Source organism: Gemmatimonadaceae bacterium (genome assembly GCA_019752115.1).
Lineage (GTDB): Bacteria > Gemmatimonadota > Gemmatimonadetes > Gemmatimonadales > Gemmatimonadaceae > Gemmatimonas.
This window is the reverse complement of sequence record JAIEMN010000020.1, coordinates 57,672-173,014: the sequence shown is the minus strand read 5'-3', so window position 1 is coordinate 173,014 and position 115,343 is coordinate 57,672. Positions and strand designations below refer to the sequence as shown.

95 protein-coding genes and 1 other RNA gene (2 of these 96 cut by a window edge) are annotated in these 115,343 nt (G+C 68.3%); 55 read left to right on the top strand and 41 right to left on the bottom strand.

What is annotated here, in order from left to right:
* A protein-coding gene (locus tag K2R93_10490) for a serine/threonine protein kinase (protein ID MBY0490256.1) crosses the window boundary here: on the top strand, positions 1-829 show its final stretch. 842 nt of this gene lie to the left of the window's left edge; only the last 829 of its 1,671 coding nucleotides appear in the window; the start codon falls outside the window, past its left edge; it ends in the stop codon at positions 827-829.
* Positions 830-861: 32 nt separating this feature from the next.
* Here the strand turns inward: K2R93_10490 and K2R93_10485 are convergent, their stop codons facing one another.
* Positions 862-1,242, bottom strand: a complete 381-nt coding sequence (locus K2R93_10485) for an NUDIX domain-containing protein (GenBank protein MBY0490255.1) — start codon at positions 1,240-1,242, stop codon at positions 862-864.
* A 19-nt stretch (positions 1,243-1,261) separates the two neighbouring features.
* On the opposite strand from K2R93_10485, the gene K2R93_10480 reads away from it, so the two are divergent.
* Positions 1,262-1,594 (top strand): hypothetical protein, encoded by a 333-nt coding sequence (locus K2R93_10480; GenBank protein ID MBY0490254.1) that lies wholly within the window; start codon positions 1,262-1,264, stop codon positions 1,592-1,594.
* A gap of 6 nt (positions 1,595-1,600) precedes the next feature.
* Here K2R93_10480 and K2R93_10475 read toward each other — a convergent pair whose 3' ends face one another.
* Positions 1,601-2,446, bottom strand: a complete 846-nt coding sequence (locus K2R93_10475) for a hypothetical protein (GenBank protein ID MBY0490253.1) — start codon at positions 2,444-2,446, stop codon at positions 1,601-1,603.
* A 196-nt stretch (positions 2,447-2,642) separates the two neighbouring features.
* Here K2R93_10475 and K2R93_10470 point away from each other — a divergent pair, with 196 nt between their 5' ends.
* Positions 2,643-4,577 carry a hypothetical protein gene (locus K2R93_10470; GenBank protein ID MBY0490252.1) on the top strand — a complete coding sequence of 645 codons (1,935 nt, stop codon included), beginning with the start codon at positions 2,643-2,645 and terminating at the stop codon, positions 4,575-4,577.
* Positions 4,574-5,386 carry an ATP-binding cassette domain-containing protein gene (locus K2R93_10465; protein MBY0490251.1) on the top strand — a complete coding sequence of 271 codons (813 nt, stop codon included), beginning with the start codon at positions 4,574-4,576 and terminating at the stop codon, positions 5,384-5,386. Before K2R93_10470 ends, K2R93_10465 begins: the two co-directional genes overlap by 4 nt.
* 150 nt (positions 5,387-5,536) lie before the next feature.
* Here K2R93_10465 and K2R93_10460 read toward each other — a convergent pair whose 3' ends face one another.
* On the bottom strand, positions 5,537-8,707 hold the full coding sequence (locus K2R93_10460; GenBank protein MBY0490250.1) for a glycosyl hydrolase: 3,171 nt from the start codon (positions 8,705-8,707) through the stop codon (positions 5,537-5,539).
* A gap of 211 nt (positions 8,708-8,918) precedes the next feature.
* Between K2R93_10460 and K2R93_10455 the strand changes: the two genes are divergently transcribed.
* Positions 8,919-10,877: a multicopper oxidase domain-containing protein gene (locus K2R93_10455; protein ID MBY0490249.1), complete on the top strand. Its 1,959-nt coding sequence runs from the start codon at positions 8,919-8,921 to the stop codon at positions 10,875-10,877.
* Between the two features lie 40 nt (positions 10,878-10,917).
* Here the strand turns inward: K2R93_10455 and K2R93_10450 are convergent, their stop codons facing one another.
* Both K2R93_10450 and K2R93_10445 read right to left on the bottom strand, forming a co-directional pair.
* Positions 10,918-11,775 carry a sterol desaturase family protein gene (locus K2R93_10450; GenBank protein ID MBY0490248.1) on the bottom strand — a complete coding sequence of 286 codons (858 nt, stop codon included), beginning with the start codon at positions 11,773-11,775 and terminating at the stop codon, positions 10,918-10,920.
* 35 nt (positions 11,776-11,810) lie between these two features.
* Entirely contained in the window at positions 11,811-13,493 is a 1,683-nt protein-coding gene (locus K2R93_10445; GenBank protein ID MBY0490247.1) for an amidohydrolase, read from the bottom strand.
* A gap of 85 nt (positions 13,494-13,578) precedes the next feature.
* On the opposite strand from K2R93_10445, the gene K2R93_10440 reads away from it, so the two are divergent.
* Positions 13,579-13,929, top strand: coding sequence for an antibiotic biosynthesis monooxygenase (locus K2R93_10440; protein MBY0490246.1), 351 nt, complete (start codon positions 13,579-13,581; stop codon positions 13,927-13,929).
* A gap of 142 nt (positions 13,930-14,071) precedes the next feature.
* The gene (locus tag K2R93_10435) at positions 14,072-16,003 is read left to right on the top strand and encodes an amidase (GenBank protein ID MBY0490245.1); all 1,932 of its coding nucleotides are present in this window, start codon (positions 14,072-14,074) and stop codon (positions 16,001-16,003) included.
* Here K2R93_10435 and K2R93_10430 read toward each other — a convergent pair.
* From K2R93_10430 to K2R93_10400, 7 genes are all read right to left on the bottom strand, one after another.
* Complete coding sequence (locus K2R93_10430; protein ID MBY0490244.1) at positions 16,000-17,013, bottom strand: YncE family protein; 1,014 nt, start codon at positions 17,011-17,013, stop codon at positions 16,000-16,002. The genes K2R93_10435 and K2R93_10430 overlap by 4 nt on opposite strands.
* A 199-nt stretch (positions 17,014-17,212) precedes the next feature.
* Entirely contained in the window at positions 17,213-18,427 is a 1,215-nt protein-coding gene (locus K2R93_10425; GenBank protein ID MBY0490243.1) for an aminotransferase class I/II-fold pyridoxal phosphate-dependent enzyme, read from the bottom strand.
* 138 nt (positions 18,428-18,565) lie between these two features.
* The gene (locus tag K2R93_10420; protein ID MBY0490242.1) at positions 18,566-19,081 is read right to left on the bottom strand and encodes a DinB family protein; all 516 of its coding nucleotides are present in this window, start codon (positions 19,079-19,081) and stop codon (positions 18,566-18,568) included.
* Between the two features lie 188 nt (positions 19,082-19,269).
* The gene (locus K2R93_10415) at positions 19,270-19,782 is read right to left on the bottom strand and encodes a hypothetical protein (GenBank protein MBY0490241.1); all 513 of its coding nucleotides are present in this window, start codon (positions 19,780-19,782) and stop codon (positions 19,270-19,272) included.
* A gap of 34 nt (positions 19,783-19,816) precedes the next feature.
* Positions 19,817-22,069, bottom strand: coding sequence for a hypothetical protein (locus K2R93_10410; GenBank protein ID MBY0490240.1), 2,253 nt, complete (start codon positions 22,067-22,069; stop codon positions 19,817-19,819).
* A gap of 52 nt (positions 22,070-22,121) precedes the next feature.
* On the bottom strand, positions 22,122-24,107 hold the full coding sequence (locus K2R93_10405; GenBank protein ID MBY0490239.1) for an ATP-binding cassette domain-containing protein: 1,986 nt from the start codon (positions 24,105-24,107) through the stop codon (positions 22,122-22,124).
* Between the two features lie 20 nt (positions 24,108-24,127).
* Complete coding sequence (locus tag K2R93_10400; protein MBY0490238.1) at positions 24,128-25,513, bottom strand: 1-acyl-sn-glycerol-3-phosphate acyltransferase; 1,386 nt, start codon at positions 25,511-25,513, stop codon at positions 24,128-24,130.
* 119 nt (positions 25,514-25,632) lie between these two features.
* On the opposite strand from K2R93_10400, the gene K2R93_10395 reads away from it, so the two are divergent.
* The 4 genes from K2R93_10395 to K2R93_10380 all read left to right on the top strand — a co-directional run bounded on the left by K2R93_10395 (position 25,633) and on the right by K2R93_10380 (position 33,162).
* The gene (locus K2R93_10395) at positions 25,633-27,975 is read left to right on the top strand and encodes an RNA-binding transcriptional accessory protein (GenBank protein MBY0490237.1); all 2,343 of its coding nucleotides are present in this window, start codon (positions 25,633-25,635) and stop codon (positions 27,973-27,975) included.
* Between the two features lie 144 nt (positions 27,976-28,119).
* On the top strand, positions 28,120-28,644 hold the full coding sequence (locus K2R93_10390; protein MBY0490236.1) for a hypothetical protein: 525 nt from the start codon (positions 28,120-28,122) through the stop codon (positions 28,642-28,644).
* 90 nt (positions 28,645-28,734) lie between these two features.
* Entirely contained in the window at positions 28,735-31,968 is a 3,234-nt protein-coding gene (locus K2R93_10385) for a DEAD/DEAH box helicase (protein MBY0490235.1), read from the top strand.
* A gap of 12 nt (positions 31,969-31,980) precedes the next feature.
* Positions 31,981-33,162: a DUF2252 domain-containing protein gene (locus tag K2R93_10380; protein ID MBY0490234.1), complete on the top strand. Its 1,182-nt coding sequence runs from the start codon at positions 31,981-31,983 to the stop codon at positions 33,160-33,162.
* Between the two features lie 94 nt (positions 33,163-33,256).
* On the opposite strand, the gene K2R93_10375 is transcribed toward K2R93_10380, so the two are convergent.
* Positions 33,257-35,341, bottom strand: a complete 2,085-nt coding sequence (locus tag K2R93_10375) for a sigma-54-dependent Fis family transcriptional regulator (GenBank protein MBY0490233.1) — start codon at positions 35,339-35,341, stop codon at positions 33,257-33,259.
* Positions 35,342-35,711: 370 nt separating this feature from the next.
* On the opposite strand from K2R93_10375, the gene K2R93_10370 reads away from it, so the two are divergent.
* Positions 35,712-37,268, top strand: a complete 1,557-nt coding sequence (locus K2R93_10370) for an aldehyde dehydrogenase (protein MBY0490232.1) — start codon at positions 35,712-35,714, stop codon at positions 37,266-37,268.
* 119 nt (positions 37,269-37,387) lie between these two features.
* Here K2R93_10370 and K2R93_10365 read toward each other — a convergent pair whose 3' ends face one another.
* The 10 genes from K2R93_10365 to mnmG form a co-directional block, all read right to left on the bottom strand.
* A complete protein-coding gene (locus tag K2R93_10365; protein ID MBY0490231.1) occupies positions 37,388-38,695 on the bottom strand; it encodes a dipeptidase in 1,308 nt (435 codons plus the stop codon).
* A gap of 218 nt (positions 38,696-38,913) precedes the next feature.
* Positions 38,914-39,828, bottom strand: a complete 915-nt coding sequence (locus tag K2R93_10360; GenBank protein MBY0490230.1) for an ABC transporter permease — start codon at positions 39,826-39,828, stop codon at positions 38,914-38,916.
* The gene (locus K2R93_10355; GenBank protein ID MBY0490229.1) at positions 39,825-40,916 is read right to left on the bottom strand and encodes an ABC transporter permease; all 1,092 of its coding nucleotides are present in this window, start codon (positions 40,914-40,916) and stop codon (positions 39,825-39,827) included. Before K2R93_10355 ends, K2R93_10360 begins: the two co-directional genes overlap by 4 nt.
* Positions 40,913-42,412, bottom strand: coding sequence for an ABC transporter ATP-binding protein (locus K2R93_10350; GenBank protein ID MBY0490228.1), 1,500 nt, complete (start codon positions 42,410-42,412; stop codon positions 40,913-40,915). Before K2R93_10350 ends, K2R93_10355 begins: the two co-directional genes overlap by 4 nt.
* A 7-nt stretch (positions 42,413-42,419) precedes the next feature.
* Positions 42,420-43,199 carry a Nif3-like dinuclear metal center hexameric protein gene (locus tag K2R93_10345; protein ID MBY0490227.1) on the bottom strand — a complete coding sequence of 260 codons (780 nt, stop codon included), beginning with the start codon at positions 43,197-43,199 and terminating at the stop codon, positions 42,420-42,422.
* Positions 43,200-43,207: 8 nt separating this feature from the next.
* Entirely contained in the window at positions 43,208-44,251 is a 1,044-nt protein-coding gene (locus tag K2R93_10340) for a BMP family protein (protein ID MBY0490226.1), read from the bottom strand.
* A 39-nt stretch (positions 44,252-44,290) separates the two neighbouring features.
* Positions 44,291-45,268 (bottom strand): ParB/RepB/Spo0J family partition protein, encoded by a 978-nt coding sequence (locus tag K2R93_10335; GenBank protein ID MBY0490225.1) that lies wholly within the window; start codon positions 45,266-45,268, stop codon positions 44,291-44,293.
* Positions 45,265-46,071, bottom strand: coding sequence for an AAA family ATPase (locus K2R93_10330; protein MBY0490224.1), 807 nt, complete (start codon positions 46,069-46,071; stop codon positions 45,265-45,267). The genes K2R93_10335 and K2R93_10330 overlap by 4 nt, the downstream gene beginning before the upstream one ends.
* A 334-nt stretch (positions 46,072-46,405) precedes the next feature.
* Positions 46,406-47,146, bottom strand: a complete 741-nt coding sequence (locus tag K2R93_10325; protein ID MBY0490223.1) for an SIMPL domain-containing protein — start codon at positions 47,144-47,146, stop codon at positions 46,406-46,408.
* A gap of 447 nt (positions 47,147-47,593) precedes the next feature.
* Entirely contained in the window at positions 47,594-49,525 is a 1,932-nt protein-coding gene (gene mnmG, locus K2R93_10320) for a tRNA uridine-5-carboxymethylaminomethyl(34) synthesis enzyme MnmG (protein ID MBY0490222.1), read from the bottom strand.
* Between the two features lie 29 nt (positions 49,526-49,554).
* Here mnmG and K2R93_10315 point away from each other — a divergent pair, with 29 nt between their 5' ends.
* A complete protein-coding gene (locus tag K2R93_10315; protein MBY0490221.1) occupies positions 49,555-49,845 on the top strand; it encodes a hypothetical protein in 291 nt (96 codons plus the stop codon).
* Here the strand turns inward: K2R93_10315 and K2R93_10310 are convergent.
* From K2R93_10310 to K2R93_10300, 3 genes are read right to left on the bottom strand one after another with little or no spacing between them, the layout of a single operon-like run.
* Positions 49,826-50,167 (bottom strand): hypothetical protein, encoded by a 342-nt coding sequence (locus K2R93_10310; GenBank protein MBY0490220.1) that lies wholly within the window; start codon positions 50,165-50,167, stop codon positions 49,826-49,828. The two genes, K2R93_10315 and K2R93_10310, sit on opposite strands and share 20 nt — an antisense overlap.
* Positions 50,167-50,730, bottom strand: a complete 564-nt coding sequence (locus K2R93_10305) for a hypothetical protein (GenBank protein ID MBY0490219.1) — start codon at positions 50,728-50,730, stop codon at positions 50,167-50,169. Before K2R93_10305 ends, K2R93_10310 begins: the two co-directional genes overlap by 1 nt.
* A gap of 51 nt (positions 50,731-50,781) precedes the next feature.
* Entirely contained in the window at positions 50,782-51,819 is a 1,038-nt protein-coding gene (locus K2R93_10300) for an alpha/beta fold hydrolase (protein ID MBY0490218.1), read from the bottom strand.
* Between the two features lie 49 nt (positions 51,820-51,868).
* Here K2R93_10300 and K2R93_10295 point away from each other — a divergent pair, with 49 nt between their 5' ends.
* Positions 51,869-52,189: a hypothetical protein gene (locus K2R93_10295; GenBank protein MBY0490217.1), complete on the top strand. Its 321-nt coding sequence runs from the start codon at positions 51,869-51,871 to the stop codon at positions 52,187-52,189.
* Positions 52,190-52,211: 22 nt separating this feature from the next.
* The gene (locus K2R93_10290) at positions 52,212-53,465 is read left to right on the top strand and encodes a dicarboxylate/amino acid:cation symporter (GenBank protein ID MBY0490216.1); all 1,254 of its coding nucleotides are present in this window, start codon (positions 52,212-52,214) and stop codon (positions 53,463-53,465) included.
* A 7-nt stretch (positions 53,466-53,472) separates the two neighbouring features.
* Here K2R93_10290 and K2R93_10285 read toward each other — a convergent pair whose 3' ends face one another.
* A complete protein-coding gene (locus tag K2R93_10285; protein MBY0490215.1) occupies positions 53,473-54,114 on the bottom strand; it encodes a sugar O-acetyltransferase in 642 nt (213 codons plus the stop codon).
* 50 nt (positions 54,115-54,164) lie between these two features.
* Here K2R93_10285 and K2R93_10280 point away from each other — a divergent pair, with 50 nt between their 5' ends.
* Positions 54,165-54,575 (top strand): DUF3052 domain-containing protein, encoded by a 411-nt coding sequence (locus K2R93_10280; protein ID MBY0490214.1) that lies wholly within the window; start codon positions 54,165-54,167, stop codon positions 54,573-54,575.
* A 10-nt stretch (positions 54,576-54,585) separates the two neighbouring features.
* Positions 54,586-54,945: a hypothetical protein gene (locus tag K2R93_10275; GenBank protein ID MBY0490213.1), complete on the top strand. Its 360-nt coding sequence runs from the start codon at positions 54,586-54,588 to the stop codon at positions 54,943-54,945.
* Between the two features lie 18 nt (positions 54,946-54,963).
* Here K2R93_10275 and K2R93_10270 read toward each other — a convergent pair whose 3' ends face one another.
* Positions 54,964-55,470 (bottom strand): hypothetical protein, encoded by a 507-nt coding sequence (locus K2R93_10270; protein ID MBY0490212.1) that lies wholly within the window; start codon positions 55,468-55,470, stop codon positions 54,964-54,966.
* Between the two features lie 97 nt (positions 55,471-55,567).
* Here K2R93_10270 and K2R93_10265 point away from each other — a divergent pair, with 97 nt between their 5' ends.
* Both K2R93_10265 and K2R93_10260 read left to right on the top strand, forming a co-directional pair.
* Positions 55,568-56,446, top strand: coding sequence for an aldo/keto reductase (locus K2R93_10265; GenBank protein ID MBY0490211.1), 879 nt, complete (start codon positions 55,568-55,570; stop codon positions 56,444-56,446).
* 163 nt (positions 56,447-56,609) lie between these two features.
* The gene (locus K2R93_10260; GenBank protein ID MBY0490210.1) at positions 56,610-58,151 is read left to right on the top strand and encodes a DUF1080 domain-containing protein; all 1,542 of its coding nucleotides are present in this window, start codon (positions 56,610-56,612) and stop codon (positions 58,149-58,151) included.
* Here the strand turns inward: K2R93_10260 and K2R93_10255 are convergent.
* On the bottom strand, positions 58,090-59,034 hold the full coding sequence (locus K2R93_10255; protein MBY0490209.1) for a hypothetical protein: 945 nt from the start codon (positions 59,032-59,034) through the stop codon (positions 58,090-58,092). The genes K2R93_10260 and K2R93_10255 overlap by 62 nt on opposite strands.
* A gap of 95 nt (positions 59,035-59,129) precedes the next feature.
* Here K2R93_10255 and K2R93_10250 point away from each other — a divergent pair, with 95 nt between their 5' ends.
* Entirely contained in the window at positions 59,130-60,506 is a 1,377-nt protein-coding gene (locus K2R93_10250; GenBank protein ID MBY0490208.1) for an MFS transporter, read from the top strand.
* Positions 60,507-60,546: 40 nt separating this feature from the next.
* Positions 60,547-61,926, top strand: coding sequence for a lysophospholipid acyltransferase family protein (locus K2R93_10245; protein ID MBY0490207.1), 1,380 nt, complete (start codon positions 60,547-60,549; stop codon positions 61,924-61,926).
* A gap of 109 nt (positions 61,927-62,035) precedes the next feature.
* On the opposite strand, the gene K2R93_10240 is transcribed toward K2R93_10245, so the two are convergent.
* The 4 genes from K2R93_10240 to K2R93_10225 all read right to left on the bottom strand — a co-directional run bounded on the left by K2R93_10240 (position 62,036) and on the right by K2R93_10225 (position 67,379).
* A complete protein-coding gene (locus K2R93_10240; protein MBY0490206.1) occupies positions 62,036-62,284 on the bottom strand; it encodes a hypothetical protein in 249 nt (82 codons plus the stop codon).
* Positions 62,285-62,444: 160 nt separating this feature from the next.
* Entirely contained in the window at positions 62,445-62,837 is a 393-nt protein-coding gene (locus K2R93_10235) for a prepilin-type N-terminal cleavage/methylation domain-containing protein (protein ID MBY0490205.1), read from the bottom strand.
* Between the two features lie 262 nt (positions 62,838-63,099).
* Entirely contained in the window at positions 63,100-66,060 is a 2,961-nt protein-coding gene (gene polA, locus K2R93_10230; GenBank protein MBY0490204.1) for a DNA polymerase I, read from the bottom strand.
* A 23-nt stretch (positions 66,061-66,083) separates the two neighbouring features.
* A complete protein-coding gene (locus K2R93_10225; GenBank protein MBY0490203.1) occupies positions 66,084-67,379 on the bottom strand; it encodes a GWxTD domain-containing protein in 1,296 nt (431 codons plus the stop codon).
* Between the two features lie 236 nt (positions 67,380-67,615).
* Between K2R93_10225 and K2R93_10220 the strand changes: the two genes are divergently transcribed.
* The 3 genes from K2R93_10220 to K2R93_10210 all read left to right on the top strand — a co-directional run bounded on the left by K2R93_10220 (position 67,616) and on the right by K2R93_10210 (position 71,050).
* On the top strand, positions 67,616-68,581 hold the full coding sequence (locus K2R93_10220; GenBank protein MBY0490202.1) for a serine/threonine protein kinase: 966 nt from the start codon (positions 67,616-67,618) through the stop codon (positions 68,579-68,581).
* Positions 68,581-69,162: an orotate phosphoribosyltransferase gene (gene pyrE / locus K2R93_10215; protein MBY0490201.1), complete on the top strand. Its 582-nt coding sequence runs from the start codon at positions 68,581-68,583 to the stop codon at positions 69,160-69,162. The genes K2R93_10220 and pyrE overlap by 1 nt, the downstream gene beginning before the upstream one ends.
* A gap of 106 nt (positions 69,163-69,268) precedes the next feature.
* On the top strand, positions 69,269-71,050 hold the full coding sequence (locus tag K2R93_10210; GenBank protein ID MBY0490200.1) for a methyl-accepting chemotaxis protein: 1,782 nt from the start codon (positions 69,269-69,271) through the stop codon (positions 71,048-71,050).
* Here K2R93_10210 and K2R93_10205 read toward each other — a convergent pair.
* Positions 71,018-71,932 (bottom strand): AraC family transcriptional regulator, encoded by a 915-nt coding sequence (locus K2R93_10205; protein MBY0490199.1) that lies wholly within the window; start codon positions 71,930-71,932, stop codon positions 71,018-71,020. The two genes, K2R93_10210 and K2R93_10205, sit on opposite strands and share 33 nt — an antisense overlap.
* A gap of 163 nt (positions 71,933-72,095) precedes the next feature.
* Here K2R93_10205 and rnpB point away from each other — a divergent pair.
* Together rnpB and K2R93_10195 are read left to right on the top strand one after the other, a co-directional pair.
* Positions 72,096-72,537: RNase P RNA component class A (rnpB, locus tag K2R93_10200), an RNA gene on the top strand.
* Between the two features lie 23 nt (positions 72,538-72,560).
* Entirely contained in the window at positions 72,561-73,472 is a 912-nt protein-coding gene (locus K2R93_10195) for a hypothetical protein (protein ID MBY0490198.1), read from the top strand.
* A 126-nt stretch (positions 73,473-73,598) separates the two neighbouring features.
* Here the strand turns inward: K2R93_10195 and dnaN are convergent, their stop codons facing one another.
* On the bottom strand, positions 73,599-74,705 hold the full coding sequence (gene dnaN / locus K2R93_10190; GenBank protein MBY0490197.1) for a DNA polymerase III subunit beta: 1,107 nt from the start codon (positions 74,703-74,705) through the stop codon (positions 73,599-73,601).
* A gap of 222 nt (positions 74,706-74,927) precedes the next feature.
* The gene (gene dnaA, locus K2R93_10185) at positions 74,928-76,346 is read right to left on the bottom strand and encodes a chromosomal replication initiator protein DnaA (protein ID MBY0490196.1); all 1,419 of its coding nucleotides are present in this window, start codon (positions 76,344-76,346) and stop codon (positions 74,928-74,930) included.
* 311 nt (positions 76,347-76,657) lie between these two features.
* Between dnaA and rpmH the strand changes: the two genes are divergently transcribed.
* The 5 genes from rpmH to mnmE are packed head-to-tail and all read left to right on the top strand — an operon-like array spanning position 76,658 to position 80,581.
* Positions 76,658-76,822: a 50S ribosomal protein L34 gene (gene rpmH / locus K2R93_10180; protein ID MBY0490195.1), complete on the top strand. Its 165-nt coding sequence runs from the start codon at positions 76,658-76,660 to the stop codon at positions 76,820-76,822.
* A gap of 28 nt (positions 76,823-76,850) precedes the next feature.
* Positions 76,851-77,261: a ribonuclease P protein component gene (rnpA, locus tag K2R93_10175; protein ID MBY0490194.1), complete on the top strand. Its 411-nt coding sequence runs from the start codon at positions 76,851-76,853 to the stop codon at positions 77,259-77,261.
* A complete protein-coding gene (gene yidD, locus K2R93_10170; protein MBY0490193.1) occupies positions 77,261-77,503 on the top strand; it encodes a membrane protein insertion efficiency factor YidD in 243 nt (80 codons plus the stop codon). Before rnpA ends, yidD begins: the two co-directional genes overlap by 1 nt.
* A gap of 36 nt (positions 77,504-77,539) precedes the next feature.
* Positions 77,540-79,222 (top strand): membrane protein insertase YidC, encoded by a 1,683-nt coding sequence (yidC, locus tag K2R93_10165; protein MBY0490192.1) that lies wholly within the window; start codon positions 77,540-77,542, stop codon positions 79,220-79,222.
* Positions 79,223-79,228: 6 nt separating this feature from the next.
* The gene (gene mnmE / locus K2R93_10160) at positions 79,229-80,581 is read left to right on the top strand and encodes a tRNA uridine-5-carboxymethylaminomethyl(34) synthesis GTPase MnmE (protein ID MBY0490191.1); all 1,353 of its coding nucleotides are present in this window, start codon (positions 79,229-79,231) and stop codon (positions 80,579-80,581) included.
* Positions 80,582-80,740: 159 nt separating this feature from the next.
* Here mnmE and K2R93_10155 read toward each other — a convergent pair whose 3' ends face one another.
* Entirely contained in the window at positions 80,741-81,697 is a 957-nt protein-coding gene (locus K2R93_10155; protein MBY0490190.1) for a hypothetical protein, read from the bottom strand.
* Positions 81,698-81,835: 138 nt separating this feature from the next.
* Between K2R93_10155 and K2R93_10150 the strand changes: the two genes are divergently transcribed.
* A complete protein-coding gene (locus K2R93_10150; protein ID MBY0490189.1) occupies positions 81,836-82,489 on the top strand; it encodes a DUF2225 domain-containing protein in 654 nt (217 codons plus the stop codon).
* Between the two features lie 85 nt (positions 82,490-82,574).
* Here the strand turns inward: K2R93_10150 and upp are convergent, their stop codons facing one another.
* On the bottom strand, positions 82,575-83,222 hold the full coding sequence (gene upp, locus K2R93_10145) for a uracil phosphoribosyltransferase (GenBank protein MBY0490188.1): 648 nt from the start codon (positions 83,220-83,222) through the stop codon (positions 82,575-82,577).
* Positions 83,223-83,258: 36 nt separating this feature from the next.
* Between upp and K2R93_10140 the strand changes: the two genes are divergently transcribed.
* The 8 genes from K2R93_10140 to K2R93_10105 all read left to right on the top strand — a co-directional run bounded on the left by K2R93_10140 (position 83,259) and on the right by K2R93_10105 (position 93,515).
* Positions 83,259-84,806: a DUF2156 domain-containing protein gene (locus K2R93_10140; GenBank protein MBY0490187.1), complete on the top strand. Its 1,548-nt coding sequence runs from the start codon at positions 83,259-83,261 to the stop codon at positions 84,804-84,806.
* A gap of 4 nt (positions 84,807-84,810) precedes the next feature.
* Positions 84,811-85,440, top strand: a complete 630-nt coding sequence (locus K2R93_10135) for a TIGR00730 family Rossman fold protein (protein MBY0490186.1) — start codon at positions 84,811-84,813, stop codon at positions 85,438-85,440.
* 93 nt (positions 85,441-85,533) lie between these two features.
* The gene (locus K2R93_10130; protein MBY0490185.1) at positions 85,534-88,407 is read left to right on the top strand and encodes a PAS domain S-box protein; all 2,874 of its coding nucleotides are present in this window, start codon (positions 85,534-85,536) and stop codon (positions 88,405-88,407) included.
* 25 nt (positions 88,408-88,432) lie between these two features.
* The gene (locus tag K2R93_10125; GenBank protein ID MBY0490184.1) at positions 88,433-89,176 is read left to right on the top strand and encodes a response regulator; all 744 of its coding nucleotides are present in this window, start codon (positions 88,433-88,435) and stop codon (positions 89,174-89,176) included.
* Positions 89,177-89,458: 282 nt separating this feature from the next.
* Complete coding sequence (locus K2R93_10120) at positions 89,459-91,021, top strand: sigma-54 dependent transcriptional regulator (GenBank protein MBY0490183.1); 1,563 nt, start codon at positions 89,459-89,461, stop codon at positions 91,019-91,021.
* Between the two features lie 200 nt (positions 91,022-91,221).
* Positions 91,222-91,383, top strand: a complete 162-nt coding sequence (locus K2R93_10115; GenBank protein ID MBY0490182.1) for a hypothetical protein — start codon at positions 91,222-91,224, stop codon at positions 91,381-91,383.
* A gap of 347 nt (positions 91,384-91,730) precedes the next feature.
* Positions 91,731-92,033, top strand: a complete 303-nt coding sequence (locus K2R93_10110) for a metalloregulator ArsR/SmtB family transcription factor (GenBank protein ID MBY0490181.1) — start codon at positions 91,731-91,733, stop codon at positions 92,031-92,033.
* 69 nt (positions 92,034-92,102) lie between these two features.
* Positions 92,103-93,515 carry an MBL fold metallo-hydrolase gene (locus tag K2R93_10105; protein MBY0490180.1) on the top strand — a complete coding sequence of 471 codons (1,413 nt, stop codon included), beginning with the start codon at positions 92,103-92,105 and terminating at the stop codon, positions 93,513-93,515.
* Between the two features lie 58 nt (positions 93,516-93,573).
* Here the strand turns inward: K2R93_10105 and K2R93_10100 are convergent, their stop codons facing one another.
* Positions 93,574-95,433, bottom strand: a complete 1,860-nt coding sequence (locus K2R93_10100) for a hypothetical protein (GenBank protein MBY0490179.1) — start codon at positions 95,431-95,433, stop codon at positions 93,574-93,576.
* A 199-nt stretch (positions 95,434-95,632) separates the two neighbouring features.
* Here K2R93_10100 and K2R93_10095 point away from each other — a divergent pair, with 199 nt between their 5' ends.
* Entirely contained in the window at positions 95,633-96,310 is a 678-nt protein-coding gene (locus K2R93_10095; GenBank protein ID MBY0490178.1) for a YdcF family protein, read from the top strand.
* 41 nt (positions 96,311-96,351) lie between these two features.
* On the opposite strand, the gene K2R93_10090 is transcribed toward K2R93_10095, so the two are convergent.
* Positions 96,352-98,169 (bottom strand): hypothetical protein, encoded by a 1,818-nt coding sequence (locus K2R93_10090; GenBank protein MBY0490177.1) that lies wholly within the window; start codon positions 98,167-98,169, stop codon positions 96,352-96,354.
* A 44-nt stretch (positions 98,170-98,213) separates the two neighbouring features.
* Between K2R93_10090 and K2R93_10085 the strand changes: the two genes are divergently transcribed.
* The 11 genes from K2R93_10085 to K2R93_10035 all read left to right on the top strand — a co-directional run bounded on the left by K2R93_10085 (position 98,214) and on the right by K2R93_10035 (position 110,397).
* Positions 98,214-99,527 carry an insulinase family protein gene (locus K2R93_10085; GenBank protein ID MBY0490176.1) on the top strand — a complete coding sequence of 438 codons (1,314 nt, stop codon included), beginning with the start codon at positions 98,214-98,216 and terminating at the stop codon, positions 99,525-99,527.
* A complete protein-coding gene (locus tag K2R93_10080) occupies positions 99,524-100,915 on the top strand; it encodes an insulinase family protein (protein MBY0490175.1) in 1,392 nt (463 codons plus the stop codon). The genes K2R93_10085 and K2R93_10080 overlap by 4 nt, the downstream gene beginning before the upstream one ends.
* 128 nt (positions 100,916-101,043) lie before the next feature.
* The gene (locus K2R93_10075; GenBank protein MBY0490174.1) at positions 101,044-101,661 is read left to right on the top strand and encodes an SET domain-containing protein-lysine N-methyltransferase; all 618 of its coding nucleotides are present in this window, start codon (positions 101,044-101,046) and stop codon (positions 101,659-101,661) included.
* Positions 101,658-102,209 (top strand): NUDIX hydrolase, encoded by a 552-nt coding sequence (locus tag K2R93_10070; protein ID MBY0490173.1) that lies wholly within the window; start codon positions 101,658-101,660, stop codon positions 102,207-102,209. Before K2R93_10075 ends, K2R93_10070 begins: the two co-directional genes overlap by 4 nt.
* A gap of 276 nt (positions 102,210-102,485) precedes the next feature.
* Complete coding sequence (locus tag K2R93_10065) at positions 102,486-103,130, top strand: sigma-70 family RNA polymerase sigma factor (protein MBY0490172.1); 645 nt, start codon at positions 102,486-102,488, stop codon at positions 103,128-103,130.
* A 311-nt stretch (positions 103,131-103,441) separates the two neighbouring features.
* The gene (locus tag K2R93_10060; GenBank protein ID MBY0490171.1) at positions 103,442-104,017 is read left to right on the top strand and encodes a zf-HC2 domain-containing protein; all 576 of its coding nucleotides are present in this window, start codon (positions 103,442-103,444) and stop codon (positions 104,015-104,017) included.
* A 117-nt stretch (positions 104,018-104,134) separates the two neighbouring features.
* On the top strand, positions 104,135-105,226 hold the full coding sequence (gene holA / locus K2R93_10055; GenBank protein ID MBY0490170.1) for a DNA polymerase III subunit delta: 1,092 nt from the start codon (positions 104,135-104,137) through the stop codon (positions 105,224-105,226).
* Positions 105,223-106,188 carry an SPOR domain-containing protein gene (locus tag K2R93_10050; protein MBY0490169.1) on the top strand — a complete coding sequence of 322 codons (966 nt, stop codon included), beginning with the start codon at positions 105,223-105,225 and terminating at the stop codon, positions 106,186-106,188. Before holA ends, K2R93_10050 begins: the two co-directional genes overlap by 4 nt.
* Complete coding sequence (gene mutS / locus K2R93_10045; GenBank protein ID MBY0490168.1) at positions 106,185-108,932, top strand: DNA mismatch repair protein MutS; 2,748 nt, start codon at positions 106,185-106,187, stop codon at positions 108,930-108,932. Before K2R93_10050 ends, mutS begins: the two co-directional genes overlap by 4 nt.
* Positions 108,932-109,528 carry a G/U mismatch-specific DNA glycosylase gene (gene mug, locus K2R93_10040; protein MBY0490167.1) on the top strand — a complete coding sequence of 199 codons (597 nt, stop codon included), beginning with the start codon at positions 108,932-108,934 and terminating at the stop codon, positions 109,526-109,528. The genes mutS and mug overlap by 1 nt, the downstream gene beginning before the upstream one ends.
* Positions 109,528-110,397, top strand: a complete 870-nt coding sequence (locus tag K2R93_10035; protein ID MBY0490166.1) for a glutaminyl-peptide cyclotransferase — start codon at positions 109,528-109,530, stop codon at positions 110,395-110,397. The genes mug and K2R93_10035 overlap by 1 nt, the downstream gene beginning before the upstream one ends.
* 28 nt (positions 110,398-110,425) lie before the next feature.
* On the opposite strand, the gene K2R93_10030 is transcribed toward K2R93_10035, so the two are convergent.
* A complete protein-coding gene (locus K2R93_10030) occupies positions 110,426-112,774 on the bottom strand; it encodes an Ig-like domain-containing protein (protein MBY0490165.1) in 2,349 nt (782 codons plus the stop codon).
* 123 nt (positions 112,775-112,897) lie between these two features.
* On the opposite strand from K2R93_10030, the gene K2R93_10025 reads away from it, so the two are divergent.
* From K2R93_10025 to K2R93_10015, 3 genes are all read left to right on the top strand, one after another.
* Positions 112,898-114,331, top strand: a complete 1,434-nt coding sequence (locus tag K2R93_10025) for a cystathionine beta-synthase (GenBank protein MBY0490164.1) — start codon at positions 112,898-112,900, stop codon at positions 114,329-114,331.
* 242 nt (positions 114,332-114,573) lie between these two features.
* Entirely contained in the window at positions 114,574-114,888 is a 315-nt protein-coding gene (locus tag K2R93_10020) for a hypothetical protein (protein ID MBY0490163.1), read from the top strand.
* 27 nt (positions 114,889-114,915) lie between these two features.
* On the top strand, positions 114,916-115,343 hold the 5' end (the start) of the coding sequence (locus tag K2R93_10015; GenBank protein ID MBY0490162.1) for a D-alanine--D-alanine ligase. Its footprint extends 619 nt past the window's final position; the window shows 428 of its 1,047 coding nt (coding positions 1-428); the start codon lies at positions 114,916-114,918; its stop codon lies beyond the right edge, outside the window.

Genomic DNA, 115,343 nt, shown 5'->3' with positions numbered 1-115,343 from the left:
CATCCCGCCAGGGGTGGATGCGGTGCTGCGTCGTGCGCTCGCCAAGACGCCCGCCGAGCGCTTTCAGTCGGCCCCCGCCTTCGCCGCCGCGTTGCGCGCGCATGCCTCGGGGTTTGGCGACAGCATGCGGCGCGCGCTCGGCGTCTTCGCCGATCGGATGCCCGAGTTGTCGGTGCTCGGGCTCTGCTTTGCGATGCCCGGGTTACTCGCGACCGCCGGATACCTGCTCTTCGCCTGGGCGCCGCGGCTCCTGCAGCCTGTGCTCTGGTTGATGATCGTCCCGAGCGGCATGCTCGCCGCCACGCCCATGGCGATGGCGAGCATCGCCGCGGTGTTTGGCGATCTGCGTAGCCGACCGTTTGCCCGCCTCACCTGGCGCGGGGCCGCTCGCGCCGTCTCCGGAAGCGAACGCGATGGGGCCGCGCTCTACCTGGATTGGCTGCGCGTGGCGTTCACCCGCTATCTGGCCACCAGCAAGGCCGCCAAGGGCAACGGACTCCGCAACATGCTCGCCTATGTGGACGGCTTCCGGCACGGCGGCGCCACGAGTACCCCCGAGCGCCTCGAGCGGATGGCGGCCGTGCTGCCCACCCGGGCGTTTGCCACGATGGCCATCGCGCAGCTCATCGCGCTCGCGGTACTCCCCACCATCATGGTCTTCGCCGCGATCGGCGTGTTGCGAGTCCTGGCCGTCGCACCGGCCAGCGCCCTTCCCGTGCTCGGCGCGGTCGCCGGGATGGCCTTCTCGGGCGCACTGTTCCTGCAGGTGTTCATCGGCATCGTCGACGTCATGCTGTACGACCTCGCGTACGACATGACGCGCGAGTAGCACCGGCGATCGGCGATCAGCCGATCAGCCGATCACGCCCACGGCACGAGCGACCGCACGAAGCGATCGTCGCTCGGCGCGAGCGGGAGCTGCAACAGCTCGGCCGGCGTGCCCCAGCAGAGGGCATCGTGTTCACGCCGCTCCGGTTCGCCGTCGATCTCGACCGGCAGGAAGACGATCTCAAACGGTGATCCCTCGTCGTGCGCCGTGAAGAGCGGTGCGCCCACGGCGCGCACGGTGACTCCGAGTTCTTCATCGAGCTCACGCGCGGTGGCGTCATGATCCGATTCCCCGGGCTCGCACTTCCCGCCGGGAAACTCCCAGAGTCCGCCATGCCGCTTGTGGGCCGGGCGCTGGCACACGAGCAGCTGCGCCCCACGGCGCACGACGGCGGCAACGACACGTTGGGTCATGACGGCGCATATTAGCGGCATGACGACCCCTTCTCATCTCGCGATCGGCGCCGGCCTCCTGCTGGCGATCGGACTGACCGCCCCCGCGGCGTCGCAGGCGCAGGCCATCAAGCCCGCTGGACTGCGGGGCGGGGCGGCGGCCAAGCCCGCGCCGCCGACCAAGGACAGCGTGCCGCCGGCCCCCTCGCTCACGCCGTCGAAGACGGCCCTCGAGGCGCAGCCCGCTCCCGTGGTCCTGCCGCCCAAGCCGACGGTCGGTCTGTCGGCCGCGGAGAAGCGTCGCATCAACCGCGCGATGACGCGACCGGCCAAGGCCCCGGCCAAAGCGCCGACAAAGCCGCCGATGCCCTAGCGCGTGCTAGCCGGGGGTGCGCTCGAGCTCCGCGATCTGCTGCTCCGCACAGCTTTCGCACAGCGCGTGCGTCACGCTGACCTTGTGCGTGGCGAGATACTGTTCGATGCGCTGCCAGTAGCCGTCGTCGTTGCGCACCTTGTTGCACCACGCGCACAGCGGGAGCATCCCCGACAGCTGCCGCACGTTGTCGAGCGCGGCCTGCAGCTCGGCGTTGCTCTGCCGAAGGAAGGCCACGAGCACGGAGACGAAGAGGCTCACCATGAACAGGCTGACCTCGAAGTCACCGAGGAGCTGCACCAGCCCCGCCGTGCCGCTGCCGGGCTCGGCCAGCACCTGCGTGGCGAGCGTGATGCGCATGGCGTGAAAGCCGCCGTGCGCCGCGAGCACGATGGCCGGTACCCGGAGCATCCGGGTGAGTGGCGCCGGTGACTCCCAGAGCATCGCCGCCGCCCACAACGTCAGCGCGCCCCAGACGATGCCGTTGGTGATCGTGCGCCAGCCACTCAGTCCAGGCACCGTCATGTAGCCCAGGAGCAGGGCGGCGTGCCCCAGCACGACAGCGACGGCGACGCGGCGCATTGGCGCGCGGCCGGTGACCTGTTGGGCCGCCAGCAGCAACAGCGCATGTCCGGCGGTGACCGCCAACGTCGGCAGCGCGCGCAGCAGCGGCGGGGCGCTGGCCCCGCGCAACACAAAGAGCAGGTCCGCACCCGTCAGCACCCACGCGGCCACGATCCAGAAGCGCAGCGAGAGGCCGCCGGCTTCCAGCCGCCAGTGCTGACTCATCACCGCGGCCAGAATGACGCCGATGATGAGATTGACCGTGTAGACGACCGCTTCCTGCGACATGAGCACCAAGAGGGACGTTGCGACTGGTCGGATTATTCGCGACCTGCACCATTGGGAGCACTACGCGGGAGTATACCCGCCGAGCGCAAAGTTGTGAGCCGGATCGTATTCTTTTCGTCCCAGCTGCCGCACTCTCCACTTTCCAGCGATCGACGAGGATCCGCTGCTGAATCTTCAACGCGTCGTACGCCGCGCCGTGCGTCCCCTGTTGCCGGCCGCGCTGGCCCTGGCCGCCTGCTCCCGGAGCGCTGCGCCACCGGCGAACCGTCCGGTCGTTGGGATCGTCCAGGTCTCCTCGCTGGCGATCCTCGACGAAACCCGCGCGGGCCTCCATCAGGCACTCGCCGACTCCGGGTTTGTCGCGGATCGGAACATCCGGATCATCGAGCGCAACGCGCAGGGCGATATCCCCACGTTGTCGCTCATCCTGAACGAATTCCTTCGGCAGGGGGTGACGCATGTGGCGCCGCTCTCCTCGGTGGCGACACAGACCGCGCTCAAGATCATCACCGATCGCCCGATTGTGTTTGGCGCCGTGGCGAATCCGTACGTCATCGGGGCGGGGACGAGTCCTACCTCCCATCGACCCACGGTGACGGGCGCGGCCATTCCTCAGCCGGCGGACTCGGCGCTCGCCCTCGCGGTGCGCGCGTTTCCCGCCGCGAAGGTGTGGGGCACGCTGTACGATCCCGCCGATCCGTTCGCCGAGCACTACATGACGATGGCGCGCGAAACGGCGAAGGCGCTCGGGATCCGCTTCGTGCTGGTCGCCTGCACCAGTCCACAGGACATCGCGACCGGGGTGCAGGCGCTTCGCGCTCAGGGCGTCGATGGCATCATGCAGATCCCGAGCATCATGATTGGCGGCGGCTTCTCGGCGCTCATCAAGGCCGCGCGGGAACTGCACATGCCCGTGGTGCCCTCGAATACCGGGTATGTCGGCGCCCCGATGGCGCTGGGGAACAGCTTCTACGACAACGGCTACAGCCAGGGGCTGTTGCTCATCAAGGTGCTGCGCGGCGCCGATCCCGCCACGGTGCCATTCGCTGTCACCGCAAAGGATCAGCTGATCATCGATCTGCGGGCCGCCCGCGACTTTGGCGTGACGATCGCCGACTCCATCGTACAGCGCGCCGCCAAAGTGATTCCGCTCGCGGGCGATTCGGCGGCGTCGCGCGCCGCGACACCGGTTCCCGCGAACGCGAGCGCAGCCGCCCCCGCGGCGACCTCACCGTGGGCGTTCTGGTTTTCGGCGGTGGTGCTGGGGTTGGCGTTCAGTTCGCTCGCGTGGGGCGTGTACATCGCGTCACGCGTGCTGCGTTTTCCGGACATCTCCCCCGACGGCACGCTGCCGCTCGGTGCCGCCGTGTGTGCCATGGGCATCCTGGCTGGCCTCAACCCGTGGCTCGCCACGCTGGCCGCACTCGTCGTCGGCATGGCCGCAGGCTATGTCACCGGCGTGCTGCACACCCGTTTTGCCGTCGCGGAACTGCTCGCCGGCATTCTCGTCATGACCGCGCTCTACTCGGTGAATCTGCACGTGATGGGGCGCTCGAATCTCTCACTGCTCGATCAGGCGACCGTCGCCACGCAGCTGCGCACCCTCGTGCCGGCGATGGCGTCGTGGTCGAGTGATGCCACCTTCGGCGCCGTGTTTGCGCTGCTCGCGCTGCTCCTGGGGGTGACGCTCACCTGGTTCCTGCGCACCGTCTTCGGCATGGCGCTGCGGGCGGTCGGCGACAACGCCGCGATGATCACCGCCCAGGGCGTGGATCGCCGCGGCATGGTGGAGTTCGGGCTGGCCCTCGCGAACGGCCTGGTGGCGCTCTCGGGCGCGCTGATCGCGCAGTACCAGGGCTTTGCCGATGTCACGATGGGCGTGGGCACGCTTGTCGCCGGTATGGCCGCCGTGATTCTCGGCGAAACGTTGCAACGCCGCACGCAGCGCCTCGGGACCACGATTGCCATGGCGGCGGTCGGAGCCATTCTCTTCCGGCTGCTCATTGCGCTCGCCTTGCGCATTGGGCTCGACCCGGTTGATCTCAAACTCGCCACCGCGGGCTTCGTGCTGCTGACACTGACGGCGCCGGCGCTCCGCCGGCGCCTCTTCCCGGGAGGGCGCGCGTCATGATTGAGCTCACGAATCTCGTGAAGACCTTCGATCAGCCCGGCGGCGATCGGGTGCGCGCCCTTCGCGGCGTGTCGCTCACGATGCCCGCCGGGCAGTTCCTCACCGTGATCGGCACCAATGGCTCGGGCAAGAGCACCGTGCTCAACGCCATTGCCGGCACGTTCGCGGTGGACGAAGGCAGCATTCGGATTGCCGGGACGGACGTCACCCACCAGGCGGAGCACACGCGCGCCGCGCTCATCGGTCGCGTCTTTCAGGATCCGTTCAAGGGATCGTGTCCCTCCATGACGGTGGGCGAGAACCTGCGCCTCGCGGCGCGACGCGGTGAGCGGCGCGGATTGCAGCTCGGACTGACGCGCCGCACCCGCGACGCCTACCGTGAGCAGCTGGCCTCGCTGGGCCTCCATCTCGAGCATCGCGTCGACGCGCTCATGGGCACGCTCAGCGGCGGCCAGCGTCAGGCCATCACGCTGCTCATGGCCACCCTCAAGCGCCCGGCGCTCCTGCTGCTCGACGAACACACCGCCGCACTGGATCCGCGTGCCGCCGAACAGGTCATGCAGGTCTCCGAGCATCTGGTGCGCAGCCAGCAGCTCACCGCGCTGATGGTCACCCACAGCATGGAGCACGCGGTGCGCTTCGGCGACCGCACGGTGATGGTGCACCGTGGCACCATCGTCGCCGACCTGGTCGGCGCCGAGCGCACCGGCGTGACGGAGGCGGATTTGCTGGCGCGGTTTGCGCAGCTGCGGTATACGGCGGAGATGCGATATACGCAGGAGCTCGCGGCGGGCGCCTCGGACATCTGAGTTCCGACTGAACCCCCGAGGGGTCAGGGGGGAGAACGTCAGGGGGGAGAGTTCAGGACCGCGGTGGCTGTCCTGAGCTCTCCCCCCTGACGTTCTACGCCCTGAACTCTCAGGGGTTAATGACCCTTCCGTTCACACCGGACTTTCAGATCACGGCGTAATCGGTCGGACCGGCGTCGCCGGTTCATTCTTGCTGCGCGTGATCTCCTTCTGCCCCGCCGCCTTCAGCTTGGCGTTGATCTTCGGCAGGTTCGTGGTGATCACCGTCTCCAGCTTCGTGAGCTCGGCATCGGTCTTGGGGCCGAGCACCGACCACACATCATACGCCTGCTTGGGCGGGCGCCGCTCGCCCTGCATGATGAAGCCCATCAGACCGCCCAGCTGGTCGTTCAGGCGGATCGGGAAGTTGAGCGGATCCTGCCCCGACTGATTCTTCGTCTGGTAGAGCGAGTCTTCCACGACGTTGAGCGCGTCGGCGAACGAATCGGCGAGCGGACCGAATGTGGCATCGCTCGTCATCTTGGGCGCGCGATCCTTGAGATCGGTCTTGAGATTGCGGCTCTCGATGACGCCTTCGTTGGCCTTCGTGATCTTCTGCTGGACCTCGAGCGCGAAGCGCACCTGTTCCTTGAGATCCGCTTCGGTGGCATCGGCGCGCGGATCGGGGAGGAGCTTGAACTCGTAGGAGATGGGCGCGCTGGTGCCCGCCGTCATGCGCACACGGTACGTGCCCGGCGCCATCGCGGGGCCGTTGCCGCTGCCGGCCCACGTGATCATGCCGCGGAACGTCTTCGCGTTGTCGTGGCGCATGGTATACGTGAAGCGGTTCACGCCCTTCCGGTTACCAGGCTTCGCAGGGCCACCGGCAAAGCCACCAAAGCCGCCGCCACGCCCCGCCGGCTGCGCCGTGGTGGTGTCGTTGCTCGCCGCCGTGCCCACGAGCTTTCCGGCCGCATCATAGAACTCGAACTTCACGACCATCGAGTCGGCGGGCAGACGATAGGTGAACGTCGGCTGCGCCTGCCCGTTGAGGCGATAGAACGGCACCGGCTTGTAGAGGAACGGCGCGTTCCCCGCCGCCTTGTCGGCTTCGGGCGCCCAGCGCAGCGGCGTGAGGTTCTCCATCACCCAGAACGCGCGGCCATGCGTGGCGATCGCGATGTCGTCGTCGCGGAGCATGACATCGTGTACCGGCACCGGCGGCAGGTTCTTCTGCAGGCTCTGCCAGTTGGCGCCCGCATCGTACGACACGTACATGCCGCGCTCGGTCGCCGCGTACACCATCCCCGGGCGATGCAGATCTTCGCGAATCGCGCGCGTGAAGTGATCCGGCGCGATGCCGTTCACGATCTTCGTCCACGTCACGCCGTAGTCGGTCGTCTTGAAGAGATACGGCGCGAAGTCATCCATCTGATAGCGATTGCCGGCCACCCACGCGGTGCCCGGGTTGTGCGGGCTCGCTTCGATGATCGACCAACGCATCCACTCCGGCAGCCCCTTGGGCGTGACGTTCTTCCACGTCGCACCATTGTCGCGCGATACATAGAGCAACCCGTCGTCGGAGCCCGTCCAGATCAACCCCTTCGTGAGCTTCGACTCGGCGATCGTGAACACCGTGCCGTAGTACTCGACGCTCGTCTGGTCCTTCGTGATCGGGCCGCCCGACGCGCCCAGCGTGCGCGGATCGTTGCGGGTGAGGTCCTTCGAGATGGGCGTCCAGGTGTTGCCACCGTTCGTGGAGCGGAACACGACGTTGGAGCCCACGTAGATCGTGTTCGCATCGTGCGGCGAATGCACGATCGGATACGTCCACTGGAAACGATACTTGGAGTCCTTCGCGTCGTGACCCATCGGATTGAGCGGCCACGGATCGATGGCGTCGGTCTTGCCGGTGCGGCGATTCAGGCGGTCCATGCTGCCGCCGTAGTTCGCGCCGTACATGATGTCCGGATCCTTCGGGTTGCTCGAGATGTAGCCGCTCTCGCCACCCGCCACGCCGTAGAACTCGCTGTAGCCCCCCGGCGCTGCCGCCGGCGCCGCCGGGCCACCAAAGCCACCACGCCCGCCGAAATTCGCCGCCGCGCGCACCGGGCCGCAGCTCGAGCCGGCATCCTGCTTCGCGCCGCACACATGGTACGGGAAGTGGTTCGTCAGATGCACGTGGTAGTACTGCCCCGTCGCCGCGGCCACGCGATTCGCGTTGGTGCCACCATCCTTCGTCACGATGAGGCCGTTGTCGTGCGCCACCGCGATGCGCTTGGGATCGGTGGGGTCAATCCACATGTCGTGGTTGTCGCCGCCACCAAAGCCGCGCGTGAACGTCTTGCCGCCGTCCTTCGAGATCATCGGGCTCACCTGCGGCGCATACACGACGTTGGTGTCCTTCGGATCGGCGTACAGCTTGGAGTAGTACCACGACCGCTGCCGCAGATTGCGGTCGCCGGTCATGAACGTCCACGTCGCACCGGCGTCATCGCTGCGATACACGCCGCCGTTCGGCTCGTGCTCGATGATCGCCCACAGGCGGCTCGGCTTGGCCGGGCTCACCGTGATGCCGATCGCGCCCAGCGGGCCACTCTTGGGGAGCCCGGGGTTGCGCGTGATCTCGGTCCACGTGTCGCCACCGTCGGTGGTCTTGAAGATGCCGCTGTGCGCGCCACCGGAGACGAGCATCCACGGCTTGCGGCCGGCCTGCCAGAACGTGACGTAGATCGTCTTGGGGTTCGACGGATCCATGATCATGTCCGCCACACCCGTCGAGTCATTGCGGAAGAGAATATTCTTCCACGTCTTGCCACCGTCGGTCGTGCGATAGACGCCGCGCTCCTTGTTCGGGCCGAACACATGGCCCAGCGCGCCGACGTACACGATGTCCGGGTTGTCGGGGTGGATGCGGATCCGCGAGATGTACTGCGTTTCCTTGAGCCCCATGTACTGCCACGTCTTGCCGGCGTCGGTGCTCTTCCACACGCCTTCGCCGTGCGAGACGTTGCCGCGGATGGGCGTTTCCCCGCCGCCAGCCCAGACGACATCCGGATTGCTCTGCTGCACGGCGAGCGCGCCGATCGTGCCGCCGAAGTAGGCGTCGGTCACCGGGAAGGCGGTCTTGCCGCCATCGGTGCTCTTGAAGACGCCACCGCCGGTGGTGCCCATGTACCACTCGTCGGGGCGGGCCGTGGACCCGGCGACCGCGACCATACGGCCAGCCTGATTGGGACCGATGTTGCGCCAGGAGACGCCAAAGCTGGTATCGGCAGCGGGCGCCTGCCCGCCGCCCCGGCCGCCGCGCCCCTGCGCGGGGAGGGCCGTCGCTGCCGCCACGAGGGCTACAGCCGAGGCTGCTGAAAGAATGCGATGGGAACGCACGGGTGGATGCGTGAGGGTGAACAACACCTCACCGCCCGAACTGAGCGGAAAGGGAAGATCTCTCCGAGATTAACGCGTGAGGCGGCTGAACGCTCGCACGGGCGCTCCATGGGGAGGCGCCGATGGCAACCTTGCCGCCGCCAACGGCTGAATTGGAGTTCCGACGATGATTGCCGCAGTGCTTCGGGTCATGCTGCTCGCGCAGATGCAGGTCGTGTCGCAGGCCCACGCCCCGCGCGTGCCGCTGCCGCGCGTTGCCCCCACCGCGGTCCGCACCGTGGCGCAGGACAACCGCGTGCCGGCCGGTCAGCTCGTGGGCACCCGCCTCACACTGGGGATGGACATCGTCGAAGGCGCGTGGCGCCCCGAGGGCAAGACGGATCCCGAAGTGCCCGTGCTGGCCTTCGCCGAGTCCGGCCGAGCGCCCAGTGTTCCCGGTCCGCTCATTCGCGTGCGGCAGGGCACCACGATGGTGCTCACGCTGCGCAATCGCACCGACAGCGCGCTGGTGATCAGCGGCCTCCGCCCCGGCGCACGACCGGGGACCGACACGATCCGCGTCGCCGCCGGCGCCACGCGCAACGTGGAGGTTCGCTTCACCACGCCCGGGACCTTCTACTACCAGGGCACGTTCGCGGATCATCCGTTTCGCGTCTTCAAGGACGGCCAGCTCAACGGCGCCATCGTCGTCGATGCGCCGGGGGCGCGGACCGATGACTACATCCTGCTGCTCTCCGAGTGGTTTTATCCGGCCGCGAACTCCCGCGCCGCCGAGACGGTCACCGTCATCAATGGCAAAGGGTGGCCGCATACGCCGCGGCTGGCGTTCACGCAGGGCGACACCGTGCGCTTCCGGGTGATCAACACCATCGGCTTCAATCATCCGATGCACCTGCACGGCTTCTACTATCGCCTCGAGTCGCAAGGCGACGGGCGCGTCGACACGCCCATTCCGGCCGCCAAGCAGCTGCTCTCCAATACCGATCTCATCCCCGCACTCGGCACCTACACCCTGTCGTTCGTGGCGTCGCGTCCGGGGAACTGGCTCTATCACTGCCACTTCGCTTTTCATATCGACGAAAGCGTCACGCTCACCGGTGCCACGTACGAAGGGGCGCCGGCCGCACCGGCCGCCGCCGCCGTCTCGCATGACCATGCCGCGATGGCGGCGAATGAAGAGCACATGCGGGGGCTCGTCCTTGGCTTCACGGTGAAGCCCCGCCCGGACTATGTGGAACCCTCCATGGCCGGCGCGCGCACGATGCATCTCTTTGCGCAGGAGAAGCCGGGGGTGTTGTTCGCGAGTGGCACGCTGCAGAGCTATGTGCTGCAGCAGGGCCCGAAGCCGCCCGCGCCCGACTCGGTCGTGTTTCCGAGCTCGGTGATCGAGCTGCAGCGCGGCCAGCCCGTGCGCATCATGGTGCACAACAACCTGCAGGAGCCCACCGCGATTCACTGGCACGGGTTGGAGATCGAGAGCTTCCCCGATGGCGTGCCGAATTTCAGCGGCTATGGCACGCGGCTCTTCACGCAGGTCTCGCCGCGCGATTCCTTCGCCGCCGAATTCACGCCACCGCGCGCGGGGACGTATCCGTATCACACGCACTTCAATGACCGCGGCCAGATGCTCGCGGGGTTGTATGGCGCGTTGCTCGTCACCGACGGGCCCCGCGATCTCGCGCACGATCATCTCGTGGTGATTGGCGGCGCCGGTCCCTGGGTTGAACGGTTCTTCGAAAGCCCGTACGGCGTGGTCAACGGCAGCCCGACCCCCGCACCGCTCACGCTCACCGCGGGGGAAACCCATCGGCTGCGGGTCGTGATGCTGCATCCCGATTGGACCGTCACTGTGCGCCTGCGCAGCGAGTCCCCCACGGCGCAGAGCACCGGCCGCTGGACCCCGATCGCCAAGGATGGCGCCGATCTCCCGGTGGCGCTGCGTGTGCCGACACTGGCGCAGACCCGCATGGGGCCCGGGCAGACCGCCGACTTTACCTTCACGCCCCCGATGCCGGGCGAGTGGGTGCTGGATGTACTCGCCGATGATGGGGGGTGGCACGCGGTGCAGCGACTGACGGTCACCAAACCGACGCCGCGGACGGGAGCGCGCCCGCGGCCGCAGTGAGGGCACGCCGCGTGCGCCGCGGCGTGTCTGTCGCTCAGAATCAGTCCACCGGCAGATGGCGCTCGGTGCCGAGTACCGTTTCCGCGCGCCGTGAGCGAACGAGCGGATAGAGCAGCTGGTGATACCAGCGCTCCGACCCGTGCCGTCGGTCGTCCTTGAGGCCGTATGCCGGCGGATACTGGCGGGTGATGCGCGAGGTGCCAAGCAGCACATCCCACAGAAACAGCAGGTTGCCGTAGTTGCCCTGATAGAGGCCGATGCCGTCATCCTGCGTGAGCGCATGATGCGCGAAGTGCGTGGCCGGCGTGGAGATCGTGCGCTCCACGACCCACGCCAGGGGGTGCAACCATCGATAGCGATACAACCAGCGATCCCATCGGATGGCTGAATGCGCGCCGATGATGACCAGCAGCTTCACCACGCTGTACCACACGAACGTCCAGCCGAAGCCCAGATAAAGCAGCGCGCCGCTGAGCCACAGGCCGGGCATCATCGCGTAGTAGAACAGATTGTTCCGGTACACCACCCGCACGCTCATGTAGGCCGCCGAGTGATGGGCGCGGTGCAGGGGCCACATCACCGAGGTATGCGAGAGGCGGTGCCACCAGTACTGGGTGAAGTCGTCCGCAACAAGCAGGACGAGCACCATGGCCCACGCCGGCCAGTCGGCCCAGGCGTCGCGCATCGTTGGCATCCACCAGGCGCAGAGCGCGCGCGACGCGGCGAACACACTGCCCGAAACGATCGGGAACATGATCCCAACGGCCACATCAAGTCGGTTGTCTTCGCGTCCCGCCTCGGGCGCAAAGAACTTGCCGATGGCCACCTCGGCGAGCCCGAACAGCAGAAAGATGCCCGTGACGCTGAGCAATTGCACCGTTTGCAGATCAGGCGTCATGCGGCACCATCCGGTTGGTGGATGTCATCGTGATCTCAGCGGGACGACGTCGCCGCGACGTGCACTTCGCGTCCCCGCACCACCGTGCGCCGAACCTTCGCCTGCAGCAGCCGCGCCGGAGGGATCGAGAGAATGTCCTCGGACAGTTCCACGAAGTCGGCAAGCATGCCGGCGCGCAGCACCCCGAGTTCGGTCTCGCGAAACGCCGCGTACGCCGCGTCGCGCGTGTAGTGGCGGAGCGCCGCCTCCACACTGATGCGCCCGGCGGGATACCATCCGCCCGCCGGCGTCCCCTGCGGGGTCATGCGCGTGACGGCCGTGTAGATGCCGAGCATCGGATCCATCGAAAACACCGGATAGTCGCTGCCGAACGCCTGCACGGCGCCAGCGTCGTCGAACTGCCGGAAGTTGTTCGAGCGCGCCGCGCGCGTGGGGCCGAGGAGCGGCGCGTAGTTGGTGAGCGTGGTGACATCGGGCGTGGCGAAGATCGCCTGCGTGCTCGCGATGACCCCCAGCGCCTTGAAGCGCGGCACGTCGCGCGGGTCAGGGACTTCGATGTGCTCCACCCGATGACGGCGACCGCTCGTCTTGTTGCGCGCCGCCGCCACCCCATAGGCGTCAAGCGCCAGACGGATGGCCTTGTCGCCGATCGCATGCAGCTCGACCTGCAGACCGGCGCTGTCGTAGCGCGCCACGGTGCCGTTGACCGTCGCCGCCGGCCAGAACGGGAGTCCGGTGGCATCGGTCCCGGCGTAGGGCTCGAGCATCGCGGCGGTCTTGGCATCGACGGTGCCGTCGAGCATCCCCTTCGCGATCCCAAAGCGCAGCAGCGGGCCGCGGGTGCTGTCCGACAGCGCGCGATAGCGACGCAGCTCGGCGGCGGTGACGGTCGGCTTGAAGGGGAGCGCCTGCCGCCAACGCAGACGCAGCGTGTCGGCGGCCGCGGCCGCCTGCAGGAGCGACACGACCACATCGGTGGGCTCGCGCGGACTCGCCTCCTGCACGAAGGTGAGCCCGAGGGCCGTCGCTTTGCGCGTTTCGTCGTCGATACGCCGGGCGATGTCGGCGCGCGTCGGGGGCGGAATGATGCGGCTCACGAGGCCGCTGGCGCCTTCCTTGAGCAGCCCGGTGGGCACTCCGCCCGCTTCCCGCTCGATCACCCCGCGCGGCGGATCGGCCGTGGCGGCGGTGAGCGCCGCGCGCCGCAGCGCTTCACTGTTCACCAGTGCCTGATGCCCATCGCGATCGGTGAGATAGACCGGCCGGTTGGGAAACGCCGCGTCGAGATAGCGCTTGTGCGCGGCATTGCCCGGGAAGTCACTGGGCGTCCAGCCGCGCCCGCGCAGCCACTGCCCGGCCGGCAACCGCTGCGCCGCGCGCCGGAGCCGCGCCACGATGGAGTCGGGTGAGCCAGCGTCGGTGAGATCGACCGCGGCATTCGACGACAGGTGCCAGTGACTGTCGATGAATCCCGGGACGACCCGATGGCCCTGGAGATCCACCACCCGCGTATTCGCGGCGGCGAGCGCCCGGACCGCGCTGTCGCTGCCCACGCGGATCAGGCGCCCGCCCTGCACCGCCAGCGCGGTCGCGGCCGGCTGCGCCGGATCACCGGTCCAGATACGACCGTTCACGTAGATGGCATCCGCGACGGCATCGGCCGACTGGGCGCGGAGCGCGGACGCGGCGAGCAGCAGGGGAATCAGCGCACGGGTCATGGCGCTATGCTGCGAGTTCGGGCTGTCGTCCGCAAGCCAACGGCGGCAAGTTGTGCAGCATCGCTTCCCGCTTGGAGTCCTGGCCATGCTGATCGTTCATGTGCACGTCCACGTGCGCCCCGAATTCATCGACGCCTTCCAGGCGGCGAGCCTCGACAACGCCCGCCACAGCGTGCAGGAACCGGGCATCGCCCGCTTCGACGTGCTGCAGCAGCTCGACGACCCGGCGCGCTTCATGCTGATCGAGGTGTACCGCACCGAAGACGCGCCGGCCGCCCACAAGGCGATGGCGCACTACGCGCGGTGGCGTGATGCCGTCGAGCCGATGATGGCCGAGCCGCGGCGCAGCGTGAAGCTGCGCGCGCACTTTCCGGGGCCACTGGGCTTTGAGATGCTCGAGCGGCCCGCGGCGCCGACGGTTTCTCGTGCCGACTGATCGATCGTGAACTGATCACATCCAAGCGATCCGAGGGAACCCAAGGCAACCGCGATGCGACACGCGGGTGCCTCGGAAATCGTGGATGCCTTGGATGAAATCAGTTCAACCAACCCTGTCTCACCCCCGAACGCCTGCTGCCATGCGCCGTGTCACTGTCCTCGCCCTGCTTGGTCTGCTGCATTCCGCGGCCCACGCGCAAGCGCGCCCGCAGACCAGCCCCGTCGAAGTCACGGAGGCCAGCATCACCGACTTGCAGGCGGCACTCAGCGCCAAGCGCACGACGAGTGTGGCGCTCGTCGATCAGTATCTCGCCCGCATCCGGGCCTATGATCATGCGGGTCCCGCACTGAATGCGATCATCCGGGTGAACCCCAAGGCGCGCGCAGAAGCGGCGGCGCTGGATGCCGAGCGCAAGGCGGGGAAGGTGCGCGGGCCGCTGCATGGCATTCCGATCATTCTCAAGGACAACTACGACACCGGCGACCTCCCCACGACGGCCGGATCGCTCGCGCTCGCGAACAGCCGTCCGGCGAAGGACGGGTTCGTGGTGCAGCAGCTGCGCGCGGCGGGCGCGATCGTGCTGGCCAAGTCGAACATGCACGAACTGGCCGCCGGCATCACGAGCATCAGCTCGCTCGGCGGGCAGACGCGCAATCCGTATGATCCGGCGCGCTGTCCCGGGGGCTCGAGTGGCGGGACAGGCGCGGCGATTGCGGCGAGCTTTGCGGCGGTGGGGTGGGGCAGCGACACCTGTGGCTCCATTCGCATCCCGAGTGCCTTCGGTGCGCTCTTTGGCCTCCGCCCCACGATCGGGATGGTGAGCCGCACAGGCATCGTGCCGCTTTCGCACACGCAGGACATCGGCGGGCCGCTCGCACGCACCATGACGGACCTCGCCATCGCGCTCGACGCCACGGTGGGCTTCGACCCGAGCGATACGACCACGCGCGCGATTCGCGACAAGCGCCCGCGCTTTCAGGCGGCGCTCGATAAGGACGCACTCAAGGGCGCGCGACTGGGTGTGCTGCTGCCCTACTTCCGCGATACCGACGCCGAGATTGCCGACAGCATTCGCGCGGCGGTCTCGACGATGCGCGCACGAGGCGCGACCGTGCTGGATGTGGCGATGCCGGAGTTTGATACGCTGCTGGCCAACACGAGCGTGATCAACATGGAGATGAAGAGCGACATCGCCGCCTATCTCGCCGGCGTGCCCAACGCGCCGGTACACAGCATGGGCGAGATCCTCGCGCGCGGGGCGTTCGACAGGGAACTCGAGGTGCGGTTCCGCACCGTGGATACCTTCCCCGCGATCCCCAATCCCGCGCACAGCACCACGCTCGCGCGCCAGCGCGCCCTCCGTATGCGCGTCGAGTTCCTGCTCGACTCCCTCAAGCTTGACGCGCTCGTGTACCCCACGGTGCGGCAGAAGCCGGTGTTCCCCGGACAGGTGCAGGGCGGCAGCACGTGCCCGCTCGGTGCGCAGAGTGGTCTGCCCTCCATCGCCATGCCGGTGGGCTTCACGGCGGATGGACTCCCGGTGAGCGTCGAACTGCTTGGGAAGGGGTTCAGCGATGAGCGGTTGGTGGCGCTCGCCTTCGCCTACGAGCAGACCGGCGCGCGGCGCCGAGCGCCGACCACCACGCCGGCGCTGGTGAACGGGGCGGCACCGGTCATGGCGGGGCGCACGATCATCACCACCCGTGGTGCGGTGCAGGCCACCAGCACGATCACCGTGGACCTGCTGCGCAACGAACTCCGCTGGGAGAGCCGCCTGCGCGCGCCGGGTCCGGGGGCGAATGCCACCGTGGTGCTGATGCGCCGCGGCGGTGGTACGCTTACCGGTCCCGCGTCGAGCACCAGCGGCAGCGCACCGGCGCTCGCGCGCATCACGATCGCCGACAGTGCCACCCGCGTGGTGGCGCGTCTACTCGGTCCGGATGAATCCGTGCACGCCGGCGTTCTCCCGCTCACGGCGGCGGATCGCGACGCCTACGCCGCAGGGCGCCTCAGTGTGCGGCTGGTGACGAATGCGGGAGTGGTGGAGCGACCACTGTCGCCGAGCCGCTAGCGCGTCAGCGGCGACACCCCCACACCGTCCGAGCCCGCCCCCACCGGCAGCGTCTTCACGATGCTGCCGGTTTTCGTATCCACCACCGCCACCTTCGCCACGGCCTTGAGCGTGACGTACGCATACGCGCCATCGCGGGACAGCGCGATCCCCTGCGGCGATGGGTGCTCGCCCTCGGCAGGCAGCACCGCCGGCACGCGGATCGTCGTCCGAATCGTACGCGACGCGACGTCCACCAGATGGATCTGTTCACTCCCCGGGTCGGAGACGACCGCCGTCTTCGCGTCGGGCGTGATCGCGAGGCGATAGGCCATGCCGAAGCCATCGAGCGTCGCGCGCTTCGCGCCGGTGACGCCGTCGAGCACGTAGACCTGATGCGACTCGTTGCCGCCCACCCAGACCTCGCCACCGTCGGGGGTGATCGCGATCCCCTCGATGCGCGCGCCGACTGCGTACGGCGCGCCCACCGTCCGCGTCGGCACATCGATCGCGCTCACGCTCATCGCCACGATATTCGTGGTGAAGGCCCGCCGCCCGTCGCGCGTCAGCATGACCATGTGCGTCGTGGCCTGCTTCGTGGCCATCGTCGAATCGATCGCGCCGGTGGCGAGATCCACCACCAGCAGCCGCTGCGCCCGTTCCCCCGTCACCAGCAGCGAGTGCCCGTCGGGGAGATACGCGAGTCCGTGCGGCCGCTGATTGCCCGCCCCGAGCTCCACGACCCGCGGTGGCGTCATTGGCTTCGTGAGGTCGAACACCGCGAGCGAACTCCCGACCGACTCGCGATTGCCGTAGATCGCGACCACCGCCTGCTTCCCATCGGGTGACACCGCCACTTCATGCGGCCCCGTCCCCACCGGCGTCGTCGCGAGCGTGCGCCCGCTGGCAATGTCCACCAGCGACACCGTGTGCGCGTCCATGTTCGACGCCACCAAGGTGCCACTCGGCGCGCGCTGGGCGCTGGCGACGGAGGAGGCGAGGGCGAGGGCGAGGAGGAGGCGGCGGGGCATTGGGGGGAGTGAGGGGCGTATACGTGAAGCGCATACGTGGGGCGCATACGTGGGGCGCATACGTGGGGCGCATACGTGGGGCGCATACGTGGGGCGCATACGTGGGGCGCATACGTGAAGCGCAACCGCGGTATGTGTGCGCCGTACGTATGCGCGCCACGTATGCGCTCCACGTATGCGCAGTACGTATACGCTGTTCCTATCTCATCGCCGAAGCATACGCCGTCGCAAACTTCGCCGCATCCGCCGCCTTCATTGCGCAGATCCCCACGCGCAGGCCTTCGGGGAGCGGGATCACGAAGACATCGTGCGCCTGCATCTTTTCGCACGTCGCCATCGGGTCGGGGCCGCCGTCGAGCGTCACGAAGAAGCCGCCATCGTACACCGCGCCGGGGAATCCTTCGGCCTTGAGCGCGGCGTCGAGCGCGTTCGCGCGATCGGCCAGCAGCGTGCGCCACTGCGCGTGCTCCACTTCGAGCGCGGCCTGGAGCGCCGGATCCTTCGACAGGCGATTGAGCACACTCATCGGGCCGCGCGCGCAGTTGCTCCACGTGCCGCGGCAGCTCGTGATGAGCGCCGCCTGCAGGGCGGGCTCGTTCGTCCACGGGAACACGAGGGCCCCCGCGCGGGCGCCGTAGAGCGTGTACGCCTTTGACAGGCTCAGACACGCGCCCACCAGCACCTGCCCCTCGCGGCCGAAGGCGGCGTAGTGGTCGAGCGCCTCGCGCACCTGCTGCGGGTCGCGCGCGTAGTCGAGATACGCGAGATCGAGCACGAACGTCACCGGCCCCTGGCTCGACAGATCGCGCAGCATGTCCATCAGCGCCTGTCGGTCGGCGCGCGTGAAGCTGCGCCCGGTGGGGTTATGGCACGGATCGTTGAGCCACACCAGCAGGCGCCCCTGCGCTTCGAGCACATCACGGCAGGTGGCTTCCCAGGCGCCGATGTCGATGCCGGTGTGCACATCGGGATACGGCACCGTCTTGAGCTGCTGCCCGTTTTCGATGGCCAGCGTGCTGTACGGCCCCCAGTACGGGGCCGCCGTGATGACCGTATCGCCGCGCTCGAGGAAGTTCTTGAGCGTCAGCGCCAGCGCGCCGGACCCACCGGGCGACGCGACCCCCACCGTCACCTTGGTGATGTCGGGCCAGTGGCGCTGCACCAGGTTGAGCAGGTACGTCTGATCACCGCCGATCGGTGCATACGGCGCCACCTCGCCGCTCGTCAGCTGCTGCCACTGCCCCATCACGGTATTGAGCACGACCAGTTTGCCCGCGTCGTCGTAGAGCGCGCCAATGGTGGCGTTGATGACGGACGCGCCCTCGGCGATGCGCTTCTGCGCCTTCGCGTTGAGGGTGAAGATCAGGTCATCGCCGGAGAACTCACGGCGGCTGGGCAGCAGGTGAGGCAGCATGCCCTAATTTTAACAACAAACAGCTCGCACAGAGTACACAGGGAACCACAGAGGGCACCAAGGATTGCAGTCCTCGGTGCCCTCTGTGGTTCCTTGTGAGCTCTGTGCGAGCCGTTCGGTGGCCTTGACCGTCAGGACTTATCGCTTGCTCGACGGCGGCACCATGCCCTTCAGGCGCATGTAGGTGACGATGTTGCCATAGTGCTCGCCGTCATGCACCGCATTGAGCGTCAGCGCCGCGATCTTGGTCTGCTTGCCACCAAACATCTCGATGCTGTCGCCGAACTTGGCCGGCGCGAGCGTATACGCCTTGTCGCAGTACGCCGTCGACGCCTTGAGCGCCGCCACCAGGGCGGCCTTCGTCTTGGCCGTCTTTTCGATCGCGTCTTCGGCCGGCACCTTGTCACCCAGCACCGCCGCGCAAATGAGGTTCTGCGTACCGGCCACGTGCCCGATAAGCTGCCCGAACGAGCGCACCTCGGGGGTCGGCTTGAAGCTGTAGTTCGCCTCCGTCACTTCTTCAGCGGCCGCGGTGACGTTGGTGATCATCCCCTTCCAGTTCTCCTTCACCGCCGCCAGGACCGGGTCCTGCGCCTGGGCCGTGAGGGGGGCAGCGGCAAGAACGAGCGCGACAGCAAGCACAGAACGGGACATGAGCGACTCCGGGAAAAGGTGGGATGCCCGCAATTTCGCTGGTCGCGAGGGAATCCGCTGGTTGTACCACCAAACCCAGAACCAACCCACAACCCAGAACCAAAAACCCGAGACCCAGAACTGATCAGTTTTTGGGTCTCGGGCTTTTGGTCGTGGGTTGTGGGTGGGTTGTGGGTTCGTTCTGGGCTTTAGCGGTTGAATTGCAACTCCATCGCCTCCCCCACTCCCAGCCCGTACCACTGCGCCAGCAGGGGGTCGCGGACGGCGCGCACGCGGGCGATGTCGGCATCCGTCAGCACCCGCGTGCGGGGCGGGACAGCTTTGCCGCGCGCGCGCGCGGCGCCGATGAACAGCTCGGCGTGCGCCTCGAACTCGGCGGCCGTCCACACATCGCCCTGCCGGCGATCGCTGTCGAAGAACCCCACGATGAGCTCGACCTCGCGCGCCTCCGCGGGGATCTCGCCCCGCGGCCAGGGCGCGGCAAAGTCGCGGATCTCCCAGCCATCGGCGAGCAGGCCGTAGAAGCCGGCGCCAAAGCCGAGCACGGTTTCGACCGCGTAGTGTGTGAGATCGTGCCCCGGGAAGACCATCGCCGTGGGGCCGTCGAAGCGTTGCCAGGTCGTGCTGCCGTCGCGGCGCGTGCACGTCAGCGACGTGGCATCGGCGTGGCGCTTGAAGCGCAGGAGAAGATCCGCAGCCATGCGATCAATCTACCGCGCCCGCGCGGGCACGCCGTTACCAGTTCTGCCCGAAGGCGACGAGCGCCTTCCACGGCGCGGCCTGATCGACCGGGCGCGTGGCGCCAACGAAGAGGCCGTTACCGAAGAAACGGAGGCCGGCGGTCATCGAGGCGCGAATGCGGCCGGTCGGCTCGGCGACCGGGCGCACCAGCGCCAGCACACGCGGGTCAACGACCGCCAACCCGGCGATGGCGGCGCGCGCCGCGTCACTCGGTGCGTCGGCCCACCCGCTTTGCACGCCAACACTGAGCCCCGGCGCGATCGCGGGCAGGAACAGGGAGCGGCCCAACCGGATCGGATTGCGCAGGAACGGGGACGTGTACTGCAGACTCGCGCGCAGCGCCGCCGCACGCGAGCCGGCGAACTGCTTGTCGTCGTAGTACGGCAGGTTCTGGTACTTGCCGAGCTCGAAGAGCTGCTGCGAGGGAATCACGCCGCCGGTGACGATCCCGACATCGGCCCGCGTGATCGCGACGATCGGGCCGATCGGCCGCCGCGCCGAGAGGCGGAGCTCCGCCCGCTGCCACGTGAGCGTGCCATCGCCGCGTTCGTAGCTGGCCCGTGCACCGACCCCGGGGCGCGCCGACTCGGCCGCGTTGTCCGGATGCCACTCGGCGAGGAACGCGCTCCGCACGTAGCTGCCGGGCGTCACACCACGATTGGGGCGATAGGCCTCGCCCCCGAAGGGCCCGCGCACATACTGGCTGGGCCGGTACCGATCGTCGGCGTACCCCACCTCAGCGCGCAGCAGGGCGCGACGACGGCCGATCTGCCGCACCGCGGCCAGCGTCGCACTGTTGCGCGACACATAGTCGTAGGGATCGAGCGAAAAGAGCGCGCCGAAGGTATTGCCCGAGTCCAACGGCGCGCGGAAGTCATTGGTGATGTCCATCGACCGTCCGCCGCGGGCCTCGAGCTGCCACGGGCCGCGCGTGCGCGTCACCGCGAGGCGCCCACGCACCGTCTGCTCCGCCCACGCGTAGCCGGCGTTGGCGCGCACGACCACACCGGGGGCGAGGTCACGCAGCGCCAGCTTCACGCCGGCGCCGGTATACGCCCCTTCGACGCGATTGAAGTGGAACACGTCTGATGCGCGCGGCGCCGTGAAGTCGAGCCGCGGGGGGCCGGTGGGGCGCATGCGATCGGGCGCGAAGGCATCGAAGTCGTCGCTGTGCAGCCCTTCCGAGATGGCGCCGATCGAGGCGCGCCACCCCCCAAAGCGCGTGAGCGAGTCCGAGGTGGCATAGGTGAGTCGGCGACGCGCCAGCGCGCGCAGCGAGTCGGCCACCGCCATCGTTTCCGCGCTCAGCGTGGTGTCGTTCACCTGCATATCGGCGAACTTCGACACGATGCGCGCCACCGCGCGACCGTCGCCCAGCAGGGGCGACATGGCCTGCAGCTCCAAGCGCTGGCGTGCGGGCAGCCAAAACTTGCCCAGGCGTTCGCCGTTCTCGTAGTCGATGAACGCGATCGCATCGGCGATCGCGCCAGCCAGACCGCGCTTGGGGCCGTTCACGCGCACAAAGGTGCCGCGCAGGCGCACCAGCGTCGCGCGATCGGCGTCGAGCTGCATCTCGCCGTCGAACAGCACGACGTTCTTCGTGAGATCCTTGCGGGGCTGCACGCGCAGCTGCGCAATGTGGATCACGCGATCACCGGCGGTGATGGTGACGACCGTGTCACCGCCGCTGTACGCGTAGTACCCCTCGCGGTCGGTGGCGAGCGGGTGCACGGCGGGAATCGTATCCGCCCCATCGCGGCGCACGCCGGCACGGGCGGCGCGCATCCCCGGCCCCGCGACGCGCCGTCGCGACACACTGTCGGGCGCGCCCTCACGCCGCACGCGTAGCCGATTGCCGTACAGCGACGGGTTGAGCCACCCCGTGCGGAAGATCGACAGCATCGACACGTTGGCGCCGATCTGCTGATTGCGATAGCCGGTCACATGCTGCTCGTACGCGCCGGTGCGATTCCAGCGCAACGTGCTCGCCACCTGCTCTACCGCCGCGACCGCTTCGGTGCCCTCTTCGCGCCGCAGCAGAATGGAGATCTCCGTTTCGGCCGTGGCGCGATAGGAGATGAGATCCGGCGGGAGCGCATTGTTGCGGCTCGCCCGCGCCACCAGATCACGCAGCGCGGGCGCGAGCGGCGGCGGTGCCGACGACGACGCAGACTGTGCGCGCAGGACGGTGCCGCCGAACAGGGCGGCCCCCACAATTGCCAGAAGTCGGAAGTTCGAGAGTCGCATACGCGACGTCGTACGCCCGGCGTCGCGCCAAAGTTGCAGGAACAGTGGCCGCCTACCCTTTGAGCGCTGCGAGCGTTTCCTCGGCAACACTCCAGGCGTGCATCGCCTCGTCGAGCGCTTCCCGCTCGTCGTCGAGTTGCTTGCCCCACTGCGTGGCCTTCTGGATCCCGGCCGGCGTGTCGTAGAGCGTGGGGTCTTCCAGCTTCGCGGTGAGTTCGGCGATGGACGTTTCGAGCGTGCTCACCCGCAGTTCGGCGTCGGCGAGCGCCTTCTCGGCGGCGCGGATCTGTTTCCGGAGGTCACCGGTGGGGGCACCGGAGGATGCGCCGGCCGCCTTCTGACGCGCCGCCTCCGCGCGCTCGCGTTCCTTGCCGACCCGCTCGGCCTCGCGCTGCGCCTCGGCGCGCTGCTGCAGCGCCTCGCTGGCCAACCGCTCCGCGCGCAGCTGCTCCCACTCCACGAACGGGCCGGGGAAGATCTTGAGCTCCTGGCCGCGGAGCTCCCACACCTGCGTTGCGAGCCCGCGCAGCACGGCGCGGTCGTGGCTCACGATGAGCACGCTCCCCTCGTAGCCATCAATCGCATCTTCCAACGCCTCGATGCTTTCGACATCGAGGTGGTTGGTGGGCTCGTCCATGATCAGCAGGTTGTTCGTGGAGAGCGTCAGCAACGCCATGGCCACGCGGGCGCGCTCGCCGCCGGAGAGCGTCCCAATGGTGCGCTGCACCTCATCGCCGCTGTAGCCGTAGCGGCCGAGATGCCCCTGCACCTGCCGCCGCTCCCAGAGCGGGCGCTCATCGGCGATCGCGTCGTAGATCGTCTTGTCGAGCGGCAGATGCGCGAGATCCTGGCGGTAGTACGCCACCGTAGTGCTCTGGCCAACCTTCACGTCACCGGCCAGCGGCGGATGCTCGCCAAGCAACGTCTTGATGAGGGTGCTTTTTCCGGCGCCGTTGGGCCCCACGAGCGCAATGACTTCGCCGCGCTCCATCACCACGGTGACATCACGCACGAGCGTGCGCGGTCCGGTGGGCGAGGGAACACCAACGACCACATCCTTGGCCTCGATCACGCGATCCCCGCTGCGGCTCCCCGATTCGAGCTTGAGCGACATGACAGCATCAGCGCCGATGGGGGCCGACAGGCGCGGCATGCGCGCGAGCAGCTTGCGACGCCCCTTTGCCTGCCGCGTGTTCTGGCCGGCCAGATTGCGCGCGATGTAGTCCATCTCCGACGATATCTTGGCCTGCTGCTTGTCGAACTGGCGCTGCTGCGTGAGTCGGCGCTCTTCCCGCTGCTGCACGAAGCTCTGGTAGCCCCCCGTGTAGAAGAAGGCGGTGCCGCCCTCGAAGTGCAGCACGTGATCGGCAAAGGCGTTGAGAAAGGCGCGATCGTGCGAGATGCACAGGATCGTGCGTTCACTCTCGGCGAGATGCTGTTCGAGCCACGCCGTGGTTTCGAGATCGAGGTGGTTGGTGGGCTCGTCGAGAATGAGCAGATCAGCCGGCGTGGCGAGCTGCCGCGCGAGCGCAATGCGTCCGCGTTCGCCCCCGGAGAGCGTGCCAATGGTCGTGACACGCGCGAGCGCGGGATCGAACCCCATGCCCTGCAGCATCGCATCCACGCGCGCCGCCATTTCGTAGCCGCCCTCGTGCTGAAAGCGCTCGAGATCGCGGCCGTACTTGGCCATGGCGGCGTCGCTGTGATCGGTCTCAAGGCGCTTGGCCTGTTCTGCCAGCGAGTGCTCGAGTTGCCGCAGTTCGCCAAAGCCGTCGGCGACGATGTCCCAAAGCGGCATCTGCTCGGGGAAGCGCCGATGCTGATCCATAAGCGCCACGCGCAGCCCCGGCATGCGCGCCACCGTCCCCTTGGTGGGCGCCACGTCGCCCGTGATGAGGCGGACGAGCGTGGTCTTGCCGGTGCCGTTGCGTCCGACCACGGCCCAGCGATCGCCGGGCGCGATGGTCATGGTGACGTCGCGGAAGATCTCGGTCGCGCCGAATTCCACGCCAACGTTGCCGATGGAGATGAGCGTCATGCGCGCAGTCTAATCGGCGCTTACGCGGAGCGCGCCGCGGCGCGCTCCCAGCGTGCGTCCAGCGTCGCCGATGCGTCGCGGAGCGCCATGCGCTCCGGCGTCCCCCACTGGTGCACGCGCCGCACGATCCGCCAGGCGGTGAACCAGCGCTGCCATCCCACGGCGAGATCCCCGAAGCGCGGCATGAGCATCACGACGGGGAGCACCCAGAGCGGCGACCAGCCGATCGCCCCGAGCGCGAGCGCACCGGCGATGCCAAGCAGAAGATACCAGACCGCGGCGACATAGAGGCCAGGCACGAAGCGAAGGGCCACCACATCCGCCCGCTCCTTGGCCGCCCGATCCGCCAGCCAGCGGATGATCAGAAAGAGCGGGCCGTGCACCGCCCAGCCGATCAGGGCGGCCGGCAGCCCCATCCAGATCACGATGGTCGGCACCGGCGCCGCCTGCTCGTGCACATCCAGCGCAAAGAGCAGGCGGGCGTGATCCACGGACGACGTCGGAATGCCGCCGGCCTTCGCGACCGCGTTCGCGAGCGCGCGCGCGGCGGCGTGGCACTCGATGGACTCCGGGCTTTCGGCGATCGCGATGGCCGTCGCAGTGGCGACAAACCCCGGCGCCGCACGCACCGGATCACGCGGCGCCCGCCGACCGGCCAGCGCGGCCACCAGCTGGTCGCGACGCTCGGCGGCCTCCCAGGTCGGCGCATTTCGCGTGACCGCCGACACCGCCGCGTGCATGGCGCGCGTCAGCCCGCCCGCGCCGCGCTCGGCGTCGGGCTGGGAGGCGAGCCACCGGCGAACCGAAAAGGGCGCGCCGATCAGGGTGCAGACATCGCTCCCGTAGTGTCTCGGCGCTTCGTATTGGATCCCGAACGGTACGACAGTGACGTCATTTTCTGCGCCAGTATCGATGTACTTTAGGATCATCGACGCGACACCGATCTTGAAATCAGCCAGGGCGCAGGTATCGCGAACGCCGCCCTCGGGAAACGCCCCGACGATCTCACCGGCGGCCAGCGCCGCCGCCACCGCGTCGGTCGCGGCCCGGTTGATCGCCACCACGTCCGCACCGGCCGCCTGCATCTTTCGCATGTCGCGGATCCGGGCGACGGGGATCACCCCAAGCCACTCGTACGTCTTCCGGGACAGCCACGAGGTCGCCGCCGAGATCGTGGCGAGATAGCGAAGCGGCCGGGCGGTGGCCTGATACCCGAGCAGCACATCGGGCAGGTCATTGGGATGGTTGCCGATGAACAGCACCGGTCCATCCGCCGGGATGCGATCGGCGTGCAGCACACAGGTCTCGCGATAGAACCACCCCAGACAGCGCGCCGAGACCCAGCGGATGGCCCGGCGAAACGCGGGCGAGCCAGTCGGGGCGGCGGAGGGGAGGGCGGCGGACATGGTGCATACAATGACGCCCCAGACCGCCGTTTCGTAGTGCCACGCACAGACTCCCGCGGTCGGAGTTCCGCGTAAATCAAGATCTGCCACCGGCATCGCGGCCCGGATAGACTGCCGCCATGACCGCTCCCTCCCCTGACGCACTCGCGCCCGCGCTCATTGCGCGCGTCGCGACCGAACTCTCGCTGAACCCGCAGCAGGTTCAGCGCACTCTGACCCTTTTTGCCGAGGGGGCCACGCTCCCCTTCATCGCGCGCTACCGCAAGGAAGTCACTGGCGGGCTCGACGAGGTGCAGCTCCGCGATGTGCGTGAGCGCGCCGAGTACCTGCAGGAAATGGAGGACCGCCGCGCCGCCATCCTCAAGAGCATCGAGGAGCAGGGCAAGCTCGACGACGCGCTCAAGGCCGCGATCCTCAAGGCCGACACCAAGCAGGCGCTCGAAGACCTCTACCTGCCTTTCAAGCCGAAGCGCCGCACGCGCGCGATGATCGCTCGCGAGCGCGGGCTCGGTCCGCTGGCCGAGGCGCTGTGGGATGGCACGCTCGGTGATGCCGACATCGCCGCGAAGGCGGCGGAGTTCGTCCTCCCCGAGGTGGACGGCAAGCCCAGCGAAGTCCCCTCCGCCGAGGCGGCACTGCAGGGCGCGCGGGATATCCTCGCCGAACAGATCGCCGAAGACGCGGTCGTGCGCGGCTGGGTGCGTGAAGTCACGCGCGCCAAGGGGGTGGTCAAGAGCAGCGTGATCGCCGAGAAGAAGAGCGACGAATCGAAGTTCAAGGACTACTTCGAGTTCTCCGAAGCGCTCGGCACGATTCCGAGCCATCGCATGCTCGCGATCCGCCGCGGCGAAACCGAGGGCGAGCTGTTGTGGCGCGTGGAAGCGCCCGTCGAGGAGATCAATGCCCGCCTCGCCGGCGAGGTGATCGGCTCACGCAAGGCGGTGCAGCAGCTCACGCTCGTGGCGGCCGACGCCTACAAGCGTCTGCTGGCGCCCACCATCGAAGTGGAACTGCGCGTCGAGCTCAAGACGCGCGCCGACGACGAGGCGATCACGATCTTCGGCCGCAATCTCGAGCAGCTGCTGCTCGCGAGCCCGGCGGGAGAGAAGAAGGTCATCGGCCTCGACCCGGGGTTCCGTACCGGTGTGAAGGTCGCGGTGGTGAGTGCCACGGGCGCGCTCGTGCACACGGATACGCTCTATCTCCATCAGGAAGACCGCTTCGCCGGGGCCATTCGCGCCATGGTCGAGCGCTTCACGCCGGAACTCATCGCGATCGGCAACGGCACCGCGAGCCGCGAAACGGAGACGCTCACCAAGGCCGCACTGCGCGAGATGGATGCACCGCGCCCGCAGGTGGTGGTGGTGAATGAAGCCGGCGCCTCGGTGTACAGCGCGAGCGATCTGGCGCGCGCCGAGTTCCCCGAGCTTGACGTCTCGCTGCGCGGCGCCGTGAGCATCGCGCGCCGCCTGCAGGATCCGCTCGCTGAGCTGGTGAAGATCGACCCCAAGAGTATCGGCGTGGGGCAGTATCAGCACGACGTGAATCAGACGAAGCTCAAGCAGCGTCTCGATGAAACCGTGGAGAGCGCGGTAAATCGCGTGGGCGTGGAAGTGAACACGGCGTCGGCGGCACTGCTGGGCTACGTGGCCGGCATCGGCCCCAGTCTCGCTCAGGCCATCGTCACGCTGCGCGACAAGAAGGGCGGCTTTGGCTCCCGGAAGGATCTCACCGAAGTGCCGCGCCTCGGCGCGAAGGCGTTCGAGCAGGCCGCGGGCTTCTTGCGCGTGCGCGGCGGGGCGCATCCGCTCGACGCGAGCGCCGTGCACCCGGAGCGCTACACGCTCGTGGAGCGCATGGCGCAGGATCTCGGCGTTGATGTGCGCGAGCTGATCGGCAATGAGGCGCTGGTGGATCGCATCGAGCTCGCGAAGTACGTGAGCGGCGATGTCGGCATGCCCACGCTGCGCGACATCGTGGCGGAACTCAAGAAGCCGGGGCGCGACCCGCGCGCGGCGTTCGAACCGCCCGCCTTCCGCGATGATATTCAGAAGCCGAGCGACCTGCTCCCGGGGATGGTGCTCGAGGGCGTCGTGACGAACATCGTGGCCTTCGGTGCGTTCGTGGACATCGGCGTGCATCAGGATGGGCTCGTGCACGTGAGCCAGCTCGCCGACCGCTACATCAAGGATCCGAACGACGCGGTGAAGGTGGGGCAGAAGGTGAAGGTCACCGTGCAGAGCATCGACCTGCCGCGGAACCGCATCGCGCTCTCCATGCGCAGCGACGGCGGCACCGAGGGCGCCAAGCGCGCCACGGGTGAGGGCGGCACCCGGCGGGATGTGCAGCAGAACAACCAGCAGCAGCAGCCCAACCGCCTGAAGGGCGGCTTCAAGCCCGCCGCCAAGCCGTTCGTGCCGACCAAGGGCGCGATTGCCCCCAACGGCATCCGGTTCAAGTAGGCAAACGGCCCTTCATCCGTGTAATCCGTGGCCACTCTATTGGTTTGCCACGGATTGCACGGAAACGCACGGTCCGTTCAGTGCGAGATTGGGGAGTGTTGTGGGGGGCTTGAGAGCAGCGCCTTCCCGGCTGCACTTTCTGGCATGACTCACGATTACGCGTCGTTGCTCCAGTTCATTCTGGCTGGCTATTCGCTCTCGCCCCATGGCTACCACGGGGTGGTGCACTGGGCCCGCGTGCTCGAGAACGGGCACGCGGTGGCCAACGAGAATGGGGCCGACCATGAGGTGGTCACGCTCTTTGCGCTCTTCCACGACGCGCGCCGCGTGAACGACGACCACGATCCGGGGCATGGGCAGCGCGGCGGCGACCTCGCCCACAGCCTGCGGGGGACGCTGATCCACCTCGACGACCAGCGCTTCGACCTGCTCTACGAGGCGTGCCGGCGGCACACCGACGGCGAGACCGAGGCCGACGCGACCATTCAGGCCTGCTGGGACGCCGACCGACTGGATCTGGGGCGGGTGGGGATCACCCCATTGCCCCACCTGCTCTGCACCGACACCGCCCGGCGCATCGTGCCCTGGGCCCATGAGCGAGCGCGCCGGAACCATGTGCCGGACGCGCTCATGACGCAGTGGGGGTGGGAGGCCCGCCCGCTTCGATAGCCACGCGCGCGCCGCGATTGCTTATGTTTCGGGGTTGCTCACGAATCACCCCCTGCCCCGGACGGCTCGCCGATGATCCCTCTCGCCCTTATGCGTCGCTTCGAGCTCGACGTACAGGGTCGCGGAGAGGCCTTCGCGAACGCCGACGCCATCCAGCTCCGCGAGACCAGCACCGAGCTGCTCGACGGCACCGTGCAGGGCAAGACCGGGAGCTACGAGGTCCGCGTACACGCCATTCCGGGGCTCCTGCGCCTGCGCTGCAGCTGCCCGCACGCCACCGAGCACGGGACCTGTAAGCACCTCTGGGCGCTCCTCCGCTTCGCCGATCGCGAAAAGCTCCTGCAGCCGCTGCTCGATACCGCCGGCGTCATTGCGCGCTTTGGCTTTGAGCAGGGTGGCGGCGACGCCGAGCAGGAGGAAACCGGGCCGGCCTGGCAGCAGCCGCTCCGCGAAATGCAGTGGCAGCTCCAGCTCGCCGATCCGCCGGGCACCGCACGCGCCGCCACCGGCCTCCCTTCCGATCGTCGGCTGCTCTACCTCGTCGATCTCGACGCGAGTGCACGGGCCGAAGCGTTGAAGGTCGAGGTGGGCACCGAACGCAAGGATCGCGACGGCACCTGGGGCGACGTCCGTCGCTACCACTTCTCCGCCGCGGCGTGGTTCAATGCGCCCGATGCCATCGATCGGCAGATCGCCGAGATGCTCATTGGCGCGCATGAAGAGGAGGGGATCACCGGCATGCCCGCCGGCGGGTTCGCCATTCGCCCGCGTGCCTTCGGCACGACGCTGCGCATGATCTGCGAAACCGGGCGCGCGCGTGTGCGCAGCAGTGATCGCGCGATCGACGGCCGGCTCGTGAAGTGGGACGACGGCGCGCCGTGGAAACTGCAGCTCCGCGTCGAGATGGAAGTCGATGCGACGTACTCGCTCAGCGGTACCCTCACGCGCGACCGCGCCACGGTGTACTTCGATCAGGTGAAGTGGCTGCATGGTTCCGGTCTCGTGCTGATCGCCGATTCCTCGAGCAACGGCACCGGCCCCCTGTCGCTCGCGCGCTGCGAACACGCCGGCGCCTGGCCGCTCGCCATGGCGATGCGCGGCACCGGCTCGCTGTCGCTCGGCGCCGATCCGTCGAGCTTCCTGGAGCAGTTCCACCGACTCCCCAAGGTGCCGCCGATCTCGTTGCCCAAAGGCGATGAGCTCGATTCGGTGGACATCACGCCGGTCCCGGTCCTGCAGATCAGCCGCGAGATGGGCGGCTGGCGCCAGGCACCGGCGGCACTCGTGCTGCGCTTCCGCTACGGCCATGCCGTGGTGGAGCCGAGCTCGCGCGCGCCGACCTGCTTTGATCGCACCGCGAGTGTGCTCTACCGGCGCAACACGATGTTCGAGCGATCGGCCCGCGCGCGGTTGCTGGGGCTGGGCGCCCGCGAAGACTGGATGGCGCGCAAAAGCCGCGATGCGTTCCTCGTGCCGCCCACGCATGTGGCCGATCTCGCCGGCGCCCTCGCCGCCGACGGGTGGGAAGTGCAGCTCGATGGCCGCACCTTCTTTGCCGCCGATCCGCTCGCCGTGCGCATTCGCACCGAAGCCAATGCGTTCGATCTCACGGGCAGTGTGAACTTCGGCCCGCATGTCGTGGGGCTGCCGGCGCTGTTCGATGCGGTGCAACGACAGGAAGAACTCATCGATCTGGGCGATGGCGCTGTTGGGCTGATTCCCGCCGATGCGCTCTCGCGGCTCCGCATGCTCATGGCGTTGGGCGACCGCACGCGCGACAAGGTGCGTTTCGGACGCGCGCAGCTGCTGCTGCTGGATGCCCTGCTCGAGCAGATCCCGCAGGTCGATGTGGACGAGCAGCTCGCGCAGGCCCGCGCTCAGCTGCGTGCGTTCACCGGTATCGGCACACCCGAAGCACCCTCCGGCTTTGTCGGCGAGCTGCGGCACTACCAGAAGGAAGGCCTCGGCTGGTTCGACTTCCTGCGGCGCTTCGGCCTGGGTGGCTGTCTCGCCGACGACATGGGCCTCGGCAAGACGATTCAGGTGCTCGCGCTGCTCGAAGAGCGGCGCGTCGAGAAGCGTGGCCTGTCGCTGCTTGTCGTCCCGCGCTCGCTCGTCTTCAACTGGAAGCGCGAAGCCGAGCGGTTTGTGCCGCAGCTCCGCATGCTGGACTTGAGTGGCGCCGATCGCGAAGTGAGCGCGCTCGACGCCGAGACCGCCGACGTGGTCATCACGACCTACGGCACGCTGCGGCGCGATATCCAGCAGCTCGGCGCGCGCGAGTTCGACTACGTCGTGCTCGACGAGGCGCAGGCGATCAAGAACGCCAGCACCGCCACCGCGAAGGCGGCGCGCCTGCTGCGCGCCCACCATCGGCTCGCCCTCTCCGGCACGCCCATCGAGAATCGCATCGAGGAACTCTGGAGCCTCTTCGAGTTCCTCAACCCCGGCATGCTCGGCGCGGCCACGCGCTTCAGCACCATCGTGCGCGGCGCCGAAGCCGTGGACGGTGAGCCAGTGCGCGACGCCGATGCCGTGCTCGCGCGGGCGCTGCGCCCGGTGATTCTGCGCCGCACCAAGGCGATGGTGGCCCCGGAGCTTCCGCAGCGCATCGAGCAGACCCTCGAGGTGGAGCTCGAACCCAAGCAGCGCGCGTACTACGAGATGCTGCGGCGGCAGTATCTCTCGAGCGTCATGGCCGAAGTCGACAAGAACGGCATCGGCAAGGCGCGGCTGCACATTCTCGAGGCGCTCCTGCGCCTGCGCCAGGCGGCGTGTCATCCGGCGCTGGTGGAGAGCGGCAAGTTCGGCCTGCCGAGCGCGAAGCTCGATGCGGTCGTGCCCGCCATTCAGGAAGTCGTGAGCGAAGGGCACAAGATTCTCGTCTTCTCGCAGTTCACGAGCTTCCTGAGCCTGCTGCGCGAGCGGCTCGACGCCGAGAAGATCGGCTACGAGTATCTCGACGGGCGCACCCGCGATCGGCAGGCACGCGTCGAGCGCTTCCAGAGCACCGACGGGCCGCCGGTGTTCCTCATCTCGCTCAAGGCCGGTGGGCACGGGCTCAATCTCACCGCCGCCGAGTACGTGTATCTGCTCGATCCGTGGTGGAACCCGGCCGTTGAAGCACAGGCCATCGACCGCGCGCATCGCATTGGCCAGACGCAGCAGGTCATGGCCACGCGTGTGGTGGCGCGTGACACCATCGAATCGAAGATTCTCGAACTGCAGGCGAGCAAGCGCGCGCTCGCCGACGCCATCCTGACCGAAGACAAGGGTGGGCTCACGGGGATCGGGCGCGCCGAACTCGAACTGCTGCTCGGCTAGCGCATGGCGAGCATGGGCCCCCGTCTCAAGCGGCTGCAGGCGTTCCACGCCACCCGCGACCCCGAGCGGGTGCAGCGCAAGCTCGCGCGCATGCGGCGCGATCCGTTCGCCTTTCTGCGCGGCACCAACGTGCTCTTCCAGGAAGACTGGGCGCTTGGGGCCGGCCTGCTCAAGAAGGGACCACTCGCCTGGCAGTGCGGCGATCTGCACGCCGAGAATGTGGGCTCATTCCGCGGCGGCAATCGGTTGACGTACTTCGATCTCACCGATTTTGACGACGCGGTCCTCGCGCCCGTGCTGCTCGATATCACGCGCCTCTGCACCAGCGTGCTGGTCGCCGCCGATCTGCACACCGAGCAGGTGGCGGGCGGGTTCGATGGCCGCGCGATGGCCGCACACCTGCTGGCGACCTATCGCGCCACGCTGGCCGAGGGGAAGGCGTGGTGGATTGAGCGGGGGATCGCGACGGGTCTCGTGCGCGACCTGCTGCGCAATCTGCGGGAACGCTCACGTCGCGAGTTTCTCGAGACGCGCGCACGTCTGGCCAAGCGCCAACTGCGGGTGCGTGGCGTACACGCGTTGCCGGCCCCCGACGAAGAACGGGCACGCGTGGCCGCGGCCGTCCAGGAGGCGCTCGCGGCCACGGCGCCCGATCTGGTGGTGCACGATGTCGCGCGCCGCATTGCCGGTAACGGCAGTCTGGGCGTCCCGCGGTGGGTGCTGCTGGTGGAGCACGCGGTGCCGGATGCGCGCTTCGCGCTGCTCGATGCGAAGATCCCCGCGCCGTCGCCCGCGGTGATGCATGCGCCGGTGCAACCGGAATGGCCCAACGAGGCCACCCGCGTCGTCACCGTGCAACGCCTCATGCAGGCGGCGCCGCCGGCGCTGCATCATGTGGTGCCGTTCGGCGAGAAGGCGCTCGTGCTGCGCGAACTCCAGCCCAGTGAAGATCGCGTGCGGTTGGACGTCGCGATGGCCCGCCCGCGCGCCGTGCGCAAGCTCCTCGAGCAGATGGCGCAACTGCTCGCCTGGGGGCAGCTGCGCGCCAGCGGCTGGTACGGCGCCAGCGGCGGCGATGCGCTGCAGCAGTTCGCCCAGCGCGACGACTGGGAGGGCGAGGTGATTGCCTACGCCGTCCGCGCGGCGACGACGAACCGGCAGGATTGGCAGGCGTTCTGCGATAACCTGCCGTAAGCGGCCGCCGCTCGATCGTCCCCGTTCCCCCGAATCCCCGACGAGCTTTTCTGAACAGCTCGTCGGGGTCACGGGGGAGCGGAGAGAGCGTACCTTACTCCCGCACCACCCACTCCCCGCGCACGCCGTAGCGCTCGAGACGGCGATAGAGCGTACTGCGCGTGATGCCGAGTGTGCGCGCCGCCTCGAGCATGGTGCGCGCGGTGCGTACCGCCATGAGCGTGCGTTCGCGCTCGGCGTCCACCGGCGCATCGCGGGGCGGCTCCGGTCGCCGCTCGGCCGGCCGCGCGGCACGGCGCACATGCTCCGGCAGGTCGGCCGCACTGAGCGAGAGGCCCGGCGCCATCGCCACCGCGCGGCGGAGCACGTTCTCCAGTTCGCGCACATTCCCCGGCCAGTGATACGCCGAGAGCGCGGCGACGGCATCCGGGAGCAGCGTGCACGGCGGTTTGCCAAGCGCCACGCAGGTGGCGGCCACGAAGCTGCGCGCAAGCAACGCCACGTCGCCGGCGCGTTCGCGCAGCGGCGGCAGCTCGAGACGCAGGACGTCGAGGCGATAGAACAGATCCTCGCGCAGCGAGCCGTCGGCGAGTGACGCCGCGATGGGGCGGTTGGTCGCCGCGATGACGCGCACATTCACCCGCCGTCGCTGCGTGCTCCCGACCGCCGTGACTTCGCCCTCCTGCAGCACACGCAACAGCGCCGCCTGCGCCGCCGGCGTGAGCTCGGCGATCTCGTCGAGAAACAGTGTGCCGCCCTCGGCGGCCACCACGTATCCCGCATGGCCTTCGCGGCGCGCGCCGGAGAAGGCGCCACCGACATAGCCGAAGAGTTCCGCCTCCAGCAGGTCACGCGGCAAGGCGGCACAGTTCACGGCCACAAACGGCAGCGCACGCCGCGCACTCGCCCCGTGAATCGCCTGAGCAAACAGCTCCTTGCCGGTACCGCTTTCGCCGGTGATGAACACCGGGAGGGCGTTGCTCGCCGCGATCTCGGCGACACGGCTCGCGGCCGCCAGCGCTGCGCTGTTCCCCACGAGGTCGGCAAAGGCATAGCGCGTCTGCGCTCCATCGCGCACCGCGGTCGGCGTTGGTTCCGCGCGCGACTCACGCAGCAGATCGCGCGCCACGTCGCGCGCCACGCCGCGCACCAGCTCCCGGCGCGAGCCCATCTCGCTGGCCGTGCGCGAGAAGCGCACCACCGCACCGATCGGCGTGATCCCATCACACACCACCTGGGCCGTCGCGGCGCGCGCGAGCGGGTCGCTCAGATCGCGGGCGCCAAGCTCAACGGGCCATGGGTCACGCGTCGCCTGCATGACATGCACCACCAGGCGACGGAAGGAATCCGGCAGCAGCCCCTGCGCCTTGATCACCTCGGGCACGTTCCCCTGCGCAAAGAGCACCGTCCCCGCGCGGTCGATGGCCACGAAGCCATCACCCGCGTGGCGCGACGACAGCTCGAGCAGTTTGTGCACCACGAGATAGCGCCGCTCCACATCGCGCGCCGCGAGCATCTGCTCCACCGCGACGCCCAGCGCCACGATCAGATCGAGCGTGTGCGGATGGGCCACATCGCGCGGCCCCGAGATATCGAGCGCACCCAGCACGCGCCCGGTGACCTGATCGCGCAATGGCACCGCGGCGCAGGGCCACTGCTGCCAGTTTTCGCAGAAATGTTCGGCGCCCACGATGTGCACCGGCGCGCGTGTCGCGAGCGCGGTGCCCGGCCCATTGGTGCCCACCATCGCTTCGTGCCAGCAGCCACCCGGGCGGAAGTTGATCTCGGCCAGGCCATCCGGCGCGCGCGGATCGCCGTCAGCGTGCACCATGCGGCCATCGGCGTCGAACATGGTGAGCACATGGCCCACCCCGTAGCTGCCATGCAGCTGCGTGACCGCGCGTGCGGCCATCGGCAGCCAATCGAGTCGCTGGCGTGTTGAGAACAGATCGTCGCTCTCGAGTACCATCGGGGCCACCCGCAGATCAGGGCGAACGGCCGCCTCCTGCGACCGATGCCACGAGCGGCGGACCACCGACCGGACGCGCTCGGGGGTGAGGCCCCCGGTCACGGCCAGCTCCCACTCCTGCGCCGTAAGGCGTTGAGCGTCGCGATCGAACGGCGGCGGGGGAGACGGTGGGGCGGGGACCCCGTCGCCGCTGGGTGGGAGAGCGGCCATGGGCGCAATGTTCGGGACGGACCGCTGTCGCGCCATCGGGGAGATACCGGACACCGATGCGACAAATGTCGCGCGACGCCTGTCGCGCCTCGGCACGGCAGAAGTTTCCGCGCGGGCGTCGGAAACCATTACAGGGCAACGCATTTCAACGACTCTGACCCATTGGTACGCGCGATGCCTTTGGTAGGCGCACCGGCACATGGGAAATCACGCACCGTCTTTCGACACCGCGTGAACAGGGCGGGGCCGGCCGGTCCGCCGGCCCCGCCCCCATGTCGCCTCCTGCCTCCCTGCTGTGCCGCGCCTCCCACCTGGCCCCTCCCGCCTGACTCCTGCAGGCATGGGCCGCCCCCACCCACGAGGTCTCGTCATGTCCGCCACGCTCCCCCCGGAATCCGGCTCCGCCACGCTCCCCGATGGTGCGCGCTCGTACGCCATCACGATCCCTATCAAGGCCCGCTACGAGAACTGGATCAACGGGCGGTATGTCGCGCCGGTGCGCGGCCAGTACTTCTCAAACACCACGCCCATTACCGGGCAGCATCTGTGCGAGGTGGCGCGCTCGAGCGCCGAAGATGTGGAGCTCGCGCTCGATGCGGCGCACGCCGCCGCGCCGGGATGGGGGCGCACGCCGGCCGCCCAGCGCGCCATTGTGCTCAACAAGATTGCCGACCGCCTCGAAGCGAACCTCGAAGCCATCGCCGTGATCGAAACGATCGACAACGGCAAGCCGGTGCGTGAAACGATGGCCGCCGACCTTCCGCTCGCGATCGATCACTTCCGCTACTTCGCCGGCTGCCTGCGCTCGCAGGAAGGCACGCTGGGCGAGCTCGATCACGACACCGTCGCCTATCACTATCACGAGCCGCTCGGTGTGGTCGCGCAGATCATTCCGTGGAACTTCCCGCTGCTCATGGCGGCGTGGAAGCTTGCGCCGGCCATTGCCGCCGGCAACGCCGTGGTGCTCAAGCCCGCCGAGCAGACGCCGGTGTCGATCACCGCGTTTGCGGAGCTCATCGCCGATCTGCTGCCGCCGGGCGTGCTCAACATCGTGCACGGCTTTGGCGTGGAAGCCGGCAAGCCGCTCGCGTCGAGCAAGCGCGTGGCCAAGGTGGCGTTCACCGGTGAGACGAGCACCGGCCGGCTGATCATGCAGTACGCCGCCGAGAACCTCATCCCGGTCACGCTGGAGCTGGGCGGCAAGTCGCCGAACATCTTCTTCGCCGACGTCATGCAGGATGATGACGACTACTTCGACAAGGCGCTCGAAGGCTTCACGATGTTCGCGCTCAATCAGGGCGAAGTCTGCACCTGCCCGTCGCGCGCGCTCGTGCAGGAGTCGATCTATGACAAGTTCATGGAGCGCGCGCTCAAGCGCACGCAGCAGGTCAAGCAGGGGCACCCGCTCGACCCGACCACCATGATCGGCGCCCAGGCCTCGGAAGAGCAGCTCAACAAGATCCTGGGCTATCTCGACATCGGCCGCAAGGAAGGCGCCCGGTGCCTCACCGGCGGCAAGCGCGCGCAGCTGGGCGGCGAACTCGCGAAGGGCTTCTACGTGGAGCCGACGGTGTTCGAGGGCAACAACAAGATGCGCATCTTCCAGGAAGAGATCTTTGGCCCGGTCGTGAGCGTCACCACCTTCAAGACCGCCGAAGAAGCGCTGCACATCGCCAACGACTCCCTCTACGGACTCGGCGCCGGCGTCTGGACGCGCGACGGCAATCTGGCGTACCAGATGGGCCGCAACATCAAGGCCGGCCGCGTGTGGACGAACTGCTACCACCTCTACCCCGCGCACGCCGCCTTCGGTGGCTACAAGCAGAGCGGCATCGGCCGCGAGACGCACAGCATGATGCTCGATCATTACCAGCAGACGAAGAATCTGCTGGTGTCGTACAGCCCGAAGGCGCTCGGGTTCTTCTGAGCGCGGGGGTGAACCGATCAGTTCTGGGTCTCGGGTTTTGGGTCGTGGGTGATGGGTTCGCGAACCTACAACCCACAACCAAAAGCCCGAAACCCACAACTGATCAGTTCAAAAACCCCCTACTTCCCCGCCGCCTTCTCCACCGCCGCCAGCACGCGGAGCAGGTTCCCACTCCAGATCTTCGCGATCTCCTGCTCCGTGTAGCCGCGCCGCACCAGCTCGGCCGTCACGTTCGGCGCTTCCGTCGCATTGCGGAAGCCGTCCACACCGCCACCGCCGTCGAAGTCCGAGCTGATGCCAACGTGGTCGATGCCGATGCGCTTCACCACGTAGTCGATGTGGTCCACGAAGTCCTTGACCGTGGCCGGCGGATCGCTCGGGTAGCGACGCGCGGTGATGTCTTCCTGCTTGGCCAGGAACTCATTGCGCTTGTCGTTCGGCAGCGCCTGGATCTGTGCCTGCTGCTCGCGGCGGTTGGTGGCGGTGATGCCGTACTCCTTGCGCAGCTGCTCGTTGGCGGCCGCGCGCGCCTCCTCCCGGGGGATGTCGCGCTTGGGGTCGCACTTCACATAGCTGTTGAACGCCACCAGCTGAATCACGCCGCCATTCTTCTTGAGCGCGTCGAGCTGCTCGTCGTCCATGTTGCGACTGTGATTGCAGATCGCCCGCACGCCGCTGTGGCTGGCCATGATCGGCGCCTTGGTGATCTGCAGCGTCTGCATCATCGATTCCTTCGACGGATGCGACACGTCGATCATCATCCCCAGCCGGTTCATCTCGGCGATCACCTGCCGGCCCAGCGGCGACAGGCCATGATGCAGCCACACGCCGTCGCGTTCACCGGTGTTCGAGTCCGACAGCTGGCTGTGCCCGTTGTGCGCCAGCGACATGTACCGGCCGCCACGATCGTAGAACTTCTTGACGTTCGTGATGTCGCTGCCGATGGGGAAGCCATTCTCGATCCCCATGAAGATCACGCGCTTGCCACTCGTGTGGATCCGCACCGCATCGGCGGCCGTGTACGCGATCTCGGCGCGCGTGGGCGCCAGCTTCTCGGTGAGGCGATGCACCGCCTCGAACTTCTCGATGGCGGCGGCGTTGGCGGCGGCGAAGCCGGCCGAATCCAGATTCGGCGACTGCCCCACGTAGATCGCCAGAAACGCCCCGCCGAGCCCACCCTCATCCATCTTGGCGAGATCGACCTGCGTGCGGGGCAGCTTCGTGGTGTAGTTCGGCTGCGTCTCCGTGAAGTACGCCGGCGAAATGTCCACGTGCGTGTCGAGCGACAGCACACGGGCATGAATCGCCTTGGCGGTGCTCTGCACGACCGCTTCGTCGGTGATCTTCTTCCCCGACTGGGCTGCCGCGGTCGAGGCAGCCAGCAGGGACAACGGGCCCAGCAGGGCCGCGGAACGGAGTCGCATCATGGGCGGAGGGCTGAGGGTGAGTCGTCCGCCAACGTTACGTCCGCCGCCGCACTCCTGCTGAAGCGTTCCAGATGAGAAGCCAACAGCCGCAAAGGGGCACGAAGGACGAGAAGCCACCAACCGCAAAGGATCACGAAGGACCGGAAGGCCACGCAGAACATCCCACACTTCGTGACCTTCCAGCCCTTCGTGCCCCTTTGCGGTAGTTGAGCTGTTGCTTAGGCCTTTCCCAAAGCCGCGGGCGCCGCCGCGCGACCGCTGGCCCCGGCGAGTACCAGCAGCGTCAGCACGTACGGCAGCGCCAGAAAGAGCTGATACGGCACGCCGCTCCACCCCATCGCCTGAAAGAGCGTCTGCAGCGAATTGGCCGCGCCGAACAGCAGCGCGGCGCCCAGCACGCCGAGCGGCTTCCAGCGGCCGAGCACCACGATGGCGATGGCGATGAAGCCGCGTCCGGCGCTCATCCCCTCCACGAAGGTGCCGGCCTGCGCCAGCACGAGCGTGGCACCGGCGAGCCCCGCCATGCCACCGGCAAAGAGCACCGCCAGCGCCTGCGTGCGCCGTGGCGCGATCCCGGCGGCAACGGCCGCGTCGGGATACTCGCCGAGCGCCCGCACCGCGAGCCCGGCATGCGTACGGGCCAGCCACCAGGCGAGCAGCGGGGCGAGCAGCATCACCAGATAGGTGATCACCGGCTGCGCAAAGAGCGCCGCCCCCACCAGCGGCAACGAGGCGAGCCCGGGAATCACCAACGGCCCGGCCGTCGGCGTGGAGAGCGCCACACCCGACGCGCCAAAGAGGGAGCGATAGAGCGTTCCCGTCAGCCCGAGCGAAAAGAGCGTGATCGCCGTGCCGGTGATGATCTGATCGGCCCGCAACCGCACCGTGAAGAAGGCAAAGATCGCCGCGATCAGCACCCCGGCGAGCGCACCCACCACAAAGCCGCCGGCGACGCCGAGCGACGCCGCCGCCACGGTCCCTCCCAGCGCGCCGGCAATGATCGCCCCCTCGAGTCCGATGTTGATCACGCCCGCGCGCTCGCTGATGCACTCGCCCAGCGCCGCCAGCGCGAGCGGCGTGGCGGTGCGCACGGTGGCTTCCAGAAAGCCGGCGCCGATATCGAGCGCGCTCACGCCGCGTCCCCTCCCGCTTCGGCCCGGGCGCGCGTCTGCAGGCGGTCAGCCGACACCACCAGCAGAATGAGCAGGGCTTCTACCACACTCACCACCACGCTCGGCACACCCGCATCGCGCTGCATGGCGTTGGCGCCCGCTTCGAGCGCACCAAAGAGCAGCGCGGTGCCCAGTACGCCCAGTGGATTGAGACGCGCCAGCAGCGCCACCGCGATGGCCGTGTAGCCGTACCCCGGCGAAAAGTTTTCGTATAGCGCGTAGGTCACGCCGGTGTATTCGACCGAGCCAGCGAGTCCCGCCAGGAGCCCGCTGCCAATGAACGCGAGAAGCACCGTGCGCGGCACGACGATCCGCCCCGCCGATTGCGCCGCGAAGGGATTCATCCCCACCGCACGGACGCGGAAGCCGCTCGCCGTATTCGCGAGCCACCACCACACGACAATGGCCACCACCACGAGCAGCGGCACCCCGGCGTGCAGGCGCGTGCCACTCAGCAACACGGGCAAGTGCAGCGGGTCAGGGAGCGTCGTGGACTGCGGATTCACGTGCGTGGGCTCCTGCAACGGCCCACGCACCAGCCATCCCGTGAGATACTGCGCCACGAAGTTCAGCATGATCGTACTGATCACCTCGAGCACGCCAAAACGCAGTCGCAGCACCGCGGCTATGCCGGCCCACGCACCACCGGCTACCGCACCACCAACAAGCAGCACGGGAATGGCCACGAGTGGTGACGCGGAGGCCAGCGGCACCGCGAGCGCCGTGGCCGCCACCGCGCCCACCAGCAGCTGCCCTTCGGCGCCCACATTCAGAATGCCGGCGCGAAACGCCAGCGACACCGCGAGCCCCGCCAGGCCGAGCGGCACGGCGCGCACGAGCGTCGCCGACGTGATGGCATACCACGAGCCAAAGGCGCCGCGCCACAAGGCCGACAACGCCGGCGCCACCGCATGCCCGGTGAGCAGGAGCAGCCCACTCAGCAACAGGAGCGCCACCGCCAGCGTGGCCACGAGCTGGGCGAGCGCGCGCAGACGCGACGCGAAGGCAGATGCGGACGCGGTGGCGGAGGCGCGTGACACCGAACTCATGTCGCGCCGCCCAGCATGGCCCGCCCGACGGCATCCCGGTCCATCGGCACTTCCACACTCCGACCGTCGAACATGGCGTACACGCGGTCGGCCAGCAGCAGCACTTCGTCCAGATCACTGCTGTACACCACGACCGCGGTGCCACCGTCGCGCGCGGTACGCAGCGCGGCCTGCACCGCGGCGGTGGCCTTGAAGTCGAGCCCGCGCGACGGATTCTCCACCACCAGCGCCGCCGGTGCGTCGGCCAGTTCACGCGCCAGCACGAACTTCTGCTGATTGCCCCCCGAGAGCGTCCGCGCCACCGCCGTGGCGCCCGGCGCGCGCACGTCATAGCGGCCCAGCAGCGACGCGGTGGTCTCGCGCAACGCCTCCCACGGCATGCGCCCGCGCCGCGTCACCGCATCGCGCAACGCAAGGTTTTCAAAGAGCGGGGCATCCAGCAGCATCGCATCCCGATGCCGATCTTCGGGCACGAACCCCACCGGCGTTGGGCAGGTCAGCGCGCCGGCACTCGGCGTGAGCCGACCGGCCAGCAGTCGCAGCAGCTCGTGCTGCCCCGACCCTTCCACCGCGGCGATCCCCACGATCTCACCGGCGCGCACCTGCAGCGTCGCCCCGCGGACCCGCTCCACGCCCGCGGCATCGCGCCAGTGCACGTCACGCGCGGCCAGTACCACGTCACCCACCGGCGACGACGCGGCGACGGCGTGCGAGGCCGTCTCACTCAGCGTCTCGAGGACCGGCGTCGCCGCCGTCGCGCTCGTGTTGGCCACCGCCGCCGAGGCGGCCGATGTGGCGCCGCCCAGCATGGCGGATGCCAGTTGCTCCGCCGTGAGTCCGTTGGACGGTGCGGCGAGCGCCACCCGCCCGCGGTGCAGCACGGTGATCGTATCGGCAACCGCGAGGGCATCGCGCAGCTTGTGCGTGATGAGCACCACGGCGTTCCCTTCATCGGCGTAGCGACGCACCCAGCGCAGCAGCTCCTGCGCTTCCTCGGGGGCGAGGACCGCCGTGGGTTCGTCGAGAATGAGCAGGCGCACCTCGCGCGCCAGCGCCTTCACGATCTCGCAGCGCTGCTGTGCACCTACCGGCAGCTGATCGACGCGCGCCTCGGGATCGATCGCCAGGCCGGCCTTGGCGGCCACGGTGCGCACGCGCGTGGCCGCCGCGACAGGATCGAACCGCCCCTGCCCGCCCAGCGCGACATTCTCGGCGACGGTCATCGCCGGCACGAGCGTGAAGTGCTGATGCACCATGCCGATGCCGGCGGCCAACGCATCGGCCGGCGAGCGGAACGTCACCACGTTGCCGTTCCATCGCACCACGCCGGTGGTGGGCGGCAGCGCGCCGAAGGCGATGCGCATCAGCGTCGTTTTGCCGGCGCCGTTCTCTCCCAGGAGCGCGTGCACGCTCCCAGGGCGTACCGTGAGCGACGCGTCCTCGAGCGCGGTCACGGCCCCGAAGCGGCGCGTGATCCCCTCGAGTGCGAGTGTCATGCGCGCGTTACGAGCCGGTGGGCAGGTGCAGGAACGTCCACGGCAACCCGAAGCGCTGCTCCAGCCATTCGCCGAGCGCCTGCACGCCCAAGGTTTCGGTGGCGTAATGGCCGGCATAGACCACGCAGAGGTCGTGCTCGATCGCTTCGACCGTGGTGTGATGTGGCCCTTCCCCCACGATGAGCGTGTCGATGCCGCGTTCGCGCGCTTCGCGCAGCGTGTCGGAGGAGGCGCCGCCGCCGGTGCAGATCGCCCAGCGTTGCGTGGTCCGGCCGTGCGCGGGGATGGAGGTGCGCACGGTGCCGCCGTAGCGCGCGGCAAAGGCGCTCACGCGCGCCACGAGATCGGCCGTGGGCTCGTGCGCCTCGCCCATCACGCCGATGTCGATGGTCTTGAAGCGCGCGAAGCCCCCGCTTGGCGTGAGGTGCAGCGCCTGCGCGAGTCGGGCGTTATTCCCCAGCTGCGGATGCAGGTCGAGCGGCAGATGCGAGCCGTAGACCGCCACATTGCTCGCCAGGAGCGTGTGGTATTTCTCGTAGCTGATGCCGGTGATGGGCTGCGCGCCGCTCCAGAACAGCCCGTGATGCACGATGAGCAGCGACGCGCCGCACAGTGCCGCCTCGGTGATCGCCGCGCGCGACGCATCCACGGCGACCGCCACCCGCTCGACCGTGCCCTGATTCGCGAGCTGCAAACCATTCACCGCCCCCGGATAATCGGGGACGTCGAACGTGCGCAGCTCGGTGTCGAGCGCCGCGACGAGATCGTGGAGGGGAACAGCGGGCATGACGGGACTCAGTTCGGCTTGATCGGCTTGGCGCTGTCGGTCGCCGCCGTGAGATCCTTGAGCGCCGTGAAGGTGCCGGCCTTGATGAGCGCCCCCACCGAATCCGAGGCCGTGATCGCCGAGGCCGGAATCTTCGCGCGGAGTGCATCGTTCAGTTCGAGGCGCACGACGTCGTCCTTCACGCCGAGATTGATGACGCGTCCGGTGAAGGTCCCCGCCTTCACTTCGCGAGCCGCGAGGAGGAACGCCTTCGGCAGATCGATGACGACGCTGCCCAGGATGACATCGGGTGCGATCGGGTTCTGATTCGCGTTCGTGCCGAAAGCGAACACGCCCTTCTCCTTGGCCGCCTGGAAGATGCCGAGTCCGGCGGCATCGGCGTTCTGGAAGATCACGTCGACGCCGCGACCGATCTGCGCGAGTGCCTGCTCCTTGGCCGCGCTCACATCATCCCAGTTGCCGATGTACGAGGTGAGCACTTCGATCTTCGGGTTCACCGACTTTGCCCCGCGCTCGAAGGCTTGAAAGCTCGCCTTGACCGGCGGCAGCTCCTGACCGGCGATCATGCCGAGCTTGCCGGACTTGGAGGCGGCGGCAGCGATGATCCCGGCCTGATACGACGCCTCTTCGAACGCGAACGCGAAGCCGGCGAGGTTGGCGCCGGTGGCGCGGCCGGAGGTGATGACGTAGCTGGTCTTGGGATAGGCAGGGGCCACGCGGACGGCGGCGTCCTGATACTCGAAGCCGTTGCCGATGACGAGGTCGTATCCCTGCGCGCCGTACTGCCGGAAGTTCTCCTCGAACTCGGCGGGGGTCTTGGTCTGGATATGGGAGACCTGGGCGCCCAATGAGTCCTTGATCGCCTGGAGCCCCTGGTAGGCGATGCCATTCCAGGAGCGGTCAGAGACCGGGCCCGGCGTCAGCAGGGCGACCCGCAACGTCTTGGTGGCGGCCGCGGAATCGGCAGTCTTGGCGTCGCCACCCGAGCAGGCGGCGAGGAGGGCGACACTCGCGGCGAGCAGGACGGCGCGGGCGGCAGCGAATCGGGGCATGAGAGTCCTGTTATGGCGCCGTACTGGCGCCATGGTGGTTCAGTCGAGTGAAACGCCGAGTAGTTCGAGAACACGCTCGAGGTCATCGTTGGAGAAGAACGCGATGCGCACCTCGCCTTTGTCCTTCGCTGTCAACGAAATGGTGACACCTGTCTGCAGTTTCCGGCGGAGTTTTTCTTCGAGTTGGCGGACGACGGCGCCGGACGCACCCGGCGGGGTGGCGGGCGGTTCGTTCGCCGGCGAAGCTTTCTTGCCCGCGGCCGGCGGCTTGGGGCGCCCGGCGGCGACGCGGCGTTCGACTTCGCGGACGGAGAGTCCGTTCTGGGCGGTCTCGCGGGCGAGGTCAACGATCGCGCGTTCGTTGCCCAGGGGGAGGAGGGCGCGGGCGTGGCCGGCGGAGAGCTGCTTGTCCTGCAGCATGCGCCGCACGGACGCCGGGAGTTGCCGAAGGCGGAGGGCGTTGGCGACGGTCGAGCGGTCTTTGCCGACGACGTCCGCGACTTCCTGGTTGGTGAGGGCGAACTCGTCGATGAGGCGCTGATAGCCGTCGGCTTCTTCTATAGGATCGAGATCGGCGCGCTGGAGGTTCTCGATCATGGCCAGCGTGAGGAGCGTCTTGTCATCGACGGGCTTCACGAGGGCGGGGATCTCGGACCAGCCGAGTCGGGTGGCGGCGCGGAATCGTCGTTCGCCGGCGATCAGTTCGTAGCCCTGTCCGTTCGGGGCGGGGCGGACGGTGATCGGCTGGAGGAGCCCGTTGACGCGGAGCGAGGCTTCGAGGTCGGCGAGCTCTTCGGGGCGGAACTCCTGCCGAGGCTGGAAGGGGTTTGCCCTAATTTGGGAAAGCGGAATGGTTTTGAGGGGCGATTCGGGCGCTGGCGCGCTCGCGGGCGCGCCGGTCGCGGCGGCCGGGGCGTCGGGTAGCGCGGCGGCCGGCGGGGCCGGTTTGGGCGGCTCTTTCCGGGCGAGGAGGGCGTCGAGCCCGCGTCCGAGGCGGCGAGGGGGTTCGGGCGTCATGACTCCGCTCCAGAGGGCGAGGGGGTCGCAGCGAGACGCTGGGTCCGGTCGATGAGCTCGCGAGCGACGGCCATATACGCTTGGGCGCCGACCGACGCGATGTCATAGACGACGATCGGCTTGCCGAAGCTGGGCGCTTCGGCGAGGCGGATGTTCCGCGGGATGACCGTCTGAAAGACCTTGTCGCCGAAGTGGGCGCGCGCATCGGCGACGACCTGGCGGGAGAGGTTCAGGCGGTTGTCGAACATGGTGAGGAGCACCGAGTCGACGTCGAGGGTGGGGTTCATCGACTCCTGCACGCGCTGCACCGTCCCCAGGAGCTGCGAGAGCCCTTCGAGGGCGTAGTACTCGCACTGGAGGGGGATCAGGATCGCGTCGGCCGCCACCAGCATGTTGAGGGTGATGATGCCGAGTGAGGGCGGGCAGTCGAGGAGGATGTAGTCGTACTGATCGCGGACCGTGGCGATGGCGTCGCGCATGCGGGTGGCGCGGTCGTCGGCATCGACGAGTTCGACTTCGGCGCCGGAGAGATCGGGGGTGGTGGGGAGGAGGTCGAGGTGCTTGAACTGGACGCCACGGACGATGGCGTCGCCGATGGCGGCGTCGCCCATGAGGACGTCGTAGGTGGTGCGCTCGAGCTCGTCCCGGGAGAGACCACACCCGGAGGTCGCGTTCCCCTGGGGATCGGCGTCGATCAGCAGGGTGCGCTGTTCGGCGACCGCGAGGGACGCGGCGAGATTGACGGCGGTGGTCGTCTTACCGACCCCGCCCTTCTGGTTGGCGATGGCGAGAATGCGGGCCACGATCTGGTCGCTGGGGTTCGCCGCGACGGGGGTCGCAGCGGGTTCGCGGGGAGGCGAAGTATAGGGCGGCCGGGGGCGCTGGACCATGGCGGCGGGCATACTGGTCTGGTTTCACGTGAAACGTGGGGCGGCGAGGGCGGCTTGGAGAAGAGCACACACAGGGCTCACAGAGACCAAAGGGAGCACGGGGGACATCACCCCGTGCTCCCTTCGGTCTCTGTGAGCCCTGCGTGTGCAGTTGTTCTTCTTGTGACCGGCCGAATCGCGACAACTCCGGCTCCCAGAGGAGAAGGTCACGCCGTTTCACGTGAAACGGCTCCCCACATCCCCCGCCCTACGGCTGCTTCGCGAAGCGCCAGCGGGTGGAGACCGAGACCGACACCGTGCTCATCCCCTCGCTGATCGGCGTCGGGGCCGCGTCGCCCCCCGCCATCTTGGCCATCGCCAGCATCGGCATCGGCTCCGGGCGCCCGCTCTCCATCACAATGAGCTCCAGGAGCTCCGCCACCATCCCGCCGGCCGCCTTGGCCGCCACATCCGCCTGTCGACGCGCGCTCGCCACCGCCTCTGTGAGCGCCGCGTCCTCCGCCTTCGCACGGTCCTTCACCAGGAACTCCAGGCCGGCAATCCGATTCGCGCCGTTGCTCAGACCAGCGTCGATGATCGGCCCCGCCTGATCAAGCTTGTCGGTCTCCACCGAGACGATGTTGCTCACCCGGTAGCCGTCGAGCAGTGTCCGCTGCTCCTTCGGGTCCCAGCGCTGCTCGGGCTGCACACTGTAGTTGATCGTCCGGATCTGCGACGCCGGGATCCCCAGCGCCTGCAGCGCCTTGATGATCGCGGCCTGCTTCCGGTTGTTCTCTGCCGCCGCCGCGTTGGCGGTCCGGGCCTTGGTCTCGAGCCCGACCTGCACGCGCGCCCGGTCCGGCGCCACCTGCACCTCCCCGCGCGCCACCACCGTGATCGCCGGCGGCGCCACCGGCTGGACCTGCGCCTGCGCGATGTGAAACGGCGACGCTGCGCTCAGAGCGGCAGCCAGGGTCAACGGACGGGTCAGACGCGAACGACGCGACATACGATCTCCAGAGTCAAAGCGGGACACGAGCGAGCGACCAACCACCGAGATCCCGCACCGCCGGTGAAGTTCAAGGGTTCCCGATGCCATGCGGGAGACGACCGTCGAACGGACTCTTGCACACATCCCAACATAACGAATCACTATACCGACACTTTCGCGCCAGCTCTAAGGCAAACACTCGTCGGGGATACGGGGGAGCGGGGAGAATCGTGCGAACGGACGCGTCGGCGCATGGTGCACGAGGACGTTGGTCCTGCTCTGCGGAGGGGCGGAGCGGCGGAGGGGCGGAGGGACGCGGGTCTGAAGAAGAACCCTCCGTGACGTGAACCCTCCGCGTCGCCGCAGGGCGGGCGCAACGCACCCGCCGCAGCAACGACTCTCGCTACACGAGACGATCGCCCCGGTCCCCCGTCCCCCCGACGAGCGGTTCGCTCGGCACGACGCTCAGCGCGCGCGGCGCAATTCCATCACGAGATTCTGCAGGTCGGCCGGACTGATCCCCGGGATCGCGCTCGCCTGCGCCAGTGTCGCCGGACGTACGCGGCTCAGCTTCTGGCGCGCTTCAATCGAAATCGTGCGCAGCGCCTCGTAGTCGAAGCTCTCCGGTAAGCGCAGCGCGCCCTGCGCGGTGAGGCGCGCCGCGCGGGCGCGTTCCTTCTGGAAGTAGCCCGCGTACTTGAGCTCGAGCTCCGCGCCCACCACCGCATCATGCGGCAACTCACCACCCACACCAGCGGCCGCGAACAGATCGCCGAGGGCGATGTCCTGACGCTTCGCCAACTCCGAGGCACGCACCGCGTGCGCGAGCGGGCGCGATCCCGCCGCGATGAGCACCGGATCGGCCACGGCCGGTGACATGCTCGTGTCGTCGGCCAGGCGCAGCGCCGTGCGTACCGACGCGAGACGCGCGTGCATCGTGTCGCATTCGTCCGGCGTCAGCAGCGCCAGCGATTCCGCCACGGGCCCGAGGCGCGCGAGCGCATTGTCCTGCCGCACCGTGAGGCGGAACTCGCTGCGCGACGTGAACAGGCGATACGGCTCGTCCACGCCGCGCGTGACGAGATCGTTCACCAGCACGCCGATGTAGCTCGTCTCGCGCCCCAGCAACACCGGCTCGTGCCCCTGCACGGCGCGCGCGGCATTGAGCCCCGCCATGACACCCTGCCCCGCCGCTTCCTCGTAGCCGGTGGTGCCATTCACCTGACCGGCAAAGAAGAGTCCCGCGATCGCGCGCGACTCGAGCGACGGTGCCAGCTGTGTGGGCGGGTAGTAGTCGTACTCGATCGCATAGCCGGCGCGCGTCATCTGCACCTGCTCGAGACCAGGCACCGTGCGCATAACCGCCAGTTGCACCGGCGCCGGCAGCGACGTCGACAGCCCGTTCACATACAGCTCGGTGGTGTCATGCCCCTCCGGCTCGAGAAAGAGCTGGTGGCGCGTCTTGTCGGGGAACTTCACGACCTTGTCTTCGACACTCGGGCAGTAGCGCGGTCCACGACTCGCAATCGCGCCGCCATACATCGCCGACTCGGCGATGTGCTCGCCGATCAGCTGCGTCCCCTCGGCCTCGAGCCAGGTGATCCAGCAGGGCATCTGCACCGGGTGGCGCGTCGCGTCACCCACGACCCGCGGCGCGCGCCAGAAGTGCGACCAGCTGTAATCGAACGCGTCGATTTCACTTTCCTGCCGTTCGAGCGCCGTGACGTTCACGCTGCGGCCATCGATGCGTGGCGGGGTCCCGGTCTTGAAGCGCGCTGTGGTGAGCCCTACCGCGTCGAGCTGCTCGCCCAGCGACACCGAGGCCGCTTCACCGGCACGCCCGCCGCTGACTCGCGTCGACGTACCGATGTGCATCTGCCCGCGCCCGAAGGTGCCGGTGGTGAGCACGACCGCCCGCGCGCCAAAGCGGCGGCCCTCGGCCGTCTCCACGCCGGCGACCCGCGCCTGAGAACCAGCCGGGCCGTCGAACAGCAGGCGCGCGACCATCCCCTGAATCGTGACCAGGCGCGGCTGGGCTTCGAGCAGCGTGCGGACCGCACGGCGATAGAGCCCACGATCACACTGCGAGCGCGGCGCCCACACCGCCGGTCCCTTGCCGCGATTGAGCATCCGGAACTGCACGCTCGCCAGATCGGTGGCGCGGGCGATGATGCCCCCCAGCGCGTCCACCTCGCGCACGACCGTGCCCTTGGCAACGCCGCCGATCGCCGGATTGCACGACAGCTGACCGATCTGCTCGAGCGCCGCCGTGATCAGGGCGACCCGCGCACCGGCCCGCGCCGCCGCGACCGCGGCTTCGGTGCCGGCATGACCGGCCCCGATCACCACGACATCGTATTCAGCTTCGAAAGCGGCAGCAGCGCGAGGGGAGACCATGTACTGGAAGCTAGGATTACTTTGCACGGATGCCACTGACTCTTTCGCATACCGCCCCGACGCTGCTCATCCGCAAGGCGGCGTTCGAGCGCGTGGGGCTCACCCGCGCGCAGTTCGACGAAGCGCTCCTGCTGACACCCGAGGAGTTCCGGGTGGAGGGCGAGGTCATCGCCATCGGCCCGCTCGTGGGGGAGGATGCGCTGACCGACCTGATCCAGCAGCTCGAGGAGTCGGGGCTCGTTTACTTCGACGACTTCTTTGAACTGAGCGGCAACTGGCCCGAGTGGCTGCGGCTCTTCGTCATGGGCGCGCGCGCCTGACCCCCGCCCGTTTCGCGCGCACGTCCTGCCAGGCGCGCTGCCGCTCACGCTGACGGGCCACCCACGCCTCGCTGCGCCGCAGCACGCCTTCCCAGCCGCACTGCAGGCACCAGCTGCGTCGATTGCGCGCGCCAAAGCTGACGAGGTGCCACCAGCCGCGGCGCTCCACCGCCTGCGTTTCGGCGTCGCACACCGGGCAGCGGTCGCCCTCGCTGATCATGTTGAGGAAGACCTTCGTGAGCAGCCAGAACATCACGAGCTGCATGGCCGTGATCACCGCGATGAAAATGATCGCGTCGGACCACGTCCACTGACCGGGCACTAGAGCCGCTGCTCCACGTCGGCCCACAGCTCCACGTGGGCGACGCCATCTTCGACGCGATCGATCACGACCTCGACGCCTTCGGCCAGCGCGCCGCCGTGCATCGCCCGCACCGGCAACGCATACTCGCGGCCGTCGAGCGCATAGGTCATGACGCCGCTGTCGCCCGCGGCGGCGGCGCGCGTTACGCGTCCGAGCGTCCCCTGCAGCAGGAAGCGTTCGTCCACCTGATCGTGCCGCGCCGACGGAATGGCCCAGCGGGCAATGAGAAGCGCCTGACCGGCATAGGCGGCGGCGCCGGCGACGAGCGCCAGCGCGAGCAACGGTAGCCACCCCCACGGGGTGAACCGATCGAGGAGATAGCCGGTGAGGCCGAAGCCCACCGCAAACGCGGCGAGACTCGCGCGATTGAACAGCGCGGACGGTTCCGCCGCCGGATCATGTTCACTTCGACGTTCGTGCGGGGCGACCGCCGGGTGCACCTGACGTTCCGTGCCATAAAGCATGGCAAAGACGCCGAGGACGAGCCCGGTGAGCAGCACCGCGAGAGAGACAGCAGTCACGCGTACCAGAATGCAGAGGACAGCGGGGCCACCGTGGCCCCGCTCCGGAAGCTAGGCGGTCACCGAGGTGGTCGCAGCAGGTGCCGGCGCGGCCGACCGCCCGGCGAACCCGGCGGCCAGAAATTCGGCGGCCCGCCACTCTCCGTAGTACCAGGGGTTGAGCGGATTCCACCCGGCCGTGAAGCCCACGTGGCCGCCTCGCGCCGGGAACTCGAGTTCGACCTGGGCATTGCCCGCGACCGCCACCCGGACCTCGTCGAGGACCTCGGGCGGGAGGAACGGGTCGTCCACCGCACTCAGCAGCAGGGTACGGCGACGGATCCCGGCGAGATACGGCAACGAGCTCGCCCGAGCGTAGTAGTCCGCGGCGTCGCGAAAGCCATGGAGCGGGGCCGTGAAGGCATCGTCGAACTCCCACAGCGTGCGCGCCTGCGCCACCCGACGGAGGTCGGCCAGCTCGGCGTGGCGGTCGATCTTCCGCAGCGCCTTGGGAATGAGCGTCTTGAGAAAAAGCCGCTCGTACACGACCCCGAAGCCGCGCCCGATATGCCGGGAGGCGCGGGCGAGGTCGAAGGGGACGGACACGGCCACCGCGCCGGTGACCGCCGGCGGCAGGTCGGCCCCCCACTCGCCGAGCAGCTTGCAGAGGACATTGCCACCAAGCGACACCCCCATGAGGCCGAGGGGCGCCCCGGGGTGCCGGGCGATGAGCTGCTCGATGACCCAGCGGGGGTCGCTCGTTTCGCCGGAGTGGTAGCTCCGGGGCAGCCGGTTCGGTTCCGAACCGCAGGTCCGAAAGAGCAGCAGGTCCGCCGCCCAGCGCCGGCTCTGCGCTTCGCGGAACATCGCCTTGGCGTAGTGCGAATGGGTGCCGCCTTCGAGCCCGTGCAACAGCAACAGTCGGGGTGCCGCCGGTCCATCGGGGCTTTCGAGCCGGGCCACTTCCACGAAGTCGCCGTCGGGGGTGTCCCAGCGCTCGCGCTGAATGGCCGGGACGGGCTCGCGCCGTCCGACCCGCCCCCACACCGTGGCGGTGTGCGGATCGGGGAGCCACCAGGCGGGGCGATAGGGGCGCATTCGCGACGACATACAGCGAATATGTACCGATCGTGCGCCACGTTCCCGCCTCTCGCATTCCATGACGCCGGAAATCCTCTGGCTGTCGATGGCCGTGGCCGCCGCCGGCGCCATGCTGGTCACCGTCGTGGTCGGGCACGGTATCCTGCGCCCGCTCCTCGAGGCCCGCGGTATCCAGCCCTGGACGCTGCGCGACTCGGTGGGCTCGCTGATGCTGGTGATCCTCGGCAGTGGGCTGTGGGCGGCGGCGCTGGCCGCGCTCGTGACCTGCCGCGTGCTGCGCAGCGACTTCGCCTTGTTCGACGTGTTATGCTTGGCGGCGTTTGCTGCCGGCGCCCTGATGATGCGCCTCGGTCTGCTCGCACTGCGCAAGCTGACCTGACGATTCCCCTCGCCCCTCCGCCGTGCCCCGCCTGTTTCGCAACCTGACCGTCCAGGTCCTGGTGGCCGTGTCTCTCGGTGTCCTCCTTGGCGTCGAGGCTCCGGCCACCGCGAAGGCGCTCAAGCCGATCGGCGACACGTTCATCAATCTCGTGAAGATGGTGATCACGCCGATCATCTTCCTCACGATCGTGCACGGCATCGCCAGCATGGCGGACCTGCGCAAGTTGGGGCGCGTGGGCGGCAAGGCCCTGCTCTACTTCGAGCTGGTCTCCACGCTTGCCCTCGCGATCGGTCTGGTGATCGTGAACGTCACCAAGCCCGGCGCGGGGCTCGATATCTCGGCGCTCGCGATGGGTGACGTGAGCAAGTACACCGCGGCCGGCAAGGAACAGGGGATGCTGGAGTTCCTGCTCCACATCGTCCCGAGCAATGTGATCGCCGCGTTTGCGAGCGGGGATCTGCTGCCGGTGGTGTTCTTCTCGGTGCTCTTTGGGGTGGCGCTCACCGCGGTTGGCGAAGCGGGGCGTGACATCGCCGATCTGCTCGTGCGGTTGCAGGCAGTGTTCTTTCGCATCGTGGCCATTGTCATGAAGGTCGCGCCGATCGGTGCATTCGGCGCCATGGCGTATACCGTGGGCACGTTTGGTCTCAAGACGCTGCTGCCACTCGGCCGCCTCATGCTCGACGTGTACCTCACGATGGCGGTGTTCATCTTCGTGGTGCTCGGGAGCATCTGCCGCGCGTACGGCTTCCGCATCTGGCCCTTCCTGCGCTTCATCAAGGAAGAGATTCTGCTGGTGCTCGGCACCTCGAGCTCCGAAGCGGCGCTGCCGCGCATGCTCGAGAAGCTCGAGCGCTACGGCTGCGCCAAGCCCGTCGTGGGGCTCGTGATTCCCACCGGCTACTCGTTCAATCTCGACGGCACGAGCATCTACCTGAGCATGGCGGCGATCTTCATCGCGCAGGTGTACAAGATCGATCTGCCGATCGGCGAACAGCTCACGTTGCTGGGCATTCTGATGCTCACGAGCAAGGGCGCGGCCGGTGTGACGGGCTCCGGCTTCATCGTGCTCGCCTCGACGCTCGCGGCGACGCGCACGGTGCCGGTGGAAGGCGTCGCCCTGCTGCTGGGCGTGGACCGCTTCATGAGCGAGGCCCGCGCGATCACCAACCTGATCGGCAACGGCGTGGCGACGCTCGTGGTGTCGCGCAGCGAAGGCGCGTTCGACGACGAGAAGCGGCGGCAGGCCGAGACCGCGCCGACCGCGGCGTAGGCGCCGGCTACACCGACGACGGCGGCGGCTCGAGCGCGCGCACGACGCGCGCCGGGTTGCCGACCACGACCGTGTGTGCCGGCACATCGTGCGTCACGACACTGCCGGCACCGATCACGGCCCCCTCACCCACCGTGACCCCGGGCATGAGCAGCGCGCCGGCGCCGATCCACGCGCCATCTCCCACCGTGATCGGGCGCGCCATGGTCACGTAGGGCCCGTGTCCGCTGTCAGGCGTCCAGTCGGTGGGCAGGCGCTCCGCCATGGCAAGCGGATGCGTCGCGGTCAGCAGCTGGGCGCTGGGACCAATGAGCACGCGCTGGCCAATCGTGATGTCGGCGCTGTCGAGCATCACCACATTCACGTTCACGAAGGTGTGCGCACCGATCGTGATATGGGCCCCGTAGTCGCAGAAGAAGGGCGGCTCGATCCACACGCCGTCGCCCACCGCGCCGAGCAGGTCGCGCAACACGCTGGTGCGCGCGTCGCCGCTGGTGGATGAGAGCGTGCCGAAGCGCGCCAGCAGCGCCCGGGCCCGGTGGGCGAGCGCCAGCAGCTCCGGGTCGCGGGAGTTGTACGGCTGCCCAGCCCGCATACGGTCGCGCTCGGTCATCGTGGGGCGGCTGGGGTCACCCGTGGGCTCGTGCATGACGTTATTGTAGCCGCTCACCCCCATGGCGGGAGACCGCCGGAGGCGCCATGGCGCAGGCTGGTTACAGCGGGACCCCGCTCGCCAAGAAGCTCGGCATCGTGGCGGGCTCGCGCGTCGTGTCGATCGGCGCGCCCACCGACTATCGCGACTGGCTGGCGCCGCTCCCCGAGGGGGTGACCTTTGGTCGCACCGTGGATGCCCGGACACCGGTCGTGCACCTGTTCACCACGGAACGCGCGGTGCTCACGCGCGAGCTGACACGCCTCCGCGACCTGATTGCGCCCGATGCGATGGTGTGGGTGTCGTGGCCCAAGAAGACCGCCAAGGTCCCCACGGATGTCACCGAGGATGTGATCCGGGCGGTGGCCCTGCCGATGGGCTACGTGGACATCAAGGTGTGCGCGGTGAGCGACGTCTGGTCGGGGCTCAAGCTCGTGATCCGGAAGGCGCTCCGATAAATTCGGGGCCATGCCACCGGCTGATCTCCTCGTCCAGATCTTCGGCACCAAGAAGAGTGCCGATACGCGCAAGGCGCTCCGTTTCTTCGCCGAGCGTCGCGTGAAGACGCATTTCGTGGACCTCGCCGAGCGCGCCGCCTCGCTGGGTGAACTCAAGCGCTTCGCTCAGAAGTTCGGCGTGGAGGCAATTCTCGATCGCGACTCGAAGCGCTTCGCCGAGCTGGGGCTGCGCACGGCGCTGTACGGGGAAGAGAAGTGGCTGTCGATCCTGGCGGATGAGCCCTATCTGCTCAAACAGCCCCTCGTCCGCCTGCAGCACAAACTGTGCGTCGGGGTGGACGAGAAGCTGTTCAAGGAGTGGCTGGGCTAGGGTGCCCCCGCCGCGCACTCAGCCGAAGGCGTACACCAGGCCGGCGATGATCGCCGCAATCACCACCGAGCTGATCGCCCCAGTGATGAACGCGATGACATGGTGCTTGTAGTCCTTGTAGCCCGGCATGCCGGCGGTGCCGGGGATGACGAGGAATGACGGCGTGATGGTGCAGAAGATCAGCCAGTCGAGGACGAGCAGGTCCCAGGTGTTGAAGAGCAGCGCGACCCCGAGGGTGTCGGCGTAGACGGTGAGGAAGCGGGCGTCGGGCATGCCGCGCTTGAGCAGGATGCCGGAGATCACCATCCCGCCCATCAGCGTGAGCATGAAGGGAATGCCCCAGAGGCGCGCGGCGCGCTTTTCGGCGGGCGTCTTCTTGGGGACCGCGTCCTGGATGGCCTTCGGGTAGTCCTGCAGCCAGTAGCGGGGATTGGCGGCCAGTGACGACAGGATGATGACGCTGCCGACGAGGGAGAGCGCGAGCCCGTCGAACAGGATGCGGTGCAGCAGGAGGCGGGAGTCCATGCTGGAGTCTGCCGCCGATCGGGCGCGGACACAATGCGTCGGTGAGATCCCGCGGCGGTGCCCTAGCCGAACGGCGGCGACGGGCGCAGCATGAAGCATGAACGGATCCCTGGAGCTGTCCCCGATCGTGGCCGGTGCGTGGCGCATGGCCTCGTGGGAGTGGACGGCATCGGAACGGCTCCGCTGGATCGATGGCTGCGTCGCGATGGGCGTGACCAGCTTCGACCACGCGGACATCTATGGCGGCTATTCGGTCGAAGCGTTGTTCGGTGAGGCGCTCGCGCTGTCGCCGGGGCTGCGCGACAAGATTCAGCTCGTCACCAAGTGCGGCATTCAGCTGGTGCACGACACGCACCCGCAGACCACGATCAAGCATTACGAAACGAGCGCGCGACATATCATCGCGAGCGCCGAGCAGTCGCTGCGGCATCTGCGCACCGACGTGATTGATCTGCTGCTGCTGCACCGCCCCGATCCGCTGCTGGATGCCGACGAGGTGGCCCGTGCCTTCGAGACGCTCCGGACCAGTGGGAAGGTGCGGCAGTTCGGCGTGTCGAACTTCTCGCCGTCGCAGTTTGCGCTCCTGAACAGTCGCACGCCGCTGGTGACCAATCAGATCGAGTGGCATCCGCTCCATCAGGCGCCGCTGATGGATGGCACGCTGGACCAATGCCAACAGCTGCGTGTCCGCCCGATGATCTGGTCGCCGCTCGCCGGCGGCGCGCTCTTCACGAGCGACGCCGATGCGGCGGTGCGGGTGCGTCAGGTGCTCGGCATGATCGCCGCCGATCTCGGAATCAGCACCGAGACCGTGGCGTTCGCGTGGCTCCTCCGGCATCCCGCGCGCGTCATCCCCATCACGGGTTCACGTCGCCTTGAGGCGTTGCAGCACGCGGTCGACGCGACCCGCGTGACGCTCGATGCGCAGCAGTGGACCGCCATTCATGTTGCCGCCACGGGCAAGAACGTTCCGTAGTCGCACCTCCGCGCCTTCTCCGCGAATCATACCGATGCCTCTCGTGCGCCCATCGATCCTGTGCTCTGCGCTCCTCGCCACCGTGTTCGCGGTGCCCGTCGCCGCGCAACAGCCACCACTGGACGCGTGGCCCCAGCATTCCAGAGCCCGCCCCGTTCCACCGGTGGTCACCCCGCCCACCCACGTCACGCTTCCACCGCCGCCTGACGCCGTCGTGCTCTTTGACGGCGCCTCGCTCGACCAGTGGACCCACGGCGACGGCACGCCGGCCAAGTGGACGCTGGTGAATGGGGCGATGCAGGTCGCGCCCGGCACGGGCGCGATCTTCTCCAAGGATTCGGTGGGCGATGTGCAGCTGCACATCGAATGGATGGCGCCCAATCCGCCCAGGGGGATGGATCAGGATCGCGGCAACAGCGGCGTCTTCTTTGGCGACGGGCGCTATGAGGTGCAGGTCCTCGACTCGTGGCACAACGTCACGTATGCCGACGGCCAGGCGGCAGCGATTTACGGCCAGTATCCGCCGCTCGTGAATGCGAGCCGGCCGCCGGGGACGTGGCAGAGCTACGACATCATCTACACGCGGCCGCGCTTCACCGCCGCAGGGCGTGTCGCGTCACCGGCCGTGCTCACCGTGTGGCACAACGGCGTGCTTGTGCAGGACCATCGCGCCCTCGTGGGCCCCACGGCCAATGGCTCGCGCCCGCCGTATGACGTGCACCCCGATCGGTTGCGCATCAGCCTGCAGGATCACGAGCATCCCGTACGCTTCCGCAACATTTGGTACCGCGCGCTCGAAGCGTCGCCGGCGCGCACGGTGCAGGTGCGATCCGCGCAGGGCGAGCTCTATCGCGCGCTCGCCGACACGGGGCCCATCGCGCGGGCACGCGCCGCCCTCGGCGGCAACTATGCCGATGCGTCGAAGGTGATCGCGCTGGGCGTGGCGCAGAGTGGTGCGCGGCAGTTCCGCGAAGCGATCGAGACCTTCACGAAGGGACTCGCGGCGCTCCCCGCCCCCCGCACCGCCGACACCCGCAAGACAGAAGCGATGCTGCTCCGCTGGCGCGGCCATCGCTATCTGTCGGTGCGGGAGTTCGCCAAGGCCGATGCCGATCTCACGCGAGGCATCGCGCTCGATACCACCAATTACGGCTTGTTCTTCCACCTCGGCGTGTTGCGCTACCTCCAGGGGCGCTTCGGTGAGGCGGCCACGCTCTTCACGCGCGCGCAGCCCAAGGCCCCCGATGGAGGCGAGCGCGCCGGGAGCACGGATTGGTTGTGGCTCTCGCTGTCGCGCGCCGGTCGCATCGCCGACGCGCAGGCGATGCTCGATCAGCATATCGACGCCAGGCCCGATCCCAAGCCTGCGCCACCGGGCTATGCGTATGTGTCGCGCCTCAAGCTCTATCGCGGCGAGGTGACGCCCGTGCAGCTGATCACGCCGGCGGATAGCGAAGACGTGCAGATCGCGACGCTCAACTACGGCCTGGGTGCGTGGGCGCTCGTGCGCGGCGATACCGTGCTCGCGAAGGCGTCGTTCGAGCGCGCGATGGCCGGCGGCGGGTGGCCCGGCTTTGCCTTCATGGCCGCGGAAGCCGATCTGGCGCGCCTGCAGCGCGCCAACGCGGCGGGTGGCGCGAAGGCTACTCGCACCCCGCCACGGCGCTCTCCCACAGGAGCGTCCACGTCGCCCCGCGACGAGTAAGCACGGCGGCCCCCAGGGCCACGCCGTCATCCCGACCGAAGAGCAGGCGCAGGTCGGGCGACGGTGCCACCCGGAAGGCGAGGAGCGGTTCGGCCACGACCAACTCCTCTTCATGACCCGCGGCGCGTTCGTGCCAGCCGACCGTCCACTGCCGCGGGTCGGCGCCCACGGTGTTCACCACCAGCACGAGCCGCTCTTCGCGCGGATTGTCTTCCTGATTCACGCGGCGCACGAGCGTCGCCACCGCAAAGCCGCTGTCGAGCCCCCGCGTGCGCCAGGCGCGCAGCACGACGTACGGCAACGTGCGGAAGGTGGCGCTGGTGTCGTCGGGGAGCCCGGAGGCGAGGCGCGTGAGATCGGCCGCCAGACGCGCCGAGTCGCGCGGCACGAGCCCTTCGATGGAATCGAACGGCACCGCCGTCACGCGGCCAAAGGCAAAGGCGGCGGTCCATGGCGACACGGTGGTGCCGGGATCGGTCGCCAGGCGGGCCACCGGCCACGCGGTGCAACCGTCCCCGACCTTGGGCGCCCCCTCCACGGTGAGCCGGGCCACGCCCACCTTGCCGCCGCGCGAAAAGAGCTCGAGACGCCCGTCGCCCAGACTCGCGCCGATCCCGGCGGTATCGCCCACCGTCAGTTCACTGGCCTCGGGGCGCAGCAGCGAGCCGGCGATCATCCCCCCGTCCACCGTGGGGAGCACCACAAAGGGGCCGGCGGCCGCGTCCCAGCCGCTCGCGGTCACCTCGGTGACGACGCTATCCGCGGGCTGGGCCGCGGGGGTGGCGCTGGCGGAGTCACCGGCCGACGACGACGCGCGGCGGTCGCAGGCGCTGAGCGCCGCACCGGCAAGGACACCCAGACCGAGGAGAGTTCTGCGCCACATGCCCTTGAATCTGTCACGTGACGTACTGGACAGCGACCTCACCCGTCCAGAACATACGCCCGTTCCCTGACGGTCATCACACTTGGAGCCCCGACATGGCGTCTTCGTCCGCCGCCCCGGCCCCCCGCCGCACCGGTCTGCTGTACGCCCTCGGCCTGCACCGGCCTGAGCTGCGCGCCTGGGCCATGTATGACTGGGCCATCTCGTCGATGCAGACGGTGATCACCACGGCGGTGTTCCCGATCTTCTTCATCCGGGTGGCCGGTGCCGGATTGTCGGCCCCCCAAGCCACGGAGCAGTACAGCTGGGCCAATACGATCGCCGCCGTGCTCATTGCGGTGCTCTCGCCCATCCTGGGTGCGGTGGCCGACTTCAAGGCGGCCAAGAAGCGCTTCATGGCCGTCTTCATGATGATCGGCGTGTTCGCGACGGCGGGCATGTACTTCATCGGACAGGGACAGATCCTGCTCGCGTCCACCCTGTTCGTGCTCTCGCTCGCCGGCGCCACGGGCAGCCTCACCTTCTATGAATCGCTCCTGCCACACATCGCGAGCGAAGACGAAATCGATCGCGTGTCCACGGCGGCGTACGCGATGGGCTACATCGGTGGTGGCATCCTGCTGGCGGTGAATCTGGCGTGGATCAGCAATCCGGCGCTCATCGGCCTGCCGACCGGACCGGATCTGTCGCCCAGTCAGGCGAGCCTGCCGGCACGCCTCGCGTTCGTCTCAGTCGGTGTGTGGTGGCTGCTCTTCAGCATCCCCGTGTTCCGGAAGGTCGCGGAGCCGGCACGCATGCTCGAAGGCGACGAGGCCGCCGTGGCCAATCCGGTGGGAGCGGCCATTTCGCGTCTCGGCGAAACGCTGCGCGAGTTCCGCGACTACAAGCAGGCGTTCCTGGTGATGCTGGCGTTCACGATCTACAACGACGGCATTCAGACGATCGTGAAGATGGCGACGCCGTTCGGTGAAGAGATCGGCGTGCCACAGGCGGACATGATCAAGGCGATCCTGCTGGTGCAGTTCATCGGCATTCCGTTCGCGTTTGCGTTCGGGTCGATTGCCGCCAAGCTGGGCGCCAAGCTGTCGGTGCTGCTGGGGCTCGTGGCCTATACGGGCATCTGCGTGTATGCGCATGGCATTCACACGGCGCGCGAGTTCTACGGCCTCGCCATTCTGGTCGGCATGGTGCAAGGCGGCACGCAGGCGCTCAGCCGCTCGCTCTTTGCGAGCATGGTGCCCAAGCACAAGAGCGGCGAGTTCTTCGGCTTCTACTCCGTGTTCGAGAAGTTCGGTGGCATTCTCGGACCGCTGGTGTTCGGCATCGTGATCAATCGCACGGGCAGCAGCCGTGACGCGATTCTCTGGGTGATCGCGTTCTTCGTGGTGGGCGGCGCCCTGCTCTCCCTGGTGAACGTGAAGGCGGGCGAGCAGGCCGCGCGCGAGGCCGACGAGCGCACGGCCATGGCGTGATCGAACGCGCGATTCGCTGCCGACTCGGCTAACGGCCCGCATGTCGCGCACGCCGCTCGTCTATACCGTGCTCAAGCCCGTGGTGGGCGTGGCGCTGCGTTGGTACTACCAGCAGCTCACGGTCACCGGGCTGGAGCGCGTGCCGCCCGACGGGCCGATCTTTCTGGCGGTGAATCATCCGAACGCGCTGGTCGATGCGCTCGCGGTGGCCTCGAGCGTTCCGCGGCGCGTGCACTTCACGGCGAAGGCCACGATCTTCGCCAATCCGCTCGTTGCGCGTTTTCTTCACACCGCCGGCGTGGTACCGCTGCGCCGCGCCGCCGATGAAGCCAAAGTCGTGGGCGACCCGGCCGCCGTGGATCCGGCCCGCAACGCCGCCAGCTTTGATGCCGTCGCCGATGCGCTCGCGACCGGCGCCGCCGTGGTGGTGTTCCCCGAGGGGAAGAGCCATGACGATCCGCGCATGGCGCCGCTGCGCACCGGCCTCGCCCGCATGGCGTTACACGCCGCCGATCGCGGCGTGCGCGGTATTCGCATCGTGCCGGTGGGGTTGCTCTTCGAACGCAAGGAAGCCCCGCGGTCGCGCGTGCTGTTGCAGGTGGGGGAGCCGCTCGACCTCGACGCGCTGCGAGCCGCCTCGGTGAGTGTCGCCACGCTCACGCAGCTGGTGCAGGACCGGCTCGAAGCGGTGACGCTCAACTTTGCGAGCGCCGAAGACGCCGACCGCCTGCAGATCGTGGGGCGTACGCTCGCCCCCCTGCTCGAACCGACGCGTGACCTCTCCGACGGCACCACGCCGTTGGGCGCGATTCTCTCGATCATCCGCCGCCTTGATCGCGGACTCGCCGCGGTCCGCGTGCACGGCAACACCGCCCTCGGCGAGCGCGCGACCGCGTTCGAGCGGCGCGTGCGAGCCTTTCGCTCGCGGCTCGACGCGCTCGGCATCGACGTGCACGACATCGCGATCGATCGTGGTGCCACCGCGGGTGCGTGGTTTGCGGTGCGCGAGGCGTTCTACGCGGCGTTACTCCTGCCGGTGGGGCTCTGGGGGCGGCTGACGCACTGGATCCCCATTCAACTCGCGCGCCGCCTGGCGCTGCGCAACGTGCAGTCACGCGATGAGCCGGCGATGAACACGCTCGTCATTGGCCTCGTGCTGGTGCTCGCGGCGTACGCGGTGCAAACCACGCTGGTGGGGCTCACCGTCGGCTGGTGGTGGGCGCTCGCGTTCCTGTGCACGCTGGTGCCGTCGGCGAGCAGCGATCTCTGGTACGGCGACCGCACGCGCCGCGCCCGCCAGCGCGCGGCGGCCTATCGCCGATTCCGCGCCGAGCCCGAGCTGCAGCGCGCCTTGCTGGCCGAGGCCGACGCCATTCGTGCCGACGCGGCCGCGCTCGAGCGCGCGGTGAGTGCGTTGTAACAGCACACACAGGGCACACGGAGACTCAAGGGGTCACAGTGGACAGCCTCGACGAGTCTCTGTGCGCGCTTCCGTCTCCGTCTGCCCTGTGTGTGCTGTTGCCGTTGACTCACTTGGGCGCGTAGCGCGGATCGGGGGGCGGATAGACCGGCCCGCCCAAGTCCCAGTGCCAGGCGTCGCGGCGTTCGTTGGTGCGCGGGTCCTTGAGCGGCTTGTACTGCAGGCGGTCGGCGGGCATGCCGATCGCGGCGCCGTAAGCGAGCAGGCGCGCGCGATCGGTGCTGACGAGATGCACCATGGGGCGGCCCTGCCAGATGTGGCGATGCAGCCAGAGACCACCGTCCATGGCGTGCAGCATGCCGTCACGGCGCTTCAGGAACTCCTGGCAGCCATGGGCAAACGTGAGCTCCCGCAGGACGTCGCCCGGGGGGGGATCGACGGGCCTGCGGGAGCTGGGGGACCACATTGATGTCATTCGCGAGAGATGTCGGGGATCGTCATCCCCGCACATTACTCGCTCATTGGCAATTGATCACGCCTTCCGTCGTGGCGGGCGCCACCGGCGCCGCCTGACCGTAGAACACCGCGCACGTGAGCGGGAACGCGGCCGGGTGGGTGGCGGTGGCCGACCAGCCACGCCCATCGGCCTCGGTGATCGACAGGATCACGCCGTTGGTGGGTGAGAAGCCGACGGCCCCGAGGTTGTTCGAGTACGTCTCGTTCGAGTAGAAGTAGCTCTCCTGCATGGCGGAGAGGTTCTTCAGGTCACTCTTCAGCGAGCTGGCGTACGCCTTGCCCTTGGTGTTCTGGAACTTGGGGATGGCGATGGCCGCGAGCACGCCGATGATCACGACCACGATCAGCAGTTCGATCAGCGTGAAGCCCTGGCGGGCCCGGCGAGTGATTGTCATTGCGTATCCTCTGTTGCGCTCCCGGGACGGGCCGGGATAAGGGAGGGGCGCGGGATGCCCCCGCAGTCGAGGCTATGCCATGGCAACCCTGATGCCGCGTTCAGCAACTATCACAAGCCATTGAAATACAACGCTTTCCAATAAAAGAACAACGCCGGGAGCGGCGAGAGAGTCTCGCAGCGCCCGACGTTTGTGGCAATGTGCAAGGGTGTCGTCCCGGCCCCGTCTTCGTGAGACGAGGCAAGGGCTTTGGCGTTACAGCCTAGGACTTGGCAGCCACCCAGTCCGTGCCGAGGCCCATTTCCACCAGGAGCGGTACGTTGAGCACCGCCGCCCCCTCCATCTCCCGCTTCACCAGCGTGCGGAGCGCCCCCTCCTCGTCGGGCGGGAGCTCGAACACGAGTTCGTCGTGGACCTGCAGGAGCATGCGGGCCGCGAGCCCTTCCCGGGTCAGGGCGGCGTGCACGCGCAGCATGGCCAGCTTGATGAGGTCAGCGGCCGAACCCTGAATCGGCGCATTGCCGGCGACCCGCTCCCCGAAGGCGCGGATGTTGAAGTTGCGGTCCTTGAGTTCGGGGATGTAGCGCCGCCGCTTGAAGAGCGTTTCGACGTAGCCCTTCTCCCGGGCGTCGGCCACGCACCGGTCGAGGAACTGCTTCACTCCCGCGAAGCGCTCGAAGTAGGTCTCGATGAACGCCTTGGCCTCGGCGTTCGAGATCCGCAGCTGCCGAGAGAGCGCGTGCGCACCCTGCCCGTAGATCGTGGCGAAGTTGATCGTCTTGGCGCGGGCCCGCATCTCACTGGTCACGTCTTCGAGCGCCACGCCGAAGATGATCGCCGCCGTCTGCTTGTGAATGTCACCGCCGGCCTGGAAGGCGCTCACGAACGCCGGATCGGCCGACAGATGGGCCAGCAGCCGCAGTTCGATCTGCGAATAGTCGGCGCTGAGCAGCCGCCACCCGGTGCGCGGCACGAACCCACGCCGGATGTCACGCCCGAGTTCCCGGCGGATCGGAATGTTCTGCAGGTTGGGATCGGAACTCGAAAGCCGCCCCGTGGCCGCCACCGTCTGGTTGTACGACGTGTGCAGCCGATGATCGCGCGGATGGACGAGCCGCGGGAGCGCATCGATGTACGTCCCCTCGAGCTTGAAGATCTCGCGATACTCCATGAGCAGCGTGGGGAGCGTGTGCCCGTCTTCGGCCAGCTCCTGCAGCACGCTGGCATCCGTGCTCGGGCCGGTCGCCGTCTTCTTCTTGACCGGCAGCTTGAGCTCGTCGAACAGCACCGTGCGCAGCTGCGGGTTGGAGTTGATGTTGAACTCGTGCCCGGCCTCGCCGTAGATCGCCTGCTCCACGCGCGCACGCTCGGCCGCAAAACGCGTCTTGAGCGAATCGAACCACGCGAGATCGATCGCGATGCCGTCCCACTCCATGTCACAGAGCACGGTCACGAGCGGCACTTCCATCTCCTGCAGCAGCGCGAGCATGTCGTGCGACACGAGGAGCGGTTCGAGCAGCGCGCGCAGACGCATCGTGACGTCCACATCCTCACACGAGTAATCGCGCGCCGCGTCCACCGGCACAACACTGAACGGCAGCTGCGACTTGCCCTTGCCGCACAGCTGCTCGTACGCGGTCATGGGGTGGCCGAGGAACTCGAGTGCCAACAGGTCGAGCCCGTGCGACCGACGCCCCGGATCGAGCACGTAACTGGCGAGCATGGTGTCAAACTCGAGGCCCGCGAGACGCACACCGGCGCCGCGCAGCACGAGCATGTCATACTTCGCGTTCTGGGCGATCTTCTTGACCGACGCGTCTTCCAGCATCGTGCGGAGCGGCGCACAGGCGTCGCTGGCGAACGGCGGCAGATTCACCGGCTCCGGCGCGCCCGCGTTGATGCGGCGGCCAGCGATGCCGGCATCACCGGAGAGCAGCGCGAGGTTGCCGCTGCCGTCGTCGCGGCGATGCGCGAACGGCAGGTAGTACGCCTCACCGGGGGCCACCGCGATCGACAACCCCACGAGCTGCGCACGCATCGCGTCTACCGGATTGGGCGAATCGGCGTCGGTGATCGTTTCGGTGTCGATCGCGATGTACGGCACCTCGCGCACGCGCGCGAGCAGCGCGGTGAGGGCCTCGAGGGTATCGACCGTGGTGTAGCGTGCGTCCACGAGCACCGGCACGCCACTCTCGCCGGTCGCGACCGCGGGCGGCGCCGGGCGCCCGGGCGACACCGGACCACGCGCGGCGATGTCGCCGGCCGGTGTGCTGGCGGTGGGATGCGCCACGGCCGCGGGCGTCGGCGCCGTGGCGCTGCCGCCCACATCCTTGAGCAGCGAGTTGAATTCGAGCTCGAGATAGAGCGCGCGCAGCGCGTCCGCATCGGGCGCGTTGACCTTCAGCTGTTCCGCGTCGAGCGCGATCGGAACGTCGCAATGGATCGTGACGAGCTGCTTCGAGAGCCGCGCCTCGGCCTCGTACTGCTGCAGCGCTTCACGCGGCCGCTTCTTCGTGATCTCGCCAACGTGCGCGAGAATGTTTTCGAGCGGGCCGTACTGCGTGATGAGTTCGATGGCCCCTTTCTCGCCAATCCCCTTCACGCCCGGCACGTTGTCGGAGCTGTCGCCCACGATGGCGAGATAGTCGATCACCCGCTCCGGGGGCACGCCCAGACGATCGCTCGCGTTCTCGACGCCCACCCAGCTCTCTTCCACACTCGCCGGGCCGCCGCGCCCCGGATTGAGCAGCCACACACCGGGGCGAACGAGCTGCTGAAAGTCCTTGTCGCCCGACACGATGACGACGTTGTACCCCGCCTCGACGCCTTTCTTGGCCATGGTGCCGATCACGTCGTCGGCTTCAAACCCCTCCGCCGACAGCACCGGAATGCCGTACGCGGCGAGCAGCTGAAGCACCCGCTCGAGCCCCTGATCGAAGTCGGCCTGGAGATCGTCGGCGAGCTTCTCGCGCGTGGCTTTGTAGTCTGGGTAGAGCTCGTCGCGGAACGTGGCGCCGCTGTCGTGCACCCACCCCAGCAGCTCGGGCTTGTGGGTGGTGAGCAGGCGCTTGAGGAAGTTGGCGATCCCCCAGGCGATCGAGCTGTTCTCGCCGCGGCTCGTGGTGAGCGGGCGCTGCATCAAGGCGAAGAACGCGCGATAGATCAGCGCGTAGCCATCGATGAGAAAGAGTCGCGGCGCCGTCGGGAGGGTGACATCAGCCATGGATGTCACCCTCGAGGCGGGGGCTAGCGCTGCTGCGCGAGCTTGCGACGAATGGCGTTGTCGAGTTCGGCGCGCTGCTGGTTGCTGAGGCGCCAGCGGCCGAAGCCGGTCTGGTCCATGAAGACGAGCTGGATACGGAGCTCGCGGTATTCCCAGATCTGCTGGCGCACGCGCGCATTGGGATCGTTCAGGCCGGTGTCGATGATGTTGTCGGGATCGCCGAGCGCGACGTAGGTGATCCCGCGGTCGGTCTGCCATCCCTGCGCGCCTTCGTCGCGGTACCGAAGGTTGGCGGTGCGGATGCGTCCAAAGTAATCGCGCAGCCCCTCGTGTTCAGGCGTGGCGGGGACGGGATCGGTGTCCTTGAGGAACTGCGTCCACGCCGTGGCCCGCTGGGCCGGGGTGGCGTTGCGGAGCGGGGCCAAGCGGTCGGCCGTGGTGAAGTAGCGCAGATACGACACCATGTCCTCGAAGGACGCGATCGGCAGATCGTCGCCGAGGCTGACCAGCACCCGCGTCCGCACGGTGTCCGCCCGCCCAACCGTGCTGATCTCGATGGTGTTGATGCCGATCCCCATGTTCCGCACGGGAATCGGTACGGTGGCACTGCGCGAGGCCCCGCGGGCGGGGAGGTCGGTGCGATTCTGCCAGGAGACGATGTCGCCCTCCCCGAGCACGCGCACGGTAATGGCGCTCGGCGCGTCGGCTCCCGGGGCATCGACGTAGATGGGGAAGAGCGAGTCGGCACCGAAGGCGACCGTCGCCCGCGGACGCGCGAGAATGCGCGGCAGCGAATCGAGCGTCTGGCGCGCGATCGCTTCGTAGACGGGGAGCGGGCTGCCGAGGGCGCCGGCGGGGAGCCGCGGCACCTCGATCGTGACATCTTCGCCGGCGTTGCGAATGCTGCCTTCGTCCTTCACGGCGACGCTCATGCTGTAGCGCCCGGGCGCGACCCGCACGAACTGCTGCCAGATGACGCTTTCATCGGTGCGTGCCGTTTCGCGATACGTGGGGACGCGCACGGTCTCGGTCGCTTCGATGTTGCGCACGACCGTGTTGCCCTGACGCAGCTGGACGCGAACGGAATAGCTCGCCGCGTAGCGCTCGCCTTCGCGCTGAAAGCCCAGCACCCGCGACGGGAACGAGAGCGCGACGAGCATGAGCGTGCTGTCGGGGCTCGGCGTACGCAAAAAGCTGAGCGACGAGACAAAGGGCATGGCACCACCGGCCGCCACGAGCCCCATGGTGCGATAGAGGCGCTGCATGTCGGCGGCGCCGGCCGCGGCCGCCGGTGCTGCGGCGCCGGCTGGTCCGCGCACCCCGGGGACGCCGGCTGGTGCAGATGAGCCCGCTGGGCGTGCGCTGGCGCAGCCGGCCAGGGCCGCGGCAGCCGCCGCGAGGCACACCGCCCCTGTGGCGGCGCGCAATGATCGATGTGTCGGATGCGTCATGGAACGCATTGCTACCGCCCCTGCGGAAAGAAGGTGCCGTCGTGCCGTCATCGGAACGTGCGTACTGCCTTGCTGGCACTGACGGTCGGCGTTACGTTCGCCCCGTGCCTATCGAGACGCTAGTCGGAACGACGTTGGCCGGGTATTCCGTGCGAGGAAAGGTGGGCGAGGGCGGCACGTCAACCGTCTTTCGCGCCGAACATCCTACGTACGGCACCGTGGCCCTGAAGGTGCTGCGCGAAAAGCTGCAGCAAGACAAGACCGCCGTTGCGCGCTTCCTCCGGGAGGCGCAATTCGGTGCTCGGGTAGAACACCCGAACATCATCCGCACCCTAGACTACGGGCAGTCGGACAACGAGCGGTACTATCTCGCCATCGAATGGGCGAGCGGGGAGATCCTCGACAAGTACGCCGACAAGGCCGGCCCGCTTCCCAGCAAGGAAGTGGCCGACATTCTGTCCCAGATCTGCAGCGCGGTCCAGGCGGCCCACAACGTGGGCATCGTGCACCGCGACCTGAAGCCGGAAAACGTCATGTACGATCCGGCCACCAAGCAGGTCAAGCTGCTCGACTTCGGCATCGCCGCCGACACCGATGCGGCGCCGGACCAGCGTCTGACGCGCGCTGGCTTCTTCGTGGGCACGCTGATGTACGTGGCGCCGGAAGCGCTGTCGGGCGAGCTCGTGGGTCCGGCGGCCGACCAGTATTCGCTGGCGACCATCGCGTACTACCTGCTGACGGGGGCCCTGCCCTACACCGGCAAGTCGCCGCGCGAACTGTTCTCGGAGCTGCTCACGCAGCCGCCGGTCGCGCTCAACAAGGCGAAGCCGTCGCTGCAGTTCGCGCCCGCGGTCGAGGCGGTGGTCATGAAGGCCCTTTCGAAGCAGCCGGCCGAGCGGTATCCGTCGGTGCAGGCGTTCTCGGATGCCTTTGTCGCGGCCGCCTCCGGCGCGGCTGGTGCCGCACCCGCCGCCGGCAGCGCGCCCACCCCCGCCGTGGCCACCAAGGCCGCTGACGAGGGCGGCGGCGGCCTGTTCGGCAAGATGAAGGGGCTCTTTGGCAAGAAGTGATGGCTGCTGATACGACCACGTCGCGATTGATCGCCCTGCTGGCTGAGCGTTCGGCCAAGCGGGGCGATTTCGTGCTGGCCTCCGGCCGGCGCTCCAACCTCTACGTGGACTGCCGCCTGACGGCGATGAGTCCCGAAGGGCAGCTCCTCATCGGCCGCGCCGGGCTGGCCGCGCTCCGCGCCAGCGGCTGGCCGGTGGACGCCGTGGGCGGCCTCACCCTGGGCGCCGACCCCATCGCCTACGCCATTGCGCACGCCAGTGCGTTGGCCGCCGAACGAGGCGAGGGCGAGATGGTTCGGGGGTTTACCGTTCGGAAAGAGGCCAAGCAGCACGGCACCGGGAAGCTCATCGAAGGCCCGTTCCGCGCCGGCGACAAGGTCGTGATCGTGGAGGACGTGATCACCACCGGCGGCTCGGCGCTCAAGGCCGTGGAGGCCGTCCGCAACGCCGGCGGCGAGATCCTGGGGGTCCTGGCCCTGGTGGACCGTCAGGAAGGCGGCCGCGAGGCGCTGGAAGCCGCCGGGCTGCGCGTTCTCGCGCTGGTGACGGCGGCGGACCTGATGCCGCTCATCGCGGGGTAGGAGCGGGGCCCGTTTCGCTGCGGAGCCACTCGGCGGTCTGAATCCGTGACGGGTGGTTCCCAAGGCGACCGAGACGTCCCCCCGCCATCGGGCGTCCTTGGGAGGTATGGACGCCTCCCCCCGCTCTGCCGCTGCCGGTCGGTTCCGGTCGCCTGCGTTTTCGCCCCAGGCGCTCCGCGAGGAGCAGCGGGCCAAGGACGCCGCCACCTTCCGCGTCGCGGCGCGACGGCGGTTCTGGAGCACGCTGCTCATTTCCGGGGCGCTGCTCCTTGCGATGCGCCTGGGACTCGCGGCGGTCTCCCTGACCGTCGTGGGGGTCATGGTGGCGCTCGCACTGGCGGTGAACCAACTGCTCGCCGTCGTCGGTCGCACGCCCTCGCTCTATCGGCCGTGGCTCAAGTATCTGGTCGCGATCGTGGACACCGCGCTGGTCAGCCTGGTCGTGTTCGTGTTCGGCTCGCCGGTGCTGGTGCTGGCCTACGTGCTCGTGATCGTGCCCTACTCGTTCGATCAGGGGACCACGCTGGGCTACGTCACGAGCCTCGCGTCGGTCGTGGGCTTCTTCACGGCGAGCTGGTGGTACGGGCAGCTGCACGCCGCCGATGCGGCCCCGTGGCCGCAGGTGCTGCTCGCCGGCGGGCTGCTACTGGTCGTGGCGCAGCAGGTCATCCAGATGCCGTCCAAGCTCATCGCGCGACTGCGACGCACGCGCGAGCGCATGGCGCGGATCGAACGGGGTGACCTCACCGCGCGCGCCGACGCGCGCCATGACGACGAACTCGGCTTCCTCGAGCGCAGCTTCAATCGCATGCTCGATGAACTCGTGTTGCTCATCGAGACGGTGCAGGAAGAGGCGGAATCGCTCGCCGCGGTGGCGACGCAGGTGTCGGCGACGGCGCATGTGTTGCAGCGCCGCGCCGGCGAAGTGACCGGGAGTGCGGAGTCGTTGCGCGAAGCCCTTGGCCAGCAGCGCGAGAAGGCGAGCGTCGGCGTGCATTCGAGTCGCGAAGCGCGGCACACCGCCGAGCTGGCGCGTCGTACCGCCGAAGCCACGGCGTCCGATGCCAAGGCGCTCGACGATGCGGCCGTCGCCAGCCGGGCGGCCATCGATCGCGCGGCGCAGGCGCTCCTGCGTGTGGGTGCGGAGGTGACGGCCGCGGCTCAACCCGTCCGCGCGCTCGCGCCCGCCTCCGAACAGGTTGGCGACTTCATCGCCACCGTGACACGGATCGCGCGCCAGACGAACCTGCTCGCGCTCAACGCGGCCATGGAAGCGTCGCGCGCCGGCGAGGACGGGGTGGGCTTCGCGGTGGTCGCGGAGGAGATTCGCGTACTGGCCACGGAGAGCGCGCGCGCCGCCCAGGTCGTGGCGGCCACCGTGCAGCGCGTGCGCGGTGACATCACGACCGCCGTGCAGGCGATGGATGCCACCGCCAACGAAGTGCAGGGCGCCGGCGCGATTGCCCGCGACGCCACGCGCGCGCTGAGCGCGATGGTGGATGGCATCGGCCGCGTGTCGCGGCAGAGCGACGAAGTGTCAACGCTGGCGCAGGCTCAGGCGCGCCTGTCGGCGAGTGTGGCTACCGCGTTCGAAGGACTCGACGGCACGGCCCAGCGCGCGAATGCCGGCGCCCGGGCAGCCGCCGACGCGGCCGGTGCCCAGCGGGCCAGCATCGAGGAGCTTTCGCGCAGCGCGCAGCAGCTCACCGCTGCCGCCAGCCGCCTCCGCGCGGTGGCGCTGCGCCACACCGCGGAGTACGCCGTCGTGGCCCCACCCTCGTCACCGCCGGTGGCGACCGCACCGCCGATGCTGACGGACGCGACGCGTGATCAGTGGCCGGTGGATCCGGAGCCGTCACCCTACGCACCCAAGGCGAGCGCGGCGTAAGGCGAGCCACTGTGGCGGCGCGTGGTACGGATCGAAGGTGGCCAGCGCCTCGCGGTGCGGCACGATGAGCTCGCGCCGCATGTGATCGAGCATCCCCTCGCCGGTGTAGCGGCGACGGAATTCGGCGGCGCCGTGACCGAGCACGATGTGGAGATGGCGTGAGAACGCCTGCGGTGACGAGTACTCGAGCTGCAGCGCGACCTGCGTGATGCTCAGGCCGGGATTCTCGAAGAGGCTGGCCGCGCGCACGAGACGGGCGAAGGAGAGATAGCGCTTGGCGGGGGGCAAGCCGGCGCGGAAGAAGCGCGTCATGAAGGTGGTGGGCGTCACGCCTTGCCTGCGGGCGAAATCACGCACCGTGGTGCAGGTGTGCGGGGCATCGAAGAGCGCGGTGATGAAGCGCCGGCTGGTGAGGGTCGCGTGCGGGAGATCCTCGAGAATGCGCGCCTTGGCGATGGTTTCGATGGCGCGCGGATCTTCGCGGGCCACCAGCGTGCGGAGATCGCGCCACCCGGCGGGCTCGCGCGCATCGACCAGCGTGCGCACGCCCTGTTGTCCCATGCTCAGCAGCGCCTGGGTCGCGCGCGATTCGGTGGCCGTCAGCAGCGCCACGGCGGGCACCGCGGGAAACTCCCGCACGAGCCGCGCGATGGCGGGGGCGTCCTGCTGCTGATAGCGCGACACCGAGACCACCACGGCAGACACCGGGCGGCGTCGCATCTCCTCGACCATCTGGTCGAGCGTCTCGCGGTGCAGCGCGACGTAACACCCGGCGCCCGCCGCTTCGACGCGTGGGCGTTCGCCGGGGGTGACGAAGGTCAGGATGGCTTTGTCGCCGGCACGGGTCGCCGTGCCACGTGACGCCGGTGCGGAAATCGCCATGCGGGCTCTCCGAGTGGGCAGATGGACTCGCCGAGGTGGGCGGATGCCGGGAGCGCCTGCGCGACCCGGACCATGCGGCCGCGATGCTATAGCGGTTCGTCACTGCAGCGTCATCCACCCGCAAGCATTTGGGTGGGGGCGGCTATATTTCGGGTTGACGTGTTCCGTCGGCCGGACGGTCGCGAAGCGGGAGAACGGGCCCTCGTGGCTACGCTCCAACTCCGAGGAAAGTCCGGGCTCCATAGGGCAGATCGCCAGGTAACGCCTGGGCGCGCGCGGCGTGAGCTTCGCGTGACGGACAGTGCAACAGAAAGCAAACCGCCTCGGTGGCAACACTGCGGTAAGGGTGAAAGGGTGGGGTAAGAGCCCACCGCGCGAGCGGCAACGTTCGTGGCACGGCAAACCCCGGTCGGAGCAAGGTCAAATAGGCGGTGAGAGACGGCCCGTCTCGCCAAACGGTGTCAGGCCTTCGGGCACGGCATTGAACCGCGGGTAGACTGCTGGAGCGTGTGGGTGACTGCACGCCGAGAGGAATGACCGTCCGGTGGATGACCGTTTCGACGGTCGTTCACTGACAGAACCCGGCTTACAGGCCGGCGGGACACGTCAGGTGAGCGCGGGGCGGGGGATGCATTTCAGGAGTCAGGGGGCAGGGTTCAGGAAGGAGATCGGGCTGCTGCTCGTGCTCGTCGGCTGTGCGCCATCGATCGCGCCGCTGCCGACGCCGGCGGCACCGGTACCGGCGCCGGTGCCGGTCACTCCGGCGCCGGTCGTGCCGCGCGTGGTGCTGCCGTCGCGGCTCTCGGCCACCTCGTGGCGGGTGAGTTCGGTGGCCCGCCTCAAGGCGAATGGCAGCGGCGTCACCGGTGACGAACAGCGCGTGGAGTCGCGCGCGCTCGTGTCGTGGACGCTCACACGCGCGGCGACCGGTGGTCTTCGCGGCACCGGACAGGTGGATTCCTTCACCGTGGTGTCGTCGCTCGATACGGCCAAAAGCGCACCGCGCGGCGCCGCAGCGGCGATGATGCCGGCCATGCTGCTGATCGAAGCCACGGTGGACAGCGCGATCGCGCGCGTGAGCACGCGGCCGCCGCTCGCGAATGAGTGCGATCGCCCCGAAGCCAGCGCCGCGACGCTGGCGCGCGAGCTGTTGCTGCGCATTCCCGATGGCGTGGCGGCCACCGATCGCTGGCGGGACAGCACCGCGACGCTCGTCTGCCGGAGTGGTGTGCCGATGGTCGTCTACACGACGACGTGGTCCACGCTCGAATCGGTGAGCACCGACAAGCTGGTCGTGAAGCGTGAGATCACCACCAAACTCGAAGGCAAGGGTGGCTCGGCGTTTCGCGCGCTCGAGCTCACCGGCAGCGGCACGGGGACCCAGCGCGCCGAGGTGCGTGTCAGCGATGGGTCAGTGTCCAAGCTGGAAGGAACCAGCACACTCACGCTGCAGCTGAAGGAGACCACGCCACCGGCACCGGCGAGGAGTTCGCAGCTGGTACAGCGGACGGAGTTCCGGGCGGAACGCGTGTCTCGCTAGACGGGCTCGCACAGAGCACACAGCGATCCACAGAGGGCACAGGGAACGGCGAACCACGCGTCGTCTCTGTGCCCTCTGTGTTTCCCAGTGTGCTCTGTGCGAGCCGTTCAGCGATGCATCACTGGATCAATCCATCAGCCGCAGCGGCATCACCAGGCAGAGGTACTTCGCCGGATCGTCCCAGCCTTCGGGCTCGATCGTGGCGGCGCGCTCGGGGGCCTTGAAGGTGAGCTTGACCTGCTCGGTCGGCATGTAGCGCAGGATTTCGAGCAGATACGTGGCGTTGAAGCCGATGTCGAGCTGATCGCCGTTGTAGTTCACCGGCAGTTCGTCGCTGGCTTCACCCAGGTCCGGCGTGGTGACGCTGAACTTCAGCATGCCGGTGTTGAAGGACATCTTGATGCGGTGCGTCTGGTCGGACGCGATGACGCTCATGCGCTTGAGGGCGCTGGTGAGCGCCGCCTTGTCGGCGAGGCAGATGCGGTCGTTGTCCTTCGGGATGACCTGCTCGTAGTTCGGATAGGGGCCTTCGACCAGGCGGGTGAAGACCGACGTGAACGGCGAGCGGAAGCCGAGGTGGTTTTCGCCGCGGGCGATCTCGAGCTCCTCTTCGGCCGGAAACAGGCGCCGGATCTGCTCGAGGGCCTTGGGGGGTACGATGAGGTCACCCGAGGCGGTTCCGTCGGCTGGCAGGTCCATTCTGGCCAAACGGTGGCCATTCGTGGCGACCATGCGCATGCGCTGTTCGCGCAGTTCCCAGAGCACGCCGTTCAGGATGGGGCGCGACTCTTCGGTGCTGACGGCGAACGCGGTGTGCGAAATGAGCTTCTGCAGCTCACCGCTCTTCACGCGCCAGGAGCCGTCGAAGCGCACGCTGGGAAAGGTCGGGAACTCGTCGCGCGCCAACCCGAGGAGTTTGAACTTCGAGCGACCGCATTCCAGCGTCACGCGCTGTTCGCCGCTCGCCGCGAGTTTGACCGGCGACGGCGGCAGCTCACGCGCAATCTCGCCCAGCTTCTTGGCGGGAATCGTGATGGCGCCGGGCGTCTCGACATCGGCACTTACCTCGGTGCTGACCGCGATATCGAGGTCAGTAGCCGAGAAGCGAACGCCGCGATCGGTCGTTTCGACGAGCAGGTTGGCGAGCACGGGCAGGGTGGTCTTGGCCGGCACCGCAGCGGTGACGGCCTGAAGGCCTTCCTGAAGCTTGTCGCGCGAGATTGTGAACTTCATGCCCGATTCTGTGGAAGGACTGCTGTTAAAAGAGGTCTTAGATATAAAAACCGTAGTAGCAGCAGGGCGTGTGGGCTTGTTGAGAAACGCCGCAAACTACGGGTTTGGAAGCGTTTTGGCCATGCCGCTTGATGTGGGTTGGGGGTGGAGACTCCCCGAGTCTCCCCGGCCGTGCACATCCGGCGCGGCGCGCCGTGTGGAGGAGTGTGGACCGATGGGGATTCAGGACCCCAGTTGTCCAGTTGTCCGCAGGGTTTCCAACATGCCCCGAATCTTCAGCACCCGGTCCATAAAACCGGGTTCGCCGGCCATATCCTCGGCCACCCGGTCGAGCGAATGGATGACGGTGGAGTGGTCGCGCCCCCCGAAGGCGTTGCCGATTTCCACGAGCTGCAGGCTGAGGAGCTCGCGGCAGAGATACATGGCGACCTGCCGCGGCACCGTGAGCTGCTTGGTGCGCGTCTTGGAGCGGAGCCCATCGGGCGTGACCCCCCATTCCCGGGCCACGACCTGCTGAATGGTGGCCACCGTGATGGTGGTGGGGGGCACATCGGGGAATTCGGACGAGGCCGCTCCCCGCAGCTTGTCGCGGAGGGCCTCGCGGGCGAGGTCCACCGAGATGTCGCGATGCTTGAGCGAGGCGTAGGCCAAGAGCTTGATGATCGACCCTTCGAGCTCGCGCACCGACGACTTCACGTGCTGGGCGATGAACTCGATGACCTCGTCGGGGATCGTCAGCTCGAGGTGATCGAGGCTCGCCTTCTTCTTGAGGATCGCGATGCGATGCTCGAGGTCGGGGGAGTCGATGTTGGCGACCATCCCCCATTCGAAGCGGGAGACGAGCCGCGACTCGAGGCCGGGGATGTCCTTGGGGGGCCGATCGGAGGTGAGGACGATCTGGCGACCGGCCTCATAGATGGCGTTGAAGGTGTGGAAGAATTCTTCCTGCGTGGATTCCTTCCCCTTCAGGAACTGCACGTCGTCCACCAGGAGCAGGTCGATCTCCCGGAAGCGGCGCCGGAAATCGCCCATCTGGCCGGTCTGGATGGCCTGAATGAACTCGTTGGTGAACTGCTCGGTCCCCACGTAGGCGAGGCGCAGGGTGGGGGTGCGCTTGAGGAGCTCGTGCGCGATCCCCTGCATGAGGTGGGTCTTGCCGAGCCCGGTGTCGCCGTAGATGAAGAGCGGGTTGTAGACCTTGCCGGGGGCCTGGGCCGCGGCCTGGGCGGCGGCGGCGGCGACATCGTTGGACTTCCCGATCACGAACTGGTCGAACGTGTATCGGGGGTTGAGTGGCGCCGACATGCGCAGAGGCTGGCCTGTTGCTGGCGCAGCCTGCGGGGCCGGTGGCGGCGCCACGAACATGTCCATCTGGCGCTGGGCGACGCGCGCTTCGCTGACCCGGAAGCGGACCTTCATGGGGTGGCCGAGGGCCACCGGGGCGAAGGTCGCGAGGAGGTCGGCGTGCTTCGACTCGTTCCAGTCGGCCGAGAACTGGTCGGGGGCGCCGACCAGGAGGGTGTCGCCTTCGAGGGCGAGGGCCTCGGTGGGCTCGAGCCACGTCTTCACGGTCTGCTCCGGGAGGACCTGGCGTGCGCGCGTGCGCAGGCGATCCCAGATTTCGGCCGGAGACAGTGACATGCGGAGACGTTCGAGGGGAGGAATGCAGCCCCGGCCACGGCGCAGATGTGGGCGGGGCGGGCGAAGGTACCCGCTCCAGTGTGGATAAGTCAATCAGGCGCGAGCCTGTGAGTTGGCGCCTCCGGCGGGGCGAGGCGACTGGTGTCGCGGGGGTGTCATACGTGATGGCAGGCAAGTCGAGGTGGGCGCGGCCAACTCGTTGTGCGAGGCCGATTTGGGTGGGGCGCCGGGGTTGACCTTGGGGGTCGGGGCGGGTAAGTTCGGTGGCTACCCGCTTTCACATCGACCTTTCGTATTCGTAAGAGCTGCATATGGGCAAGCCCACCTATCGTCCGCGCAACACGCGTCGCATCCGCAAGCACGGTTTCCGTGCGCGCATGGAGACGAAGTGGGGCCGTGAAGTCCTCGCTCGCCGCCGCAAGAAGGGGCGCAAGCGCCTGACCGTTCAGCTCCCGTCGAAGTACGCGGGCGCCTGACGATCGCCCGTTCCCGCGCGCGCAACGCCTGACGCGCGGGACCGAGCTCGAGCGGGTTCGACACGAAGGGAAGCGAGTACGCACCGCGTCCATGGACGTGCGCGCGACCGCTTCCCTTCCTGCGTTTCCTGCCCCCACCCCGCGCCCGCGGGTGGGCTTCGTGGTGCCGCGCTACAAGCACAGCGCCGTGGACCGCAACCGGCTGAAACGCCGCCTGCGGGAGCTCGTACGGGTGCTGGTGCTTCCCGACCTGCCTCCGCTGGATGTGGTCGTGCGCGTCTTTCCCGTCGCCTACACGCGGACCTTTGACGCGCTCGAAGCCGAGTTGCGGCACGCCATTGCCAAGCTCACCCGCGACATGCTGCGCGAGGCGCCGCGCGAGGCCCCGCGCGGCGCGACGACCGATCCGCCGCCCGACCCGGCGCGCGAGCTGTCGTGATGCTGCCGGTGTCGATACCGCTCCGGCAGTGGCCGCGTCGCCTGCTCATTCTGGGCGTGCGCGGGTATCAGCTGGTGCTCTCGCCCATCTTCGGGGGCGCGTGCCGGTATTATCCTTCCTGCTCGGTGTACGCGATCGAGGCGCTCGAGAAGCACGGCGCCTTTCGCGGCGGATGGTTGGCGCTGCGCCGTATTGGCCGCTGCCATCCATTCCGGCCCGGTGGATTCGACCCCGTTCCGTGATCCGCCAGCGGCACTGCGCATCTCTCTGATCTATCCATGGAACCACGTCGCCTCGTCCTCGCCGTCGTCCTGATGGCGGCGGTCCTCGTTCTGACGCCGTACCTCTTCCCCAGGCCGAAGCCGGTGCCCGGGAAGACGGCGGCCGATTCTGTGCGCGTCGATAGCGCGCGCGCTGACACGCCGACGCCCACCGCGGTCCCGACCGCGACGGCGGGTGCCACCCCCGGCATGAGCGCCGCGCCGGCGGACTCCGCCGCGCCCGCCGTGCTGGCGATCGATACCACGACCGTGAGCGGCGCCAACGCCGCCTACCGCACCACGAATCGCGGGGCCGCGCTCATCGGCGCGGCGATGCAGCAGTATCAGGCGCTCCTCAACAAGGGGCGCACGAAGGGCGGGCCGGTTGAACTCGCGCTGCCCAACGACAAGCTGCTCGGCTATCGCCTGGTCGTGCCGGGCGACACGATCGACCTCGGCAAGCAGACCTTCGCGACCGAGAAGGGCGAGGCCGATGGCACGCCGTTCACGAAGTACACCGCCGCCATCGGTGCGCGCTCGGTGGCGATCACCTACTCGTTCCTCCCCGACAGCTATCGCGTGAACGTGGCCGTCGCGGTGAGCGGCGTGCCGGAGAACAGCTACTTCCTGGTGGATCTGCCTCCCGGCTTCCGCAGCTCCGAGGCCGACACGGTGGAAGACCACCGGCATCTGGAGTACGCGTTCAAGCCCGATGCCAAGGGCGCCGGCAAGGTGACGTTCGCGTCGCTCGATCCCGGCGAGCGCCGCATCGAAAGCGGCCCGATCATGTGGGCGGTGGCCAAGAGCAAGTACTTCATGCTCGGCGTGCTGAGCCCCAAGGGCGCGCCCGCCTTTGCCGAAGTGAACTTCACCGGCGGGCCGCGCATCGCGAAGGCGGCGACGCGGTCGGCGGGGACCCTCGTGGCGCCACTCAAGGGTGGCAATCTCGCGTTCGAGATCTACGCCGGCCCGCAGGAGTTCAAGCGGCTGGTGGCGATGGGGCGCGAGTTCGAAACATCGAACCCGTACGGTGGCTGGTTGCAGGGCATCGTGCAGCCGTTCGCCACGATCGTCATCAAGCTGCTGCTCTGGATGAAGAGCACGCTGGGGCTGTCGTACGGCTGGATTCTCGTGCTCTTCGGCATCTCGGTGCGCATCATCCTGTGGCCGCTCAACCAGAAGGCGATGCGCAGCTCGATGCAGATGCAGCGCATTCAGCCCGAGATGCAGGCCATCCAGACGCGCTACAAGAACGATCCGCAGAAGCTGCAGCAGGAAATGATGGCGCTGTACAAGGCGCACGGCATGAGCCCGTTCAGCGGCCTCTCCGGGTGCCTGCCGATGCTGATCCCGCTGCCGGTGTTCTTCGCGCTCTTCTTCGTGTTCCAGAACACGATCGAGTTCCGCGGTGTGCCGTTCCTCTGGTTCCCCGACATCTCGCTCAAGGATCCGTTCTACATCATCCCGATCCTGGTGGCGATCACGGCGATGACGCTGAGCTGGATCGGCATGCGGGGCGTGAAGGCGAACGAGCAGCAGCGCATGATGATGTACATCATGCCGGCCATGATGATGGTGATCTTCCTGAACATGGCCTCGGGGCTCAACCTGTACTACTTCGTGCAGAACCTCGCGTCGCTGCCGCAGCAGTGGCTGATCTCGCGTGAGCGGAGCAAGGCCACGCCCCTCGTACGGGGATAAGTCCGCGTGACCTCGGCGCTGCTGCCGGGAGGCGACGATACGATCGTCGCCGAAGCGACGGCGGCCGGTCGCGGGGCGATCGCAGTCATTCGGCTGTCAGGGGCGCGCGCCACGGATGTGGCGCGCGCCCTTGGCGCATCCGCGCTCACGCCGCGCCGCGCCACGCGCGTGCGACTGGTGCATCCCACCTCCGGCGAGCCACTCGACGACGCGCTGGTCACCTGGTTCGCTGCGCCGCACTCGTATACCGGCGAAGACGTGGTGGAACTGGCCACGCACGGCGGGCGCGTGGCGCCCGCGCGCGTGCTTGCCGCCTGTGTCGCCGCGGGGGCCCGCATCGCGTACGCCGGGGAGTTCACGCGGCGGGCGGTGGTGCACGGCAAGCTCGATCTGCTGCAGGCAGAAGCGGTGGCGGATCTGATCGACGCGCGCACGAGTGCGCTGCAACGCGTGGCGCTGGCCCAGCTGGATGGCGGACTCTCGCGGCGTCTGCTCGCGTTGCGCGAAGCGGTGCTCGAGCTCGAGGCGCTGCTGGCGTACGATGTGGACTTTCCGGAGGAGGACGACGGACCCATCGACCGCACGCGCATCGCCGACGCCGCGACCGGGCTCCGCACGCAACTCTCGGCGTTGCTTCGTACGGCGCCCACCGGCGCGATGCTCCGCGACGGCGCCCTGGTGGTGCTGGCGGGTGCGCCGAATGCGGGGAAGTCGTCGCTCTTCAATGCGCTGCTGGGCGACGCGCGCGCCATCGTGACGCCGATCGCCGGCACGACGCGCGACGCCATTGAAGCGGTGCTCGATCGCGCGCCGGTACCGCTGCGGCTCGTCGATACGGCCGGGTTGCGTGAGACGACCGATACGCTCGAACAGCTGGGGATCGAGGTCAGCGCGCGATATCTCGCGCAGGCGCAGGTGGTGCTGGCCTGCGGTGCCTCAGCCGACGAGGTGGCGAAGACGCAGCAGGCGGTGGCTCCGCTGACGGCGGGCGTGGTGCTGCCGGTGCTGACCAAGGCCGATCTGCATCCCGCGCTCGCGGCTGACCCGACCGCTGTGAGCGCCGAGACCGGCGAGGGGCTCGCGGCGCTGCTGGCGCGCATCGATGCCGCGCTGGCTCAGGCGGCACCGGCGGAGACCGATGCGGTGCTGATCACCCGCGAGCGGCATCGTCTGGGTCTGACCGCGGCGCTCGACGAGATCCAGGCCTTCGAGGCGGCATGGAGCGACGGCGCGCTGCCGGCGACGGTGGTCGCGGTGCATCTCTATGCGGCGCGCACGGCGCTCGAGGAGCTGATCGGGTCGGTCGATGTGGAGGACGTGCTGGGGCGGGTGTTTGCGTCCTTTTGCATTGGCAAGTAACGCGCATGCGACTTTGAACTGATCGCACAGAGATCACAGAGCCACAGAGCGCACAGCGGCGCGCTTCGATTCAATCCGAAGCGCGCCGCTGTGTTTCTCTGTGACTCTGTGTCCTCTGTGCGATCAGTTCCTACGATCTCGCCAACTGCGTCCGGTGACTCAGGACACGACGGTGAGGCGCGGCCGCTCGCTCACCGGTTCGGCGGCCGCGGCGAGTTCGAAGGCGTTCGCCCGCACCGACCAGGCGAAGCCGCGCGTGTTGATGGCCGCTTCGACCATGCGGGCGCCGAGGAAGTAGCCGGCGCGTTCGGGGAGGATGGTCCGCTCCACGGTGCGGGCTTCGTCGCTCATGCCGCCGGAGAGGTAGCGGAGGCGGAGGCCGAGGGCGGCGCGCTCGAAGTCGGCGCTGGCGGCGCGTGCGAGCACGGGCTCGACTTCGCGGATCCGCGCGTACTGGCGGCGGGCGAAGCCAAAGTATTCCCACGCCGCGTGTCCGGGGCTGATGGCGCGCGAGACGTGCACCGCCAGCCCTTCGTTCACCAGCAGCTCGCGGAGCGTGGCGAGGCGGCCGGTCTCCCAGTAGGAGTAGTTGCCGCCGGCATCGAGGACGAGCTCGCGCATGCTGCTGCGGCTGGCCGGCGACGTGTAGCGCACGACGTGGGTGATCTCGTGCGCGAGCCAGAGCGGGATGAGCTCGGGGTCGAGGCCAAGTCCCTGCGTGTCGGGATTGGCGACGCCGGTGAAGTGCTCGAGGCACACAAAGGCGACGCCGCGCCCGTCGACGACGAGTTCACCGGCATTGGCGGCGCCGACGCCGACCATGAGCACGATGTCGTAGCTGACGTCGATGTCGAGCAGCACGCGCACCTTTTCCTCCGTCTGGCGCGCGAGCGCGACGACATCGGTGGAGGCGAGCAGGGTGCGCAGGTCGCTGCGATCGGCGGCGACGGTGGCGCGCACCACGTCCTCGAAGTGCGGGCCCGACGGCTCCAGCACATAGTTCTCCCAGTACGCCGTGAGCAGCGCGCGGTGACGCTCGAAGTACGCCAGGTAGGCAGCCTGGCGATCATCGGCGTCAAGGACGGCGAGGAAGTCTGGGACGAGATTGATCAACATCGACGCGGCAAGTTAGCCGCCGAGCCGGGGGGCAACAAGGCGCGACCGGCGGCCCCGGCGTCCGCGTGCCGGCCGGGGTGTTCAAGCCCGGGCGTCCGGCTGCCGAGACTCCTCGACATCACCGTGTCCCGACGCGCCATGACGACCCTGCATCTCATCGAACTGACTTGTCCCGTGTGCGAGCGTGAGTTCCGCTCGCAGACCGTCGTGGCCACGAATGGCTTCGGCGGAAAGCGGACCGATTTCCACGAGCGGGCGGCGGGTATGCAGCCGCTGCCGTACTTCGTGCATCTGTGCACGCATTGCGGGTACGCCGGCGTCACGCGCGACTTTGGTGACGAGGTCGAACTGACCGCCTGGATCAAGGAGCTCGTGTGGGCGGAGCTGGCGCCGTCGCTGACGCACTCGCTGCCGTCCGGATCCCTCAAGTACGAGCACGCGGCGAAAGTCGCGGCGTGGCAGGGGAGCGATCCGCGGTATCTCGCCGATCTCTATCTCCGGGCCGCGTGGTGCTGCGTCGATGAAGGGGACAGCGAAGCCGAGCGGTTCTTCCGTCGCCACGCGGCGTGGCGCTTCGCCGATGCGCTGGCAGCGTTCGATGGCGTCCCGCCGGATGAGCGCGCGGTGATCACGTATCTGATCGGCGAGCTCTGGCGGCGCGTGGGCGATGAGACGCAGGCCCAATCCTGGTTCGACAAGGTGCCTGAGGAGGTCACCGAGCCGGACGTGCAGGCGTGGGTGCTGGAGGCGGCGTGTCAGCAGAAGACGGAGCCGCGGGAGTGGTTTTCGTAACTACGAAGGGCGTATACGAACGGCGTATACGTGGGGCGCATACGTGGGGCGTATACGTGGGGCGGGAACGGCGGGAACTGCGGGGCTAGCGGGTGCCGAAGAGGCGGTCGCCGGCGTCGCCTAGGCCGGGCAGGATGTAGCCATGCTCATTGAGCTCGCGGTCGAGACTGGCGGCGAGAATGGGGACGTCGGGGTGCTCGCGGGAGAGGCGGGCGACGCCCTCGGGGGCGGCGACGAGGCACAGGAACCGAATGCGGCTCGCGCCGGCGCGCTTGAGTGAGGCGACCGCGGCGGCGGCGCTGCCGCCAGTGGCGAGCATGGGATCGAGGAGCAGGAAGTCGCGCTCGCTCACATCGCCCGGCACCTTGAAGTAGTAGTCCACCGGCTCGAGCGTATCGTGATCGCGATAGAGGCCGATGTGGCCCACGCGCGCCGAGGGCATGAGGCGCAGAATGCCTTCGACCATCCCGAGGCCGGCGCGCAGAATGGGGACGAGCGTAAGCTTCTTGCCGCGCACGGCCCAGCCCGTCGCGTGTTCGAGCGGGGTGTCCACGCCCACCGGCTCCAGCGCGAGATCCCGCGTGGCTTCGTACGCCATCAGCATGGCGATCTCGTCCACCAGCTCCTTGAACTGCTTGGTCGGCGTGGCGCGGTCGCGCAGAAGCGTCAGCTTGTGACGAACCAGCGGGTGGTCTACGATGCTGAGCGTGGGGAAGTCGTGGGGTGTGGACATCGCCAATCCTGATCGCGTCGAAACGAGAGCTCACGGGTGACCAACGACGCCGCGCGCCGGCGTGGCAGCGAAGCTAGCGCGTCGTCGCCCGCGGCGCAGGACGCGCCGGCGCACGACCTCCGGGCGCGCCTGGCCACGGTGCTGCGCCATGGGCGGAGCAGTACGGCCTTTCGCGCGCTCGGTCCCGACCTGTGCGTCTGGCGGCCGGTGGCCGACGGCGCCGATGCCGATGCACACGCCGAAGCGGATGCCGATGCGGATACCGAAGCGGATACCGATGCGCTCGTGGCGTATGCAGCGGTTCGCGGTGCCGCCGTGGCAGCCGGTGAACCGGTCGCCGATGTCGACCGCCTGGTCGCGGTGGCGGAGGCGTTCATGGCGGCGCAAGCGACCGCGGGGCGCCGGCCCTCGTTCTTTGCGACCGAGGGGCGGCTGGCGCGCTCACCGCAGCTGGCGCGGCGGCTGATCGGTGAACAGCCGGTATGGGACCCGCAGGCGTGGGACGCCGGGGTGCGCGCGCACAAGTCGCTGCGCGAGCAGCTGCGGCGCGCGCGCGCCAAGCGGGTCGTCGTGGAGGTCGTCGACACGGCGCAGCTCACCTCGGCCGCGTTTCAGGACGCCCTGTCCGCGTTGCAGGCGCGCTGGCGCGCGACGCGCAGCATGCCGCCGATGGGGTTTCTGGTGACGCAGGCGCTCACCGAAGGCGCAGCCCATCGTCGCACCTGGCTGGCGCGACAGGGCGATACGCTGGTGGGCGTGTTGTCGATGGTGCCGCTACCGGCGCGTCCGGGCTGGCTGCTTGAGCATCTGCTGCGCGATCCCGATGCGCCCAACGGGACCGCGGAACTGCTGGTCGATGTGGCCATGCGCACGCTGGCTGCCGAAGGCGCGACGTGGGCGACGCTGGGGCTCGCGCCACTCCATGGCGCCATCGATCCCACGCTCGCGCGGCTCCGGCGGTGGTCTCGACCGCTGTTCAATTTTGCGGGGCTGTCGCAGTTCAAGCACAAGCTGCGCCCCACGCACTGGGAGCCGATCTATCTCGCGTGGCCCGCGCACGGCTCGGGGTGGCGCGCGATGCGCGATGGCTTGCGCGCCTTCGCCGGCGGATCGTTTCTGCGCTTTGGTGTGCGCACCATCTGGCGCGGCCCCACACCGGTCTTGCAGGCGCTCGAGTGGCTCCTGCTGCCCTGGACGATGTTGTTGGCGCTCGCGCCCACCACTCCCTGGTTTCCGTCGCGCGCGGTGCAGGGGGCGTGGGTGCTGTTCGACGGCGCTCTGCTGCTGGCCCTGCGCACGGTGCGCCAGCGCAGTACGGCGCACGGACCGGATGAGCGCCGCGTCGTGTCGCGACTCGCGACTGGTATTGCCGTCGCAGTCACGCTCGACGCCCTGCTGACGCTCAGCGAAGCCGTCCTGCATCGCGCGCCGCGCGAGGTCGGGATGTGGGGCGCCGTACTGACGGGAATCGCCTGCGCAGGTCCGTTATTGGCGGCGCCGATGCTGTGGGGTGCCGCGCAGCGGGCCCGCCTGCTCGCGCGCCCGTTGGCGCGACTGCGACCGACCTCCTCGGCGTTACCTTGAAGGCATGGCTTCCACTCCGACGTCTTTCACCCCGCTGCGCACGCCGGCGCAGTGGCAGCGCATCGCGGTGTATTGCGCATCGAATGACGGCGCGCGCCCCGCGTATCTGGCGGCGGCGCGTGCGATGGGGACGCTGCTCGCGCAGGAAGGACTCACCGTGGTGTACGGCGGCGGTCGCGTGGGGCTCATGGGCGCGCTGGCCGACGCCGCGATGGCGGCCGGGGGCGAAGTCATTGGCGTGATGCCGCACGGGCTCGTGCAGCGCGAGGTGGCGCATCATGGACTCACGGCGCTGCATGTCGTGGACTCCATGCATGAACGCAAAGCGCTGATTGCCGACCTTGCCGACGCGTTCATCACCATGCCCGGCGGGATCGGGACGCTCGAGGAGTTCTTCGAGACGTGGACGTGGGCCCAGCTTGGCGTGCACCGCAAACCGGTCGGACTGCTCGACACCGATGGGTTCTGGGCACCGTTGGAGCACCTGCTCGATCATGTCGCGGCCGAAGGCTTTCTGCGCGGTACCCCGCGCGACTGGCTGGTGCGAGCACCCACGCCCGCGCAGTTGCTGGCGGCGCTCCGCACCTTCGAGCCTCCCACCGTACGACGCTGGCTCCGCCTGGGTGAAACCTGAGCAGCCACTCGGCTGCACCTAGCGCCTGCCCGTCAGCCCGCCGAGAATGCCAGTCGTATGTCTGTGGATCCTCGCGCGCGTTCTGATACTTCGATGGTCGAACCGCCCAGCCCGCCGTTGCTGGCGCGCGCCCTGGCGGTGCTGGCGCTGCTCGCGCCACTCCCCAGCCTGATCGGGTGGATCACCGCGACCCCATGGCTCGTGCAGCCAATGGCGACGTTTGCGCCGGCGCGGGCGTGGGGCACGGTCATGATTCCGCTGGGCGCGCTGGCCATGGTGGCCAAGCTCCGCGGCCACCGACGCGAGGCGCGCGCGTTCGCCTGGGCCAGCATGGGCGTGGCGCTGGTCGGCATGATCGCGGCCGTGGTCGGCGTGCCGCTCCCCCTCGACGGCTGGGCGGCCGCCCGCGTCGGCATGCCGCTGCATCCGGAGACCCGAGCGATTTCGCTCTCGATCGGCGCGCTGTTCCTGATGGGCAACAGCGCGCTGTTGCTGCTGGCATCCTCGCGACCCTCCGATCGCAAGCTCGTCGTGGCCGGCGCGCTGGCCGCCACGCAGCTGGCGATGGCCAGCGTCCTGTTTCTCTCCCAACTGGCGGGGCTGCTCGAGCCGAGCCGCTATCCCATGCTGCAGGCGCCGCTGCATGGCCTGCTCGCCGCGATGGCGCTGGGCGGCGCGTTGCTGCAGCGGGCCACGGCGCGCGAATATCGCACGCCAGCCCCACCGCGCTGGGCACCGGTGTTGGCCGGCGTGAGTACGACGCTCGTGGTCCTCGTGCTCTGGCAGGCGCTCACCGCGCGGGAAGCGGCGCAGGCGCGCAGCCGTGATGCCATGGCGATTGCCGCGCTCGATCGCGCGGTGCAGCGACAATACGGCACGGTGCATCGGGCGCTCGGACGCACCGCCGTCTACCTCGCGACGTCCACGCAGCGGCGCGATCCGGTGTGGGAAACCACGCTGCCCCGCCTGATCGATGAGACGGATGGGCTGGCGCGGCTCATCTGGACCGATGCGCGCGGGCGCCTGCTGCGCGCGGTCCCGGACTCGGCGCCCGACGCGGCGGGGTTGGCGTCGCTGCAGCGGTTCGTGGCGAGCGGCCCCGTGAGCGCGGCACTCGACGATACCAGTGCCGCGCGTCATTCCATCGCGCTCGACGGACCGTGGCGCGTCGCGCTGTGGTCGCGGGTCCCCTCGCCGGTGTTCGACACGACCTATCTGTTCGCCATCATCGATGAGCCGCAGCTGTTGCGCCTGTTTGCGGACGACGCGCGTCAGGCGGCGGCGATTCGGGCCAGCGATGGAGCGGCGCTGCTGTTGGCGAAGGGGACGCTGCGGGCGGATGCACTGAGCCGTACCGTGCAGATCGGCCCGCGGACGGTGCAGGTGGCCATGTCCGGACCGGCGCAGGAGTCGCACTCGCCTTTACCCGATGTGGTGTTGGCCCTCGGGCTGGCCGTGGCGGCGCTGCTGGCGATCACCCTGTGGTTGCAGCGCCGCATCTGGGAGCAGGCCCAGGCCGACGGCATGACGCGCATGCAGGAAGCCATCGAGCGCGCCACCGATGGGATCTGGGAACTCGATGTGCGTACCAACGCCACCCATCGCAGCGCCGCGCTCTTGCGCTCGCTGGCGATTGACGCGGCGTTGCTGGCTCGTGGCTTCGACCGCTGGTTGGCCTTGATCCACCCCGACGACGTCCCGCGTGTTTCGGACGCCATCGGCCGGCACCTGCGAGGGGACGCGGATGCGGTGGAAGTCGAATACCGGGTGCGCGCCGGCGATGGCACGTGGCATACCCTGATGGATCGCGGGCGGGTGGTGGAGCGCGATGGGGCTGGCCGTCCCGTGCGTCTGCTTGGCATCTCCGCCGACGTCACCGAGCGGCTGCGGGCCGAAGTGGCCATCGAGGAGAGCGAGCGCCGCTTCCGCGTGATGTTCGAAACGGCGTTTCAGGTGCAGCTCCTGCTCGATCTCGACGGCACGATTCTCGAGGCCAATGAGGCGGCCGGGGAGCTCGCGGGTGTGGCGCCGGACGCCCTCCCCGGTCGCGCCTTCGCGATGGCGCCGTGGTGGGCGCACGACCCCTCCATTCCTCAGCAGATTCAGGCGCGCTTCGAGCGTGCGCGGGCCGGCGAGACCCAGCGGTTCGAGGTGGAGCTGACCGAGCCGCGCGATCGACCGACCACGGTGGACTTCTCGCTCAAACCGATCCGCGATGCCGAAGAGCGCGTGGTGCAGGTGCTGGCGGAGGGGCGCGATCTCACCATTCGCAAGCGCGCCGAGGAGTCGCTGCGCGAGATCAGTGCGCTCACCACGATGGGACAGCTGGCGGCGCGCGTCGCGCATGAGATCAACAACCCCCTCGCGGGCATCCAGAACGCCTTTCTGCTCATCCGCGGGGCCATTCCCACCGATCACCCGCACTATCGGTTTGTGGGCGCGATCGAACGCGAGATCGGCCGCATCGCCGCGGTGACCCGGCAGCTGTACGAGACCTATCGGCCCGATGCACTGATGGAGCGGCAGGCCTCGGTGACGATTGCGATCAGCGATGCGGTGAGTTTTCTCGAGCAGGTGAACCGGGCACGGCACGTGCGCATCGTGACCGACGTGTCGCAGGCCCCCTCGATGGTGCCGGTCCCCGATGCGCTCTTGCGACAGACGTTGTACAACCTGGTGCAGAACGCCGTCGATGTCTCGCCCATGCACGGCACGATCGAAGTCCGGGCGTGGGTGCAGGGTGACGAGTGCGTCCTCACCGTCGCCGATGAGGGTCCGGGCGTTCCGCCGGCGATTCGCGAGCGGATCTTTGACCCATTCTTCAGCACGAAGGATCGAACGATGAAAACGGGTGGTATGGGAATTGGCCTGACGCTGGTGCGCCAGTCGGTGCTCGCCGTGGGCGGCCGCATCGAAGTCCGCAGCCGTCCGCAGGGGGGCGCGAGTTTGAAGTCCGCCTGCCGATGACCCCTCTGGATACCGGAGTGTTGCGATGAGTCGCGGCCGCATCCTCATCGCCGATGATGAGCCGACCTTTCTCACCTCGACCGCGGAATTACTGCGCCGTGAGGGCTTCACGGTCGATACGGTCGAGGACGCTCAAGGGGCGCTGGCGGCCATTGCCGCGCAGCCTTACGACCTCTTGATCACGGACCTCGAGATGCCCGGCAACGCCGATCTCGATCTGGTGCAGCAGGTGGCCAGCATCAGCGGCGGATTGCCGATCATCATCATCACCGGGTTCCCCTCGGTGCGATCGGCAGTCGCCTCCATCGAGCTCCCCGTGGCGGCGTATCTCGTCAAACCGGTGCATTTCCCGGAGCTGCTCAAGCGCGTGTCGTCGGCCGTTGCGCGCTTCCGCTCCTACCAGGCGATGCAAAGCGCCGAAGCGCGGCTCCGTGAGTACCGCGAACAGCTCGAACCCGCCGGCCTGCCGGTGCTGACGCCCGATCCCCGGGCGGCGGACACGCGCACCGGGGTGGACATGTTCCTGGCGCTGACGCTCCGGAACGTGATGGGTTCGCTCACGGATCTCGAACAGTTGGGGCGGGCGCTGGCCGGCCAGCCCGTGGTGCAGGCGCACCCGTGTCAGCTGATCAACTGCCCACGCGGGGCCCAGTTGCAGGCGGCCGTGGAAGAAACGATCGCCGTGCTCGAAGAAACCAAGGGCGCGTTCAAATCCAAGACGCTGGGTGACTTGCGGCAGAAGTTGGAGCTCGTGCTCAAGCACGTGTAGCCAGTGATGTAACGGTCTGCGCGGATGGGACGGATTCTGCACAATCCATCCACATCCGCGCGACGCAGGGCACAGTTGTCGGCCGAACGCTCTTGCGGCGGTGGGCCGAGTCCGCAATGTTCCGTATTCGGGCTACGTGCCATGCCACACGTCACGCGGTCCGGACGACATACTCTCCTTGGCGAACGGGATTCGGTCCCGGCAGTCGAAGGCGCGCAGACAGCTTCCTCACCGGAGCCGTCTCGCGCCTTTTGTGTTTTCACGCTCCCACGCATCCGGACTATGAGCAACGCCGCTCTGTACACCGCCGACATGCCCACCCCCGCCCCGATGGGACGCCTGCCACTCAGCCCGATTCCGGTGCGAGCCGGAGCCCAGCGCGAGCGCCCGGGGCGGCAGCCCGCGCCGGGTGCGCTGACCACGAGCGTGCAAGCCCAGCTGGATGGTGGCACGCGCACGATTTCACGCGTACTCGTCGTGACGCAGAATGACGACGCGCAGGCCGCGCTCCGGGCGACGCTCGAAGCGGATGGGCGCGAAGTGTTGCACGCCACGCAGGCCGCCGGTGTGGTCGACATGATTGCCCGCGCCGAGGTGGACCTCGTGGTCAGCGATGCGCAGCTCCCGGATCACAGCGGCTTGACGCTGCTGCTCGCCCTGCGAGACGCGCACCCCACGCTGCTGACCGTCCTCCTGTCCGACGCCGAAGCCCACCGGGCGGCGCAGCAGGCGGCGGAGCATGGCGCGGCGGACTTTCTGAGCGCCGCCCCCGTGGACGCCCACGAAGTGGGGGCGTTCCTGCGGCGTGCCGAAGCGATGCAAATGGTGCGCGACCAGCAGTCGCTGCGGGCGGAGCGCGATGACGAGGTCATGGAGTTCCGCGGCATGTACGGCACCACGCCGGTCATGCGCGAGGTGTTCCGCATGATCTCGCGGGTGGGGCGCACCGATGTCACGGTGCTCGTGACCGGTGAGAGCGGGACCGGCAAGGAGCTGGTCGCGCGGGCGCTGCACGAAGAGAGCTCGCGTCGCAACAAGCCGTTTGTGGCCCTCAACTGCTCGGCGCTGCCGTCCGAACTGGTGGAGAGTGAACTGTTCGGCCACACGCGTGGGGCGTTCACCGGGGCGGTGAAAGATCGCGGTGGTTTGTTCGAAGCGGCCCATGGCGGCACCCTCTTCCTGGACGAGATCGGCGATCTGGGCGCGTTGGCGCAGGCCAAGGTGCTCCGGGCGCTCGAGAACGGCGAAGTCATGCGCGTGGGTGGCACGAAAACGACGCGCGTGGATGTGCGCGTGCTTGCGGCGACCAACCGGCCGCTCGACGAGATGGTCTCCGACGGCCGCTTCCGCGAAGACCTGCTCTATCGGCTCAAGGTCATCTCGCTGGCGCTGCCGCCGCTGCGCGATCGCAAGGCGGATCTGCCGCTGCTGGCCACGCATTTCCTGTCGGTCTTCGCCGAGCGGCATGGGTTGCCGCTGCGGGTGATCGGTGAGGACGCGCGGGAGATCCTGATGCAGTACGACTGGCCCGGCAACGTGCGCGAGCTGCGCAACGTGATCGAGGGCGCGCTGGTGATGTGCGATGGTGCCGAGATTGCTGCGTGCGATTTGCCCGTGAGTCTCATGCAGCACGAGGTGGTCCGGCCGCTCGCGCTGCTCGAACAAAGTGCGGACCTGCCCTTCGTCGAGGCGCGCGAGCGCGCGCTGCGCGAGTTCGACCGCGCGTTCCTGAGTGCGGCGCTGGCGCGCAACGGCGGCAACATTGCGCGCACGGCGCGCGCGCTGGGCTTGCATCGACAGTCGTTGCAGAAGCTGCTCGCGCGGCGGGACCTGCGGAACGCCTGAGCGGGTCACGGCGCCGATCCCTTCCTAGGGCACGGCGCGTTGGTGATCTCGCTCCAGTGTGCGCTGCATCATGGTGACGTATGTCCAGTGTGCAGCGCATCACGGCGTGCAGAACGTGGCACCGGTACGCATACGTGAGCGATCATCAGGGGTACCGATCGCGCCACCTATCGACCCGGGGGGGACCGATGAAGCTGGCGATGAAGCACATGCTTTCGGATTTCGTGCTGTTGCTGTTGGCCCAGCATGTCACACAGCGGGCGCTCCACGTGATGCCTGCCATGTGGCACGAACTGCGGCAGTGGGCGCGCACGTGGCGGCCGGTGTCCTTCGCGGAGTGGCCGCGACAGCGGGAGTGGTAATCCGCATCCGACCCACCGCCCACAACCAAGAACCCGACACCCACAACTGATCAGTTTGGGGTGTCGGGTTTTTGGTTGTGGGTGGTGGGTGGCTGCTGGACTTCGGCGAGATCGTGCACGACACGGCGGGACACCCGGCACCTTTCCGCACCGGACATCCCGCCACTCGTGCGCCCCGACGGGGTCCACGGCAGGTCGTACCCGGCGGCACCCCTCGTCGTTTACCCTTCCGCTCCGCCGTTTGTGCTCTATGATTGAGGCGTCACGCCAGTCTCGCGTGATGCGCAGCCGACGCAGGCGCGCCAATGAGGAAGCAGTGGCCGAGGGGAGTGATGGCACGCGGGACCATGACCGATGCGATGATTCCGGCAGTCGCAGAGCGCTTTCGTGCGCTCGCCGAGCCTGCCCGCTTGTTCCTGCTCCGAGCGCTCGTGGCGCGCGGTGAGCAGACCGTCAACGAGTTGGTGACCACAACCGGGTTGCAGCAGGCCAACGTGTCGAAGCATCTGCAGGTGCTGCACGCGCACGGCTTCCTGCGTCGCCGCAAGGACGGGCTGTACGTCTACTACGCGCTGGCCGACAAGCAGGTCGCCAAGCTGTGCGACCTGATGTGTCAGCGGATGAGCACGGTGGCGGTCGCCAGCGACTGAGGCGTCCACCAGCGTGAGGCGGTACCTTGGGGAAGCCGTCGCGTCCTCCCCCTTCCGCTCTCGCCTTTCATGCAGATCGAATTCGCCGGCGCCGCCCGTGAAGTCACGGGCTCGTGTCACATCCTCCGCATCGGGACCGGGCGTGCCCAGCGCACGGTGCTCCTCGACTGCGGCATGTTCCAGGGTCGGCGCAGTGAGTCGCGGGCCAAGAACGCGGCCTTGCCGCTGCCGGTCAGCGAGATCGATGCGATCGTCCTGAGCCACGCCCACATCGACCACGCGGGCCGACTGCCGTACCTGGTCGCGCAGGGGTACAAGGGCACCATCTGGTGCACCGCGGCGACGCGCGATCTCTGCGCGATCATGCTGGCCGACTCGGCGCATATCCAGGAGAAGGACGCCGAGTTCCTGGCCAAGCATCGGGATGAGCACATCGAGCCCCTCTATCGGGTCGAGGACGCCACGCGCACCCAGGCCCAGATGGTGGGCATGCCGTACCACAAGTGGTTCGACGTGACGGATGGCGTGCGCGCGATGTTCACCGAGGCCGGCCACATTCTGGGCAGCGCCTCGGTAGCGCTCGAGCTGCGCGAAGGCGACACCTTTCGCCGGGTGGTCTTCTCGGGCGATATCGGCCGCAGCGGCCTGCCCATCATTCGCGACCCGGAAGCGCCACCGTTGGGCGCCGATGTGGTGCTCTGCGAAAGCACCTACGGCAATCGCGATCATGAACCGGTGGAAGGCGCACGCGACCAGCTGGCCGATTGCATCCGCCGCACGGCCGCGCGGGGCGGGCGCGTGCTGATCCCGGCTTTTGCGGTGGGACGCACGCAGGAGCTGCTGTACGACATCCACACGCTGCTCCGCGACGGCAAGATCCCCTCGATCCCGGTCTACATCGATTCGCCGCTGGCCACCGCGGCCACCGGGGTGTTTGCGATGCACCCGGAAGTCTTCGACCGGGGCGAAGACCTGGTGCGGCACACCACCGAGCTGTTCGACTTTCCGTTGGTGCAGTTCACACGTGATGTGATGGAATCCAAGGCGCTCAACAACCGCCATGGCCCGATGATCGTCATCGCCGCGTCGGGCATGGCCGAGTCGGGGCGCATTCTGCATCATCTCCGCTTCGGGGCGCCGGATGCCCGCAACACGATTCTCATCGTGGGCTTTCAGGCCGAGCACACGCTCGGACGGCGCATCGTGGAGCGGCGCCCGGTCCTCAAGATCTTCGGTGAGGAAGTGCCGCTCGAGGCTGAGGTCGAGGTGCTGAACGGCTACAGCGCGCATGGCGACCGGACCGAGCTGGCGCGCTGGCTCGAGACGGTGCGCGCCAACGGTGCCGCCGATGGGCGGCGGGATCCGCAGGTCTACCTCGTACACGGGGAGCCCGATGCACAAGAAGCCTTTGCCACGCAGCTCCGTGGCAAAGGCTTCCGAGTGGCGATTCCCGGTCCGGGGGAGCGCGTGGTGATCGCCTAGCGATCACCACGCCATCACCACGCCATCACCACGCCATCACCACCGCTTCGCGAACCGATCAGCGCGCCGCGCGAATCAGGACCCCGCGTCCGTTACGCAGTTCGTAGAGCGGGATGGACGTCACGTCGTCGATGATCGGAATGAGATTGGCCGACGGCGTGAACGGGAAGGTGTAGAGCAGGGCGGTGATGCTGTAGGGCTCCGACGCGTTGTAGTTGACCTGATAGCCAAGATCTTCGAGCGAGCCGATCGTGATGCGGCTCAGCGGATTGAGTGCGCCACTGTTGTAGAAGCCGGTCATGAGCTCGCGGCCGAAGGTCGTTTCGCGCCAGTGTGAGTCCCGCGTGCCGCTGCCACCGGAGTTTTCCACCGGCACCGGATTGCCGCTGTAGAGCACGGTGTTCACCGCGGTGAACCCGGCGCGCGCCGCCGCGCCCTGGAAGTACGGATCGCCGCTGCCGGCGCCGACGAGCAGCGAGCGCCCGCCAAAGTTCCAGAGCGTGCCGATGCCGAGGACGTGCCCCATTTCATGGGTGATCACGTCCACGATCCCACCGTTGTTGATGAGGTTCGGCAGGTCGGCTTCATCGAACTCCATGATGCCGGCCACCGTCAGCCGCGTGCCCTGATTGATGTAGCATGGGCCGGCACGGGCCAGGATGTTGTTCACGCCATCGATGGGCCCAATGCGCGCCCAGATCAGCACGTCGTTGATGGTGGAGTCCACCGCCGGCTGCCACGACGCGCAGCTGCTCGCCGGCGCCGTGAGTCGCGACGTCTGCACATCGCCGGTGATGACCGAACGCCAGCGCGTGGCCGCCGACCGGAAGGCATCGCGCATCACCTCCGTGCCGCCGCTGCCGACGAAGACCAGCCCGATGTCGAACAGCGTCGTCACCGGACGCGCCGTGAAGGCGAGCGTGGTGCCCGGGACTGCACTGCTCGACGCCGTGAGCGTCTGCGTCGTGGCGGTGCCGAGCACCCACGCGCCCGGCGTCGCCACGCCATTGGCGTCCGACACGGCCGTGGGCGTCGTAATGGTGCCCGAGTTGGCGCCGAGCGTCCACGTGACGGGGATGTTGGGCACGCCGTTGTTGAACGCATCCGCCGTGCGCACCGTGGGCGTTGCACCAACGGCGGTGGACACGACACCGGCCACATCCGGCTGGGTCAGCGCAATGAGCTTCGTGACCGGTCCCGGCCGCGCGGTCACCGAGATGGTGATCGCCTGCGCCGTGGGGGAGGTGGCGCGCACCGATTGCGTTCCGGCCGTCGTACCGAGCTGCCAGCTGGCGAGCGTCGCGATGCCTTGGGCATTGGTGGCCTGCGTTTCGCCGACGAGCGTGCCCTGCGACTGCGCGAGCGCAAACACGACCTGACCGCCGGGCACGATGTTGCCGTACGCATCCTTGGCGAGCACGGCCGGCGAGGGGACCACCGTCTGGTTCACGACGGTCGTCGTGAACGTCGTCGTGACCGGCGTGAGCTCGGAAATCGGGCCGGGTACCGCGTTGGCCGTGAACGTCACCGGCGGCAATCCGTCGAGGGTCGCCGTGAGCGTCTGCACCCCGGCTGTCGTGCCGAGATTCCAGCCGCCCGACGTCGCCTGCCCCTGCGCGTCGGTGCGCGAGGAGTCATTGATCACCGAACCGCCGCCGCTCGTCACCTTCCAGCGCACGAGCAGGTTGCGCATCGGTTTGCCCTTGGCGTCGGCGATCTTCACCACCGGCGCGTTCATTTCACTCAGCCGTGACGCGACCGGTGCCGCGATGGTCACCGTGGTGACGGCGGTCGCCGACGACGGGACCGGCGCATCGCCTTTGCACGCGGCGAGGGTGAGGGCGATGGTGCCAACCAGGAGGCGTCGCAGCGAGATACGGCGCGGCGCAGAACGAGGCGAGAGGGGCGGGAGGGTCATGTCGGCCAAGCGGTCAATGGAAAGCCCTGTCGAGTCTGCCGGCCGGTCCTGCGGCGGCGAGCCCAACCAGCTGCGGACGCTCACCAATATGGCGAAGTCATCATGGAGAGCACATCCAGCGATCGTTCCGGGGACATTCCGCGAACGGCCGGTCCCGCCGGATGGTGCCGTGGCGCGGGCGATTGGGTAGTTTCGCCACATGGCCCGCGCGTCACGTGGTACCGGTCTTCGCCAATTCGCACTGCGACTGGTCGCCGTGCTGGCGATCGGGTGGCTGGCCTCGCTGGCGTGCATCGCCGGCTGGGCGCGGCGCACGAGCCACGGGCCCGCCGACGCCATCGTGGTACTCGGCGCGGCCCAGTACGGGGGCCGCCCCTCGCCGGTGCTGCGCTCGCGGCTGGATCACGCCTTGTCGCTATGGAAGGCCGCGGAGGCGCCGCGCATCGTGGTGACCGGCGGGCGTCGTCAGGGCGATCTGATCAGCGAAGCGGCGGCCGGTCGCCGCTATCTCGCGCGCCGCGGCGTCCCCAATACGGCGATTTTCCTGGAGCCGGCGGGCCGCACATCGCTCGCGTCCATCGAAGGCGCCGCGTCCGTGCTCGAAGCGCTCCGCGATTCCACGCCGATCGGTCGCGCTGATCGCCTCCCCGCGCGGCCGCGCGTGCTGGTGGTCAGCGACCCGTTCCACATGCTGCGCCTGGACATTCTCGCACGGCTGCACGGCCTGCAGCCGATGCCGTCGCCCACGCGGACCAGCCCGATCTCAGCGAATCGGGCGGTGCTCGAGTACATGCTGCGCGAATCGGTGGCGCTGCCGACCGATGTGGCGCTGCTGGTGTGGCTGCGCCTGACCGGCAAGCGGCTCGTCGACGCCTGACGGACACGCCGCGCGGTGATGCACCGCGCGGAGTGCTCCCGTCACCGCAGCTTGATCACCGCGCCTTTCGGGCCAAACGCCACCCCGGGCGTGCGCTTGATGTCGCCGTGCAGCTCGAGTCCGCTTTGCACGAAGGGGAACTGATACAACGCCGCCGTGATGCGATACGCATCGGCGGTGCTGTAACTCACCGTGTAGCCCATGTCGCGCATCGACGCGATCGTGAGGCGTGACAACGGACGCGTGCTGCCGGTGAGATAGCCCGTCATGAGCTCATCCTGCAGAATGGTTTCGCGCCAGTGCGAGTCGCGCGTGCCGGCGCCGCCAGAGTTCTCGATGGGGACCGGATTGCCGCTGTACGTGGTGGTATTCATGGCGGCGAACTCGGCGCGCGCATTCGATCCCACGAAGTACGGATCGCTGGTGCCGGCGCCGGTCAGGAGCGAGCGCCCGGCATCCCAGAGGGTACCGAACCCGAGCACGTGTCCCATTTCGTGCAGGATGACATCGTTCAGCGTGCCACGCGCGATAAGGCCGGGCATGTCGGCTTCATCGAACTCCATCACGCCGATCACCGGCATGTTGTTGGAGTTGTTGTAACCGCAGACGTACGCCTGCCCGAGGATCTGGCCGGCGCCATCAATGGGCGTCGTGCGGGCGTAGATCACGACGTCCTTCACCGTCTCGTTGATCTGCGGCAGCCAGCTGTCGCAGAAGGTGGCCAGATTGACGTTCGCGAGCACATCGTGCACGTGCCCCACGATGATCTGCCGCCAGCGCCGCGCGGCGTCGGTGAAGGCCGTCTGCACGAGCGTGGTGGGCGTACCGATGAAGCGCACTTCCAGATTGAACGCGGTCGCAATCACGTTTGCCGTGAAGCCGACACTCTTGCCCGGGAGCAGCGAGCTGGTGGCGGTGAGCGTCTGCACGGACTGCGTGCCAAGAATCCAAGAGCCAACGAAGGCGGTACCGGTCGCCGGATCGCTGAGCACCGTGCTCGAGGTGACCGAGCCCGAATTGCTCCCCGGGGTGAAGGTCACCGGCACGTTGCCGACGCCATTGCCGAAGGCGTCCACCACCTTCACGCCGGGCGCCGGATTGATCGCCGTGCCCGCGGGGCCGTCTACCGCGGCGGCGGTGAAGCGCACGAGATCGGCGGCGGGCCCGGGGATGGCGGCGACGCTGAAGGTCGTGCCACTGGTACCGGCGGCAGTGGCCTGCAGCACCTGAATGCCGGCGGTGGTGCCGAGCTGCCACCCGCCAACGGTGGCGAGGCCGGCCTCATTGGTGGTCTGCTGGGCGCCGGTGACCGAACCAGCCCCGGTCGCCGGGACAAAGGTGATGGTGACGCCCGGAACTGGATTGCCGTAGACGTCCATGGCCTTCACCACCGGCGCCGGCGACACAACGGAGTTGACCACGGGCGAGCCGCTGATGCTGTTGCTCGGCGCCAGTTGGGTCACGGGTCCGGCGGCGGCGGTGGCCGTGAAGGTCACGGCCGGCACGCCATCCGCGGTGGCGGTAAGCGTCTGCAGCCCGGCGGTGGTCCCGAGCCGCCATCCACCAGACGAGGCGGTGCCGTCGGAGGCCGTGCGAATGGAGTCGTTGGTGACGAGACCACCACCACTCGCCTTCCAGCGCACCATGACGCCCTTCACCCCCTTGCCCCCTTTGTCGGCAATGCGCACCGAGGGGACCGCCGCCGGCGACGTGGCGACCGTCGCGCTCAGCGACGTGGTGCCAATCGCCAGATTCTGCGTGGGGACCGGGTCACTGCTGCAGGCCGACACACCGAGCATCGTCGCGCACGCGCCAACGATGATGGTGCATAACCGTGTACCGCGTGCGATCATGGACATGAACGAGGGTTCCGGGTTCCTGTACCACCCCTGAAATTTGGCACATGCACATCCCCGTCGAGAGCTACCACCTTCCGAACGGCCTTCACGTGGTGCTCTCGGAGGACCATACGGCGCCGATCGTGGCCGTGAATCTCTGGTACCACGTCGGCTCCGCCAATGAACGTCTCGAGCGCACCGGCTTCGCGCATCTCTTCGAGCACATGCTCTTCCAGGGTTCGGAGAACGTGGAAGCGAATGAGCACTTCGAACTCGTGCAGCGGGCCGGCGGGACCCTGAACGGGTCCACGTGGCTCGACCGTACGAACTACTACGAAACCATGCCGTCGCATCAGCTCGGGCTCGCGCTGTGGCTCGAAGCCGACCGCATGGGGCGGATGCTCCCCGGGCTGACGCAGCAGAAGCTCGACACGCAACGGGACGTGGTGAAGAACGAACGACGGTGGAGCGTGGACAACCAGCCGTACGGCACGTGGTGGGAGCGTCTGCCCGCCCTGACCTTTCCGGAGGGGCATCCGTTCCACCATTCCCTCATCGGATCCATGGAGCATCTGACCGATGCGTCGCTGGACGATGTGGCCGACTTCTTTCGAACCTACTACACGCCAGATAACGCGGTCCTGACAGTCGCCGGCGACTTTGACCGGACCGAGGCGATGCGCCTGATTGCGGAGTACTTCGGGCCCATTCCGGCGGGCACGAACCGCCCGCCGCTGCGCGACATGACGGTACCGCCCACGTTCGGTGACACGCGTCGCGAGGTGGTACCCGATGCCGTGGCCCTGCCGCGGCTGTTCGTCGCCTGTCGGACTCCGGTTTTTGGCACGGATGGCTACTACGCCGCGTCGCTGGCCGCCGCCGTGCTCGGACTCCGGACGGGGTGCCGCCTGGAGCAGTCGCTCGTGCGCCGCCAGCGGATTGCCTCGCAGGCGTCGGCGTTCACCTACGATCTGGCCAAGGGGAGCGACCTGCTGGTCGTAGACGCCACGGCACTCCCCGGTATTTCCCCGGAGCAGCTCGAAGCCGCGGTGCTGGCCGAACTCGATCTGATCCATCAGCACGGCGTGACGGAGGCCGAAGTCACGCGCGCCCGTGCGCTGATCGAAACGAGCTTCGTGACCAGCATGCAGTCGGCGGCGGAGCGCGCCGACCAGCTTTCCCGTTTTGCGACCTACTTTGGCGACGCCGCGCTCGCCAACACGCAGGTGGCACGCTATGCCGCCACCACCGCCGCAGATGTCTCGGCGCTGGCCCGCGAACGACTGGGCCCCGACAACCGCGCGCTGCTGCTCTACGTGCCCGCCGAGGAGTCCGACGCACCGGCGGATGCCGATACGATGGCGGAGGTGGGCGCATGACCGCGCTGACGCTGCCACCCGCCCCGGCCCGGCCGGCGCCAGGCGAACCGCGCGCCTATCGCTTCCCCAGCTTCGACACGCGCATCCTGGCCAATGGCCTGCGCGTGATCGTGGCGAATGTCCCCGCGTATCCAGTGGTCACCACGCTGGCGGTGATCGAAGCGGGCGCGACGCGCGATCCGCGCGACGTCGAAGGGCTGGCGCAGCTCGTGACGCGCGCCCTGAGCGAAGGGACGCGCGACATGAATGCCCTCGAGCTCACCACACGTCTCGAGATGCTTGGCACGACGCTCGACACCGGGGCCGACTGGGATTCCGCCATCGTGCAGCTCACCGCGCTCTCGAGCCGCATCGACGATGCGCTGGCCGTGCTGGCCGAGGTGCTCTGCCATCCCTCGTTCCCCGAGGCGGAGCTGGTGCGCCTGCGGGCCGAACGGCAGGCTGACCTCGCGCAGCTGCGGGCCGAGCCGCGCGGGTTGGCCGATGTGTTCTTCTCCCGGCTGTTGTATCAGCGGGCGTCGCGTTTCGCTCGGCTGGCCGGTGGCGATGAGCAGAGCATCGAACGCTGCACGCGCGACGCGGTGGTGGCGTTTCACGCGCAGTACTATCGCCCGGATGCCACCGCGCTGATGCTGGTGGGCGACATCGATATCGAGCGCGCCGTGAAGATGGTGAGCGCGCACTTCGGCGGCTGGAGCGGCAAGGCCCCGCCGGTCACCGAGCCGTTGGATCAGCAGCGCTTTCCGGAGCCCCGGGTGCATCTGGTGCACAAGGCGGACGCTCCGCAGAGCGAGCTGCGCGTGGGACACGTGACGATTCCGCGCCTCAACGACGACTACTTCCCCGTCGTCGTGATGAACGCGATTCTCGGCGGCCTGTTCTCCTCCCGCCTCAATCTGAACCTGCGCGAGGCGCACGCCTTCACCTACGGCGCGCACTCCTCGTTCGACTGGCGCCGGGCCGCGAGCCCGTTCGAGATCTCCACGGCGGTTGAGACCAATGTGACCGCCGATGCGCTCCGGGAGATCGTGCAGGAGTTCACCCGCATTCGCGAAGCGCCGGTGACCGACGCCGAGCTGTCGCTGGCGACGAGTTATCTCGTGGGGGTCTTCCCCATTCGTTTCGAGACGACGGCCGAGGTGGCCGGTGGACTGGCGAACGTGGAGATCTTTCGGCTGGCGAGCACGTATTTCGATACCTATCGCGAGCGCGTCCGGGCCGTCACGGCGCAGGATGTGCTACGGGTGGCGCAGACCCATCTTGACCCGGCGCGGCTGCAGGTGGTCGTGGTCGGCGATGCCGACGTGATCCGCGGTCCGGTGGAGGCCCTTGGCTTGGGGCCCACGGTCGTGTATCAACCAACCGACGACGATCGCGCCACCGAGTGATTCTCTTTCCCCGCGTTTGCGAGTTCTGAGTGAGCCCAGCCAAGAAGTCGGTCCCCGCACGAGTCGCCGGCACGATGTCGGTGCGCGAGACGATCCGCACCCGTCCGCCCAAGTCCACGCTGTACGAGGTGCGGCGATCGAAGATCCAGGGGCGCGGCGCGTTTGCCATCAAGCCGATCCGCGCCGGCCAGATCATTGATGAGTACTGGGGGCAGCCGATCACGCACGCGGAGGCCGACCGTCGCTACGACGACAACAATGGCCGGCACCACACGTTTCTCTTTGTCCTCGACGACGAGATCGTGCTCGATGCGCGCTACGGGGGCAACGATGCGCGCTTCCTGAATCACTCGTGTGACCCGAACTGCGAAACGGAAATCGAAGACGGGCACATCTACATCAAGGCGATCAACGCGATCGCGCCGGGCACCGAACTCGTCTACGACTACCGGTTTGACTGGCAGGACGAGTACGAGCCGGAGGATGTGCGCTACTACGCCTGCCGGTGCGGTGCGAAGAAGTGCCGGGGGACGATCCTGCGGGTGCCGGTGTACCTGCGTCCCACCATCCGCGAGTGGCTGGCCGGCAACGATGTGCCGGTGCCCAAGAAGCCGGTCAAGAAGAAGGCGGGGGCGAAGAAGGGCGCGAAGAAAGGCGCGAAGAAGGCCACCAAGACCAGCACGCATCCGCACGTCGCCGAACGCCACGCGACCCGGGGCGAGAAGTCGAGCCGGAAGAGCCGGTGAACACCGACGGGACCGGGAAGGTTGGCGGGGAGCGCGTCTACAGCGGGCGCATCATTTCGGTGGACCTCGATGAGGTGCGCTTTCCCGACGGCTCCACCGGCAGGCTCGAAATGATCCGGCACCCCGGCGCGAGCGCCGTGGTGCCGCTGTTGGGGGATCTCGATGGCGATCCGGAGGTGCTGCTCATCCGGCAGTACCGCTACGCCGCCGAATCCTTCTTGTATGAAGTGCCGGCCGGGCGACTCGATCCCGGCGAAGCCCCCGTCGCGTGTGCGCACCGCGAGCTGCGGGAGGAAACCGGGTACACGGCGTCGCGTGTCGAACATCTGTTCACCATGTACACGACGCCGGGGTTCACGGACGAGAAGATCCATCTCTTCCTGGCCACCGGGCTCACCCCCGGGGAGACCGCCCGGGAGGCCGACGAATTCATGGAGCTGGTGCCGACCAAGCTGTCGGCGGCGCTGGCCATGATCGAGCGGGGCGAAATCCAGGACGCCAAAACGGCGCTCGCGCTGCTCTACGCGGCAGGATTCCGGCTGAGCTGACTGCCCTGATGTCCGGACAGGTGTCCACGAAAAAGGACGCCTGTATCGAAAAAGGGGACGCCGGTTGTCGGTGACATGGGGGGCGGGGTCTGGCTGGTATCTGGTAAGTTGTTGATTTGCAGATACTTAGCCAGAAATGTTCCGGAAGGTTCCATCCGGCACGCCCCGTGCACTAGGCCTATGTGCGCACCGACATGGTGGCCGGATCGTCCGGCTCATCTGGTCGGGGGCGCCGCGAGCCACCGGCTCGCGTCACCGACGGAGGAGGGCTCGACCATGGCCGAACTGGCTCGCACGCACCTGACCCAACACACCACCCCTGCGGTGCCGGTGCGCGAGCACCTGCGTACGCTCGAGGATGGCGACGTGGTGTCGGCCTTCCTGCACGGGGAGGAACGCGCGTTCGAGGAGCTGGTCGACCGCTATCAGGGTCGCCTCCTCAACTTCGTGTACCGCACGATCGGTGACCGCGACCGCGCCGAGGATCTGGTGCAGGAAGTGTTCATCCGCGTCTATCGCCACATCGGGCGCTTCGATCGCTCGAAGAAGTTCTCGACGTGGATCTACACCATCGCCTCGAACCTGGCGAAGAACGAACTGCGCAATCGCTCGCGCAATCCGCTCGTGCTCTTCCAGACGATCAAGGCGAAGTTCGAAGACGAGGAGCGCCCCCTCCAGTTCGAAGATGTGCACACGCGCCCCGATGATCTCTTCCGCAAGCGCCATCTGCGCGAGATGGTGGAGCAGTCGGTCGGCCAGCTCCCGGCGCACCACCGCGAGGTGTTCGTGCTGCGCGAGCTCGAAGGGAAGTCGTATGAGGAAATCGCGGAGATCACGGGCGTGAACCTCGGGACGGTGAAGTCGAGGCTCAACCGGGCGCGGACGGCGTTTGCGGATATCATTGCGCCGTTGGTGCGGTAGGCTGGGCGCTCAGTCTTGAGTTCTGAGTTTGGGGTGGTGGGTGAACCCCTGAGAGCTCAGGGGGCAGAACGTCAGGGGGAAGTGGTCAGGACTGCGGTCCTGATTCCTTCCCCCTGACGTTCTCCCCCCTGAACTCTCGGGGGTTACTCACTTCTGACGTCCGACATCTCAGATGTGAGGCAACCTCCTCCGCCTTGCGACGCATCCCCCTCTCACGAATCTTCCCGGAACTGCCGACCCTCCCCTCGGGTATCCTGCCGTGCGTCCCCCTTCCGGGGGCGGCTGTCTCCGCTCCGTTCCGACGGTTCCTGATGGACTGCAAGCAATTCCGCAAACAGCACCTCGCCTATCTCGACGACACCCTGCCGGGTGAGGTGATGGCCGCGGCGCAACGTCATGTGATGCAGTGCGACGGCTGCGCGGCCCACGACACGCTGGTGCGCCGGTCACTCATGGTGGCCCGCAGCCTCCCGACGCTTGAGCCGAGTGCGGACTTTCAGCAGAAGCTGCGGGCGCGACTGGCCGAGTGCCGTACCGAGTGCCGCCAGGAACGCGAGGCGTATCGCCTCGATCACGCGCCCCACCTCGAGCGGCGGGCCGGTGGGTTTGCCCCGGGGCGCTCCTCCCGAATGGTGGTCGCGGTGGCGGCAAGCGCCGTGCTGGGGATCCTCGCCTATCAGGCGGTGCAGGTCGCCACGGCGACCCCGCGCTCGATGCAGCCGGTGATCGCGGCGTCGCCGACCCCCGTCCAGCCGTCGCCGTACCTGACGCCGCAGATGGTGCAGGCGATGAGCACCGGCAATCCCATGTGGCCGGCGGCGATGATGGTGGACGACGCGCCCATGCAGGCGATGAGCGCCGGCTTTTCCCTGGTCTCGGCGCACTGACCACCGCCGATCGCTGGTCTCCGCGGCCGGTTCTGCGCCTCCTGCAGAACCGGCCGCTTTAGATTTGAGGGATGTCGTCGCGAACGTTGCAAGTGCCGCCACCGCGGGTGAGGTGGCATGGCCGCGCCTAAGGAACAGTCGCCGCTCCGCGTGGTGCAGGCCGCGGTGCAGGCTCGGCAGTTCGCGCCCGTGTACTATCTGCACGGCGACGACGACTACCTGAAGGAAAGCGCCGTCCGCGATCTGCTGGAGGCGGCGGTGGATCCGTCCACGCGTGACTTCAACCTGGAGTCGCGGCGCGCCAACGATCTCGACGCCGAAACGGTGGGGAGTCTGCTGGCCACGCCACCGATGCTCGCCGAGCGCCGCGCCGTGGTGCTGCGCGATGTCACGGCGCTCAAGAAGGCGGCCCGGCAGCAGCTCGACAAATATCTCGCTCGTCCGGCGAGCGACACGCTGCTGCTGCTCGTGAGCCCCGCTGGCACCAAGCCCGACGCGGCGATCGCCGGGGCGAGTGTGTCGCTCGACTTCGCGCCGCTCACGCCAGAGCGGGTGCGCAAATGGATCGCGCACCACGCCGGCACCGCGTTGCAGATCGATATCGATGACGACGCGGCGCAGCTCCTGCAGCAGGCCGTGGGGAACGATCTGCATCTGCTGGCCGCCGAACTCGACAAGTGCGCCAGCTATGTATTGGGCGCCGCCGATCGGGACGCCAACGCCCGCGCGTCGATCGACATCGACGCGATCAGTGCGGTGGTGGGCGTGCGACGCGGGGAAACAGTCACCGATCTGCTCGATGCCGTGGCGCGCCAGGATGCCAAGACCGCGGTGACGCTCGTCTCGCACGTGCTGGGGCAGCCCAAGGTGACGGCGGTACAGGTAGTGATGATGCTCAGCACGCAGGCGTTCGCGTTGGCGTTCGGGCGCGCCCGCCGCGATGCGGGGATTCCCACCAGTCGGCTTCCCTCGGAGTTCTTTGCCTTTCTCAAGGAAACGGGTGGCTATCCCGGACGCCCGTGGGGTGAAGCCGCGTCGGCCTGGACGAAGGTCACCGATGGCTGGAGTGCCGCGGCCTGTGCGCGCGCGCTCGAGCTGCTGCTGGAAGCCGATATGGCGCTCAAGGAAACGACGGTCTCGAATGCGGAGCAGATCCTGATGTCGTTGGTGTTGTCGTTGTGTGCGACCCGTACGCGGAAGGCGGCATGATAGGCCCGCGGGCATGCACGCGTCGCTGGCTGCTGACCACGATCACGCTGGCCGCGGTTGCCACCGGCGCGCGCGTGGCACATGCGCAGGAAACGTCGCTCGCCGCCGGCGTCGTGCGCGAAGTGGGGCGCGCGCGCAGCCTCGTGGAAGCGGGCGCCGGCGCCGATGCGCGCGCGCTGCTGGATTCGCTCGTGCGGATGCAGACGCCGGGGAGCAACGAGCTCGCCGAGGCCCTCTACTGGCGCGCGATGCTCGCCGAGCGGGCGAGTGATTCGGAGCGCGACTGGAAGCGGCTCACGATCGAGGCGCCGCTGTCGCCGCGGACCGCCGATGCGCTGGTACGGCTGGGCGAGTTCGAGATGCTGCGCGGCCGGCCGGCCACCGCGCGGCCCTATTTCGCGCGTGTGACGCAGGACTTCCCGAACACGACGGCCCGCGCCAAGGCGGGGCTGTGGATCGTGCGCGGGTACTTCGACGAACGGAACAGCGGCGCGGCGTGCTCGGCGCTCGCGGAGCTGCCGACGTCGGCGGTGCCGGAGGGAGAACTGCGGTTGCAGTATGAGGAGTTGGGGAAGCGGTGTGCGGTGGCGGGGGCAGGGGCGGGGGCGGGGGAGAAGCGGAACTCCGGAAGCCTGAACTCCGGAAGCTTGAACTCCGGAAGCTTGGACGACGGGAACAGCGGGAAGGCGAAAAGCGGGAAGACGAACGGCGGGACGGCGAACGGCGATTCTGGCGATGGTGCGCGGTTCAGTGTGCAGCTGGCGGCGTACGATACGCGCGACGAGGCGTTGGCGACGGTGAAGCGCCTCAAGGGGCGCGGGATCGAGGCGCGGATCGATGGCGATGCGAAGCCGTTTCGGGTGCGGACGGGGCGCTATCAGACGCGGGCGGAGGCGACGGCGGCGCTGGCGAAGCTCAAGAAGCAGGGGCAGACGGGCTTTGTCGCGGAGCTCAAACCGTGAGTGGTGCCGCGACGCCGCTGATGCAGCAGTACCGGGAGATCAAGGCGCGTCATCAGGACGCGATCCTGTTTTTCCGGATGGGCGACTTCTACGAGATGTTCTACGAAGACGCCGAACAGGCGTCGCGCGTGCTGGGGCTCACGCTGACCTCGCGCAACAACGGCGGCGCGGCGGAAGTACCGCTGGCCGGGATTCCGGTCAAGGCGTGCGCGGAGTATCTGCGCCGCCTGGTGGGGCAGGGGTATCGCGTTGCGATCTGTGAGCAGGTCGAAGATCCCAAGCTCGCCAAGGGGATCGTCAAGCGCGAAGTGATCGAAACGATCACCCCGGGCGCCGTCTTCGCCGACGATCTCCTCGATGGCGCGCGCGCGAACTACGTGTGCGCGGTGGCGATGGGGCGCGACACGATCGGCAAGAGCGGCGCCAGCGAAGGCGCGCGCGAGCGCGTGGGCGTGGCCGCGGCCGATCTCTCGACCGGTGAGCTCCGCCTGTTTGTGGCGACCGTGGCTGATGCGCCGGCGGTGCTGGCGCGCCTCGCGCCGCGTGAACTGCTGGTGGTGCGCGGGGCGCTCAACGTGGAGCTGACCCCGGCGCTGCGCGTGGCCGATCGGGCGCTCGTGACCGAGCGCGAAGGCTGGGAGTTCGACGCGCAGCTCGGCGCCGATGATCTCGCGCGGCAGTTCGCGGTGGCCAGCCTCGAAGGCTTTGGCCTGGGCACCGACGATGGGGCCGCGCTTGGGGCGGGCGGAGCGCTGCTGCGCTATCTGCGCGAACTGCAGCCTGGCGGACTGCCGCATCTCGCGCGCCCGGTGGTGGAGCGCCCGGGTGGCATCATGCCGCTCGACGAGATGACGCGGCGTAATCTGGAGCTGGTGGAATCGCTGCGCGGCGGTGACCTGAGCGGTACGCTGCTCAGCGTGCTCGATCGCACGATCACCCCCATGGGGCAGCGCCTCCTGCGGCAGTGGTTGCTCGCGCCGCTGCTCGAGCGCGACGTCATCGAACAGCGCCTCGACGCGGTGACGGCGCTCGTCCGTGATCCGGTGGGGCGCAGCGGCGTGCGCGCGGCACTCGATGGCGTGCGCGATGTGGAGCGTCTGGCGAGCAAGGCGGCCGCGGGGCGCGCCACGCCGCGCGAGTTGCGCGCGCTGGGCGATTCGCTGGCCCGCTTGCCGCAGGTCGCAAAGGCCGTGCAGACGCTGCTGCAGCATGTGAATCAGGGTGGCACCAGCGGCGGGGTGTTGGCCGCCATGCTGCACGACTGGGATGATGGGGCCGACTGCGCAGCGCGACTGACCACCATGCTGGTCGAGCGCCCACCGCTCATGATCGGTGAGGAAGACACGATCGCCCCCGGCGTAGACCCCGAGCTCGACGAGCTCCGCGCGCTGCGTGATGGCGGCAAGGATGCCATCGCCACGATCCAGGCGCAGGAGCGCGCGCGCACCGGCATTGCGAGCCTCAAGGTCGGCTACAACAAGGTGTTCGGATACTTCCTCGAAATCTCGAACGCCAACAAGCATCTGGTGCCCGACGACTATCAGCGGCGCCAGACGCTGACGGGTGCTGAGCGGTACGTGACGCCGGCGCTCAAGGAATACGAGGAAAAAGTGCTCAACGCCGCCGAGCGCATCGAAACACGCGAACGGCAGCTGTTCGAAGCGCTGCGGCGCGAAGCCGGTGAGGCGATCGCGCGGTGGCAGGCGGTGGCCAAGCGTGTGAGCACCATCGACGTGCTGGCCAGCTTCGCGGAAGTCGCCGAGCGTGAGCAGTACGTGCGCCCCGAGCTGCACGACGGCTTCGATCTGGAGATCGTCGCGGGCCGGCACCCGGTGGTGGAGCGGATGATGGCGCGCGAGAAGTTCATTCCGAACGATCTCACGCTGTCGTCGGACGCACAGCTCATCGTGCTCACGGGGCCCAACATGGCCGGTAAGAGCACGATTCTGCGGCAGATCGGGCTGATTCAGCTGCTGGCGCAGGTGGGCGCGTATGTACCGGCGCGCAAGGCGCGGTTGGCCATCGTGGACCGTCTCTTCACGCGCGTGGGCGCGAGCGACAATCTCGTGCGCGGTCAGTCCACCTTCATGGTGGAAATGAGCGAAACGAGCGCCATTCTGCACACCGCCACCAAGCGGTCGCTCGTGTTGCTCGACGAGATCGGGCGCGGCACGAGCACGTACGACGGCGTCTCGATCGCGTGGAGCGTGAGCGAGCATCTCCACGACGCGGTCGGATGCAAGACGGTATTCGCCACGCACTACCACGAGCTCACGCAGCTCGAAAGTGAGCTCAGTGGCGTGCGCAACTTCACGGTGGCGGTGCGCGAGGTGGGCGATCAGGTGCTCTTCCTGCACAAGCTCATCCCCGGTGGCGCCGATCGCAGCTACGGCATCGAAGTGGGCCGCCTGGCCGGTCTGCCGGCCGCGGTGATCTCGCGGGCCAAGGAAGTGCTCGCGCTGCTCGAGGGCGAAGGGGAGCAGATGGCCGCACGCCTGACGGCCGACGGTATGCAGGCGCCGGTGAGCACCAAGCGCAAAGGCCCGCGGCTCAAGCAGCACGCGCCGGTCCCCACGACGCAGCTGGGCTTCTTTGGCGAGGCGGGGGCGGTCGCACCGGATCCGGCGCTCGCGCGACTGGCCGATGCCGTGGATGCCCTCGAGCCCGAGCACATGACGCCGATGCAGGCGCTCAGCACGCTCGCGTCGCTCAAGGAATCGCTGGGCCGCAAGGAACCGGCGTGATGGCCGCGTCGTCGCGCCTGCCGGCAGCGGTCACGCCGCCGCCCAAGCCCACCAAGGCCGAGCTGGCGGCGGCGGTACACAAGACGGTGCCGGATCTCATCGCGCCGAACCTGCGGGTGCTCTTCTGCGGCATCAATCCGGGGCTCTACACCGCGGCCATCGGCCATCACTTCGGCCGTCCGGGGAATCGCTTCTGGCCGGCGCTGCACGGCGCCGGCTTTACCCCGCGGCTCTTTTCCCCGTGGGAAGAGCGCGAGCTGTTGCCTCTGGGCTATGGCATCACCAACATGGTGCCACGCACCACCGCCGCCGCGTCGGAGCTGGCGCCGGAGGAGTATGTGGCGGGCGGCGCGCGTCTCACCACGCTCGTCACGACGTACACGCCGACGGTGGTGGCCTTCCTGGGCATCGGCGCGTATCGCAGCGCGTTTCATCGCCCGAACGCGCAACTCGGGCTGCAACCGGAAACCATCGGACCGAGCGCACTGTGGGCGCTGCCGAGTCCAAGCGGTCTCAATGCCAACCACCAGCTGTCGGATCTCGTCGCGTTGCTCGGCGCGTTGAAGCAGTGGGTGGAACACGGACACACACGCTGATGCCCATTCTCTCCAGTCTTCGTCGCTCCCGCACGGCTGCGGGCCTCATTCTGCTCGCGACCCTTGGTCTCGTCGGCACCGCCGGTGCGTTCGGCGCGTGCAGCGACGGGACCAAGGCCGCCGCGGCCCGCGACTCGGCCGACAGCGCAATCGCCACACCGGCGGCACGGACGCCGACGTACACCTACGAGGTGGTGGCGTCGTACCCGCACGACACGAAGGCCTTCACCGAAGGGCTGCTCTGGCACGACGGCAAGCTCTTCGAAAGCACCGGCGTGGAAGGCACCAGCTGGATCCGCGAGGTGGAGCTGACCAGCGGCAAGGTCGTGCGCCAGTTCGATCTCGAGCGTCCGCACTTTGGCGAGGGGATCGTGATCCTCGGGAACACGCTCTTCCAGCTCACCTACAAGTCGGGGAAGGCATTCACCTACGACTGGAAGACGTTCACGCGGCAGGCCACGTTCGGCTACGACGGCGAGGGCTGGGCGCTTACGACCGATGGCAAGGAGCTCATCATGAGCAACGGGACGCCGTCGGTGGTCTTCCGGGACCCGCGCACCTTTGTCGTGACCAAGACGATCACCGTGTCCGATCACGGGACGCCGGTCACGCAGGTCAACGAGCTCGAGTGGGTGAAGGGCGAGCTCTGGGCGAACATCTGGCAGAGCGATCAGATCGCGCGCATCGATCCGGCGACGGGCAATGTGGTCGGCTGGATCGATCTGGGCGGAATCCTGCCGAGCCTCGATCGCACCGGCAGCGAAGATGTGCTCAACGGCATCGCGTACGACGCCGAGAAGGATCGGATCTTCGTGACCGGCAAGTACTGGCCGAAGCTGTTCGAGATCAAGGTGAAGCAGCGGAGCTGAGTGCTCCGCTGCCCACCACGCGGCGCGCTCAGCGCAGCCGCACGAAGCCCCAGCGCACCCCGGCCGGCGGCGCCTGACCGTTCGACGAGAACGTGATGAAGGCCGACCGGCCGGCGGGGATGCCGAAGCGCACGTAGCTGCTGGTGCCGCCGGCGAGAATGATGCGCTGCGGGCTCGAGCTCGTGAGGAGCCGGGCACTGATCGGATACACCCCGAGCGGGCTGCCGCTGATACGCAGCCCCGGGAAGATGCTCCGGAAATTCCACGCCGGGTTCACGTAGCGGGGATCGAGCAGCGCCGTCTGCGCCGTGGAGAAGTCGTCGCCGATGAGCGAGACGGCCCAGTCGATCAGATAATCGCTGAAGCCACCACTCGTGAGCACGTTCTGCAGATTCGCCACGCCGGTCGTGCGCGAGTTGACGAGGGCGCGGAAGAAGGCGGCCTCGCCCGCGGCGCCCTGCCGCGCCGCCGCGAAGCGCAGGAAGTTCCAGGTCGCGCCGCGCGTGGAGAGCGAATCGTTCGGCGCGTACGGCGAGTTCGACTCCGTCGCGGTGATGAACCGCTGGAAGCGCAGGAAGTTGAGGGCGGCGTACGTATTGAACTGCGACTGCCGGGTGGTGTTCGCGGTGACGTCGGGGAGCCCCAGATTCTGGCGGGTGCCGAAGCCCGAGATGCGGAAGTACAAGAGCTCTTCGGCCACGTGCGCGAGCCCTTCATCGAGCCACGTTTCTTCGTTCGACGCCGCACCGGGGTTCACGTAAAGCCGACGCGAGGCGTTGATGAGATGCTGGAACTCGTGCGCGATCGTGGACTGATTGCTGCTGGTGACCTCATCCTTCGTGCGCTTGTTCCCGTTGATCTCGCCGTTCGGATCGGGGACGAGCAGATAGAACATCTCATTCTCGTTCGACGCACTGCACGCGCCGAGTGAACCGCTCGCCTTCTTGGGATAGAGATCCCGCGCGAAGAAGAAGCCGCCGATGGTGAAGTTCGCGTTGCGCGGCGTCAGTTCGTTCACGGCCTTCGTGAAGAACAGAATGATGCGTCCGTAGCTGCTGATGTTCGTGGGCGCGCCGAACGCCGCCGTGTCCATCGGGAAGATCAGCGTGTCGAACGTGGCGAGGATGCCCTGATAGTCGGCGTCGGTGTAGCCGCCGCTCGGATTGTCGACATCGCTCACCACCATCGCGCGGCTGCTGACGGCTGCCACGCGCCCGGTGCGGGTATTGGGGTTGGAGCACGCCTGGCTCGCGTTGGCATTCAGCTTGATCTGATCGCCCACATTGGGGGTCGCGACGGCATAGCTGAAGCGCCCGCGGCTGCCGTACCAGCTGCGCGCATCGTCCACGAGCGGTGCCAGCTCCTTGCGCGCCACTTCGCGCCGCGCGAACTCGGCTTCGCGGACCGCGTTGCGATCATCGACCTCGGCGCCCACCGGAATGTCGCCGATCGTGGCGGTGCTGGTGCTGCCGAGCGCCTGGGCGGCCGAGAGCGACACGGTGGTGGGGCCCGTGTTCCCGATCCCCAGGACATCAACGTAGCTGCCGACGCCGAAGTTGCTGGTGGTGTTGAACAGCGCGAGGCCGTATTCGGCGTTCACGCCAGCGGGGGCGGCGAGGCACAGGCTCACGCTCGTGGCGCCGGCGGCGGGCGTGCGCACTTCGCCCAGCGTCATGGTGACGGGCGACGCCGTGCCGCAGGCGCCGCTGCCGGCGGGGCCGATGCTGACCGGTACGGTATCGGCCTTGCCGGCGTTTTCGGCGGCCACGATGCGCGCGGTGCCCTGCGCGAGCGCCGTGACGAGGCCCGTGCTGCTCACCGATGCGAGCGAGGCGTCGAGGGTGGTGAAGGTGATCGTCTGGCCGGCGATGGTGTTGCCGAAGGCATCACGCACCGAGCCGCGGACGCGAATCGTGTCGCCGACGCCAAGTGCGGTGGCTTCGGGAGTCGCCACGACCGAGGCGACCGGGCCGGCGATGACCGTGGCGGTGAAGACCGCGGGATTGAGCCCGTTCACCTGCGCGGCGACGCGCGCCGTGCCGATGGTGGGGCCCATCGTCCAGGTGGTGGTGGCGATGCCGCTGCCATCGGTGGTGGACGACCGGGCGCTCAGGGTGCCGGAGGCGGCGCCCAGATCCCAGTCCACGCGATAGCCCTTGACCCCCTTGCCGGCGGCATCGGTCACGACGACCGAGAGCGGCGTGGCGAGCGGCTGGCCGGCGACCGCGGTTTGGTTGTTGCCCGCCTGCACGACGATGGTCGTGGGCACGGCGGTGGGGGCCGTGCTTTCGCGCGAGCAGGCGCTGACGAGCGCGGACGCAGCGAGGGCGGCCAGGAGCGCGGCCAGGCGGACGGAACGGAATTCGCGAAAGGACATAGCGGTGAACGATGGTGACGGCACTGCTGCAAGGGAACACGCACGAGCGCGCCTCCCCCACGACCTCGGTGTACATTCCACGAAGCGATCCATCGGCATTCTATTCCCTTGGGACTCCCCGCCATGGCCACCACCCTCCCCACCGACGCCATGGTGACCGCTGACGGTCACCTCCGGCATCGTCGCCCCTACGACAACGTCCTCGATACCATCGGCTGGACGCCGCTGATCCGCCTGTCGCGGGTGGCGAAGGGGATCCGCACCCCGCTCTTCGGGAAGGCGGACTTCTTTAACCCCGGTGGCAGCGTCAAGGATCGCATCGGACTGCCGATGATCGAGGCCCACGAAGCCGCCGGCACGCTCAAGCCGGGGGGGACGATCGTCGAGGCCACGAGCGGCAATACGGGGGTGGGGCTCGCGATCGCCGCGGCGCTCAAGGGCTACAAGTGCATCTTCACCATGCCCGACAAGATGAGCCAGGAGAAGGTCCGGCTCCTCAAGGCGTTCGGTGCCGAAGTGATCATCACGCCCACCGCCGTGCCCCCCGATCATCCGCAGAACTATGTGCAGATGGCCAAGCGCATCGTGCGGGAGACGCCGGGTGCGGTGCTGGCGGGGCAGTTCGAGAATCCGGCGAATCCGGCGGCGCATGTCGCCACGACCGGCCCGGAACTCTGGGAGCAGACCGGCGGGCGCATCACGCACTTCGTGGCCGGTGCCGGCACCGGGGGCACCATTACGGGCGTGGCGCGCTACCTCAAGTCGATGAATCCGAACATCAAGATCATCGCGGCCGACCCCATGGGCTCCGTGCTTGCCGAACTGTGGCGCAGCAAGGGCGAAGGGCATCCGAGTGGGGCGCCGTACAAGGTCGAAGGCGTGGGGCAGGACTGTGTGCCGAAGACGCTCGACATGGACGTCATCGACGAATTCATCTCGGTGAGCGACAAGGATGCCTTCAGCATGGCGCGGCGCCTCACGCGCGAAGAAGGGATCTTCGTGGGAGGCAGCGCCGGCATGATCGCGCACGCCGCGCTTACGGTCGCGCGCCGGCTCGATGATCCCAACGCCTGCGTCGTCACCTTCCTCTGCGACACGGGCGAGCGCTATCTCAGCAAGGTGTTCAACGACGAGTGGATGCGCGAGAATCAGCTGCTCGACACGCCGCAGACGAACATCGCGAGTGTGCTGGGCAACAAGGACGCGAGCGCGCCCGCCATCGTGAGCGTCTCCCCCGGTGCCACGGTGCGGCAGACGATTCGTCTGCTCGCGCTGCACAACGTGTCGCAGGCACCGGTGATGGACGGCGCGATGTGCGTGGGGAGCGTGGCCGAGTCGCAGCTCACCTCGCAGTCCCTGGCCGATCCCAAGGTGCTCGACAAGACGGTGAGTGATGTGATGGATCAGCCGTTCCCCGTCGTCGACGCCGACGCGCCCGTGGAAGGCGTGGCGAAGATGCTGTCGAAGTCGAATCGGGCGGTGCTGATGCGGAAGGATGGAGTGATCCAGGGAATCGTCACGCGCTTTGATGTCCTCGAGTACCTCATGCATCGCTAGTGGGCGGGATGGTCACCCCTGAGAGATCAGGGGGGAGAACGTCAGGGGGGAGAGCTCAGGACTGCATGCGGTCCTGAGCTCTTCCCCCTGACGTTCTTCTGCCTGAGCTCTCGGGGGTTGCTCACCTCTCATCTCCGATTTCGGAGCCCTCGTGACCTCCCCTCCCCTCGCCCGTCTCCCCACTACGGGTGCCGACGGCGCGATGCGGCCTTGGAGGCGACCCGTCACCTGTACCAGCCTTCATGATCGACGTACTCGACCGGTTCACCGACGCGCTCGGTGCACCTCTGCGGGACTTCAGCCGCGGGCGCCTGGCCGCCCTGCTGGCCGACCCGCGTCCGTCCACGTGGGAAGACGCCCACGGCGTGGTCCTCAACACCGACGGCCTCACGCTCTGGCAGGCGTGGATCGCGATTGACCCCGAGGCGCCGCGGACCGGGCGGCATGTCACCCTCGACCCGTGGGATCGGGTGATCATCCTGCAGGAGTGGGAGCGCGTCCCCGATCCGGCCATCCTCGACCGCGTGATGGCGTACGCCCTGGCACAGACGCCGTAGCGGCTGACGCCTAGATTGCGGGGCATCATGAGTGAATCCGCCCCGACCGCCCCGCTGCGCATCACCGTCCTGCTTGGCGGCGTGTCCGCCGAGCGCGATGTCTCCCTCTCCAGTGGCCTCCGCATCGCGGTCGCCCTGCGTGAGAAGGGGCACGACGTCACCTGTCTCGACCCCGCCGATGGCGTGCTCACGCGCGAGACAGAACGGAGCCTGCTGGCCGGCGGCGTGGGCAGCGCCCCGCCGTCACTCGACCAGCTGGCCGGCCTTGCCGCCGAGTCGCTGAGCCCGGTGCTTGGCACCCTGCCCGAGATCACCGAGGCCGACTGTGTCTTTCTGGCGCTGCACGGCGGCCAGGGGGAAGACGGCACGATTCAGGCGCTCCTCGATCTGGCCGGCGTGACCTACACCGGCAGCGGGCATCTCGCGAGCGCGCTGGCGATGGACAAGCATCTCAC

Coding starts and splice junctions, on each gene's coding strand:
- K2R93_10485 (MBY0490255.1), bottom strand. CDS start 1,242: ATGACCCAACGTGTCGTTGCCGCCGTCGTGCGCCGTGGGGCGCAGCTG.
- K2R93_10480 (MBY0490254.1), top strand. CDS start 1,262: ATGACGACCCCTTCTCATCTCGCGATCGGCGCCGGCCTCCTGCTGGCG.
- K2R93_10475 (MBY0490253.1), bottom strand. CDS start 2,446: ATGTCGCAGGAAGCGGTCGTCTACACGGTCAATCTCATCATCGGCGTC.
- K2R93_10465 (MBY0490251.1), top strand. CDS start 4,574: ATGATTGAGCTCACGAATCTCGTGAAGACCTTCGATCAGCCCGGCGGC.
- K2R93_10455 (MBY0490249.1), top strand. CDS start 8,919: ATGATTGCCGCAGTGCTTCGGGTCATGCTGCTCGCGCAGATGCAGGTC.
- K2R93_10450 (MBY0490248.1), bottom strand. CDS start 11,775: ATGACGCCTGATCTGCAAACGGTGCAATTGCTCAGCGTCACGGGCATC.
- K2R93_10445 (MBY0490247.1), bottom strand. CDS start 13,493: ATGACCCGTGCGCTGATTCCCCTGCTGCTCGCCGCGTCCGCGCTCCGC.
- K2R93_10440 (MBY0490246.1), top strand. CDS start 13,579: ATGCTGATCGTTCATGTGCACGTCCACGTGCGCCCCGAATTCATCGAC.
- K2R93_10435 (MBY0490245.1), top strand. CDS start 14,072: ATGCGCCGTGTCACTGTCCTCGCCCTGCTTGGTCTGCTGCATTCCGCG.
- K2R93_10430 (MBY0490244.1), bottom strand. CDS start 17,013: ATGCCCCGCCGCCTCCTCCTCGCCCTCGCCCTCGCCTCCTCCGTCGCC.
- K2R93_10425 (MBY0490243.1), bottom strand. CDS start 18,427: ATGCTGCCTCACCTGCTGCCCAGCCGCCGTGAGTTCTCCGGCGATGAC.
- K2R93_10420 (MBY0490242.1), bottom strand. CDS start 19,081: ATGTCCCGTTCTGTGCTTGCTGTCGCGCTCGTTCTTGCCGCTGCCCCC.
- K2R93_10415 (MBY0490241.1), bottom strand. CDS start 19,782: ATGGCTGCGGATCTTCTCCTGCGCTTCAAGCGCCACGCCGATGCCACG.
- K2R93_10410 (MBY0490240.1), bottom strand. CDS start 22,069: ATGCGACTCTCGAACTTCCGACTTCTGGCAATTGTGGGGGCCGCCCTG.
- K2R93_10405 (MBY0490239.1), bottom strand. CDS start 24,107: ATGACGCTCATCTCCATCGGCAACGTTGGCGTGGAATTCGGCGCGACC.
- K2R93_10400 (MBY0490238.1), bottom strand. CDS start 25,513: ATGTCCGCCGCCCTCCCCTCCGCCGCCCCGACTGGCTCGCCCGCGTTT.
- K2R93_10395 (MBY0490237.1), top strand. CDS start 25,633: ATGACCGCTCCCTCCCCTGACGCACTCGCGCCCGCGCTCATTGCGCGC.
- K2R93_10390 (MBY0490236.1), top strand. CDS start 28,120: ATGACTCACGATTACGCGTCGTTGCTCCAGTTCATTCTGGCTGGCTAT.
- K2R93_10385 (MBY0490235.1), top strand. CDS start 28,735: ATGCGTCGCTTCGAGCTCGACGTACAGGGTCGCGGAGAGGCCTTCGCG.
- K2R93_10380 (MBY0490234.1), top strand. CDS start 31,981: ATGGGCCCCCGTCTCAAGCGGCTGCAGGCGTTCCACGCCACCCGCGAC.
- K2R93_10375 (MBY0490233.1), bottom strand. CDS start 35,341: ATGGCCGCTCTCCCACCCAGCGGCGACGGGGTCCCCGCCCCACCGTCT.
- K2R93_10370 (MBY0490232.1), top strand. CDS start 35,712: ATGTCCGCCACGCTCCCCCCGGAATCCGGCTCCGCCACGCTCCCCGAT.
- K2R93_10365 (MBY0490231.1), bottom strand. CDS start 38,695: ATGATGCGACTCCGTTCCGCGGCCCTGCTGGGCCCGTTGTCCCTGCTG.
- K2R93_10355 (MBY0490229.1), bottom strand. CDS start 40,916: ATGAGTTCGGTGTCACGCGCCTCCGCCACCGCGTCCGCATCTGCCTTC.
- K2R93_10350 (MBY0490228.1), bottom strand. CDS start 42,412: ATGACACTCGCACTCGAGGGGATCACGCGCCGCTTCGGGGCCGTGACC.
- K2R93_10345 (MBY0490227.1), bottom strand. CDS start 43,199: ATGCCCGCTGTTCCCCTCCACGATCTCGTCGCGGCGCTCGACACCGAG.
- K2R93_10340 (MBY0490226.1), bottom strand. CDS start 44,251: ATGCCCCGATTCGCTGCCGCCCGCGCCGTCCTGCTCGCCGCGAGTGTC.
- K2R93_10335 (MBY0490225.1), bottom strand. CDS start 45,268: ATGACGCCCGAACCCCCTCGCCGCCTCGGACGCGGGCTCGACGCCCTC.
- K2R93_10325 (MBY0490223.1), bottom strand. CDS start 47,146: ATGTCGCGTCGTTCGCGTCTGACCCGTCCGTTGACCCTGGCTGCCGCT.
- mnmG (MBY0490222.1), bottom strand. CDS start 49,525: ATGGTCTCCCCTCGCGCTGCTGCCGCTTTCGAAGCTGAATACGATGTC.
- K2R93_10315 (MBY0490221.1), top strand. CDS start 49,555: ATGCCACTGACTCTTTCGCATACCGCCCCGACGCTGCTCATCCGCAAG.
- K2R93_10300 (MBY0490218.1), bottom strand. CDS start 51,819: ATGTCGTCGCGAATGCGCCCCTATCGCCCCGCCTGGTGGCTCCCCGAT.
- K2R93_10295 (MBY0490217.1), top strand. CDS start 51,869: ATGACGCCGGAAATCCTCTGGCTGTCGATGGCCGTGGCCGCCGCCGGC.
- K2R93_10285 (MBY0490215.1), bottom strand. CDS start 54,114: ATGCACGAGCCCACGGGTGACCCCAGCCGCCCCACGATGACCGAGCGC.
- K2R93_10280 (MBY0490214.1), top strand. CDS start 54,165: ATGGCGCAGGCTGGTTACAGCGGGACCCCGCTCGCCAAGAAGCTCGGC.
- K2R93_10275 (MBY0490213.1), top strand. CDS start 54,586: ATGCCACCGGCTGATCTCCTCGTCCAGATCTTCGGCACCAAGAAGAGT.
- K2R93_10270 (MBY0490212.1), bottom strand. CDS start 55,470: ATGGACTCCCGCCTCCTGCTGCACCGCATCCTGTTCGACGGGCTCGCG.
- K2R93_10265 (MBY0490211.1), top strand. CDS start 55,568: ATGAACGGATCCCTGGAGCTGTCCCCGATCGTGGCCGGTGCGTGGCGC.
- K2R93_10255 (MBY0490209.1), bottom strand. CDS start 59,034: ATGTGGCGCAGAACTCTCCTCGGTCTGGGTGTCCTTGCCGGTGCGGCG.
- K2R93_10250 (MBY0490208.1), top strand. CDS start 59,130: ATGGCGTCTTCGTCCGCCGCCCCGGCCCCCCGCCGCACCGGTCTGCTG.
- K2R93_10245 (MBY0490207.1), top strand. CDS start 60,547: ATGTCGCGCACGCCGCTCGTCTATACCGTGCTCAAGCCCGTGGTGGGC.
- K2R93_10240 (MBY0490206.1), bottom strand. CDS start 62,284: ATGCTGCACGCCATGGACGGTGGTCTCTGGCTGCATCGCCACATCTGG.
- K2R93_10235 (MBY0490205.1), bottom strand. CDS start 62,837: ATGACAATCACTCGCCGGGCCCGCCAGGGCTTCACGCTGATCGAACTG.
- polA (MBY0490204.1), bottom strand. CDS start 66,060: ATGGCTGATGTCACCCTCCCGACGGCGCCGCGACTCTTTCTCATCGAT.
- pyrE (MBY0490201.1), top strand. CDS start 68,581: ATGGCTGCTGATACGACCACGTCGCGATTGATCGCCCTGCTGGCTGAG.
- K2R93_10210 (MBY0490200.1), top strand. CDS start 69,269: ATGGACGCCTCCCCCCGCTCTGCCGCTGCCGGTCGGTTCCGGTCGCCT.
- K2R93_10205 (MBY0490199.1), bottom strand. CDS start 71,932: ATGGCGATTTCCGCACCGGCGTCACGTGGCACGGCGACCCGTGCCGGC.
- K2R93_10195 (MBY0490198.1), top strand. CDS start 72,561: ATGCATTTCAGGAGTCAGGGGGCAGGGTTCAGGAAGGAGATCGGGCTG.
- dnaN (MBY0490197.1), bottom strand. CDS start 74,705: ATGAAGTTCACAATCTCGCGCGACAAGCTTCAGGAAGGCCTTCAGGCC.
- dnaA (MBY0490196.1), bottom strand. CDS start 76,346: ATGTCACTGTCTCCGGCCGAAATCTGGGATCGCCTGCGCACGCGCGCA.
- rpmH (MBY0490195.1), top strand. CDS start 76,658: ATGGGCAAGCCCACCTATCGTCCGCGCAACACGCGTCGCATCCGCAAG.
- yidD (MBY0490193.1), top strand. CDS start 77,261: ATGCTGCCGGTGTCGATACCGCTCCGGCAGTGGCCGCGTCGCCTGCTC.
- yidC (MBY0490192.1), top strand. CDS start 77,540: ATGGAACCACGTCGCCTCGTCCTCGCCGTCGTCCTGATGGCGGCGGTC.
- K2R93_10155 (MBY0490190.1), bottom strand. CDS start 81,697: ATGTTGATCAATCTCGTCCCAGACTTCCTCGCCGTCCTTGACGCCGAT.
- K2R93_10150 (MBY0490189.1), top strand. CDS start 81,836: ATGACGACCCTGCATCTCATCGAACTGACTTGTCCCGTGTGCGAGCGT.
- upp (MBY0490188.1), bottom strand. CDS start 83,222: ATGTCCACACCCCACGACTTCCCCACGCTCAGCATCGTAGACCACCCG.
- K2R93_10135 (MBY0490186.1), top strand. CDS start 84,811: ATGGCTTCCACTCCGACGTCTTTCACCCCGCTGCGCACGCCGGCGCAG.
- K2R93_10130 (MBY0490185.1), top strand. CDS start 85,534: ATGGTCGAACCGCCCAGCCCGCCGTTGCTGGCGCGCGCCCTGGCGGTG.
- K2R93_10125 (MBY0490184.1), top strand. CDS start 88,433: ATGAGTCGCGGCCGCATCCTCATCGCCGATGATGAGCCGACCTTTCTC.
- K2R93_10120 (MBY0490183.1), top strand. CDS start 89,459: ATGAGCAACGCCGCTCTGTACACCGCCGACATGCCCACCCCCGCCCCG.
- K2R93_10115 (MBY0490182.1), top strand. CDS start 91,222: ATGAAGCACATGCTTTCGGATTTCGTGCTGTTGCTGTTGGCCCAGCAT.
- K2R93_10110 (MBY0490181.1), top strand. CDS start 91,731: ATGACCGATGCGATGATTCCGGCAGTCGCAGAGCGCTTTCGTGCGCTC.
- K2R93_10105 (MBY0490180.1), top strand. CDS start 92,103: ATGCAGATCGAATTCGCCGGCGCCGCCCGTGAAGTCACGGGCTCGTGT.
- K2R93_10100 (MBY0490179.1), bottom strand. CDS start 95,433: ATGACCCTCCCGCCCCTCTCGCCTCGTTCTGCGCCGCGCCGTATCTCG.
- K2R93_10095 (MBY0490178.1), top strand. CDS start 95,633: ATGGCCCGCGCGTCACGTGGTACCGGTCTTCGCCAATTCGCACTGCGA.
- K2R93_10090 (MBY0490177.1), bottom strand. CDS start 98,169: ATGTCCATGATCGCACGCGGTACACGGTTATGCACCATCATCGTTGGC.
- K2R93_10085 (MBY0490176.1), top strand. CDS start 98,214: ATGCACATCCCCGTCGAGAGCTACCACCTTCCGAACGGCCTTCACGTG.
- K2R93_10080 (MBY0490175.1), top strand. CDS start 99,524: ATGACCGCGCTGACGCTGCCACCCGCCCCGGCCCGGCCGGCGCCAGGC.
- K2R93_10065 (MBY0490172.1), top strand. CDS start 102,486: ATGGCCGAACTGGCTCGCACGCACCTGACCCAACACACCACCCCTGCG.
- K2R93_10060 (MBY0490171.1), top strand. CDS start 103,442: ATGGACTGCAAGCAATTCCGCAAACAGCACCTCGCCTATCTCGACGAC.
- holA (MBY0490170.1), top strand. CDS start 104,135: ATGGCCGCGCCTAAGGAACAGTCGCCGCTCCGCGTGGTGCAGGCCGCG.
- K2R93_10050 (MBY0490169.1), top strand. CDS start 105,223: ATGATAGGCCCGCGGGCATGCACGCGTCGCTGGCTGCTGACCACGATC.
- mug (MBY0490167.1), top strand. CDS start 108,932: ATGGCCGCGTCGTCGCGCCTGCCGGCAGCGGTCACGCCGCCGCCCAAG.
- K2R93_10035 (MBY0490166.1), top strand. CDS start 109,528: ATGCCCATTCTCTCCAGTCTTCGTCGCTCCCGCACGGCTGCGGGCCTC.
- K2R93_10030 (MBY0490165.1), bottom strand. CDS start 112,774: ATGTCCTTTCGCGAATTCCGTTCCGTCCGCCTGGCCGCGCTCCTGGCC.
- K2R93_10025 (MBY0490164.1), top strand. CDS start 112,898: ATGGCCACCACCCTCCCCACCGACGCCATGGTGACCGCTGACGGTCAC.
- K2R93_10020 (MBY0490163.1), top strand. CDS start 114,574: ATGATCGACGTACTCGACCGGTTCACCGACGCGCTCGGTGCACCTCTG.